Source organism: Pseudomonas morbosilactucae (assembly GCF_023241665.1).
Classification (GTDB): domain Bacteria; phylum Pseudomonadota; class Gammaproteobacteria; order Pseudomonadales; family Pseudomonadaceae; genus Aquipseudomonas; species Aquipseudomonas morbosilactucae.
On record NZ_JALQCX010000026.1, the window covers coordinates 1 to 115,343 of the forward strand.

The 115,343-nt window shown below is 61.1% G+C and carries 91 protein-coding genes, 1 tRNA gene and 8 pseudogenes (1 of these 100 running past the window's edge); 46 read left to right on the forward strand and 54 right to left on the reverse strand.

The features are described 5' to 3' along the window. Nucleotides 1–7 precede the first annotated feature (7 nt). The 9 genes and pseudogenes from M1B35_RS14435 to M1B35_RS14475 form a co-directional block, all read left to right on the forward strand. Nucleotides 8–4,339, forward strand: a pseudogene (locus tag M1B35_RS14435) (hemagglutinin repeat-containing protein); the annotation flags it as partial. A gap of 724 nt (nt 4,340–5,063) precedes the next feature. Then, nucleotides 5,064–5,918: a transporter substrate-binding domain-containing protein gene (locus tag M1B35_RS14440; RefSeq protein WP_268262302.1), complete on the forward strand. Its 855-nt coding sequence runs from the start codon at nt 5,064–5,066 to the stop codon at nt 5,916–5,918. Between the two features lie 54 nt (nt 5,919–5,972). Next, entirely contained in the window at nt 5,973–6,635 is a 663-nt protein-coding gene (locus tag M1B35_RS14445; protein WP_268262303.1) for an amino acid ABC transporter permease, read from the forward strand. A 9-nt stretch (nt 6,636–6,644) separates the two neighbouring features. Continuing rightward, nucleotides 6,645–7,307: an amino acid ABC transporter permease gene (locus M1B35_RS14450; RefSeq protein WP_123334274.1), complete on the forward strand. Its 663-nt coding sequence runs from the start codon at nt 6,645–6,647 to the stop codon at nt 7,305–7,307. Continuing rightward, nucleotides 7,304–8,101, forward strand: a complete 798-nt coding sequence (locus tag M1B35_RS14455; RefSeq protein ID WP_123334272.1) for an amino acid ABC transporter ATP-binding protein — start codon at nt 7,304–7,306, stop codon at nt 8,099–8,101. Before M1B35_RS14450 ends, M1B35_RS14455 begins: the two co-directional genes overlap by 4 nt. Nucleotides 8,102–8,138: 37 nt before the next feature. Continuing rightward, nucleotides 8,139–8,528 carry a RidA family protein gene (locus tag M1B35_RS14460; RefSeq protein WP_268262304.1) on the forward strand — a complete coding sequence of 130 codons (390 nt, stop codon included), beginning with the start codon at nt 8,139–8,141 and terminating at the stop codon, nt 8,526–8,528. 133 nt (nt 8,529–8,661) lie between these two features. Beyond that, nucleotides 8,662–9,427 (forward strand): annotated as a pseudogene (locus M1B35_RS14465) (IclR family transcriptional regulator). A gap of 39 nt (nt 9,428–9,466) precedes the next feature. Then, the gene (locus M1B35_RS14470) at nt 9,467–10,696 is read left to right on the forward strand and encodes an amino acid deaminase (RefSeq protein ID WP_268262305.1); all 1,230 of its coding nucleotides are present in this window, start codon (nt 9,467–9,469) and stop codon (nt 10,694–10,696) included. 36 nt (nt 10,697–10,732) lie between these two features. Then, the gene (locus M1B35_RS14475; RefSeq protein WP_268262306.1) at nt 10,733–11,641 is read left to right on the forward strand and encodes a sugar kinase; all 909 of its coding nucleotides are present in this window, start codon (nt 10,733–10,735) and stop codon (nt 11,639–11,641) included. A 21-nt stretch (nt 11,642–11,662) separates the two neighbouring features. Here M1B35_RS14475 and M1B35_RS14480 read toward each other — a convergent pair whose 3' ends face one another. The 12 genes and pseudogenes from M1B35_RS14480 to M1B35_RS14535 form a co-directional block, all read right to left on the reverse strand. Then, entirely contained in the window at nt 11,663–11,938 is a 276-nt protein-coding gene (locus M1B35_RS14480; protein WP_007932676.1) for a peptidylprolyl isomerase, read from the reverse strand. 52 nt (nt 11,939–11,990) lie between these two features. Beyond that, nucleotides 11,991–14,524, reverse strand: a pseudogene (locus tag M1B35_RS14485) (hybrid sensor histidine kinase/response regulator). Nucleotides 14,525–14,726: 202 nt separating this feature from the next. After that, on the reverse strand, nt 14,727–16,682 hold the full coding sequence (locus tag M1B35_RS14490; RefSeq protein WP_268262307.1) for an acetoacetate--CoA ligase: 1,956 nt from the start codon (nt 16,680–16,682) through the stop codon (nt 14,727–14,729). A gap of 88 nt (nt 16,683–16,770) precedes the next feature. Beyond that, nucleotides 16,771–17,556 (reverse strand): 3-hydroxybutyrate dehydrogenase, encoded by a 786-nt coding sequence (locus M1B35_RS14495; RefSeq protein WP_123334257.1) that lies wholly within the window; start codon nt 17,554–17,556, stop codon nt 16,771–16,773. Between the two features lie 10 nt (nt 17,557–17,566). Next, the gene (locus M1B35_RS14500) at nt 17,567–18,958 is read right to left on the reverse strand and encodes a GntP family permease (protein WP_123334255.1); all 1,392 of its coding nucleotides are present in this window, start codon (nt 18,956–18,958) and stop codon (nt 17,567–17,569) included. A 276-nt stretch (nt 18,959–19,234) separates the two neighbouring features. Then, nucleotides 19,235–20,644, reverse strand: a complete 1,410-nt coding sequence (locus M1B35_RS14505; RefSeq protein WP_268262308.1) for a sigma-54 interaction domain-containing protein — start codon at nt 20,642–20,644, stop codon at nt 19,235–19,237. 184 nt (nt 20,645–20,828) lie between these two features. Then, nucleotides 20,829–22,402: pseudogene (locus M1B35_RS14510) on the reverse strand (ABC transporter ATP-binding protein). 54 nt (nt 22,403–22,456) lie between these two features. Further along, nucleotides 22,457–23,479 (reverse strand): ABC transporter permease, encoded by a 1,023-nt coding sequence (locus tag M1B35_RS14515; RefSeq protein WP_123334249.1) that lies wholly within the window; start codon nt 23,477–23,479, stop codon nt 22,457–22,459. After that, nucleotides 23,479–24,543: a microcin C ABC transporter permease YejB gene (locus tag M1B35_RS14520; RefSeq protein ID WP_123334247.1), complete on the reverse strand. Its 1,065-nt coding sequence runs from the start codon at nt 24,541–24,543 to the stop codon at nt 23,479–23,481. Before M1B35_RS14520 ends, M1B35_RS14515 begins: the two co-directional genes overlap by 1 nt. Continuing rightward, nucleotides 24,543–26,411 carry an extracellular solute-binding protein gene (locus M1B35_RS14525; RefSeq protein WP_268262309.1) on the reverse strand — a complete coding sequence of 623 codons (1,869 nt, stop codon included), beginning with the start codon at nt 26,409–26,411 and terminating at the stop codon, nt 24,543–24,545. The genes M1B35_RS14520 and M1B35_RS14525 overlap by 1 nt, the downstream gene beginning before the upstream one ends. A 135-nt stretch (nt 26,412–26,546) precedes the next feature. Further along, entirely contained in the window at nt 26,547–26,828 is a 282-nt protein-coding gene (locus tag M1B35_RS14530) for a peptidylprolyl isomerase (RefSeq protein WP_123334243.1), read from the reverse strand. Nucleotides 26,829–27,122: 294 nt separating this feature from the next. After that, nucleotides 27,123–28,214: a 3-deoxy-7-phosphoheptulonate synthase gene (locus M1B35_RS14535; RefSeq protein WP_268262310.1), complete on the reverse strand. Its 1,092-nt coding sequence runs from the start codon at nt 28,212–28,214 to the stop codon at nt 27,123–27,125. 640 nt (nt 28,215–28,854) lie between these two features. Between M1B35_RS14535 and M1B35_RS14540 the strand changes: the two genes are divergently transcribed. From M1B35_RS14540 to M1B35_RS14570, 7 genes and pseudogenes are all read left to right on the forward strand, one after another. Then, nucleotides 28,855–29,613, forward strand: a complete 759-nt coding sequence (locus M1B35_RS14540; protein WP_268262311.1) for a carbon-nitrogen hydrolase family protein — start codon at nt 28,855–28,857, stop codon at nt 29,611–29,613. Further along, on the forward strand, nt 29,610–30,044 hold the full coding sequence (locus tag M1B35_RS14545; protein WP_268262312.1) for a GNAT family N-acetyltransferase: 435 nt from the start codon (nt 29,610–29,612) through the stop codon (nt 30,042–30,044). Before M1B35_RS14540 ends, M1B35_RS14545 begins: the two co-directional genes overlap by 4 nt. Before the next feature lie 149 nt (nt 30,045–30,193). Continuing rightward, entirely contained in the window at nt 30,194–30,835 is a 642-nt protein-coding gene (gene gacA / locus M1B35_RS14550) for a response regulator transcription factor GacA (RefSeq protein ID WP_011061841.1), read from the forward strand. A 1-nt stretch (nt 30,836) separates the two neighbouring features. Next, a pseudogene (gene uvrC, locus M1B35_RS14555) lies at nt 30,837–32,659 on the forward strand (excinuclease ABC subunit UvrC). A 32-nt stretch (nt 32,660–32,691) separates the two neighbouring features. After that, nucleotides 32,692–33,252: a CDP-diacylglycerol--glycerol-3-phosphate 3-phosphatidyltransferase gene (gene pgsA / locus M1B35_RS14560; RefSeq protein WP_123334234.1), complete on the forward strand. Its 561-nt coding sequence runs from the start codon at nt 32,692–32,694 to the stop codon at nt 33,250–33,252. A 63-nt stretch (nt 33,253–33,315) separates the two neighbouring features. Further along, nucleotides 33,316–33,391 (forward strand) — tRNA-Gly (locus M1B35_RS14565). Between the two features lie 222 nt (nt 33,392–33,613). Beyond that, nucleotides 33,614–34,582 (forward strand): annotated as a pseudogene (locus M1B35_RS14570) (tyrosine-type recombinase/integrase); the annotation flags it as partial. A 74-nt stretch (nt 34,583–34,656) separates the two neighbouring features. On the opposite strand, the gene M1B35_RS14575 reads toward M1B35_RS14570, so the two are convergent. The 4 genes from M1B35_RS14575 to M1B35_RS14590 form a co-directional block, all read right to left on the reverse strand. Next, nucleotides 34,657–35,085: a DUF2628 domain-containing protein gene (locus tag M1B35_RS14575; protein ID WP_123334232.1), complete on the reverse strand. Its 429-nt coding sequence runs from the start codon at nt 35,083–35,085 to the stop codon at nt 34,657–34,659. A gap of 496 nt (nt 35,086–35,581) precedes the next feature. Beyond that, entirely contained in the window at nt 35,582–38,512 is a 2,931-nt protein-coding gene (locus M1B35_RS14580) for a DUF4132 domain-containing protein (RefSeq protein ID WP_268262313.1), read from the reverse strand. 30 nt (nt 38,513–38,542) lie between these two features. Next, complete coding sequence (locus M1B35_RS14585; protein WP_268262314.1) at nt 38,543–38,983, reverse strand: hypothetical protein; 441 nt, start codon at nt 38,981–38,983, stop codon at nt 38,543–38,545. Nucleotides 38,984–39,085: 102 nt separating this feature from the next. Beyond that, complete coding sequence (locus tag M1B35_RS14590) at nt 39,086–40,123, reverse strand: LacI family DNA-binding transcriptional regulator (protein WP_123334226.1); 1,038 nt, start codon at nt 40,121–40,123, stop codon at nt 39,086–39,088. 210 nt (nt 40,124–40,333) lie between these two features. Between M1B35_RS14590 and M1B35_RS14595 the strand changes: the two genes are divergently transcribed. Continuing rightward, entirely contained in the window at nt 40,334–41,665 is a 1,332-nt protein-coding gene (locus M1B35_RS14595) for an MFS transporter (RefSeq protein ID WP_123334224.1), read from the forward strand. A 13-nt stretch (nt 41,666–41,678) separates the two neighbouring features. Further along, the gene (locus tag M1B35_RS14600) at nt 41,679–43,049 is read left to right on the forward strand and encodes an amidase (RefSeq protein ID WP_268262315.1); all 1,371 of its coding nucleotides are present in this window, start codon (nt 41,679–41,681) and stop codon (nt 43,047–43,049) included. Nucleotides 43,050–43,519: 470 nt separating this feature from the next. On the opposite strand, the gene M1B35_RS14605 is transcribed toward M1B35_RS14600, so the two are convergent. The 3 genes from M1B35_RS14605 to M1B35_RS14615 all read right to left on the reverse strand — a co-directional run bounded on the left by M1B35_RS14605 (nt 43,520) and on the right by M1B35_RS14615 (nt 45,965). Then, a complete protein-coding gene (locus M1B35_RS14605; RefSeq protein WP_259740407.1) occupies nt 43,520–43,741 on the reverse strand; it encodes a transcriptional regulator in 222 nt (73 codons plus the stop codon). Nucleotides 43,742–43,758: 17 nt separating this feature from the next. Next, a complete protein-coding gene (locus M1B35_RS14610; RefSeq protein WP_123334218.1) occupies nt 43,759–45,177 on the reverse strand; it encodes an amino acid permease in 1,419 nt (472 codons plus the stop codon). A gap of 365 nt (nt 45,178–45,542) precedes the next feature. Then, complete coding sequence (locus M1B35_RS14615; RefSeq protein WP_123334216.1) at nt 45,543–45,965, reverse strand: Lrp/AsnC family transcriptional regulator; 423 nt, start codon at nt 45,963–45,965, stop codon at nt 45,543–45,545. A 185-nt stretch (nt 45,966–46,150) separates the two neighbouring features. On the opposite strand from M1B35_RS14615, the gene M1B35_RS14620 reads away from it, so the two are divergent. Beyond that, on the forward strand, nt 46,151–47,203 hold the full coding sequence (locus tag M1B35_RS14620) for an ornithine cyclodeaminase (RefSeq protein WP_123334214.1): 1,053 nt from the start codon (nt 46,151–46,153) through the stop codon (nt 47,201–47,203). Nucleotides 47,204–47,237: 34 nt separating this feature from the next. After that, entirely contained in the window at nt 47,238–48,176 is a 939-nt protein-coding gene (ctlX, locus tag M1B35_RS14625) for a citrulline utilization hydrolase CtlX (RefSeq protein ID WP_185039269.1), read from the forward strand. A 258-nt stretch (nt 48,177–48,434) separates the two neighbouring features. Here ctlX and M1B35_RS14630 read toward each other — a convergent pair whose 3' ends face one another. The 5 genes and pseudogenes from M1B35_RS14630 to M1B35_RS14650 all read right to left on the reverse strand — a co-directional run bounded on the left by M1B35_RS14630 (nt 48,435) and on the right by M1B35_RS14650 (nt 56,751). Further along, nucleotides 48,435–49,841, reverse strand: a complete 1,407-nt coding sequence (locus M1B35_RS14630) for an ATP-binding protein (RefSeq protein ID WP_123334212.1) — start codon at nt 49,839–49,841, stop codon at nt 48,435–48,437. Beyond that, a pseudogene (locus tag M1B35_RS14635) lies at nt 49,838–51,648 on the reverse strand (DAHL domain-containing protein). The gene M1B35_RS14630 and the pseudogene M1B35_RS14635 overlap by 4 nt, the downstream one beginning before the upstream one ends. Beyond that, complete coding sequence (locus M1B35_RS14640; RefSeq protein ID WP_268262316.1) at nt 51,645–52,598, reverse strand: cytochrome-c peroxidase; 954 nt, start codon at nt 52,596–52,598, stop codon at nt 51,645–51,647. The pseudogene M1B35_RS14635 and the gene M1B35_RS14640 overlap by 4 nt, the downstream one beginning before the upstream one ends. Before the next feature lie 26 nt (nt 52,599–52,624). Next, nucleotides 52,625–54,493: a GGDEF and EAL domain-containing protein gene (locus M1B35_RS14645; protein ID WP_268262317.1), complete on the reverse strand. Its 1,869-nt coding sequence runs from the start codon at nt 54,491–54,493 to the stop codon at nt 52,625–52,627. Beyond that, nucleotides 54,490–56,751: a GGDEF/EAL domain-containing response regulator gene (locus M1B35_RS14650; protein WP_123334204.1), complete on the reverse strand. Its 2,262-nt coding sequence runs from the start codon at nt 56,749–56,751 to the stop codon at nt 54,490–54,492. The genes M1B35_RS14645 and M1B35_RS14650 overlap by 4 nt, the downstream gene beginning before the upstream one ends. A gap of 213 nt (nt 56,752–56,964) precedes the next feature. On the opposite strand from M1B35_RS14650, the gene nosR reads away from it, so the two are divergent. Further along, entirely contained in the window at nt 56,965–58,326 is a 1,362-nt protein-coding gene (nosR, locus tag M1B35_RS14655) for a response regulator c-di-GMP phosphodiesterase, NosR family (protein WP_123334202.1), read from the forward strand. Nucleotides 58,327–58,550: 224 nt separating this feature from the next. Here the strand turns inward: nosR and ppk2 are convergent, their stop codons facing one another. Next, on the reverse strand, nt 58,551–59,468 hold the full coding sequence (gene ppk2 / locus M1B35_RS14660) for a polyphosphate kinase 2 (RefSeq protein WP_123334199.1): 918 nt from the start codon (nt 59,466–59,468) through the stop codon (nt 58,551–58,553). A gap of 185 nt (nt 59,469–59,653) precedes the next feature. Here ppk2 and pstS point away from each other — a divergent pair, with 185 nt between their 5' ends. The 6 genes from pstS to M1B35_RS14690 all read left to right on the forward strand — a co-directional run bounded on the left by pstS (nt 59,654) and on the right by M1B35_RS14690 (nt 64,908). After that, nucleotides 59,654–60,685 (forward strand): phosphate ABC transporter substrate-binding protein PstS, encoded by a 1,032-nt coding sequence (gene pstS, locus M1B35_RS14665; RefSeq protein WP_123334197.1) that lies wholly within the window; start codon nt 59,654–59,656, stop codon nt 60,683–60,685. 74 nt (nt 60,686–60,759) lie between these two features. After that, on the forward strand, nt 60,760–61,725 hold the full coding sequence (gene pstC / locus M1B35_RS14670; RefSeq protein WP_268262318.1) for a phosphate ABC transporter permease subunit PstC: 966 nt from the start codon (nt 60,760–60,762) through the stop codon (nt 61,723–61,725). Next, entirely contained in the window at nt 61,725–62,636 is a 912-nt protein-coding gene (gene pstA, locus M1B35_RS14675; RefSeq protein WP_123334193.1) for a phosphate ABC transporter permease PstA, read from the forward strand. Before pstC ends, pstA begins: the two co-directional genes overlap by 1 nt. 76 nt (nt 62,637–62,712) lie before the next feature. Beyond that, nucleotides 62,713–63,474, forward strand: a complete 762-nt coding sequence (pstB, locus tag M1B35_RS14680) for a phosphate ABC transporter ATP-binding protein PstB (protein WP_221178428.1) — start codon at nt 62,713–62,715, stop codon at nt 63,472–63,474. A gap of 100 nt (nt 63,475–63,574) precedes the next feature. Beyond that, on the forward strand, nt 63,575–64,273 hold the full coding sequence (locus M1B35_RS14685) for a hypothetical protein (protein WP_123334189.1): 699 nt from the start codon (nt 63,575–63,577) through the stop codon (nt 64,271–64,273). Between the two features lie 59 nt (nt 64,274–64,332). Further along, nucleotides 64,333–64,908, forward strand: a complete 576-nt coding sequence (locus tag M1B35_RS14690; protein ID WP_268262319.1) for a hypothetical protein — start codon at nt 64,333–64,335, stop codon at nt 64,906–64,908. A gap of 147 nt (nt 64,909–65,055) precedes the next feature. Here the strand turns inward: M1B35_RS14690 and gfa are convergent, their stop codons facing one another. From gfa to M1B35_RS14720, 6 genes are all read right to left on the reverse strand, one after another. Further along, nucleotides 65,056–65,634, reverse strand: coding sequence for an S-(hydroxymethyl)glutathione synthase (gene gfa, locus M1B35_RS14695; RefSeq protein ID WP_123334185.1), 579 nt, complete (start codon nt 65,632–65,634; stop codon nt 65,056–65,058). Between the two features lie 66 nt (nt 65,635–65,700). After that, nucleotides 65,701–66,810, reverse strand: coding sequence for an S-(hydroxymethyl)glutathione dehydrogenase/class III alcohol dehydrogenase (locus tag M1B35_RS14700; RefSeq protein WP_268262320.1), 1,110 nt, complete (start codon nt 66,808–66,810; stop codon nt 65,701–65,703). A gap of 564 nt (nt 66,811–67,374) precedes the next feature. Beyond that, the gene (locus M1B35_RS14705; RefSeq protein WP_123334181.1) at nt 67,375–67,776 is read right to left on the reverse strand and encodes a DoxX family protein; all 402 of its coding nucleotides are present in this window, start codon (nt 67,774–67,776) and stop codon (nt 67,375–67,377) included. Between the two features lie 19 nt (nt 67,777–67,795). Further along, complete coding sequence (locus M1B35_RS14710; RefSeq protein WP_123334179.1) at nt 67,796–68,467, reverse strand: alpha/beta hydrolase; 672 nt, start codon at nt 68,465–68,467, stop codon at nt 67,796–67,798. Continuing rightward, nucleotides 68,460–69,302, reverse strand: coding sequence for a DODA-type extradiol aromatic ring-opening family dioxygenase (locus M1B35_RS14715; RefSeq protein WP_123334177.1), 843 nt, complete (start codon nt 69,300–69,302; stop codon nt 68,460–68,462). Before M1B35_RS14715 ends, M1B35_RS14710 begins: the two co-directional genes overlap by 8 nt. 20 nt (nt 69,303–69,322) lie before the next feature. After that, nucleotides 69,323–69,952, reverse strand: coding sequence for an NADPH-dependent F420 reductase (locus tag M1B35_RS14720; RefSeq protein WP_268262321.1), 630 nt, complete (start codon nt 69,950–69,952; stop codon nt 69,323–69,325). Nucleotides 69,953–70,061: 109 nt separating this feature from the next. Between M1B35_RS14720 and M1B35_RS14725 the strand changes: the two genes are divergently transcribed. Next, on the forward strand, nt 70,062–70,961 hold the full coding sequence (locus tag M1B35_RS14725; RefSeq protein ID WP_123334173.1) for a LysR family transcriptional regulator: 900 nt from the start codon (nt 70,062–70,064) through the stop codon (nt 70,959–70,961). A 146-nt stretch (nt 70,962–71,107) separates the two neighbouring features. Here the strand turns inward: M1B35_RS14725 and M1B35_RS14730 are convergent, their stop codons facing one another. Continuing rightward, the gene (locus M1B35_RS14730; RefSeq protein ID WP_268262322.1) at nt 71,108–72,061 is read right to left on the reverse strand and encodes an alpha/beta fold hydrolase; all 954 of its coding nucleotides are present in this window, start codon (nt 72,059–72,061) and stop codon (nt 71,108–71,110) included. Nucleotides 72,062–72,313: 252 nt separating this feature from the next. Between M1B35_RS14730 and M1B35_RS14735 the strand changes: the two genes are divergently transcribed. Continuing rightward, entirely contained in the window at nt 72,314–73,222 is a 909-nt protein-coding gene (locus M1B35_RS14735; RefSeq protein WP_123334169.1) for a LysR family transcriptional regulator, read from the forward strand. Between the two features lie 139 nt (nt 73,223–73,361). After that, nucleotides 73,362–74,156: an SDR family NAD(P)-dependent oxidoreductase gene (locus M1B35_RS14740; RefSeq protein ID WP_123334167.1), complete on the forward strand. Its 795-nt coding sequence runs from the start codon at nt 73,362–73,364 to the stop codon at nt 74,154–74,156. Nucleotides 74,157–74,415: 259 nt separating this feature from the next. Here M1B35_RS14740 and M1B35_RS14745 read toward each other — a convergent pair whose 3' ends face one another. From M1B35_RS14745 to M1B35_RS14760, 4 genes are all read right to left on the reverse strand, one after another. Beyond that, nucleotides 74,416–75,786, reverse strand: coding sequence for an MFS transporter (locus tag M1B35_RS14745; protein ID WP_268262323.1), 1,371 nt, complete (start codon nt 75,784–75,786; stop codon nt 74,416–74,418). 95 nt (nt 75,787–75,881) lie between these two features. Then, nucleotides 75,882–76,496, reverse strand: a complete 615-nt coding sequence (locus M1B35_RS14750) for a nitroreductase family protein (protein ID WP_268262324.1) — start codon at nt 76,494–76,496, stop codon at nt 75,882–75,884. A gap of 71 nt (nt 76,497–76,567) precedes the next feature. After that, a complete protein-coding gene (locus tag M1B35_RS14755) occupies nt 76,568–76,921 on the reverse strand; it encodes a putative quinol monooxygenase (protein WP_123334162.1) in 354 nt (117 codons plus the stop codon). Nucleotides 76,922–77,004: 83 nt separating this feature from the next. After that, the gene (locus M1B35_RS14760; protein ID WP_185039267.1) at nt 77,005–77,202 is read right to left on the reverse strand and encodes a tautomerase family protein; all 198 of its coding nucleotides are present in this window, start codon (nt 77,200–77,202) and stop codon (nt 77,005–77,007) included. Between the two features lie 164 nt (nt 77,203–77,366). On the opposite strand from M1B35_RS14760, the gene M1B35_RS14765 reads away from it, so the two are divergent. After that, on the forward strand, nt 77,367–78,269 hold the full coding sequence (locus M1B35_RS14765; protein WP_123334158.1) for a LysR family transcriptional regulator: 903 nt from the start codon (nt 77,367–77,369) through the stop codon (nt 78,267–78,269). A gap of 42 nt (nt 78,270–78,311) precedes the next feature. On the opposite strand, the gene M1B35_RS14770 is transcribed toward M1B35_RS14765, so the two are convergent. Next, complete coding sequence (locus M1B35_RS14770; protein ID WP_268262398.1) at nt 78,312–79,211, reverse strand: LysR family transcriptional regulator; 900 nt, start codon at nt 79,209–79,211, stop codon at nt 78,312–78,314. 147 nt (nt 79,212–79,358) lie between these two features. Between M1B35_RS14770 and salA the strand changes: the two genes are divergently transcribed. The 6 genes from salA to M1B35_RS14800 all read left to right on the forward strand — a co-directional run bounded on the left by salA (nt 79,359) and on the right by M1B35_RS14800 (nt 86,096). Next, a complete protein-coding gene (salA, locus tag M1B35_RS14775; RefSeq protein WP_268262325.1) occupies nt 79,359–80,642 on the forward strand; it encodes a salicylate 1-monooxygenase in 1,284 nt (427 codons plus the stop codon). A 79-nt stretch (nt 80,643–80,721) separates the two neighbouring features. Beyond that, on the forward strand, nt 80,722–81,660 hold the full coding sequence (gene catA, locus M1B35_RS14780; protein WP_268262326.1) for a catechol 1,2-dioxygenase: 939 nt from the start codon (nt 80,722–80,724) through the stop codon (nt 81,658–81,660). Nucleotides 81,661–81,702: 42 nt separating this feature from the next. Then, nucleotides 81,703–82,851, forward strand: coding sequence for an NAD(P)-dependent alcohol dehydrogenase (locus M1B35_RS14785; protein WP_268262327.1), 1,149 nt, complete (start codon nt 81,703–81,705; stop codon nt 82,849–82,851). Nucleotides 82,852–82,879: 28 nt separating this feature from the next. Continuing rightward, entirely contained in the window at nt 82,880–84,331 is a 1,452-nt protein-coding gene (locus M1B35_RS14790) for an aldehyde dehydrogenase (RefSeq protein ID WP_123334148.1), read from the forward strand. A 121-nt stretch (nt 84,332–84,452) separates the two neighbouring features. After that, on the forward strand, nt 84,453–85,376 hold the full coding sequence (locus M1B35_RS14795) for a SphA family protein (protein ID WP_425273413.1): 924 nt from the start codon (nt 84,453–84,455) through the stop codon (nt 85,374–85,376). A gap of 165 nt (nt 85,377–85,541) precedes the next feature. Then, on the forward strand, nt 85,542–86,096 hold the full coding sequence (locus tag M1B35_RS14800) for a cytochrome b (RefSeq protein WP_268262328.1): 555 nt from the start codon (nt 85,542–85,544) through the stop codon (nt 86,094–86,096). A gap of 118 nt (nt 86,097–86,214) precedes the next feature. Here M1B35_RS14800 and M1B35_RS14805 read toward each other — a convergent pair whose 3' ends face one another. Next, a complete protein-coding gene (locus M1B35_RS14805) occupies nt 86,215–87,129 on the reverse strand; it encodes a LysR family transcriptional regulator (RefSeq protein ID WP_268262329.1) in 915 nt (304 codons plus the stop codon). Nucleotides 87,130–87,299: 170 nt separating this feature from the next. Between M1B35_RS14805 and M1B35_RS14810 the strand changes: the two genes are divergently transcribed. The 3 genes from M1B35_RS14810 to M1B35_RS14820 all read left to right on the forward strand — a co-directional run bounded on the left by M1B35_RS14810 (nt 87,300) and on the right by M1B35_RS14820 (nt 90,187). Beyond that, on the forward strand, nt 87,300–88,718 hold the full coding sequence (locus tag M1B35_RS14810; RefSeq protein ID WP_268262330.1) for a coniferyl aldehyde dehydrogenase: 1,419 nt from the start codon (nt 87,300–87,302) through the stop codon (nt 88,716–88,718). Between the two features lie 93 nt (nt 88,719–88,811). Then, nucleotides 88,812–89,489: a type 1 glutamine amidotransferase domain-containing protein gene (locus M1B35_RS14815; RefSeq protein WP_268262331.1), complete on the forward strand. Its 678-nt coding sequence runs from the start codon at nt 88,812–88,814 to the stop codon at nt 89,487–89,489. A 71-nt stretch (nt 89,490–89,560) separates the two neighbouring features. Then, nucleotides 89,561–90,187: a glutathione S-transferase family protein gene (locus M1B35_RS14820; protein WP_268262332.1), complete on the forward strand. Its 627-nt coding sequence runs from the start codon at nt 89,561–89,563 to the stop codon at nt 90,185–90,187. Nucleotides 90,188–90,217: 30 nt separating this feature from the next. Here M1B35_RS14820 and M1B35_RS14825 read toward each other — a convergent pair whose 3' ends face one another. Beyond that, complete coding sequence (locus M1B35_RS14825; RefSeq protein WP_123334133.1) at nt 90,218–91,216, reverse strand: LacI family DNA-binding transcriptional regulator; 999 nt, start codon at nt 91,214–91,216, stop codon at nt 90,218–90,220. A gap of 187 nt (nt 91,217–91,403) precedes the next feature. Here M1B35_RS14825 and M1B35_RS14830 point away from each other — a divergent pair, with 187 nt between their 5' ends. The 4 genes from M1B35_RS14830 to M1B35_RS14845 are packed head-to-tail and all read left to right on the forward strand — an operon-like array spanning nt 91,404 to nt 95,856. Beyond that, a complete protein-coding gene (locus M1B35_RS14830; protein ID WP_268262333.1) occupies nt 91,404–92,570 on the forward strand; it encodes a Gfo/Idh/MocA family protein in 1,167 nt (388 codons plus the stop codon). Then, nucleotides 92,567–93,670 (forward strand): sugar phosphate isomerase/epimerase family protein, encoded by a 1,104-nt coding sequence (locus M1B35_RS14835; RefSeq protein ID WP_268262334.1) that lies wholly within the window; start codon nt 92,567–92,569, stop codon nt 93,668–93,670. Before M1B35_RS14830 ends, M1B35_RS14835 begins: the two co-directional genes overlap by 4 nt. Before the next feature lie 42 nt (nt 93,671–93,712). Continuing rightward, nucleotides 93,713–94,948 carry a nucleoside permease gene (locus tag M1B35_RS14840; protein ID WP_268262335.1) on the forward strand — a complete coding sequence of 412 codons (1,236 nt, stop codon included), beginning with the start codon at nt 93,713–93,715 and terminating at the stop codon, nt 94,946–94,948. 38 nt (nt 94,949–94,986) lie between these two features. Then, complete coding sequence (locus M1B35_RS14845) at nt 94,987–95,856, forward strand: sugar phosphate isomerase/epimerase family protein (protein ID WP_268262336.1); 870 nt, start codon at nt 94,987–94,989, stop codon at nt 95,854–95,856. Between the two features lie 46 nt (nt 95,857–95,902). Here the strand turns inward: M1B35_RS14845 and M1B35_RS14850 are convergent, their stop codons facing one another. From M1B35_RS14850 to M1B35_RS14895, 10 genes are read right to left on the reverse strand one after another with little or no spacing between them, the layout of a single operon-like run. Further along, nucleotides 95,903–97,069 carry an MFS transporter gene (locus M1B35_RS14850; RefSeq protein WP_268262337.1) on the reverse strand — a complete coding sequence of 389 codons (1,167 nt, stop codon included), beginning with the start codon at nt 97,067–97,069 and terminating at the stop codon, nt 95,903–95,905. Then, nucleotides 97,066–98,145 (reverse strand): ABC transporter substrate-binding protein, encoded by a 1,080-nt coding sequence (locus tag M1B35_RS14855; RefSeq protein ID WP_123334122.1) that lies wholly within the window; start codon nt 98,143–98,145, stop codon nt 97,066–97,068. Before M1B35_RS14855 ends, M1B35_RS14850 begins: the two co-directional genes overlap by 4 nt. Then, complete coding sequence (locus tag M1B35_RS14860; protein ID WP_268262338.1) at nt 98,142–99,959, reverse strand: M3 family metallopeptidase; 1,818 nt, start codon at nt 99,957–99,959, stop codon at nt 98,142–98,144. The genes M1B35_RS14855 and M1B35_RS14860 overlap by 4 nt, the downstream gene beginning before the upstream one ends. Before the next feature lie 7 nt (nt 99,960–99,966). After that, nucleotides 99,967–100,839, reverse strand: coding sequence for a cupin domain-containing protein (locus M1B35_RS14865; protein WP_268262339.1), 873 nt, complete (start codon nt 100,837–100,839; stop codon nt 99,967–99,969). 3 nt (nt 100,840–100,842) lie between these two features. Further along, the gene (locus M1B35_RS14870) at nt 100,843–101,736 is read right to left on the reverse strand and encodes a transporter substrate-binding domain-containing protein (protein ID WP_123334117.1); all 894 of its coding nucleotides are present in this window, start codon (nt 101,734–101,736) and stop codon (nt 100,843–100,845) included. Further along, complete coding sequence (locus M1B35_RS14875; RefSeq protein WP_268262340.1) at nt 101,733–103,082, reverse strand: LLM class flavin-dependent oxidoreductase; 1,350 nt, start codon at nt 103,080–103,082, stop codon at nt 101,733–101,735. Before M1B35_RS14875 ends, M1B35_RS14870 begins: the two co-directional genes overlap by 4 nt. 8 nt (nt 103,083–103,090) lie before the next feature. Further along, complete coding sequence (locus M1B35_RS14880) at nt 103,091–103,843, reverse strand: amino acid ABC transporter ATP-binding protein (RefSeq protein WP_123334113.1); 753 nt, start codon at nt 103,841–103,843, stop codon at nt 103,091–103,093. Beyond that, nucleotides 103,836–104,636, reverse strand: coding sequence for an amino acid ABC transporter permease (locus M1B35_RS14885; protein WP_123334111.1), 801 nt, complete (start codon nt 104,634–104,636; stop codon nt 103,836–103,838). Before M1B35_RS14885 ends, M1B35_RS14880 begins: the two co-directional genes overlap by 8 nt. Next, on the reverse strand, nt 104,633–105,370 hold the full coding sequence (locus tag M1B35_RS14890) for an amino acid ABC transporter permease (protein ID WP_123334109.1): 738 nt from the start codon (nt 105,368–105,370) through the stop codon (nt 104,633–104,635). The genes M1B35_RS14885 and M1B35_RS14890 overlap by 4 nt, the downstream gene beginning before the upstream one ends. Before the next feature lie 10 nt (nt 105,371–105,380). Continuing rightward, on the reverse strand, nt 105,381–107,783 hold the full coding sequence (locus M1B35_RS14895; protein ID WP_268262341.1) for a TonB-dependent receptor plug domain-containing protein: 2,403 nt from the start codon (nt 107,781–107,783) through the stop codon (nt 105,381–105,383). Nucleotides 107,784–108,047: 264 nt separating this feature from the next. Between M1B35_RS14895 and M1B35_RS14900 the strand changes: the two genes are divergently transcribed. Both M1B35_RS14900 and M1B35_RS14905 read left to right on the forward strand, forming a co-directional pair. Continuing rightward, nucleotides 108,048–108,704, forward strand: coding sequence for a S24 family peptidase (locus tag M1B35_RS14900; RefSeq protein WP_185039265.1), 657 nt, complete (start codon nt 108,048–108,050; stop codon nt 108,702–108,704). 153 nt (nt 108,705–108,857) lie between these two features. Continuing rightward, on the forward strand, nt 108,858–110,669 hold the full coding sequence (locus M1B35_RS14905; RefSeq protein ID WP_268262342.1) for an ABC transporter ATP-binding protein: 1,812 nt from the start codon (nt 108,858–108,860) through the stop codon (nt 110,667–110,669). A 119-nt stretch (nt 110,670–110,788) separates the two neighbouring features. On the opposite strand, the gene M1B35_RS14910 is transcribed toward M1B35_RS14905, so the two are convergent. From M1B35_RS14910 to M1B35_RS14930, 5 genes and pseudogenes are all read right to left on the reverse strand, one after another. Beyond that, the gene (locus tag M1B35_RS14910; protein WP_123334103.1) at nt 110,789–111,430 is read right to left on the reverse strand and encodes a 3-oxoacid CoA-transferase subunit B; all 642 of its coding nucleotides are present in this window, start codon (nt 111,428–111,430) and stop codon (nt 110,789–110,791) included. A gap of 8 nt (nt 111,431–111,438) precedes the next feature. Next, entirely contained in the window at nt 111,439–112,131 is a 693-nt protein-coding gene (locus M1B35_RS14915) for a 3-oxoacid CoA-transferase subunit A (protein ID WP_123334101.1), read from the reverse strand. A gap of 487 nt (nt 112,132–112,618) precedes the next feature. Further along, nucleotides 112,619–113,659 (reverse strand): amino acid ABC transporter substrate-binding protein, encoded by a 1,041-nt coding sequence (locus M1B35_RS14920; RefSeq protein WP_268262343.1) that lies wholly within the window; start codon nt 113,657–113,659, stop codon nt 112,619–112,621. A gap of 234 nt (nt 113,660–113,893) precedes the next feature. Continuing rightward, entirely contained in the window at nt 113,894–115,051 is a 1,158-nt protein-coding gene (locus M1B35_RS14925; RefSeq protein WP_268262344.1) for a M20 aminoacylase family protein, read from the reverse strand. A 5-nt stretch (nt 115,052–115,056) separates the two neighbouring features. Continuing rightward, nucleotides 115,057–115,343 (reverse strand): annotated as a pseudogene (locus M1B35_RS14930) (aldehyde dehydrogenase family protein) (it continues 1,230 nt past the right edge of the window).

Consider the following 115,343-nt stretch of genomic DNA (forward strand, 5'->3'; position numbering starts at 1 on the left):
AAGCCATGAAGTGAATGGCGAAGAGGTGCTGGTGCCGGTGCTGTACCTGGCCCACGCCAACAAACGCCTGGCGCCCAACGGCTCCCTGATCGCGGGCAACGATATCAGCCTGATTGCCGGCAAGGATCTGACCAACGTCGGCACCCTGCGCGCGGCCAATGACCTGTTGGCGGTGGCGGGGGAGAGCCTGGTCAATAGTGGGTTGGTGGAGGCGGGCAATCGCCTGAATCTGACAGCAGGCAAGGATCTACTGAACAAGGCCGGTGGTGTTATCGCTGGGCGCGATGTGGCCTTGACGGCAGCGGAAGGGGATGTGGTTAACGAACGCACTTTGACCTCGCACCAAAGCAACAAGGGGCCCCACGCGCAGCAGCGGGATTTTGTCGACAGTGCTGCACGGGTTGAGGCCGCGAATAACCTCACTATCAACGCGGGGCGCGATTTCAATAACAGCGCGGGAATCCTAAAGAGCGCCGCTGATACCCGCATCACCGCTGGCCGCGATGTCAGCTTGACGGCTGTGGAGCAAGTGGTCGGCAATCAACTGAACGCCAATTACCGTGACAAAAGTGTCACCCAGCATGGTTCGACGCTTGAGGCGGGTCGCGACCTATCCATCAGTTCTGGTCGCGATATCACGGCAATTGCCAGCCAGATTGAGGCCAAGCGTGATGTGTCGATGTTGGCCAAAGAAAACCTGACATTGGCTTCTGCTGCAAATGAGCGGCATTGGCTCAGCCAGACCGGGAGCTTCAAGGGGCAGGAGGATCATGCTCAGCAGGTGGCCACCACCTTGGTTGCCGGCGGTAATGTGGCGCTCAAGGCCGGTGAGGATCTTCAACTGACGGCCAGCCGAGTGACGGCGGGGGATGAGGCGTATCTCTATGCGGGCGGTGACGTGAATCTCAGCGCCGCGCAAAACAGTGACTACAGCTATTACCGCAAGACCAAGACCAGCAGCTCCGGGCTGTCCAGCAGCCAGAAAACACGGATCGACAGCAGCAGCTCCACCACCCAGCAAAGCTCCTCCGTCAGTGGCGATACGGTGGTCATACGCGCCGGCCAGGACATTGGCGTGACAGCTAGCGATATTGTCTCCACCCATTCCACGAGCATGGTAGCGGGGCGCAATATCGAGATCGACAACGCCATCGAAACCAGCGAAGAAAGCCATTCGACATCGAAGAAAAAGTCCGGCTTGTTGAGCAGTGGTGGGATTGGTTTCACCCTGGGCTCTACCAGTGCTCAGAACACGTCTTCCAGCACCACCGAAAACGCCAAGGCCAGCACCATTGGCAGCGTGCTCGGCAACGTCGATATCCAGGCGGGCAAGGACCTGACCCTTAAAGGTTCCGACGTCATCGCGGGCAAGGACATCAGCCTTGTCGGGCAGAACGTCAGCATCCTCGCGGCGGAAAATCACAATAAGAGCGAGCAAACTTCCAAAACCAAGACCAGTGGCCTGACCTTGGCATTGTCTGGAACCGTCGGCAGTGCCGTCGACGCCGCGTACCAGACCACCAAGCAAGCCAAGGAGGAAGACGATAGCCGTCTCTCTGCCCTGCAAGGTATCAAGGCTGGCCTGACGGGTGTCCAGGCTTGGCAAGCGGTCCAACAGGGCGGCGGAATGACCGGCGATAACATTGGCCAGTTCGTCGGTATCAGCATTTCCCTGGGCTCGCAGCAGTCCAGCTCGAAGCAGACTCAAGAGCAGGCGGTCAGTCAGGGCAATAGCCTGACCAGTGGCAACAACCTCTCCATTGTGGCTGCCGGTAGAGGTACCGCTGGGGCGGATGGCGACATCCGCGTGCAAGGTAGCCAACTCAAGGCAGGCAATAACGTACTGCTCGCCGCTGAGCGTGACATCCAGCTTGAGGCCGCAGCCAACCGGCAAAAGCTTGATGGCAAGAACAACAGCAGCGGCGGTGCCATTGGCGTCAGTTTGGGCGTCGGCCCCAATGGCGCAGGCCTGAGTATCTTCGCCAACGGTAACAAGGGCGTGGGCAAGGAAAAGGGCACCGGCACCACCTGGACCGAGACCACCCTGGACGCCGGTAACCAAGCGAGCCTGATCAGTGGGCGGGACGCTGCGCTCAAGGGCGCGCAGGTCAATGCCGACAAGATCACGGCCAAAGTCGGGCGCGACCTCACGCTGCAAAGCCTGCAGGATACCGACGACTACAAGTCCAAGCAGAGCAATGTCAGCGGCGGTGCCAGCTTCACGTTCGGCACGATGACGGGCAGCGCTTCGGTCAGCGTCAGCCAGAGCAAGATCGACTCCAAGTACCAGAGCGTGCAGGAACAAACCGGGTTGTTCGCCGGCAAGGGCGGCTATCAGGTTGAAGTGGGCAAGCACACCCAGCTTGATGGCAGCGTCATCGCCAGTACCGCAGAAACCGACAAAAACCGCCTGAGCACCGGCACCCTGGGCTGGAGCGATCTCAAGAACGAGGCCGAATACAAAAGCCAGATGCAGAGCGCCAGCGTCAGCAGCGGCAACGGCGGTGCTGATGGCTTCACCAGCAACATGCCCAGCGGCATGTTGATCGCCTACAACCTCGGCGGCAGCGCCAGCGGTACCACCTCATCGGCAATCTCCAACGGCGCCCTGGAGATTCGTGACCCAGGCCAGCAGAAGCAGGATGTCGCCACCCTGAGCCGCGACGTCGAACATGCCAATGGCAACATCAGCCCGATCTTCGACAAGGAGAAGGAGCAGAAGCGCCTGCGGGAGGTGCAGCTTATCGGCGAGATCGGCACCCAAGTGACGGACATTGTTCGGACCGATGGGCAGTTGAAGGCCGATCAAGAAGCGAGCAAGGAACTTGAAAAGAAAGGTATTCATCGGCCTGGAAGCAATGCCAGCAAAGAGGAGGTGGAGAACTACCAGAAGCAGCTGATAGCCACTGATGCCTACAAGCAGGTTATGGGCAAGTACGGTACGGGTGGTGATTACCAGCGAGTAGCACAGGCCGTCACCGCTGCCTTGCAAGGATTGGCTGGCGGGGATATCGGCTCTGCTCTGGCTGGAGCCTCGGCACCCTACCTGGCGCAGTTGATCAAGAAAACCACGGGTGACAATCCTGCCCTCAACACGATGGCTCATGCGGTGCTGGGCGCTGCTGTTGCCCAGGCCCAAGGCAACTCGGCGATTGCAGGCGCAGTGGGAGCAGCCGGAGGTGAGCTGGCTGCTCGATTGATCTCCCAGCAGTTGTATGGCACCAGCGATACAAACACCCTCAGCGAAGAGCAAAAACAGACGGTGTCAGCGCTAGCGACGTTGGCGGCCGGACTTGCAGGGGGAATTGCGAAAGGTGATAGCACGGGTGCAATTGCGGGGGCTGGGTCTGGAAAGAATGCTGCGGAAAATAATTATTTAGGAGTTGGGGTCAATATTTTTGGCCATCAATTGGGTAAGGACCAAGTAACGGCGTTTGGCAACGAACTCAAAGCATCCTGTGGTGATTCCGGTGGGTTGCAAGCCTGTCTGAAAACTTACGAAACATGGAAAGAAACCTCCTACCGGCAGGGCGGGCTGGAGACAAAAGAGGATCAGGCAGGGTGGGAAGAGTTCGTACAGGCAGTTTACACAGAGAAAGTGTTGCCTCTATGTAAAGGAAATTCTGATTGTGAGCGCAATGTTGCCACCCATATGGCTGTCACGACGGTGACGTATGCGGGCGATAGCGTAGGTATAGGTCAGGCAGTGGGGGAGGCCACCCGGGCAGTCAATTTGACTAGTGGAAACTGGGTTCGTCTTGGGCTTCAAGCTGTAGAAGATGCGAGCTTCCTGACTACGCTTAGTAATATGCTCGGAATAGTCGTGAAGGGTGGACGTGCTGATAGTTTATCGACCTCAGAGAAGATTTTAGGTGGTGCGGGTGGTAACTGGAAAGTTATAGATGAGGTAGTGGATTCTTCTGTAGTGAAGCAAGTGAATAGTCTTAGTTGCGGGCAGGCCTGTGTTGAGATGATGCTTGGGGATCGCAAGATTAATGCTTCTCAAAGTGTTATTTCAAAACTTGCGGGTGACGGAGCAACTTATGAGACGCAGTTAGCCTCCGTGCTGAACAAGCTAGACTCTTCTGGGTCTCGCAAGTGGATTGGATCTGGTGTTGATGCGGACGATATTGGGACTTTTTATGGGCTGAGCTCAACAGGGGCATGGGCTGCTCAGCTTTGGGAAAGAGGTAGTAAAATTGGGCATTGGATTGTAGTCGATGGCTTGGATAGCAGCGGACGTGTGATGATTCGTGATCCATGGCAAGGGACAAGCTACAAAATGGATATGAAAGAATTTAAAAGTGCATGGAACGGTTATTCAATCTGGGGGCAGTAGTTTATGAGGTTAATTGTTGTGGGTTGTGCAGCGAAAAGCAAAGGAGTGTATTTGTTTTCTTTAGAGTATGGTGGGCAGCTTTTTTTAGAAGAGGTAAAAGTGTGCCAGGGTGTCGTACTATATGTTGAGTATGGATTAAAGCTTCAGGTTATACTGCATAAAAGTGCGGAAAGTGTGAAGGTCATGCATCGTTTGGTGTTTGAAGTTTATCGGGGGGAATACGTGGTTTTTCCTTTTTATGTTGGTGATTTTTAGTTGTGCAAGATTCTAATGTATTTAGATCGCTATAGGGTAATTACGTAGTCGATATCAAGAGTACGGCGGAATATAGAAGCTAGATGCCGAGCGCCAGCGTCAGCAGTGGCAACGGCGGTACCGACGGCTTCACCAGCGACATGCCCAGCGGTATGTTGATCGCCTACAACCACGGGGGCAGTCCAAACATAGGCTGGAGATGTCTATGGGGGCGGGGGCAGTCCAATGAGTGATCCGCCGCACCATTTTGTGTTCCTTCGGATCACTTTCTGTAGCTTTGCGTAGCACCCTCCACAGCATCCATTCATAACGCCGAAAACAGCTTCATCCTCATCCCCTTGATTCCCAAACATTTCCCGATTTCCCTGCCATCGGCTTCAGTCCCGTGGCACACTTCCTGCTGTTTATTCCGTTGTTACATACCGTATTCCGGTATAGCGGAATAAATACCCTCCTTGGAGTGCTTGTCATGCATCGCGGACCTTCCTTGTTTAAAGCGTGTGTTTTTCTCGTGGCGGCTGTGGCGTCGGTTTCGGCTGTGGGGGTCGCTCAGGCGGCGGACGGCAAGCTGGACGCTGTGCTCAAGCGTGGGCATTTGATTGTGGGCACGGGCAGTACCAATGCGCCGTGGCATTTCCAGGGAGCGGACGGGAAGTTGCAGGGGTTCGATATCGATATCGGGCGGATGGTGGCCAAGGGGTTGTTCAACGACCCGAGCAAGGTGGAGTTTGTGGTGCAGTCCTCCGATGCGCGGATTCCCAATTTGCTGACGGACAAGGTCGATATGAGCTGCCAGTTCATTACGGTCACCGCCAGTCGGGCGCAGCAGGTGGCGTTTACCTTGCCGTATTACCGCGAGGGGGTTGGTCTGCTGTTGCCGGCCAACAGCAAGTACAAGGAGATCGATGACCTCAAGGCCGGCGGCGATGGGGTGACGGTGGCGGTGTTGCAGAACGTGTATGCCGAGGAGTTGGTGCATCAGGCGCTGCCCAAGGCCAAGGTCGATCAGTACGACAGTGTCGACTTGATGTATCAGGCGGTGAATTCGGGCCGGGCCGATGCGGCGGCCACCGATCAGTCGTCGGTGAAGTATTTGATGGTGCAGAACCCGGGACGCTATCGCAGCCCGGCCTATGCCTGGAGCCCGCAAACCTATGCCTGTGCGGTCAAGCGTGGGGATCAGGATTGGTTGAATTTCGTCAATACCACACTGCATGAAGCAATGACCGGGGTGGAGTTCCCGACGTACGCCGCGTCGTTCAAACAGTGGTTCGGGGTGGACCTGCCGACGCCAGAAATCGGTTTCCCCGTCGAATTCAAGTGACCTGATGAGAGTGGGGCGCCCCTCGAAAGCGCCCCGCTCAAGGTATTGCTGACCATGAACTATCAGTTGAACTTTGCCGCCGTGTGGCGCGATTTCGACACCTTGCTGGCGGGGCTCGGGTTGGGCCTGCAGTTGGCGCTGGTGTCGATCGCCATCGGTTGTGTGATCGGCCTGATGATGGCCTTTGCCTTGCTGAGCAAGCATCAGGCGCTGCGGGTGCTGGCGTCGGTGTATGTGACGGTGATCCGCAATACGCCGATCTTGGTGCTGATTCTGTTGATCTACTTTGCCTTGCCAAGCCTGGGCATTCGCCTGGACAAGATCCCGTCGTTCATCGTCACCCTGTCGTTGTACGCCGGGGCTTATCTGACCGAGGTGTTCCGTGCCGGTTTGCTGAGCATTCCCAAGGGTCTGCGCGAAGCGGGGCTGGCGATCGGTCTGGGTGAGTGGCAGGTGCGAGCCTACGTGACGGTGCCGGTGATGCTGCGCAATGTGTTGCCGGCACTGTCCAATAACTTCATTTCGCTGTTCAAAGACACTTCCCTGGCCGCCGCGATCGCTGTGCCGGAGCTGACCTACTACGCCCGCAAGATCAACGTCGAGAGCTACCGGGTGATTGAAACCTGGATGGTCACGACAGCGCTTTATGTGGCTGCGTGTTTCCTCATTGCCCTGCTGTTGCGTCAACTCGAGCAGCGTCTGGCGATTCGCCGCTAGGAGGCCCCCATGTACGAATCACCCAGTTGGTTGCATGAGTTGTGGGTTGCGCGCGAGGTGCTGTGGGCGGGCTTTCAGACCAGCGTGGCCTGTTCGGCCCTGGCGATTCTGTTCGGGACCTTGATCGGTATTGTTGCCGGGTTGGTGCTGACTTACGGCACGTGGTGGATGCGCCTGCCGTTTCGCCTGTATGTCGACCTGATCCGCGGTACGCCGGTGTTTGTACTGGTGCTGGCGTGCTTCTACATGGCACCGGCCCTGGGCTGGCAGATCAGCGCTTTCCAGGCCGGTGCCCTGGGGCTGACGTTGTTTTGCGGCTCCCACGTGGCCGAGATTGTGCGCGGTGCCTTGCAGGCCATTCCCCGGGGGCAGATGGAGGCCAGCCAGGCCATTGGCCTGACGTTCTTCCAGGCCCTGGGTTATGTGCTGCTGCCCCAGGCGCTGCGGCAGATCCTGCCGACCTGGGTCAATTCGTCCACCGAGATCGTCAAGGCCTCCACTCTGCTGTCGGTGATCGGCGTTGCCGAGTTGCTGCTCAGTACCCAGCAGATCATCGCTCGCACCTTCATGACCCTGGAGTTTTACCTGTTCGCCGGTTTGCTCTTTTTCATCATCAACTACGCCATCGAATTACTCGGCCGGCACATTGAAAAGCGGGTGGCCTTGCCATGACTCAAACTCAAGTTTCCACGCCCACAGCCAACGCAGCGTTGCTGAGCATTCGCAACCTGCACAAGCAATACGGCCCGCTGGAGGTGCTCAAGGGCGTCGACCTGGAGATGCAGCGCGGCAATGTGGTGACGCTGATCGGTTCCAGTGGCTCGGGCAAGACCACGCTGCTGCGCTGCGTGAACATGCTCGAGGAGTTCCAGGGCGGGCAGATCCTCCTCGACGGGGAATCCATCGGTTATCACGAGCACGGCGGCAAGCGCCTGCGCCACCCCGAGAAGGTGATTGCCCAGCATCGCGCAATGACCGGCATGGCCTTCCAGCAGTTCAACCTGTTTCCCCATCTCACGGCATTGCAGAACGTCACCCTGGGCCTGCTCAAGGTCAAGAAACTGGGCAAGGACGAGGCCGTGGCCCTGGCGGAAAAATGGCTGGAGCGGGTCGGCCTGCTGGAGCGGCGCCATCACTTTCCCGGGCAGTTGTCCGGCGGCCAGCAGCAGCGGGTGGCGATTGCCCGGGCAATTGCCATGAACCCGAGTTTGATGCTGTTCGATGAAGTGACCTCAGCCCTGGACCCGGAGTTGGTGGGCGAAGTGCTGAGCGTGATCAAGGGCCTGGCCGAAGACGGCATGACCATGTTGCTGGTGACTCACGAAATGCGCTTCGCCTTCGAGGTCTCGGACAAGATTGTGTTTATGAACCAGGGCCGGATCGAAGAGCAGGGGCCGCCCAAGGACCTGTTCGAGCGCCCGCAATCGCCGCGTTTGGCGGAGTTCCTCAAGAACACCCGGTTTTGATTTTTTTACGGCCACTTTTGCATCAGGAGAAACACCTATGAGCATTATTCGTTACGGCACCGGCAGCACCGCAGGAGGCGGTCAGCCACGGCCATTCGCCCGCGCCGTAGAGGCCGATGGCTGGTTGCATGTGTCCGGCCAGGTGCCGGCGGTGGATGGGGAGATCATCGTTGGCGGGATCGTCGAGCAGACGCGCCAGACCTTGAACAACCTGGTGGCGATCCTCGAAGAGGCCGGCTACGGCCTGGAAGATGTAGTGCGCGTTGGCGTGTGGCTGGAAGACCCACGGGATTTCTGGAGCTTCAACAAAGTATTCGGCGAGTATTTCACCCCGGGACACGCGCCGGCCCGGGCCTGTGTGCAGGCCAGCATGATGGTGGACTGCAAGGTCGAGATTGATTGCGTTGCCTACAAGAAGAAGCCCTAATGCCCGCCTGTAGGAGCTGGCTTGCCAGCGAAGGCGGCCGTAAGAGCGATGCATGACGCGGGGGCTTTTCGCTGGCAAGCCAGCCCCTACGGGTCGATACAGGCGTCGCTATTGTGTAGGGAGGATTAGGTAAATGACTGAAGACAACATCAAGCGTCGGGCCAAGGGGTTGGATCGGGCGTTCGATATTCTCGATTTCCTCAAGGAGATTGGCCAGCCGCTGCGCCCCAACGATATTGCCAGCGGCATCGGCAGCCCCAAGTCCACGGTCTACGAGTTGGTGGCGTCGTTGCTGGAGCGGCGGATTCTGGAACCGGTGGGCAAGGACGGTCACGTTTACCTCGGCCGTCAGCTGTATTTTCTCGGCCAGGCCCACTTGCGCCATTTCGATCTCAGCCGCGAGGCCGACCATGCCTTGCAGGACATCGTCAGCCAGACCCATGAAACCGCGCAGATGTGCCTGCTTAACGGGCGCAAATACACGGTGGCGCTGATGAAGGAGGGCGAGCGGCATTTTCGTATTTCCTCGGACATCGGCGAGAACGCGCCGATTCCCTGGACCGCTTCCGGGCGCTTGCTGCTGGGGCATTTGAGCGACGAGCAGATTGTCGAGCTGATCGACCCGCAGGACTTCACCTTGCCCGATGGCCAGCGCCTGCCCCTGGAGACCTTTCTCAAGGAGATTCGCCAGGCCAGCGTCGACGGTTTTTTTTTCCTTCGACAGTGTCGCCGACACCTTTACCCATTGCTTCGCGGCCCCGGTCCGGGATGAGCGCGGAGTGTGCATTTGCACCCTGTGTATCGTCGCGCCCCGGGCCGATGCGCATAAAAACTACAACGACTACCGCCAGGTGCTGATCACCAGCGCGAACAACCTGGCGCGGCGTATCAACGACTAGCGACGGCCCACGGCGGCCTCGCAGATAAGGAGTGTGCACATGACTTCTGCCTTGACCAACGCTGCGGTGGAGAAGGGCGCAGCCCAGCCCGGCGCCCACCTGTTGCGCGATGTCAGCCTGCCGGCCCTGGTGCTGCACCGTGAGGCACTGGAGCACAACATTCGCTGGATGCAGGCCTTTGTCAGCAACAGCGGCGCCGAGCTGGCGCCCCACGGCAAGACCAGCATGACCCCGGCGCTGTTTCATCGGCAGTTGGAGGCGGGCGCCTGGGGCATCACCCTGGCCACCGCCGTGCAGACGCGTGCCGCCTATGCCCATGGCGTACGCCGGGTGCTGATGGCCAACCAACTGGTGGGCACGCCGAACATGGCACTGATTGCCGAGCTGCTGGCGGACGAGCATTTCGATTTCTACTGCATGGTCGATCACCCGGACAACGTCGCCGACCTTGGCGCTTTCTTCGCCTCCCGTGGTGTACGGCTGAAGGTGATGATCGAGTACGGCGTAGTCGGCGGCCGTTGCGGTTGCCGCAGTGAGCAGGAGGTGCTGGAACTGGCCAGGGCCATCCAGGCGCAACCGGCCCTGGCCCTGTGCGGTATCGAAGGTTACGAAGGGGTGATTCACGGCGACCAGGCCATCAGCGGCATTCGTGCCTTCGCCGCCTCCCTGGTGCGCCTGGCGGTGGACCTGCAGGACGATGGGCTGTTCGCTATCGACCAGCCGATCATCACCGCTTCAGGTTCTGCCTGGTATGACCTGATTGCCGAATCCTTCGAGGCGCAGAACGCGCAAGGGCGTTTCCTGAGCGTGTTGCGGCCGGGCAGTTACGTGGCCCATGACCACGGTATCTACAAGGATGCTCAGTGCTGTGTGCTGGATCGGCGCAGCGACCTGCACGAGGGGTTGCGTCCGGCCCTGGAGGTCTGGGCCCATGTGCAGTCGTTGCCGGAACCAGGCTTGGCGGTGATCGCCCTGGGCAAGCGCGACGTGGCTTATGACGCCGGTTTGCCGCTGCCACTGCGCCGCTATCGTGTTGGCGGCGACGTCAGCGCTGACGCTGGCGCCGGGGATGATATGAGCGCGTGCAAGGTGACCGCCGTGATGGATCAGCATGCATTTTTGACCATGGCGCCCGGGGTGGAATTACGGGTTGGCGACATCATGTCCTTCGGGACCTCGCACCCGTGCCTGACCTTCGATAAGTGGCGGGTGGGGCTGTTGGTGGATGAGCACCTGCAGGTGATCGAGAGCCTGGAAACCTGCTTCTGACCAGGAGGGGTGTGCGCTGAGGAGGAGACCGAGAAGATGAACCGCAAGCAACGCATCGCTGCCATCGGCGAATGCATGATCGAACTGCAACAACGCGCCGACGGCAGCCTGCAACAGAGCTTTGGCGGCGACACCCTGAATACCGCGGTGTACTTGGCCCGTGAACTGGGGGCGGGCGCGCACGTCGACTATGTCACCGCCCTGGGCGACGACCGTTTCAGCGACGCCATGTGCCACAGCTGGGCCGAGGAAGGCCTCGGCCTGGGGCTGGTGCAGCGTCTGCCAGGTCGTTTGCCGGGCCTGTATTGCATCCAGACCGATGCCCAGGGCGAGCGGCGTTTTCTTTATTGGCGTAACGAAGCGGCGGTGCGTGATTGCTTCACCACGCCGGCGGCCGAGCCGATTCTGGCAGCGCTGGTGGATTACGCCGTGCTGTATTTCAGTGGCATCACCCTGGCCGTGCTGGGCGAGCAGGGTCGCAAGAGGTTGATCGACACCTTGAGCGAAGCACGCCGGCGCGGCGCGCAGATCGTCTTCGACAACAACTACCGGCCACGGCTGTGGGCCTCGGTTGAACAGGCGCAAGGGGCTTATCGCGAGGTGTTGGCCTATGTCGACCTGGCGTTGCTGACGGTGGACGACGAGCAGGCGCTGTTCGGGTTCGTCGATGCCGATGAGGTGTTGCGTGCCTACCCGAACATCCCGGAAGTGGTGCTCAAACGCGGCGCCGAGCCGTGCCTGGTTCGGTGTGCCGGGGCGGTGTCCGAGGTGCCTGCACTGCGCGTGGACAAGGTCGTGGACACCACGGCAGCGGGGGATTCGTTCAGTGCGGCGTACCTGGCCAGGCGTTTGCTGGGGGGCAGCCCGGTGCAAGCGGCAGAGGCCGGACACCGCCTGGCGAGCCAGGTCATCCAGCACCCCGGCGCCCTGATTCCCCGAGCCTGACGCGTAGGGGGACGGTGGGGGTCAGTCGCGGTAGAAGACTTGCACCAAGTGGTAGCCGAATTTGCTTTTGATTGGCCCGTGCACGGTGCGCAGGGGCTTTTTGAAGATGACCTGGTCGATGGCACCGACCATTTGCCCCGGCCGGACTTCGCCCAGGTCGCCGCCGCGTTTGCCGGAAGGGCAGGTGGAGTATTTCTTGGCCAGGACGTCGAAGGCTTCGCCTTTGGCGATGCGCTGCTTGAGCTGTTCGGCCTCTTCGGCGGTTTTCACCAGGATGTGGCGGGCTTGGGCTTTCATGGGGCAGTTACCTTGGAGCGGTGCGGACGGCGGCCGCGGATTATGCCTGAATTCAAGGGGACGGGCTGATCATCTGGCGGATCTTCTGGGCCAGGGCTTCGATGGAAAACGGCTTGGCCATCAGGTCCATGCCTTCTTCGAGAAAGCCCTGGCGCTCGGCGGCTTTTTCCGCGTAGCCGGTCATGAACAGCACCTTGAGGTCGGGCCGTTGCTGGCGGGCGATTTCGGCCAATTGTCGACCGTTCATACCCGGCAAGCCGACGTCGGTCACCAGCAGGTCGACCCGCAGTTCCGACTCAAGCAAGGGCAGGGCGCTGCGGGCGTCTTCGGCTTCATGGGCCTGGTAGCCCAATTCGTTGAGCACATTGACCACCAGCATGCGCACCGCCGGGTCGTCCTCGACCACCACCACCGATTCGCCGGCAATGGCGCACGGGGCTTCGCTGCTGATCGGCGCGGCCGCGGGTTCGGGCTTGGCGTACAGGCGCGGCAGGTACAGGCGCACGCTGGTGCCCTGGCCCGGTTCGCTGGTGATGCTGACGTGGCCGCCGGACTGTTGGGCGAAGCCATAGATCATCGATAACCCCAGGCCCGTGCCCTGGCCGATGGGTTTGGTGGTGAAGAACGGGTCGAACGCCTTGGCCAGGATGCGTGGGCTCATGCCGGCGCCGTTGTCGCTGACGCCGAGCATCACGTAGTCCCCGGCCTTGACCGGTTCCAATGTGCTGATGTCGCTGCCATCGAGGTAGCTGTTGGCGGTTTCGATCAGCAGTTGGCCGCCATTGGGCATGGCGTCGCGGGCGTTGATCACCAGGTTGAGCAGGGCGTTTTCCAGTTGGCTGGCATCGGTGTTGACCGGCCACACCCCCTCGCCCAATTGCAGTTGCAGTTCGATGTGTTCGCCCTTGGTGTGGTTGAACAGTTCCTGCAGCGACAGCACCAACTGGTTGGGCTCCAACGGCTGACGGTCCAGGGACTGGCGACGGGAGAAGGCCAGCAGGCGATGGGTCAGGGCGGCCGCACGTTTGGCCGAAGACACCGCGGCCTCGGTGAAACGCCCGATCTCGGCGCTGCGGCCGTTGTCGATGTAGCGCTGCATCAGGTCCAGGCTGCCGATGATGCCGGTGAGCATATTGTTGAAGTCATGGGCGATGCCGCCGGTGAGCTGGCCCACGGCTTCCATCTTCTGCGCGTGGCGCAGGGCGTCCTCGGCGCGCTCGCGTTCGAACATCTCGTTTTGCAAGCGCTGGTTGGCGGTGGCCAGGGCTTCGGTGCGCTGGTTGACCCGCTCTTCCAGGGTTTCATTGAGGTTGCGCAGGGCCTCTTCGGTTTCCTTGCGCTCGGTTTCATCGCTGACAAAGATGTAGAAACCGTTGATCGCACCATCGCCGCCATGGCGTGGCAGGTACTTCATCAGGGCATGGCGCGGGCGGCCGTCGCGGTGCGGCGAGTTGGTCTCGAAGCTGCACGGCTTGCCGGCCAGCGCCGCTTCGATCTTGTCGATGCGGGTGGCGTAGACCTCGTCGCCGAGCACTTCGCGAATGGTCTTGCCGTACATCTCTTGCGGGGTCAGGCCGTACCACTCGAGGTAGGCGCTGTTGTTCAGGCGAAAGCGCTGCTCGCGGTCGACATAGCCGATCAGCACCGGCATGGCGTTGATGATTAGTTGCAGTTCGGTCTGGCTCTGGCGCAGGGCCTGTTCCATTTCCTTGCGTTCGGTGAGGTCCAGGGCGGCGCCGAGGAAGCGCATCGCCGGCCGTGATGGTCCTTGTAGCAGCGGCCTCGGGCGAACACCCAGCGGATGTGCCCGTCCGCCAGTTGCAGACGGTATTCCTCGGCGTATTCGGTGCCGTGAGTGATGCAGTGCTTGATACTGCGGGCCACCATGCCGCGGTCTTCCGGGTGCACGCCCTTGAGGTATTCGCTAATGGGCAGTTGCCCGGCTTGTTGCGGGTCGACGCTGTGCAGTTGGGCGAAGTGGCTGTCGGCGATAAAGCGGTCTTCGCCGATGTCCCAGTCCCAGGTGCCCACGGCGTCGGTGGCGGCCAGGGCCAGTTGCAGGCGCTCTTCGGTTTCGTGCTGGGCGCGCAGGCTGTCGTCGGAGCGCTGCTTTAGCTCCAAGGCGATACGCCGACGCTCGTTGGTTTCGATGGCGGTGATCAGCACCCCGGCCACGGCACCGCGTTCATCGCGGATCGGGCTGTAGGTCAGGTCCAGCCAGACGTCGGCTTCACCGTCGTGGCGTTGCAGGGTGAAACGCTGTTCGCTGAAGCTGCGCACCTGGCCTTGCAGCACCGCCTGGTAGATGGGCGCGGTGAAGTCTTCCAGCTCCGGCCAGACCCGGTGTGTCGGCTGGCCAAAGGCCCAAGGGTGCTTGGGGCCGCTGAGCAGGGCGAAGCCGTCGTTGTAGATTTGCGCCAGTTGCGGCCCCCAGAGCAAAAGCATGGGCATGGGCGAGTGGATCACGATGTCCACGGCGGTGCGCAGGCTCTGCGGCCATTGGGCCGAGTCGCCCAGGGACGTGGTGGACCAGTCCAGACGGGCGATCAGGGTTTCGGCCGCGCTGGCTGAAGAGGGGGCATTCATAGTGCTGAGTCCTGGGGTGGCGCTGTTGCTGGGTCGGTCGGGTGAAGCTTTTTAGACGGACACGGTCAGATAAATCTGGCCGAGCAGATGAGCAGTCTAGAGGGCTTGGGGCGATGTGGCGAGTTCAGAGCGGGCACGTTGGCTGTGGCCCGGGTGAGTGGGCGGCCAGGGCTGGAATAGCCTGGCCGCCGCATCTTGCGGGTCAGTCGCGCAGTTCCGCGCGGTCACGAAACTGCTCCAGCGCCTCGGGGTTGGCCAGGGCGTCGGTGTTTTTTACCGGCAGGCCGTGCACCACGTTGCGCACCGCCAGTTCGACGATCTTGCCGCTGATGGTGCGGGGAATGTCCGTCACTGCGAGGATTTTCGCCGGCACATGGCGCGGCGTGGTGTTGGCGCGGATCACGTGGCGTATGCGTTCCTGCAGCGCCTCATCCAGCTGCCGACCGTCTTGCAGCCGGACAAAGAGCACCACCCGCACATCGCTGTCCCAGTGTTGGCCGATGGCCAGGCTGTCCAGGACCTCATCGAGTTTTTCCACCTGACGATAGATTTCCGCAGTGCCGATACGCACGCCGCCGGGGTTGAGCACGGCGTCGGAGCGCCCGTGGATCAGCCAGCCACCTTCGACCCGTTGTTCGGCGTAGTCGCCCTGGGCCCAGACCCCGGGGAACTGGCTGAAATAGGCGGTGCGCAGTTTTTCCCCGTCCGGGTCGTGCCACAGGCCGATGGGCATGGCCGGAAAGTGCCGGGTGCAGACCAGCTCACCTTTTTCATCGATCACAGGCCGCCCGGCGTCGTTCCAGACCTCGATGGCCATGCCCAGGCTCTTGCCTTGCATCTGCCCGCGACGCACTGGCTGCACCGGGTTGCCGATGACAAAGCAGGAGACGATATCGGTGCCGCCGGACATCGAGGCCAGGCACAGGTCGCTCTTGAATGCGCGGTACACGTAGTCGTAGCTTTGCGGCGCCAGGGGCGAGCCGGTGCAGAGCAGGGTCTTCAGGCTGTCCAGGCGGTGGCTCTGGCGCGGCTCAATGCCGGCTTTTTCCAGGGCGGCGAGGTATTTGGGGCTGGTGCCGAAGACGTTGATGCCCTCGGCGTCGATCAGGTCCAGCAGGTGCTCGGGCCCTGGGTGGAACGGTGAGCCGTCATAGAGCACCAGGCTGGCGCCCACGGCCAGGGCCGAGACCAGCCAGTTCCACATCATCCAGCCGCAGGTGGTGTAGTAGAACAGCCGTTCGCCGGGTCCCAGATTGCTGTGCAGGCCGTGTTCCTTGAGGTGTTGCAGGAGTACGCCGCCGGTGCTGTGGACGATGCACTTCGGGATGCCGGTGGTGCCGCTGGAATAGAGGATGTACAGCGGGTGGGCAAAGGGTACGGCGACGAAGGTCGGGTCGCCGCCCGGGGTGTAGAAGTGCTGCCACAGGGTGACATTGGCGGGTGTCTTGAAGTCCTCGGCCCGGGCTTCGGGGCGGGCGTAGGGCACGATGACCAGCTGTTCCAGGGACGGCAGGCGTTCGAGGATTTCGTTGACCTTGGTGGTCTGGTCGATGTCTTTGCCGGCGTAGCGGTAGCCGGCACAGGTGATCAGCACCTTGGGTTCGATCTGACCGAAGCGGTCGATCACCCCTTGGGTGCCGAAGTCGGGCGAGGAGCACGACCAGATCGCCCCCAGGCTGGTGGTTGCGAGCATGGCCACCAGGGTTTGCCAGGTGTTGGGCATGCACGCCGCCACCCGGTCGCCCAGGCCAACGCCGGCGGCCTGCAGGCTGCGTTGCAGGCCAGCCACCTGGGCCGCCAGTTCGGCGTAGGTCAGTTGTTCGCGCTGGCCGTTCTCGTTGATCGCCACCACCGCCACTGCGGTGTCACGGCGCTTGAGCAGGTGCTCGGCAAAGTTCAGGGTCGCGCCGGGAAACCATTGCGCGCTGGGCATCTGCAGACCTTCGCGCAGCACGCCTTCAGCCGCCTGGTGAAAGCTGACCTCAAAGAAGTCGACGATCGCCTGCCAGAAGCTTTCCCGCTGGTCGATGCTCCACTGATGCAGCGCGGGGTAGTCGGCCAACTGCAAGTCATGACGCTGATTGATAAACCGCCGAAAGGCGTCCATCCGGGTACGGCTGATGTGCTCGGCGCTGGGTTGCCAGAGTATGTCGGACATAAAGGCCTCTTATTATCTGATCGGCAAGCACGCTCTGCTTACCGCTTACCGCTTACCGCTTACCGCTTACCGCTTACCGCTTTGCCTCTTATTGCGCCAACCACCCACCATCGATGTTCCACGCCGCGCCACGCACCTGGCTGCCGGCTTCACTGCATAAAAATAGCACCAGCTCGCCCAGGTGAGCGGGGGTGACGAACTCCAGGGACGGCTGTTTTTCGGCCAGCAGATCGTGTTGCGCCTGCTGCGGGTCGACCCCGGCAGCGGCCCGGTCATCGATCTGCTTTTGCACCAGAGGCGTCAGCACCCAGCCTGGGCAGATGGCATTGCAGGTGACATTGCTGGTGGCGGTCTCCAGGCCCACCACCTTGGTCAGGCCGATCACTCCATGCTTGGCCGCCACGTAGGCTGCCTTGCCCACGGAACCGACCTGGCCGTGCACCGAGGCGATGTTGATGATCCGCCCCCAGCCTTTGGCGCGCATGCCCGGCAAGCTCAGGCGGGTGCTGTGGAACACCGAGGACAGGTTGATGGCGATGATCGAATCCCAGCGCTCCACGGGGAAGTCTTCCACCGTGGACACATGTTGGATGCCCGCGTTGTTGACCAGGATATCGACGCCGCCGAACTCCCGTTCGGCGTAGGCGATCATCTCGGCGATCTGCGCCGGGTCGCTGACGTCCGCTGGGTGATGGCCGACCTTGCCGCCGCTGTGTTGATTGAGTTGTGCGACCTCGGCGATCACCTTGGAGGCGTCGCCAAAACCATTGAGGATCAGGTTGGCCCCGGCCTTGGCCAGACCCAGGGCGATCCCCAAGCCGATGCCGCTGGTGGAACCGGTGACCAGGGCGGTCTTGCCCGAAAGACTGTTCATGGAAAATGCCTCACACAATGCCAGTGGCGTAGAAGGTCGCGATGACCACGAAGACCGCCAGGGTCTTGATCAGGGTAATGCAGAAAATGTCCTTGTAGGCTTCGCGGTGGGTCAGCCCGGTCACCGCCAGCAGGGTAATCACCGCGCCGTTGTGGGGCAGGGTGTCCATGCCGCCGCTGGCCATGGCGGCCACCCGGTGCAGCACTTCCAGGGGAATGTTGGCGGCGTGGGCGGCGCTGATAAAGCTGTCCGACATGGCCGCCAGGGCGATGCTCATGCCGCCGGAGGCCGAGCCGGTGATGCCCGCCAGCAAGGTCACGGTAATGGCTTCATTGACCAGCGGGTTGGGGATGCTTTTCAACCAGTCGGCCAGCACCAGGAAGCCCGGCAGGGACGCGATCACTGCGCCGAAACCGTATTCCGAGGCGGTGTTCATGGCCGCCAGCAAAGCGCCGCTGACCGCGCTTTTGCTGCCTTCGGCCAGCTTGCTGCGAATCGCTTTAAAGCCGAACGCCAGGACCAGCAGGATGCCCATCAGCAGCGCCGCCTGCACGGCCCAGATGGCGGTGAGCTTGGCGATTTCGGTGGTCACGGGCGCGCTCATGCCCGGCAGCGCCAGGCTGTGGGTCTTGCCGTACCACTGCGGAATCCAGTGGGTGAACAGCAGGTTCATCACCCCCACCAGCAGCAGTGGCGACAGGGCGATCCAGGGATTGGGCAGTTGGATGTCTTCGGCGGTTTCCGGTTCATTGCGCAGTTCGGTGCCGTAGCCTTCACCGGCTTTCTGCGCCTTGTTGCGCTGGCGCTGGAGAAACAGCATGCCGGCGCAGAACACGAAAATGGTGCCGATTACCCCGAGCCAGGGCGCGGCCCAGGCGGTGGTGTTGAAGAAGGTGCTGGGGATGATGTTCTGGATCTGCGGCGTGCCGGGCAGGGCGTCCATGGTGAACGAGAACGCACCCAGGGCAATCGTCGCCGGGATCAGGCGCTTGGGGATATTGCTCTGGCGGAACATTTCGGCGGCGAACGGATAGACCGCGAACACCACCACGAACAGCGAGACGCCGCCGTAGGTCAGCAAGGCGCACACCAGCACAATCACCAACATCGCTTGGCGAGTGCCCAGCAAGCGAATGGCCGCCGCAACGATGGAGCGCGAGAAGCCCGACAGCTCGATCAGCTTGCCGAACACCGCACCCAGCAGGAACACCGGGAAATACAGTTTGATAAAGCCGACCATCTTCTCCATGAACACCCCGGTGAAGGCGGGCGCGACGGCGGACGGGTCAGTGAGCAGGACGGCGCCGAGGGCGGCGATGGGGGCAAAGAGGATGACGCTGTAGCCACGGTAGGCGGCGAGCATCAGCAGCGCCAGGGCTGCCAAGGCAATGATCACACTCATGGTGTGTCTCTCCAGGATTGTTATTTTTGTGGGGTGTTGCGTGTGGAGAGGGTTATAGCGAGAACTGTGCCATTTGTTTAAGTTATTGAAATATATGGATATTTTTATTTGTTTTGCAGTGAGTTTATGGGGTTTGTCTCTTTTTTGAGACTTTTTTTGGGTGGGGTGGCCTCATCGCTGGCAAGCCAGCTCCTACAGGGCAGTGTTGACCCCTTGTGGGAGCTGGCTTGCCAGCGATACAGGCTCTGCTGTCTCCATAAAGAGAACGCTGTCTCTTTATATAGACTCAACTATCCCCAGTGCTGCCATTTTCTTGTACAGGGTCGACCGCCCCAGCCCCAGACGCTCCGCCGCCGCGCCGACCTTGCCTTGGCATTGCTCCAGGGTGGTTTCGATCAGGTGGCGGTCGAAGCGCTCGCGGGCGGCGGCGAAGGTTTCGTTGCGCAGCGGCTCGACCGGCTGGCTGCGCTGCACCGGGCTGAAGGTGCCAATTGCCGCGCGAATGTCCGCGGCATTGAGCATCAGGTCGTCGCTGAGCAGCGCCGCGCGCTCCAGCACATTGCGCAGCTCGCGGATATTGCCCGGCCAGGCGTGCTGGCCCAGCAGGTCCAGGGCTGGGTGGTCCAGTTCATGCTGGCTGCGCAGCTCTTCCAGAATCGCCTCGCTCAGGGCCGGCAGGTCATCCAGGCGTTCGCGCAAGGCCGGCACCCGAATCGGTAGGACGTTGAGCCGGTAATACAGGTCGGCACGGAACTCGCCCCGCTGAATCGCTGCCTCCAGGTCGGTGGAGGTGGCAGCGATCACCCGCACGTCGCTCTGGATCACTTCATTGGAGCCCACAGGCTCGAACTCCTTTTCCTGCAACACCCGCAGCAATTTGCTCTGCAGGGGCAGGGGCATGTCGCCGATTTCATCGAGAAACAGGGTGCCGCCCTGGGCGATCTGCAACTTGCCGGCGCGGCCCTTGCGGTCGGCGCCGGTGAAGGCGCCGGGTGCAGTGCCGAAGAACTCGGCTTCCAGCAGGGCCTCGGGAATCGCCGCGCTGTTGACGCTGACAAAAGCCTTGTGGGCCCGGGGCGAGGCGGCGTGAATGGCCTGGGCCAGCAGCTCCTTGCCGGTGCCGGTTTCGCCTTGCAGCAGCACCGGCGATTCGGTGCTGGCGCTGCGCCGGGCCCGGCGCTTGACCTCCAGGCTGGCGGTGCTGGTGCCGATGAAGTGGGCGAAGTTGTACTTGGTCTGCCGGGCCCGCAGCAGGGAGCGGGTCGAGGCCAGCTCTTCCTGCATGCTCAGGTAACGCTTGAGCATGGGGGAGAGGCTGCGCAGTTCATCGAACAGGGCAAAGCCGATGGCGCCGATCACCGTGCCGGCGTCGTCGTGGATCGGCAGGCGCATGACCACCAGCGGTTCTTTGGGGGTGTCTTGCATGTCCAGGAGGATCGGCCGCCCGGTGCGCACCACCTCGCGCAGCAGGCTGCCGGGGATCACGCTTTCGCAGGCCTTGCCGATGGCGAACTCGGCGGACTCCAGGCCAAAGCGCCGGGCGTAGCGCTCATTCATCCAGACGATATTCGCATCACGGTCGACGATCACTGTGCCTTCGCTGGATTGCTCGATGATTTCGAACAGCGAGCGGATCGCCAGTTGCCGCACCCGCTGGTAATCCTTGAGGCTTTCGCTGTTGTTCATGGACGCACCCTGAAAATAGACGCGAAGGATTATGCCCGATTTGTAGGAGCCGGCTTGCCGGCGAATGGGGTCTTGGGCGGAGTGGTGATCTTGCGGGCGTCTTCGCTGGCAAGCCAGCTCCTACGGTGGCGGTGAATGTGTTCGCCTATGTAGGAGCCGGCTTGCCGGCGAAGGGGCCCTTGGGTTAGCCGGGATGGGCGGCGGCGAGCAGTTCCTGGGTATAGGGGTGTTGGGGGGTGTTGAAGACGTCGTCGCTGGCGCCGCGTTCCACCACTTGGCCGTCCTTGATCACGATCATGTCGTGGGCCAGGGCGCGGACCACCGCCAGGTCGTGGCTGATGAACAGGTACGTCAGGCCGTGTTTTTCCTGCAGTTGGCGCAGCAGCGCCACCACCTGTTTCTGCACGGTGCGGTCCAGGGCCGAGGTGGGCTCGTCCAGCAAAATCAGCGCCGGCTTGAGCACCAGGGCCCGGGCAATAGCGATGCGCTGGCGCTGGCCCCCGGAGAATTCATGGGGGTAACGGTGGCGGCTGTCCGGGTCCAGGCCGACTTCCTTGAGCACCTGGATCACCTGCTCCTCACACGCCTGGGCGCCGCACTGACTGTGGACTTCCAGGCCTTCGCTGATGATCTGCGCCACCGACATGCGCGGGCTGAGGCTGCAAACGGGTCCTGGAACACCACCTGCATCTGTTTGCGCCAGGGTCGCAGTTGCTTCTGGTTGAGGCCATCCAGCGACTCACCCTGGAAGCGGATGCTGCCCTCGGATTCCAGCAGGCGCAGGATCGCCTGGCCCAGGGTTGATTTGCCCGAACCGGACTCGCCGACGATGCCCAGGGTCTTGCCCCGTTGCAGGCTCAGGCTGATGCCGTCCACCGCTCGCAGGTATTGCTTGCGGCGGAACAGGCCGCCGCCGATCTGGAACTGCACGCTCAGGTTGTCCACCTGCAGCACCACCTCGCGTTCGTCCCGGGGCAGGGCTTGCCCTTCGGGCTCGGCGTGCAGCAGTTCGCAGCTGTAAGGGTGTTGCGGTGCGTTAAACAGGGTTTCGCAGTCGGCCTGTTCGACGATCTGCCCGGCCTTCATCACGCACACGCGCTGGGCGATGCGTCGCACCAGGTTCAGGTCGTGGCTGATCAGCAGCAGGGACATGCCCAGGCGCTGCTGCAGGGATTTGAGCAGCAACAGGATCTTGCGCTGCACCGTCACGTCCAGGGCAGTGGTGGGCTCATCGGCAATCAGCAGTTCCGGCTCGCACGCCAGGGCCATGGCGATCATTACCCGCTGACGCTGGCCGCCGGAGAGTTGATGGGGGTAGGCCTTGAGCCGTTCCTTGGGCTTCTGGATGCCCACCAGTTTCAGTAGTTCGAGGATCCGCGCCTGCGCCTCCTTGCCCCCCAGGCCACGGTGCAGGAGCAGGGTTTCGCCGATCTGCTTTTCCACGCTGTGCAGCGGGTTGAGCGAGGTCATGGGTTCCTGGAAGATCATGGCGATGCGATTGCCCCGCAGTTTTTGCAGGGTTGCGCGGTTGGCCCCCAGCAGCTCCTGGCCGCGATAGCGCACGCTGCCACTGCTCTGGCAGCCGGTGTCGGGCAGCAGCTGCAGGATCGAGTGGGCGGTCACCGATTTACCCGAGCCGGACTCGCCTACCAGGGCCAGGCATTCGCCAGGGCGGATGTCCAGGCACAGGTCGCGCACCACCGCCTGGCCGTTGAAGGCGACGCTGAGGTTGCGAATTTCGATCAGGGCTTCAGTCATGTTTTACAGTCCGCTTTATAAACGTGGATCAAGATCGAAGAACAAAATCGTGGATCAAGATCGGGGATCAAACGCATCGCGCAACGCCTCGCCGATAAACACCAGCAGCGAGAGGATCAGCGCCAGGGTGAAAAAGGCGGTCAAGCCCAGCCACGGCGCCTGCAGGTTCTGCTTGCCCTGGGCAATCAGCTCGCCCAGTGACGCGCTGCCGGCGGGCATGCCGAAGCCGAGGAAATCCAGGGCGGTGAGGGTGGAGATGGCGCCGGTGAGGATGAACGGCAGATAGCTCAGCGTGGCGTTCATCGCATTGGGCAGGATGTGCCGCAGGATCACCTTGCGGTCGCTCAGGCCCAGGGCCCGGGCTGCCTTGACGTACTCCAGGTTGCGCCCGCGCAGGAACTCGGCGCGTACCACGTCCACCAGGGCCAGCCAGGAGAACAGCGCCATGATCCCTAGCAGCCACCAGAAGTTCGGCTCGACGAACCCGGAGAGGATGATCAGCAGGTACAGCACCGGCAGCCCGGACCACACCTCCAGCAAGCGCTGGCCCAGCAGGTCGACCCAGCCACCGTAGTAGCCTTGCAAGGCGCCGGCGGCGATGCCGATCAGGGCGCTGATGGCAGTCAGGGCGAGGGCGAACAGGATCGACACGCGGGCACCGTAGATCACCCGTGCGGCCACGTCCCGGGACTGATCGTCGGTGCCCAGCCAGTTCTCCGCGCTGGGCGGGCTGGGGGCGGGGCGGGTCAGGTCATAGTTGGGGGTGTCTTCACTGAAGGCAATCGGCGGGAACAGCAGCCAGCCGCCGTCCTGGCGAATCAGTTGTTGCACGTAGCTGCTGCGATAGTCGGCCTGGAACGGCAACTGGCCGCCGAACTCCTGCTCGGTGTGACGCTTGAAGGCCGGGAAATACAACGAGCCTTGATAGCTGACCACCAGAGGCTTGTCGTTGGCGATCAGTTCGCCGCCCAGGGTCAGGATAAACAGGCCGATAAACAGCCACAGCGACCACCAGCCGCGGCGGTTTTTCTTGAAACGGTCGAAGCGCCGACGCGCCAGAGGAGAGAGCTTGAGCATCAGGCGTTCCTCGCGGCGAAGTCGATGCGCGGGTCGACCAGGGTGTAGCACAGGTCGCCGATGAGTTTTATCAGCAGGCCGAACAAGGTGAAGATAAACAGCGAGCCGAACACCACCGGATAATCCCGGGACACCGCGGCTTCATAGCTCATGCGGCCCAGGCCATCGAGGGAGAAAATCACCTCGATCAACAGCGAACCGGCGAAGAACACACTGATAAAGGCCTGGGGTATCCCCGAGACCACCAGCAGCATGGCGTTGCGGAACACGTGGCCATAGAGCACTCGGCGCTCGCTCAGGCCCTTGGCCCGGGCGGTGACCACGTACTGGCGGGTGATTTCGTTGAGGAAGGAGTTTTTGGTGAGGATGGTCAGGGTGGCGAAGCCGCCGATCACCAGCGACGTCACCGGCAGCACCAGGTGCCAGAAGTAGTCGGCGACCTTGCCCAGGGTGCTGAGTTGTTCGAAGTTCTCCGACACCAACCCGCGCACCGGGAACCAGTTGAGCGAGGTGCCGCCGGCAAACAGCACGATCAGGAACATGGCGAACAGGAACGCGGGCATGGCGTAGCCGATGATGATCGCGGTGCTGCTCCAGATGTCGAAATGGCTGCCGTGGTGCACCGCCTTGCGAATCCCCAGGGGGATCGACACCAGGTAGGTGATCAGGGTCGCCCAGAGCCCGAGGGAAATGGTCACCGGCATTTTTTCCAGGATCAGGTCGGTGACCGTGGCGCCGCGAAAGAAGCTCTGGCCGAAGTCCAGCTGGGCGTAACTCTTGAGCATCAGCCACAGGCGTTCGTGGGCCGGCTTGTCGAAACCGTACTGTTTCTCGATGTCCTTAATCAGCTTCGGGTCCAGGCCGCGGCTGGCTCGCGAGCCGCCACTGCTGACGCCGTCGCCGGAGCCCCCGACGCTGGGGCCGCCACCAATGCCTTGCAGGTGTGCGATGGCTTGCTCCACCGGGCCGCCGGGGGCGGCCTGGACGATGACGAAGTTCACCAGAAGGATGATCAGCAGCGTGGGAATGATCAGCAGCAGTCGCCGCAGGATATAAGCCAGCATCAGTGGCGCCCTCCGGGTTTGCCGCGACGGATCAGTTCGGCGGCCATTTCTTCGTTGGTCAGCGGCTTGCTGCTGACTTCCCACCAGCTTTCGATGGCTTCGTCATTGCTGGCCGCAACAGCTGGCCGGCCGAAGCGGTTCCACCACACCGTGGAGGTGCCCGGCGGGTAGTAGTTGGGGATCCAGTAGTAGTTCCATTGCAGCACCCGGTCCAGGGCGTGGGCGTAGCGCAGCATCTGCGCCTGGCTGGTGGCCTTGACCAAGCCCTGTACCAGGCTGTCCACCGCCGGGTTCTTGAGCACCATGTAGTTGTTGGAACCGGCGTCGTTGGCCGATGCCGAGCCGAAGTAGTTGTCCAGCTCCATGCCTGGCGAGGTGCTGACCGGGTAGCCGGTGACGATCATGTCGTAGTCCCGGGCCATCAGGCGGTTGACGTACTGCGAGGAGTCGATGCGGCGGATGTTGAGGGTGATGCCGATCTGCGCCAGGTTGCGTTTATAGGGCAGCAGCAAGCGTTCGATGGAGCTTTGGGTGATCAGGAAGGTGAAGCTCAGGGGCTCGCCCTGGGCATTGACCAACACGTCGCCCTCGGGCTTCCAGCCGGCTTGCTCCAGCAGCGCCAGGGCTTGCAGTTGCTTGTCGCGGATCACGCCGCTGCCGTCGGTCTTCGGCGCCTCGAACACCTGGGTGAAGACTTCATCGGGAATCTGCCCGCGCAAGGGTTCGAGGATTTTCAGTTCTTCGGCGTCCGGCAAGGCCCTGGCGGCCAGCGCGGTGTTGGAGAAGACGCTCTGCTGGCGGATGTACATGTCGCGCATCATCTGCCGGTTGCTCCATTCGAAGTCCCAGAGCATGGCCAGGGCCTGGCGCACTCGGCGGTCCTGGAACATCGGCCGGTCGAGGTTGAACACATAGCCCTGGGCCGGTTGCGGCGCGGACTTGGCCAGGTGGGCTTTTTGCAGGCGGCCGTCGTCGAGGGCCGGGCTGTTGTAGAGGATGGAGTAGCCGGTGGCGGAGAACTCGCGGTTGTAGTCGAAGGCACCGCCGCGCAGCACTTGCCGGGCCACGTCGATGTCGCCGAAGTACTCCACGCTGAAACGGTCGAAGTTGTACAGGCCGCGGCTCACGGGCAGGTCCTTGCCCCACCAGTCGGCGTCGCGGGTGAAGGTGATGCTGTTGCCCGAGTCCACCTTGCTGACCTTGTAGGGGCCGCTGCCCAGGGGTGCTTCATAGCCCCCGCCGCCAGCGAAGTCGCGACTCTTCCACCAGTGTTCGGGGAACACCGGCAGGGTCGCGACATCCAGGGGCAGGGTGCGGTTTTCATTGCTTTTGAAGTCGAAGCGGATCACCCGTGGCGACTCCACTTCGACACCTTTGACATCGGCAAACTGGGTGCGGTAGCGCAGGCTGCCCTGGGTCATCAGCAGGTTGTAGCTGTAGCGCACGTCTTCGGCGGTGATCGGCGTGTTGTCGGCGAAACGCGCCTTGGGGTTGAGGTAGAAACGCAGCCACAGGCCGTCGTCGGCGCGCTCCATCTTTTCAGCCACCAGGCCGTAGACCGTGTAGGGCTCATCCAGGGAGCGCTGGGCCAGGGGCGAATAGAGCATGCCGTCGAGCTGGGAGACGCCGATGCCTTTGTCGATATAAGGCAGCACATGGTCGAAGCGGCCAATCTCCAGGGCGGCGCGGCGCATGATCCCGCCTTTCGGGGCCTGGGGGTTGGCGTAGGCGAAGTGGCTGAAGCCGGCGGGGTATTTGGCCGGTTCGCCGTAGACGGTCAGGGCGTGTTGCGGGGCTGCCTGGGCGGCGGTGGCGCTGAGCAGCAGGCTCAGGGCGCCGACAATCAATGTAGGGAAAAGCAAGCGCATGGTCAGCCTTAAGAGCCGGGTGATCGATGACCACGATTTGTACGCTAGCCGCGTGTGGCAGGCCAGCGCTTCCGCTGTCGCAAACACAACGGCCCACCAAAAGGCGGGCCGTCGGCTGAATCAATCGCGACAGGATCAGTCCTGACGGCTGGTCACTTCCAGCAGGTGATAACCGAACTGGGTTTTCACTGGGCCTTGCACGACGTTGACCGGGGCGCTGAAGACCACGGTGTCGAATTCCTTGACCATCTGGCCTGGGCCGAAGGAACCCAGGTTGCCGCCGTCACGGCTGGACGGGCAGGTGGAGTTCTTTTTCGCAACGTCGCCAAAGTCGGCGCCGGCTTCGATTTCGGCTTTGAGTTCGTTGCACTTGGCTTCGCTGGCAACCAGGATGTGACGGGCAGTGGCTTTGGCCATGGGGAGTTGCTCCTTTCAAGAAAGTGCTGAGACTACCGGATTCAGGTGGCTATTTCTTGCCAAAGTTCCTTCAAGTCATTGCCGCCGAGCATTTTTTTGGCCGCTGGCTTGCTGGCGATGGGGCCCTTGGATCAGGTGGTGATCTTGGCGGCGCCATCGCTGGTGAGCCAGCTCCTACATGGGGGATAGGGCGATATTTTTGTAGGAGCCGGCTTGCCGGCGATGGGGCCTTGGATCAGGTGGTGATCTTGGCGGCGCTATCGCTGGCGAGCCAGCTCCTACATGGGGCGGTGGTCAGGCGGGGATTGGCTGGTGAAGCCGGCTGCGTTGCAACTGTTGCGCGGCATTGCGCAGCAAGTGCTCGGTGGCGTCCCAGCCCAGACAGCCATCGGTGATCGATACGCCGTAACGCATGGAAGCACTCAGCGGTTGGCAGCCTTCGAACAGATGGCTTTCGAGCATCACCGCCACCAGCGAACGGTCGCCTTGCAGGCGCTGCTCCAGCACGTCGTTGAACACCGCCGGTTGGCGCAATGGGTCCTTGCCGCTGTTGGCGTGGCTGCAGTCGACCATGATCCGCGCCGGGATCGACAGCTTGTGCAGGTCGCGCTGGACCTGGGCCACGCTCTGGCGGTCGTAGTTCGGCCCACGATGGCCGCCACGTAGCACCAAGTGAGTGTCCGGGTTGCCTGGGGTCTGGATGATCGCCGGGTGGCCCTGGCTGTCGACGCCGAAGTGGCGGTGCGGGTGAGCCGCCGAACGCATGGCATCACAGGCGATGGCTACGCCGCCGTCGGTGCCGTTCTTGAAGCCCACGGGCATGTCCAGGCCGCTGGCCATTTCCCGGTGGATCTGCGATTCGGTGGTGCGCGCACCAATCGCCACCCAGCTCAGCAGGTCATCGAAGTAACCCGCGGCCATGGGTTGCAGCAGCTCGGTAGCGATCGGCAGGCCGAGGCGCAGCATCTCGCGCATCAGCTCCCGGGACAGGGTCAGGCCACCGGCCATGTCGTCACTGCCATCCAGGTGCGGGTCGTAGGCCAGGCCTTTCCAACCGACGGTGGTGCGCGGTTTTTCCACGTAGGCGCGCATCACCAACAGCAGGTCGTCGCTGAGCTCGGTGCTCAGTTCGGCCAGCTTGGCAGCGTATTCCAGGGTAGATTGCGGATCATGGATGGAGCAAGGGCCAACGACCACCAGCAGACGGGAGTCGACACCGTCGAGGATGGCGCGCACCGCTTGGCGATGGGCGGCTACTTGCTGGGCCAGTGCGGTGGACAGCGGCAGCTGTTGCTTGAGTTGCAATGAGCTGGGCAGACGCAGGCTCAGGGCTTCATTGGCAGAAGACAGGGTGGACAGCGGCAGAGCGGAGACGGACGAGTTCATGTTCAAGGCTTCCTGGGCTGGCGGCGGGTGGCTCCCCGCGCGCGGCCCTACTGGGGTGTTCGACAATTGGCCGGGTTGGCTTCGAGTGATGGCTTGCCACCTGTGGGTGACCGATCGGAGGCGGCAGGCTGTCCCGAGCGGAGGCTGCTAAATCGCCAGGCGTAGGCTGTGTCGTTGCGGTAATAAGTGGTGTTCATGTGATCAATCCTCAGTGAGTTCGGTGTGTTGCTTGAAAAACGTTAAGCCCTAAAAAACAAAACCCCCGGTCGGGAAGCCGACCGGGGGTGAGAAGTTCTCTGGTGGGCGACCCGTGAAAGTGGGCGCCGGTTTGGGTATCAGGCGCGCCAATGGCTAAACCAATACCCAAAATAAACGTTCACTGGAGCGCTGTTGCCATTTGCCCAGGCAGCCGCGACCGAGCGCAGGGCGCTGGCGGTGTGGCGATGCAGGGAAAGGGTGCGGGGCAACATGCTGTTTCTCCGTGAAAGTGGGCCGAGCTTACTAGAGGCAGGGGCGGCGATTCAATGGGTAATTTCTATCATGTGACTAAGGTCTGGCTATGGGTGGACGCCGGGTCAGCGAGCGCGATTTTTTATGCGACACTCGCCGCCTTGCGCCAATCCCTCCCGCAGGAAGCCCCATGACACCATTGACTCTCGCTGCCGCCCAGTGCATTTCCATCGCCGGTGACCTGCCGGGCAATATCGCCCGGCACCTCGAATTCATGCGGGTCGCGGCAGGGCAGGGTGTGCAGTTGCTGGTGTTTCCCGAGCTGTCATTGACGGGCTATGAACCCGGTTTGGCAGCGAGCTTGGCCTTGTCGCCCGAGGCGACGCTGCTGCAACCGCTGCGGGACCTGGCCCGGGAGCTGGGGTTGACGGCGGTGGTGGGGCTGCCGATTCGCCTGCAGGCTGATGCCGGAGTGTTGATCGGGGCCTTGGTGTTGGGCGCCGATGGCTGTTTGCAGCTCTATAGCAAGCAGCATCTGCACAGCGGCGAGGAGGTATTTTTTACCCCGGGCCTGGGCGGTTCGCCCCTGCAGTTCGACGAGCATCGCATCGCCCTTGCGGTTTGTGCTGACTTCGCCCAGGCCAGCCATGCCCAGGCCGCTGCGGATGCAGGTGCCGGTGTCTACGCGGCGGGGGTGTTGATCAGTGAGCAGGGTTACGCCGCAGACAGTGCTGTGCTGCAGGGTTATGCCCGGCAGTACGGGATGCGGGTGCTGATGGCCAACCATGGTGGCCCTACCGGCGGTTGGGTATCGGCGGGGCGCAGTGCGGTCTGGGGCGAAGACGGCGAGCTGATTGCCGCGTCCTCGGGTGTCGGTGATCAACTGGTGATTGCCCGCTACCGGGCCGGCGTCTGGCACGGACAGGTGCTGACCGTGGAGCATTCATGAGCGGGTTTGACTGGCGCCCAGCGGGTGAGGCCGACCTGGTGTTCGCCCGTGATCTGGCGCGTTCGAACCTGCTGGCTTATTACATTCGGCATGATTTGCTGTGGCAGGACGAGGCCTTCGATGTGGCCTGGGCCGGTCGGAAAAACCTAATGATTTGCGATTCGTCCGGGGTACTGGGCTTTGTCAGCCTGAGTCGCGACCTGCGGGCGCTGTACATCCGCGAGTTGCATGTGCTTGAAGCCTGGCGCGGGCAAGGGGCGGGTGCCTGGGCCATCGAACAGGTATTGGGCATGGCGCGCGCGGAGCAGCGTCGCCTGCTGCGCCTCACCGTATTCAACGACAACCCGGCTCGTCGCCTCTATGAGCGGATGGGCCTGGCGGTGGTGGGGCAGGACGAGTGCTTCCTGATGATGGAGCGCCCGAGCCTCTAGCAGGGGCCGGGGCCTTATTGAGGCTGATGCGACCTGTTATTGCTTATCTCCGGCGGTTGGCTTTTATATAGCGCTTGCGATTAGTTTGTACGTCGCTTTTTTGCTAAGGTGTCCGACAACCTATAAAGACCATATCGCGAGGTGTCTGCTTGATTAGGGTGCTAGTAGTCGATGATCACGATCTCGTTCGTACAGGCATTACACGAATGCTGGCTGACATCGATGGCCTGCAAGTAGTCGGACAGGCCGAGTCGGGAGAGGAATCCCTGCTCAAGGCGCGGGAGTTGAAACCCGATGTGGTTCTCATGGACGTCAAGATGCCCGGGATTGGCGGTCTTGAAGCCACGCGCAAATTATTGCGCAGTCATCCAGATATCAAAGTCGTTGCTGTGACCGTCTGCGAAGAAGATCCATTCCCCACCCGGCTGCTGCAAGCCGGTGCGGCCGGCTATCTGACCAAAGGCGCAGGGCTCAATGAAATGGTTCAGGCCATTCGTTTGGTCTTTGCCGGACAGCGCTACATCAGTCCGCAAATTGCCCAGCAGTTGGTGTTCAAGTCCTTCCAGCCATCCAGTGATTCGCCCTTTGATGCGTTGTCGGAGCGGGAGATTCAAATCGCCCTGATGATCGTTGGCTGCCAGAAGGTGCAGATCATTTCCGACAAGTTGTGTTTGTCGCCGAAAACCGTGAATACCTACCGTTATCGAATTTTCGAGAAGCTCTCGATCAGCAGTGACGTCGAACTGACGTTGCTGGCGGTTCGTCACGGCATGGTCGATGCCAGCCTCTGAAATGACCGACCTGTTTGATCCCAGTGCTTTTCTCTCTACCTGCAGTGGCCGTCCTGGCGTGTATCGCATGTTCGACAGCGATGCGCGCCTGCTCTATGTGGGTAAAGCCAAGAATCTGAAAAACCGTCTGGCGAGTTACTTCCGCAAGACCGGCCAGGCGCCGAAGACCGCTGCCCTAGTGGCGCGCATCGCCCAGATCGAAACAACCATCACCGCCAACGAAACCGAAGCGCTGCTGTTGGAGCAGACGCTGATCAAGGAGTGGCGCCCGCCGTACAACATCCTGCTGCGTGACGATAAGTCCTATCCCTATGTGTTTCTGTCGGATGGGGCCTTTCCGCGTTTCAGCATTCATCGTGGGGCCAAGAAGCAGAAGGGCAAGTACTTCGGTCCTTACCCGAGCGCCGGCGCCATTCGTGAAAGCCTCAGCTTGCTGCAGAAGACCTTTATGGTCCGTCAGTGTGAGGACAGTTATTACAAGAACCGCACCCGACCGTGCCTGCAGTATCAGATCAAGCGCTGCAAGGCACCCTGTGTCGGCCTAGTGGAACCTGAGGTGTATGCCGAGGACGTGCGCCACTCGGTGATGTTTCTCGAGGGGCGCAGCAATGCCCTGACCGACGAACTCTCCAGCGGCATGGAGGCCGCGGCCAGCACCCTGGATTTCGAACGGGCTGCGGAACTGCGCGACCAGATCTCCCTGCTGCGCCGGGTCCAGGACCAGCAAAGCATGGAAGGCGGGACCGGCGACGTGGATGTGGTCGCGGCGTTCGTCAACCCGGGCGGCGCCTGTGTGCACCTGATCAGCGTGCGCGGTGGGCGGGTGTTGGGCAGCAAGAACTTCTTCCCTCAGGTGGGTATCGAGGAAGAGGTGGCGCAAGTCATGTCGGCGTTCCTTGGCCAGTATTTTGTCAGCAGCCCCGAGCGCGACCTGCCCAGCGAATTGATCGTCAACGTGGTCAATGACGACTTCCCGACCCTGATTGCGGCAATCCACGAACTGCGTGGTCGCGAGCTGAGCATCAGCCATCGGGTGCGCGGCACTCGGGCGCGGTGGCAGCAGCTGGCGGTGACCAATGCCGAACAGGCGCTGAACGCTCGGCTGGCCAATCGGCAGCATGTGGCTGCGCGCTTCGACGCCTTGGCCGAAGTGCTGAACCTGGACGAGCCACCGCAGCGCCTGGAGTGCTACGACATCAGCCACTCCAGCGGCGAGGCAACGGTCGCGTCCTGCGTGGTGTTCGGCCCGGAAGGGCCGATCAAATCCGACTACCGTCGCTACAACATCGAAGGCGTGACCGCCGGTGATGACTACGCGGCGATGCACCAGGCACTGACCCGACGCTTCAGCAAGCTCAAGGACGGAGAAGGCAAACTGCCGGATATCCTCCTGGTGGACGGCGGCAAGGGCCAGTTGTCCATGGCCCGTGATGTGCTCAATGAACTGGCGGTGCCGGACCTGATCCTGCTTGGCGTGGCCAAGGGCGCAACGCGCAAGGCGGGGTTCGAAACCCTGTACCTCAACGACGCTGCCCATGAATTCACCCTGAAGGGCGATTCGCCAGCGCTGCATTTGATCCAACAGATTCGCGACGAAGCTCACCGTTTTGCCATCACCGGCCACCGCGCCCGGCGCGGCAAGACCCGGCGCACCTCGACCCTGGAAGGGGTGGCGGGGGTCGGTCCAAAGCGTCTCGCGACCTTCTTAAACATTTTGGTGGATTGCAGGAGCTGTCTCGTGCAAGCATCGAAGAGATCGCCAAAGCACCGGGGATCAGTAAAAAGCTTGCTGAGTTGATTTATGCAAACCTGCACAGCGAGTAGAATGCCACCTCACCTCGTAGCCAGTTGTGCCGATGAATATCCCTAATCTGATCACCGTTCTACGCGTCCTGCTTATCCCGATTTTCATATTGCTGTTTTACCTGCCCTATAGCTGGAGCTATATGGCCGCCAGTTCGGTGTTTGCCTTTGCGGCTGCCACCGACTGGCTGGACGGGTACCTGGCACGCCGCCTGGAGCAAAGCACCCCGTTCGGGGCCTTCCTCGATCCGGTGGCTGACAAGCTGATGGTGGCGGTGGCCCTGGTCCTGCTGGTGCAGGAACACGGCAACCTGTGGCTGACCCTGCCGGCGGCGGTGATCATCGGTCGTGAAATCGTCGTCTCGGCGTTGCGCGAATGGATGGCCGAACTGGGCGCCCGCGCACAGGTGGCGGTCTCCAACATGGGCAAATGGAAAACCGCCGCGCAGATGCTGGCGCTGGTGATCCTGCTGGCCAACCCATCCGATTTCAGCTTCTGGGTGCTGGTAGGTTATGCCTTGCTGTTGGTTGCAGCCGGCCTGACCTTGTGGTCCATGCTCCAGTACCTGCGGGCTGCCTGGCCCCACCTGAAGACCGATACGGAAAAGAAATAAAACTTTTTTGAATCAAGGGGTTGACGGCGGTTCTGAATTCTATAGAATGCGCACCACCAAGACGCGGGAATAGCTCAGTTGGTAGAGCACGACCTTGCCAAGGTCGGGGTCGCGAGTTCGAGTCTCGTTTCCCGCTCCAAATATTGCGCTGCAGAGTTCCACTGAATTTTGTAAGTGATTGAAATAAGGGCCTTTAGGCCCTTTTTTCGTTCCAGCGGGAACCACTGAAATCCAGCACTATCCGGTGCGTTTAAGTCCAGAATTGAGTCCAGGATTCTGACGAGCACTGAATCGGTTTAATGCTGGAGCAGTTTGTGTAGCGAGATGAGCATCTGGCCCTGACTCTGTTCAGGAGCTCGCGATGGCACTCTCAGAAATGACAGTTCGGCATGCCCGAATCACCGGTAATGACTACACCCTCGGCGACAGTGATGGTCTCACGCTCAATGTGACGGCCAGAGGCGGAAAAGTCTGGCTCTTCCGTTATTACTGGGCGGGCAAACAGAAGCGCATGTCCCTCGGTAGTTACCCCCAAATTGGGCTTAAAGAAGCCCGTACCCGTCGTGATGAAGCCCGTACCTTGGTTGCCCAAGGCATCAATCCCGATGAGCACCGTAAACAACAGCGACTTGCTGTTCATGTTGCGAAGGAGCACACCTTCGAGGCCGTGTTCAATCAGTGGGTAGAGTTCCGCAGGCTCAGCCTGAAGGAAGGACGTCAGAGCACGCTCTCGCAAATCTTGAGAATCTTCAGTAAAGACGTCCTGCCCATACTGGGTGGACGGCCTGTCTACGACATCAATCGTCACGATCTGCTGGATTTACTAAGCAGGATTGAACAGCGCAAGGCCTTAACGACCGCCGAAAAATGCCGGACCTGGTTCAACCAATTGTTCCGTTATGCGCTGGTTAAGATTGAGGGGCTGGAACACAACCCGGCTTCAGACCTTGATGTGGGCGCACTTCCCAAACCCCCTGTAGTGCACAATCCGTTTCTCCGAATGGGTGAGCTCCCATCATTGATGGCTGCTCTTCGAAACTACGGTGGCGCCAACTAAACTCGGCTTGGCCTTCGGTTGTTGTTGCTGACCGGTGTCCGCACGGGAGAATTGCGGTTGGCGACACCCGACCAGTTTGATCTGGAGAAGCGCTTGTGGGTCATACCGGCGGAAGTGGTGAAACAACTCCAGCTAGCGATGCGGAAGCCAGGTAAGCAGACCCAAAATGTACCGCCTTATATCGTGCCGTTGTCGGTTCAGGCGCTGGAGATCGTGCGTCACTTGCTGGACCAGGTTGTCCCTGCGCAACGCTACTTGTTTGCGCATCGAAGTGGAGGGCTCCGATCAATAAAAAAAACCCGCATCCTCATGATGAGGTGCGGGCTCTTGACTGGCTAAGTCTGTAATCAGAAACGCATGCCTTGGAACGGATTCCAGCTTTGTTCGCCTTTCACTTCTTTCAGGTAGTACGAGTAGTTGGTCATGAGCGCGTAAGTCATGGAGACAGCGACGTTCAGACCCGTGTTCAGCGGTTTAGGGAAGTCCATGCCCAAGAGCGCAAAGATGACACTCGCCACGACATTGATCGCAAGAATGATGCCCAGCATGGCCAGGTTTTTCTTCCAGAGACCCAAGACGAATAGATAAATAGGCCCGAAGAAGAACGCAATCACGTTGGCGTTAATGAGCATTTTTTTCTTGAAGCCAGGCAGCGTCTTGATTGCGGCCTTGTATCGTGGGTCGCTCGGCGAGCCATAAGTGTCAAAAAATTTGAAGCGTTCCTGCCACTTGGCGCTGTGTTTGCCGGTGCTTTGTACTTGTTCATTAGTGCTCATTTTGCGTTTCCTGATATTCCATAATGTAATCTTTCTTTTTCCATTTTTTTGTGCATCTGGTTCTTTTTGTTTTTAGGGCGGTGATTCTAACGTATTGCTGAGCGGAACTGAGTCGTTCTGCGTTTCGTAGGCACCTCTTTGCCTTAAGCAGTGGTGGATGCTGGAAAACTCTTCCTCGGTGGGTGTGCTCTCGGGAGTCATGAGATTGCTTGTCGTCCGATCGGCTGTGGGTCGAATCAAATCTCATAGTCCGAAGCCACGCCTTCTTGGTCCTTGATACACTTCAAAAACAAGTCCAGAATTGAGTCTTTTCCTGCTTCGGCAAGAAAATAAACCCCTTAGATTTCAATGGGTCGGACGCTAGATGCGAGTCTCGTTTCCCGCTCCAAACATAGCGCTGCATAGTTCAATTGAAATATGCAGCGATCGCAAAAAGGACCTTCGGGTCCTTTTTACGTTTCTGCCTAAATCACGCTTTCCAGCGCGCAAGCCAATATCAGCCACCGCGCTGTATCTGCTCCAGTATCAGGCTGTCGGTGATGTTCAGGTCGTCCAGCAGCAGGAACATCTTGCTCAGCACCTCGGCCATCTTCTGGTCGGTGTCGGCGAACGGCAGGTAGAGCTCCGTGAAGCTCCTGCTTGCGGGCACGATGCACAGGTAGTTGCCGGGTTCGATATGGATGGCTGCGCTGCCCAGGTGAATGCGGTAGTTGGCACGCTGGCCGGTAATGTGCAAAAAATGCCCTTCACATCGTACGTTTCGTAACCCTAAGCCCTGAATCAACTCGTCGACCAGTTCGGCGCGTCGTTGCAGGGTTTCGTTGCTGGTGCTGTACCCGTCTGCGGCGTGGGCCACGGAGACCAGCAGGTCGGCGTCCCGCATGACTTCCGAGAACAGCAGCGGCGGCACTTGCTCAAGGGGTATGGCTTTCTGGTCGCGGTAGAAGGCAATGGTGTCGAAGGTAAAGTGTTCTGTTTCCGAGAGGTAATGGCCGGTGTCCAGAAAGTTGAACAGGGCGTAAATGCCGTGTTCTTTGCTTTCGTAATAGATGTCCTCGACGCTTGAGGTCGACCAGTTGCGGACCTGCAACAAGCGGGCGGCTACTTTGCTTTTCAGGCGGTGGCCGGCAAAACGGTTGGACCACAGGCCGGTGTCTCGCTCGGCCGGTGTCAGCAGGTACAGCTCGCGGAAAGCTTGTTTGAACGGCTGCACGCGGCGATGGCTCACCACTTCTTTCTGCCAGGCCGACAGTTGTCCTGCCGTGAACAGATGAAATGGGTGAGCAATACGCAGGTTCTTTTTCGCCACGTGTTGGCGGCCTTCAAGGTCTGTCACTGTCAGCGTTGCGGCATCGAGCCAGCCCAGCGTCGCGTCGTCGGCCTGCACGATCAGTTGTTCCAGCAGCAGGCGCACTGCGGGCATTTTCAACAGCGGCTTCAGTTCGTCCAGCGTCAGGGTTTCGCCGCTGCTCATCATCGCTTCCAGGGTGCGGCAGAAGCGTGCGATCTGTTCCTTGAGTTGGGTCTGCTGGGTTTTGAGGGCGACAAAATCTGGGCTTTTGCGAATTGCAGGTGGCGCGGTTTTGAGGGGCTTTCCGGCTTTGCTGATGTGCAACGTGGGCGACAAGCCGTCGATGACCAGCGTGACGTCATAGCCATCGATGGTGGCGGCCGTCAGGGCGGATTCGGCGATCTCCGATTCCATGGCCCATTCCAGGCGCATCGCCGAGGGGTAACCGGCGACACGCGCCAGGTTTGCCAGCCCTGCCTGCACCGCTGCGTGGGAGTTGGCCTGTCGTTCAGCGCCGTATTTGCGCACCTCTTTGTGCAGTTTCTTCAGCGTCAGATAGCGCTGGCGTACGTCGTCCGAATCCGTGACGGGCAGTACGCCATAGATGCGCATTGCCGCCTGTGCGTGGCGGGTCAATTTCTTTTCCAACGCCGGTCGACCGATGCCCTGGTAGGCGTCGAGCAGCACACGCGTCTCGGGAAACGCCCAGTGCGAGGGTTCGAGTGCCGCGAGGTACTCGCGCAGGTGGTCGGGGTCGGCCTCGGCCAGCGCCTTGTCCAGCAGGTAGCGGTCCACCACGCCCACGCTTTCATCCAGCGTATTGGGCAGGTCGGTGCCCCAGCCGGACTGAGGTGCCAGGGCAATGTTCAGGTACTCGCGCTGGAAGGCTTGCAGATCACTCCAGCCGAGCGCGTCGAGCACCACTCGGCTGGCTTGTCCGGCGTAGGGCAGGGCGGTCAGCAGGGTATTTCTGGAAAAACCTCTCAGTGCCGCCAGTAGCTCTGCCGATTGGTCTTTGGGCAATTCCTGAAGCAACAGGAAGCGTTCGAGCACCGCTGCCGTATCCCCGAAGCGGTCGAAGAAGTTGTCTGGCGTCATGCCCAGTCGTTCGATGACTGCCAGGGCCTGCAACAACCAGCGGGTCTGATAGACCTCGACCGAACGGAAGGTGTCGGCCAGCTTCTCGGCGTTATCGGGCAACCCAGCCAGGGCGTCCTCGACATAACGTGCGGTGAAGTTCGCCAGTTCAGGGGGCACTGCAGCGTCTTCTTCAGTGAGGGCGTCATCACTCTGGGACGATTCATCATCGACGCCTTGGTCTTCCGGTGCCTCGTCGTTTGCATCGTCCTCGTCGAAGGCGTCCTCGGCGTACCGATTCAGGTCCACGTCATCGCTGTCCAACCCGGTGTCGTCTGAATGGAACATCATGGCGCGGCCCCAGGTATTGGCCGCCCGGACGAAGCGAGGGTAATCGAGGCGGCCCGCTTCCAGCAGGCCCAGCGCGATGCGCTCGATTTCCTTGTGCGCGTAAATGTAGGCATCGGCGACTTTCCGTCGTTCTCCGTCATGCAGCGAAGAGGGCTGCTCGCGGTTCCAGCTGCCGTCCAGCAGCCATTCGGCAAAGGTCTGCCAGGCCGGGGTGGGCGGGTAATGGCTCAGGCGATTAATGCAGTCCTGCACGTCAGGGAAGGCCCAGGCCTGGTCTGGGCTTCTGCGGTAGTAGGCCGGGCCATCGTCGTCAGTGGGCAATGGATAGTCACTGTCCTCGAAGGCAAATTGCAGCATGTGCTGCAGCCGCGCGCAGATCTGCTCCAGTGCATAGGCGTCCGGGTGAGCGGTGATCCACGCGTCGCAGAGTTGATATTGTAGGCCATAGCGCCGTTGATCGCGGTGGTCTTCCAGGTCGTCCCAAACGGTCGGGAACACAAAACCATCAGCCAGTGCCTTGGCTCCGTCCTCGGGATGCTGCCTGACCCAGTCATCGGCGATGCGCAGGAGCTCGGAGTCGTCCCAGACATCGAGCTCGGACTCTTCATCTCGGTCGGGCTCGCGATAGGCATCCAGCGCGCTATCACAGAATGCGCGCAGCGCAGCGAGGCGTGTGGCTTGTTCGGGCACAGGACGGCGTGATTGCATGAGGGGATCCGAGGAAGTGAACGACGAGGGTCAACCGCCAATCAGCGGCACCAGGCGGATAAACGCGAGCGTGGAGGGGGGGCTTAACTCGATTGACTCATCGAGCCGTTGCAGCATGACGCCGTTGTGCAGAACGCGGAACGCCCGGGTTTCAAAACCCTTCAAGGCCCGCTCGACCTCAACGCCGACATCGAGGTCTGGAGGCGTGATGGCCTGCGGCATGACCACCGCGCCTTGACGGGCTTGTTGAAGAACGTCCCGCTCGCTCAGGTATTGGCGGTCGAGCACTTCACGCACCGACAGGTGTTCCAGCCAATGCTGGACCGACAGCGCGGCGATCTGTTCGGCAACGGTCAGGCGAATGAGCTCGGCGACCGTCAAGGTCAATGAGGTGGGTGTGAGGGTGACAGGGGGCAGCAAAGGCTCTTGGCGCGCGCCTTTCAGGCAGTAGCTATGAACCACGAGTTCCATGACGCATTCCTTGCAAGCCAGGCCCGCCGGGCGGATGGGGCCTTAGCATATCCCTGTCTGCAACAAACTGCATCGCGTTGTGCGCTCGGGCGAAGTCGCCCTTCAGGCCGTGCGATGCAACAGCGAGGAGCTCGCTCGCACCTGCAATTGCGGGGCGAGGATGATCGACTCGGCGGGCTCGCCCTTGATGCGCTTGTGCAGCAACTCCACCGCATGCAGGCCCATCTGCGCCAGTGGGAGGCGCACGCTGGTCAGTGGCACGAACAGTTCTTTGGCCAGCGGGATGTCGTTGAAACCCACCACGGCAATGTCCTTGCCCGGCTCCAAACCCTTGTCACGCGCCGCGCCCATCAGGCCGATGGCCAGGAAGTCGTTGACCGCGAAAAACGCCTGTGGGGCCGGGGTGAGCCCCAGCAGGTACTCGCCTTGCTTGTGCCCGGTGAGGCTGTCAAAAGGGCCATTGAGGATCCACTCCGGGCGCAGGGTGATGCCTTGCTCACGGTAATAACGGATGAACCCACGGGTACGGTCTGCCCCGGTGGAGGCGTGCCGTTCGCCTGCCAATATCGCCACCTCGCGGCAGCCCTGTTGGTACAGGTGTTCGGCCGCCAGCCAGCCGCCCGTTTCGTCGTCGCTGCCCGCCGTCAAGTGCCCGGCAATCTGGCGGCTGACGAGGACGTAGGGAATGTGTTTGCGTTTAAGCAGGTCAAGCAGTGGCTGGGTCTCACCCACGTGGGAGTCACCCACGATCAGGCCGGCCACCGAGCGGCGCAAGGCGTGCTCGGCACGGGCCATTTGCCGCACCTGTTGGTCGTCGGTGTTGGAGACGAACGTGAGATAGCCCGCTTGCTCGGCCGCGCTGTCGATGCTGTCGTAAATGGTCGCCATCACTAGGTCGGTGAGGCGCGGCATGAGCACGCAGATTTCCTGGCTTTTACGCAATTTCAGGTTGGATGCCTGCGTGTTTGGCCGGTAATCCAGTTCTTTGGCCAGCGCACGAATACGTGCCACCACTTCGGTCGAAGCCGCTCTTTCGACCCCCGCCGGGTCGCCGTTGAGCACCCGAGACACCGTCGAGACGTGTACCCCGAGCGCGGTCGCCATGGACTTCAGTGTGGCGGGACGAGATTGATTCGGCATGTCTGAGAGGCTTCCAACCGTCTGTTTTCTTGCGCGCGATTCTATCCCAATCGATGCGCCAGCCCTCGAAATAAAACTTTACCCAAACGATTGACTAACACTTTTTCAGTCTCTACATTTCGACAACCCAAACGTTTGGGTAAAACAATAAAAATACGCCGGACGCGGCCGATTTTTTGACTTCTGCCATCATTTGAAGAGTCAGATCCTATGAACAGTCCCGCTATCCCGCGTTTCCGCTACCAGATTTTCTTCCTGATCATGCTCATGGCGTTGCTCAACTACATTGACCGCGGCGCGATTTCCTATGCCTCGGCGAGCATTCTTCCGGAGTACGGCTTCGACAAGGCTGACTGGGGCAATGTCTTGGGCTTCTTCGGTTACGGCTACATCCTCGGGGCGCTGATCGGCGGCATCCTGGCCGATCGTTTTGGCGCCAAGCGCATCTGGCTGATTGCCGGTGGCACCTGGTCGATCTTCGAGATCGCCACCGCCTTTGCAGGCGACCTGGGGCTCGCATTCATGGGGGGCTCGGCCATGGCCGGTTTCGCCACCATTCGTGTTTTGTTTGGTTTTGCCGAAGGCCCGGCCTATTCGGTGATCAACAAGAGCGTCGCCAACTGGGCCACGCCCAAGGAGCGCGGCTTCGTGGTTTCCGTCGGCTTGCTGAGCACACCGCTCGGGGCACTGCTGACGGCACCGGTGGCGGTGGGCCTGCAAACCCTGACCGGCGACTGGCGCAGCATGTTCGTGGTACTGGGCGTGGTCAGCCTGGCACTGCTGATTTTCTTTATGACGCGCTTCACCAACACCCCTGATGAGAACCCGCGGATGTCCAAGGCCGAGCGTGAGTTCCTGCGGCAGGAGCGTGCAGCGGCAACTTACGCTTCACCCCCTGGCAGCAGCGTTACGCCGGTGTGGCATTTCTTCAAGAACAAGGACCTGTTGCTCAACGCGGTCGGTTACTTCTCGTTCGTGTACGTGACGTTCCTGTTGCTCACTTGGACGCCCAAATACCTGCAGGACGAGTTTCACTACAACCTGTCGTCGCTGTGGTACATGGGCATGATCCCGTGGACCGGCGCCTGCTTCACCGTGTTGCTGGGCGGCAAGATATCCGACCTGCTGCTACGCCGCACCGGCAACCTGAAGGTGGCGCGCAGCTGGCTGGCCGCAACCTGCCTGCTGTTGACCACGCTGTGTTTTATCCTGGTTTCGCAAGCCCAGACCGTCTGGGGTGTGATTGCCCTGATGACCGTGGCCAACGCCCTCAATGCACTGCCGAACTCCGTTTACTGGGCTGTGGTGATCGACACTGCGCCGTCCAACCGAGTCGGCGCCTACAGCGGCATGACGCACTTCATTGCCAATACCGCTTCGTTTATCGCGCCGATGCTGACCGGCTACCTGACTGTGCGCTACGGCTACTCGTCGATGTTCGTAGCGGCGGCGGTGGCCACTGCGCTGGGCATGAGCGCGATGCTGATGGTGCGTCCCGGCAGTCGCAACGTTGCCCTTTCCCCTACACCCGCAGTGGTTTGATGGAGTTGTTTGTATGAGCCTGGCGAAGCCTACCCACGCGGGTTATTTTTTCGGTCAATCGGTCATTGAATTGGCCCAGCGCCTTCGCGCGGGCAGCCTGACCAGTGTCGAGCTGACGCAGGCCGCCCTGGATAGCATCGAGCGCCTGAATCCGGTCCTGAATACCTTCGTTTGCGTCGATGCGCCTGTGGCGCTGGCCCAGGCGCGCAAGGCCGATGAGTTGTTCGATCAGGGCCTGGACCTGGGGCCGTTGCACGGTATTCCCGTGGCGGTCAAAGACAACATCGATACGTTCGATTACGTCACCACGTACGGTTCGGCGCACTTCGCAGGCTTCCAACCCGAACACGATGCCTTGTGTGTGAAGCGTTTGCGTGAGGCGGGCGCGGTGATAGTCGGCAAGACCTTGACCCATGAATTCGCCTACGGGCCTACGGGCGATCGCTCACTGCAGGGCGCTGCGCGCAACCCTTGGGACGCCCGTTGCATCACCGGCGGCTCCAGCGCCGGCAGTGCCGCGGCGGTCGCCAGCGGCATGGTCCCCTTGGCGCTGGGCACCGATACCGGCGGGTCGATCCGTATTCCTTCGGCCCTGTGTGGCGCGGTCGGTTTCAAGCCGTCGTTTGCATGCGTGCCGATCGAGGGTGTATTCCCGCTGGCGTCGAGCCTCGACCACGTGGGCCCGATCGCCAACCACGTCGAGGATGCGCGCCTGTTGTTTGAGGTCATCGCCGGGCGGACGTGTGCGCCGTTGGCCAACCCCCGACCGTTGCGGGTGGGCTGGATCACTTCCGGTAGCTTCGGCCCGGTAGACGTGGAAGTGGATCGCCAGGTGTACCAGGCGGCGCAACAGCTGTTTGGCGAAGGCCTGCAACAGGTCGACGAGCTGCAACACCTGTCGGCCGAGATGAAAGAGACCCTGCTGATGCTGCAGCGCGCCGAGGCCTACGACGTACACGCCGAGCGCATGCAGCATGCACCGCATAAGTTCGAGGACGAGGTGCGCGAGCGCCTCGAGTTGTCGCGTGAAGTCAGGGGTTGGCAATACATCCGCGCACAGTCCAGCCAGGCACGGCTCAAGGCCGCAATGGCGCAGGTGTTCGAGCGCTATGACGTTTTGGTCTCGCCCAGTGTGCCGATCACTGCGACAGCGGTGGATGCGCGTGAGGTCAGGGTCGGTGAGCAGGACATTGATGTGCGCGCTGCCGTGCTCAGCCACACCAGTGCCTGGAACCTCATCGGGTTACCTGCGATCAGCCTGCCAGTGGGGCAGGTGAGGGGGATGCCAGTGGGCCTGCAGGTGATTGGCGCGGCGGGAGACGATGATCGTCTGTTGCAGCTGATGGCGCAGCGATTCATACGGGAGCAGTGGGCGGGCGAGTGATGTGATCAGCACAAGGCCGCTCTGGCGCCTGTGTCTGTTCTTGCCCGCATCTGCTGTGAATTCAGCTGTCGTGTGCAGATTTTTACCTGGCGGAGTCGTGACCGGGCCTGATAACAGCCGGGTCTGCTGTTAGAGCAAGGGGAGCATAACCGCCCTTGCTTTCCCTCCCTCAAAGACGGCCATGAACATGACAGTACCAACATCGAGACCCTCAACAGCAAGACGGTGAACAATGCCTGTGCTGATTTGGAACGCCAGACGGTGCGTTTGCAGCAATGGGTGGGCAGCTTTCGGATCTGACTCATGTCTTGGGGGCGCGGTCGCCCATCCAGACCTGGGGCAGCAGGATTTTACTGAACCTGGCAGCGATCAAAAAAAGGACCTTCGGGTCCTTTTTTCGTTTCTGTGCAAACCCCTGTAATCCAGCACTGCATGCAGTGCTTGGGGGGTAAATGACTCGCTCGAGAAATCTACAGCTTCTGCCGATTGAGGGGGCGGTTATCGGCGTCGATCTCCCCCTCGTTCAGCAGCTCTGATGCGCTTGAGCCGTGTTCGACCCGGTGTAGCCAATACAGCACGGCCTTCTTCATGAACCAATGCGGTGTTCGATCCAGAGAGGCAGCGGCCTGCTTGATCCTCTTTCTGGTTGAAGGGTCGAGCTTGATGCCTGACGTCGATGAGCTCACTCGCATCTTCCTTTCTCAACATCTCAAGAGGCTGTGGTGGCGGCCGGGTACACCGTCGCTTTCGCATTGTGGCGATAGGCAAGCAGCAAGCCGATGTACCAGATGGGCATCACGTACAGGGCGGTGCGGGTATCCGGCTCCAGTGCGAGAAGGCAGAGGACGAACATCAGGAACGCCAGGGAAATACCTGCCGTGAACCTGCCACCGGGGAGCTTGAAGGTCGAGCGCAGGTGAGCTTCGTGGTTGCTGCGGCGGTAGGCGAAGTACGACAGCAGGATCAACGACCAGGTGACGATAACCATGACAGCCGAAATCGTCGACACCAAGGTGAAGATCACCATGATGTCCGGGATGGCGAACAGCAGGGTCAGCGCAATCGCCATGCAAAGGCCCGAGAACACCAGTGCGCGGACCGGTGTGCCGGAGCCCGACAGGCGCCCGAAAGCCTGCGGTGCCTGTTTGTTGTGAGACAGGCCGTAGAGCATGCGGGAGCCCGAGTACACGCCGCTGTTGGCCGAGGAGGCTGCCGACGTCATCACCACGAAGTTGATCATCCCCGCGGCTGCCGGCAGGCCACCCAGCAGGAACAGCTCGACGAAGGGGCTGCGGTTTGCAGGCACGTTGGCCCAGGAGATCACGCTGATGATGCAGGCAAGCGCCGTGACGTAGAACAGCAGGATGCGCAGTGGGATGGTGTTGATGGCCTTGGGCAGCGTTTTCTCCGGGTTGTGGGCTTCAGCTGCGGCGGTGCCCAGAAGCTCGGTGCCAACGAACGAGAAGATGGCGATCTGGAAGCCGGCAAGGAAACCCAAGATGCCATGGGGCATCATGACGCCGGGCGCTACCAGGTGGCTGAAGGACGCGGTTACCCCGGCAGGGGACGTGTAGGACGTGGCCACCATCACCAGCCCGGTGACGACCAGGGCGACGATGGCGATGATTTTGATCAGGCCGAACCAGAACTCCACCTCACCGAAAGCCTTCACGGCCAGCATGTTGAGTGCCAGGAGCAGGAACATGGTGCTGAAGGCTGGAATCCATGTGGGGAGGTGTGGATACCAGTATTGAAGGAACCCCGCGACCACCACCACGTCACCGACGGCGACTACTACCCAACTGAGCCAGTACGACCAGGCCAGTATGAATCCTGCGCGTGGCCCGAGGTAATGGTGGACAAGCTCGGCGAACGAGCCCATTTCAAGGTTGGCGAGGAGCATTTCTCCCATCGCCCGCATGATGCAAAAGACGAAGAACCCAATAATCGCGTAGACCAGGATGATTGAGGATCCGGAGAGCGCAATCATCTTCCCTGACCCCATGAAGAGACCCGTGCCGATGGCGCCGCTGATCGCAATCAGCTGAATGTGACGATTTTCCAGCCGTCTTTTAAGTGTTCGTCCGTCGCCGTGAGTCGCGTCTTGCGAGTTGCAGGTTTGATGCATAACTGACCTCTTATTTTTTTTCTGAGAAAACCTCTCCCTCCTTCCTGATGAAAGGTGATTTATGTGGGCATAAGTAATGTTGCACCTCATAAAACGGAGGGTTTGGTTAATACGCAGACGAGAAAGCAAATTCCAGCGCAAGGGCCTGACCAAACTGTCAGGTGATTGAACTCTAGAGACGCGGTGTGCGTGTTGCCGTTGTTGGATCCTGCCCCGGTCGACTAGAAGTGCTCATTTTGCCAGCCCTAGTTGCCAACCGGAACGCTACAAAATGTTATGCGCGAAGGCCTGTCTTATCACTTTGCATAGTCTGTGTTGCATTTTGATAGGTCGCGCAAAGCAAGGTACGGGCGGCCCAATTCGGACTACATCTTGAAGGTCGACAGCAGGATGCTGGTTTCAGTGTTGTCGATGTACTGAATGGAGCGAATGGTGTTGAGCGCCTTGTCAAAGGCCTCCAGTGTTTCGGCCCGAAGCTCCGCCATCAGGTCCCATCGGCCGTTGGTGGTATGGATGGCGACTACGCTGGGATGCCCGCGTAGAGCGTGTTTGACCTCGGCGGCATGGTGGCCACTGATAGCAATGCTGGTGATTGCCCTGACCCCTCGCTCTATGGCATCGGACTGAAGGCGGATCGTGTAGCCCATGATGACGCCGCTCTCTTCGAGCTTAGTCAGGCGATTCTGCACAGTGGCCCGGGCGACCTTGAGCTTCTTGGCCAATGTCATAACAGGGGTGCGGGCATTGTCCCGCAGTAGAGCGATGAGTTCCCGATCAATGTTGTCCATGATGCGCGCGCTATCCAGATTGCTATTTTTAGTAGGCAAAGTGTCTAGAAAACTGCCAAATCTGGCAACCTGTACGCTTCATTTTGTATCGGTCTTTCATCAGAATTTTGCAGGTGGCAAGAACTCTTACTTGGCGCCCGCTCAGCACTACTTCAAGGCGGGCGCCCTTATTCAGGTGTTTAGCAATGACGCATTTCATCGACGTACCCACGATGTCTGACCTGGTTCATGACATTGGCGTAGTGCAGTTCTTGGGGGAGCTTTCCGAGGTTATTCGCGAAGACTTCAAGCGCTGGCCGGAGTTCGACAAGTCTGCGCGCGTGGCAAGCCACTCAGAGGTCGGGGTGATTGAGTTGATGCCCGTGGCGGATCACAACCAGTATGCGTTCAAGTATGTAAACGGCCATCCCTCCAACACCTTCAAAGACCTTCATACCGTGATGGCATTCGGGGTGCTGGCTGATGTCAACACGGGCTACCCCGTGCTGCTTTCTGAGCTGACGATTGCAACGGCCTTGCGTACCGCCGCCACCTCGCTGATGGCCGCCAAAGCACTGGCCCGTCCAGACGCTCGAAAAATGGCACTGATCGGCAACGGTGCGCAAAGTGAGTTTCAGGCCCTGGCCTTCCATAAGCACCTGGGCATTCAGGAGATCGTTGCGTACGACACCGATCCTCTCGCGACGTCGAAGCTGATCAGGAATCTCCAGGAATACCCCGAGCTCAAAATCACCCGTGCGCAGAGTGTTGCCGAAGCCGTACGAGGGGCGGACATCATCACCACCGTCACCGCAGACAAGGCCTACGCGACCATCATCACCCCCGAGATGCTTGAGCCGGGAATGCACCTGAACGCCGTCGGCGGTGACTGCCCGGGTAAAACCGAGCTCCATGCCGAGGTCCTGCGCCAATCCAGGGTCTTTGTGGAGTACGAGCCGCAGACCCGCATCGAAGGCGATATCCAGCAGCTTGAAGCCGACTCGCCTGTCATCGACCTGTGGCGTGTGCTCACGGGTGATCAGGAAGGTCGCCAGAGCGCAGAGCAGATCACCGTGTTCGACTCCGTGGGCTTCGCTCTTGAAGACTATTCGGTGCTGCGCTACGTGCTTCAGCAGGCTGAAAAACGTGGCGTGGGTACGAAGATCGATCTCGTTCCGTGGGTCGAGGACGACCCGAAAGACCTGTTCAGCCACACCCGTGGCCGCTCGGCGAAAAAACGCATCCGACGCGTTGCATAACTCTAAGATCAGCCCCCTACATCGGTAATTCTTGATGGCATTTCCAACGCGTTCGATTCAAGCGCCTGCTGCCGTGGTGATGGTCAGGCCACACGCTTTCACCCCCAACCCGGAAACGGCTGCTGATAACGCCTTCCAGCGCTCAAATGCCTCTATCGCAGCGCACGCCCTTTCTGAGGTTGCGCGCGATGAGGTCACTCAGGCCGCCGAGCGGCTAGAGGCAGAGGGTGTGCGGGTTCACCTGTTTGATGACTTCGGCGAGAAAAACACCCCGGACTCGGTCTTCCCGAATAACTGGTTCTCGACACACCCAGGTGGTCACGTCGCGATCTACTCGATGTACTCGCCGAACCGCCGTCGGGAGAGGCGCGCCGATGTCATCGAGATGCTCAAGCAGGAGTACCGGGTTCAGGACGTGATCGACTACTCGGGCCTGGAACAGGATGAGCTGTTCCTTGAGGGCACCGGAGCCATGGTGTTCGATCACATGTCCCGTGTGGCGTACACGGCTCGCTCGAACCGGGCTGACCCGATTGCCCTGGAGCGGTTCAGCACCCACTTCAACTTCGAGCCCATGGTGTTCGACACGACGGACGAGAAAGGCGTGCCGATCTATCACACCAACGTCTTGATGTGTGTGGCGACTGAATTCGCCCTGGTGGGGTTCGGCACTTTCACGAAACAGGCTCGTGCTGAAGAGGTTCGCATGCGTTTGATGGAGTCAGGTCGAGACGTGATCGATCTGACCAACCAGCAGATCAACGAGTTTGCCGGCAACGCAATCGAGCTCTCTGGGCGAGACGGTCGAATCCTGGCCCTCTCACGTCGAGCCTTCGACAGCCTCTCGGCAGAGCAGCGTCAACGTATCGAGCGGTCGGCCCGGTTGGTGCCGTTGGACGTTCCGACCATAGAAATGGCCGGAGGCTCTGTGCGCTGCATGATCGCGGGGATCCACTTGTCGCCTCGAACGTAACCTCAACGAGATGACCCCCATCCCCGCCCTCGCCAGGTGGGGATGGTTGTTATGGGCTTGCGCAGCGGTTCACGATAAGCATCGCCAATCTGCCCATCGCTCCGCAATTGATGGACTGGTGCCGGGCTGCTGCTGGCACGCAGCAAGTACTCCGAGGAGTCGCAGCGCCAGTTGCTACAGGGGTTCACCCTGAGCGGCTTCTGGGCGGCCGGGCAGGGGGGATGCACTCGCCGACTGTTCCGCTCCCGGGGCTCGGCGCTACTGATACTGCTGTGCTTGTCTGATCGGCAGCTCGACGCGAAAGGTGGTGCCAATCCCCAGTTCGCTGCGGACGCTGATCTCGCCACGGTGCTTCTTGATGATGCCGTAGGACAGGGATAAACCCAGGCCCGTGCCCTGGCCCACCGGTTTGGTGGTGTAGAAGGGGTCGAAGATTTTCTGCAGGCTGTCTGGCGCAATCCCCGAGCCGGTATCGCTGACTTCGATCCACACCCGTTCTCCTTCCACGCCGTTGCTCAGGGTGATGGAGCCTCGTTCCGGGCCCATGGCCTGGGCGGCGTTGACGATCAGGTTCATCAGCACCTGGTTGATCTGCGACGGCAGGCACTCGACCTCCGGCAGCGGGGTGTAGCACTTGACCACGTCGGCCTTGTACTTGATCTCGGCGGCGACGATGTTCAAGGTCGAATCCAGGCCCTGTTGCAAGTCTGCCCATTGCCATTCCTGGCTTGAGTCGACTCGGGAGAAGTCCTTGAGGTCCTTGACGATCTGGCTGACCCGGCCAATGCCCTCCTTGGACTCCTTGATCAGCAACGGAATGTCTTCCAGGAGGAAGTCCAGCTCGATCGCCGTGCGCAGTTGCACCAGGGATTCGCGTGCCGGCTCCTGGGCGATGGCCTGCTCCGCATGGCCATAGGCATTGAGCATCTCCTGCAAGCGCCGGAAGTAGTTGTCCAGGGTGCCGAGGTTGGAGGAAATGAAGCCAATGGGATTGTTGATTTCATGAGCCACCCCGGCGGCCAGTTGACCCAGGGACGCAAGTTTTTCTGACTGCACCAACTGGCTCTCCAGCAACTTGCGCTCGTCGATCTCCTTTTGCAGTTCGGCGCTGGTCTGTTTGAAGGCCAGGGTGCGTTGTTCAACCAGCGCTTCCAGCTGGCTCATCTGCAAGTTGGCGCGGGTGGTCATTTCCCACTTGGTGGTGAGGGTGTTGGCCATTTGCTGGACTTCAATATTGTCGAACGGCTTTTTCAGGATCAGCAGGCGGTCATGGCCGTCCAGGCGATCGAGCAACTCGTCCCAGGAGTAATCGGAGTAGGCGGTGCACACCACCACTTGCAGCCGCGGGTCGTGTTGCCAAAGCGCCTCAATGGTTTGTGCGCCGTCCCAGCCATCGGGCATACGCATGTCGACAAAGGCCAGTGCGTAGGGCCGCTCCCGGTTCGCGGCATCCAGCAGCTTGGCCAGTCCTTCCTGGCCACCGTAGGCCGAATCCAGTTCGAACACGGTGGCAGCGGTCTTCGGTGCGCTGCCGAACAGTGCGTTTTCCATGGCGTCCAGTTCGGCGCTGTCACCGGTCTGGGGCGTGAGGATCTTGCGGAAGTCGACGTGGATCGCCGGAGTATCGTCGATCAGCAGGATGCGCCGGTTGATGGGGTTGCTCATGACTCACCTTCGGCGATTTTCAGGGGGATTTGCAGGACGAACAGCGCACCGGTGCTGGACCGTCACTGTAGGCATTCAAGCGGCCGTTCATCTCGATGGCTGCCAGCGCACAGCTGTGCAGGCCAAAGCCGTGGCCTTCTTTGCGCGTGGTGAAGCCGTGGACAAAAATACGCGTCATGTTTTCCGGGGTGATGCCTTCGCCCTCGTCGCGGACACTGATCTGCAGGGTCTGGCCTTCGATGATGCTGGTTGCCAGGGTCATGTTGCGCTCGTGATTGGAAACGTCGGACATGGCGTATTTGGCATTGCTGATCAGGTTGATCAGGATCAGCAGCAGCCGGTGCTTGTCGCCCATGATGCGCGGAATATCGGCGTACTCCTTGAGCACCTTCACATGGTGCCGGGTGAGGGCGCCGGAATTCATGCGCAGCGCGTCTTCGAGCAGCTCGCTGATCGACAGCGGCTCCAGCACACTACTGGCTCCGGCGTAGGATTGCTGGGTGGAAACGATGTCCTTGATGTGATCGACGCTCTTGCTCAGTTGGGTCAGTTCCTCGGCCATGCCTTGCTGCTCAAGGTCGATGGCTTCCACCAACTGGTTCAGGTAGCCGGGGAGCAATTTGCCTTTTTCGTCCTCGCTGAGAAAATGCCCCAGGTCTTCCGGGTGTTGGTTGATCAACTGCATCGCCCTGCCCAGGCCCTGAGCCTTGCTGTTACGCAGTTTGCGGGTCACCAAGTCGGCAGAGATGTTCACGCTGTTGAGCACGTTGCCGACGTTGTGCAAGACGTTGGTGGCAATTTCCGCCATGCCGGCCTGGCGCGCGCTGTCGAGCAGTTCGCTCTGGGTGTCCTTGAGCTGGCGAGTGCGTTCCTCGACCCGCTGTTCGAGCTCGTCGTTGACCGCCACCAGCGCTCGGTTTATCTGGTGGATTTCGGCAAAGCTGCGGATCAGGCGGACCGTCAGCCAGATCAGGAGCAACACCAGCAGCGCAGAAAACAGCAGCAGGTAAAAATGGTAGCGCTGGTCAATGATTTCGGCTTCCTGCTGGTCACGGTTGAGCATGTTGGTGATGTCGTCCAGGCGCTCGGAGACCGGAACCATTTCGATCTGTTCAAGCAGGCCGTTGACCAGGGGCTGCTCACGCAGGATCAGCGAAATATGGTTACTGAGCACGTCGATGGAATCATGGAAGTCCTGTGGCAGCCGCTCCTTGTTCACTTGCAGTTTGTTCAGGCCCACCAAAATATCGGCAGCGTGCTCGGCGGAAGTGACCTGGGCAAACTCCAGGCTGCTGAGCAACAGGTCATAGGTGTCGGTGGCGATATTCTGTAATTGCTGTTTGTCGGCATCGGTCAGTCGAGCCAGTTGGGCTTGGATGTCATCTTCGGCTGTCGGCAGGAAGGCTAGAGAGTTACGCAGCACGGCATTGTGCGACTTGAATTGCTCCACCAGCCGGGTTTTTTCCTTCATCGCGTTTAGGTAGGCGTCCTGGGTGGCGCGCCAGTCAGGCGCCTGGTTGCGCCGGTCATGGGAGGCCATGGAGTCAAAGCTTTGCCACAGCTGGGTCATTTTGCTCAAGGGCGAGACCAGCGGGTCGTAGTTGTGACTGATGGCGACCCGGGCCTTGAGGATCTCGTTTTCCCATTGGGCGTTCTGCTGCATGATCTGGCGGATGAGGTCCCGGGATTCGGTGTAGGCAGCGGTCTGGTCCGATTTCGAATTGATGTACAGAAACAGCAGGATCGACGCGAGCACGACGGCGACCCCGGCCAGTAGGAGGAGGCTGGTGCGACGGGACACCTTCATAGTGGTTTGCCTTCCCATTCACCGGTCAGGGTCTTGAGGAATTTGACGATCAGGGTCTTGTCTTCCTCGGATGGAATGCGTCCCAGTTGGTACTTGAACATGATCGCCACGGCGCCCTCCAGGGTCGGCTCCGAACCGTCATGAAAGTAGGGCGCAGTGACTGCAACGTTACGCAGGCTCGGCACCTTGAATACATTACGATCATCCTCCTCGCCGGTGACATTGAACCGCCCCAGGTCCGCCACGGTCGGGTTGCCCCGGGCCTTGAAGTAGTCGCCGAGTACGCCGAATTTCTGGAACATGTTGCCGCCGATGTTCACACCCTGATGGCAAGCAATGCAGCCGTAGTCCTGGAAACGTTGGTAGCCGTATTTTTCTTCCAAGGTCAGGATTTCAGTATTGCCCGCCAGGTACTGGTCGAAGCGCGAGTTGCTGCTGAGTAGGGTCCGTTCATAGTCGGCCAGGGCGCTGCGGATATTGGCCTGTGTCACGGCGTCCGGGTAGGCCTCGGCGAACGCGCTGCCATAGCCCGGGTCGGCGCCGATGCGCTGGACCACGGTGGCCCAGTCACTGCCCATCTCGGAGGGGCTCTGGACTACGACGTGTACTTGTTCTTCCAAGGTTTCGGCGCGGCCGTCCCAGAACTGACGGAAGTTCAAGCTGGCGTTGAACACGCTCGGCGTATTGACCGCCACGGGTTTGCCGTCAAACCCCACTGACAGTGGTTTGTTATCGGCGCCGCCATGCTCCAGTCGATGGCAGCTGGCGCAGGACAAGCTGTTATTCACCGAAAGGCGTGGGTCGTTGAATAGCTGGCGTCCCAGTTCGACGCGCTTGCCATCCAGGGCCGGCAGCGGCGGCAAGGGCTTGAGTGGCCCCTCCAGTGGCGCGGCATCGGCGCCAACAGCGAACAGCAAGCCGGCTGAGAGCAGCAATGGGAGTGAAAACATGGTCGGTATCCTTAGCCCGCGAATGTTCATGAACGGCTTAGAAGGAGCTGCCGCGGGGCGCTCAGGAAAATGGCGAACGCTTCGGGTTCCACTGCTTTGCTGAAGTAGAAACCCTGGCCTTCCTCGCACTGGTGGCGCTTGAGAAAGTCCAGCTGTTCGGCGTTCTCGATACCTTCGGCGATGATACTCAGGTTGAGGCTTTTCCCCAGGTCAATGATGCTGCTCACCAATTTGGCGTCGTTGCTGTCGATACTCAGGTCGCGTACGAAAGATTGGTCGATTTTCAGCACATCGACTGGGAATTTCTGTAAGTAGCTCAGGCTGGAGTAGCCGGTCCCGAAGTCGTCTACAGCTAGCCTTACCCCAAGCCTCTTGATCGCATGCAGCGTGGTGATGGTGGCCTCGACGTTCTGCATCAGCACGCTTTCGGTGATCTCCAGCTCCAGGTGTGATGGATCGAGCCCGGTCTCTGCCAGTGTCTGGGTCAAGCGTTCGACAAAGTCGGGTTGTCGGAAATCGATGGCTGACACGTTCACCGACATGCAGATGGGTGACAGACCTTGGGCCTGCCAGGCCCGCGACTGGAGGCAGGCGCTGCGCAGCACCCATTGGCTGAGGGCGACGATCAGCCCGCAGTCTTCGGCCACTGGAATGAACACCGAGGGACTGATCAGGCCATGGCCGGGCCGTGCCCAGCGTACCAGGGCTTCGGCACCGACCACGGCGCCGCTGGCCAGATTCATTTTGGGCTGGTAGTGCAGGACCAGCTCCTGGCGCTGCAAGGCCAGGCGCAGTCCGGTTTCCAGGGTTTGCCGGTGCTGGGCGTGGAGGTTCATGTCTTCGATGAAAAAACTGAAGCCATTGGGGCCGCAGTCCTTGATGTTGCGCATGGCGGTCTCGGCTTTTTTGATCAGAGACACGGCATCCAAACCATCGTCGGGATAAATGCTGATGCCCAGGCTGGCAGTAACCGCCAGGTCGTGCCCGGCCACCCAGTGTGGAGTGTTGACGGCCGCCAGCAGTTTTTCGGCCACTCCCCGGGTCTGCTGCGGGTGCACGATGTCACCCAGGATCACCACGAACTCGTCCGAACCGTAGCGGAACACCGAGTCGGACTCGCGCAGCGCCTTCGCCAGGCTCTGGGCGACGTGCTTGAGCATTTCGTCCCCGGCGGGATGACCGAGGGCATTGTTGATCCGTTTGAAGCGGTCCAGACCGATAAACATCACGGCGATCTGCCGGTCATGGCGCCGGGACTGGGTCAGGTACTGGGTCAGGCGATCGCCCAGCAGCGTACTGTTGGGCAGCTCGGTGAGCGGGTCGTAGTGCAGGAGGCGGGACACGTTCAGCAGTTCCTGGACCCGTTGCTCGATGGTGTGTTCCAGGTCGCGCATCTTGATCGCGGCGTCTTGTGCCAGTTGCCATTTCCAGGTCAGAGCACTGGCCATCTGGCGGATTTCCAGGCTGTCGAAAGGTTTTTTCAGGATCAGCAACTGATCGCCGAATTCGATGCGTTCGGCCATGGCCTCCCAGGAGTAGTCAGAGAACGCAGTGCACAAGGCGATCTGCAGATGGGGGTCGGCTTTCCATAATTGTTCGATTGTTTGCAAGCCATCCCAGCCTGGAGGCATGCGCATATCGATAAAGGCCAGGGCGTAGGGCCTGCCTTCGGCCAGGGCCTGCTTGACCCGTTCCAGGCCTTCTTCGCCCTGGTAGGCGGAATCGAGCTGGAAGTGCGACTGGGGGATGTGTGTGGTGCCGAACAGCAGGGCTTCGGTGCTGCTTAGAGGACCGTCATCGTCAGGGCAGAGGATCTTGCGAAAGTCCTGATGGATCGCAGCGGTGTCGTCAACGATCAGGATTCGCCGGTTGGCGGTGACGTAAGCAGGGTTCATTTGAGCGCCTCCGACGTTGGATCCACAGCTTCGACGGCGGACGTCGCCTTGAGCAGTTCACCGGCCTGTTCGCTGTCCACCGCCAGAGCCGGGGAGTGCGCCATTGGCACACCGCTGGACAGCAGGGTGATGCGCTGCTCCTGGGTTTCCACCCCTTCGGCGGTGACGCCGATCCCGGCCTCGCTGGCAAAGTTGAGGATCGCGCGCAGGGTCATGGCGTTGTCCGGGTCGCTGCTGGCACTGTCGAGCAGGCGTTGGGCGAGCTTGAGGTGGCTGACCCGGTAGGTTTTCAGGTAATCGAACGATGAATACTCGGTGCCGAAGTCGTCGATGGCGATCTTCACGCCCAGTTCGCACAGCCGGGGAAGTATGTCGTTGTGGGTCCACTTGGTCTGGGCCAGCGTGCCCTCGGTGACGTCGAATCGCAGGTCCCAGGGGCACAGGTTCCAGCGCGCGGTGGTCCGCAGTACCTGGTAAATCAGTTCCGAACCGGTCTTGAGCTGGACCAGGGATAGGTGGATCGCAATCAGCGGCGGCGCCAGGTCCTGGTCGCGCCATGCACGCATCTGCCGACAGGCCTGGTCCAGTATCCAGTGGCCCAAGGGGATGATGATCCCGGTCTTTTCAGCAACCTCCATGAACTCCGAGGCTTCGAGCCAGCCGCGCTGAGGGTGGAGCCAGCGCACCTGGGCGGCCATGCTGAGGACTTTGCCGGTGCCGAGATCGACTTCGGGCAGGTACTGCAGATGCAGTTCGTCGCGTTCCAGGGCCAGTTTCAACTGGTTGGCCAGGGCCACGCGTTGGGTGACTTCCTGGTTGATGTCCTCGCTGTGGAAGTGAAACAGGTTGCGGCCCTTGTCCTTGGAGCGATACAGCGCCATGTCCGACTGCGCCATGAGCCCGTCGGCGCTGAGGGTATGGGGGCTGTAGAGACTGATGCCGATGCTGGCCGAGATACGCGCCTCGTTGCCGTCCAGGAAATAGGGGAGCGCCAGGGTATCGAGGATCTTCGCCGCCAGGCTCGCGCATTGCGTGGAGTCCTCGACCTCCAGTTGCAGGATTGCGAACTCATCACCACCCAGGCGTGCAACCACATCGTTTTCCCGGGTGCAAGACTGCAGGCGCCTGGCCACCTCCTGCAACAACAAGTCGCCGACGGGGTGGCCAAGGGTGTCATTGATGCGTTTGAAGTGGTCCAGGTCCAGGTAAAACATCGCGAAGGGCGCCGCGCCGCGTCTGGCCGCGGCAAACGCCTGGTGCAGGCGTTCGACCAGGGTCGGACGGTTGGCCAGCCCAGTTAGGCCGTCCGTGTGGGCCAGCAGGGCGATTTTATCTTCGGCCAGGCGGCGTTCGGTGATGTCGAGGATGATGCCTTCCACCTCGACCAACTGGCCCAGATTGTTGCGCACAGGGATGTAGCGGTTTTCCACCCAGCGAAAGGCACCGTCGCCGGTAAGCATGCGAAATTCGATGGAGGCGCCGCAGACGTCCCGGTCCAGGGCGCGCAGCATGGCCAGCTCGACCTTGGCCCGGTCGTCGGCGTGGATCAGCGACCGGGCCCAGTCGGGGGACGCCACCAGCTGCGCCGCCACATGGCCGAACTTGGTGATGTTGTGGGAGATGTACATCAGCGTGAATGACGGCTCGCCCCGCAGCCGATAGAGAATCGTGGGGCTGTTCTGGACGATGATGTTGGCGTCGGCCAGCTCTCGGGTACGTTCCTCGACCGCTTGTTGCAGTTGGTCCAGTTTCAGCTCTGCGGCTTCGGTCATCTGCCATTTGACGGTCAGGGCACTGGCCATCTGCCGGATTTCGATGGCATCGAAGGGTTTTTTCAGGATCAGCAGGCGGTCGCCTAGCTCCAGGCGCTCAGCGATGTCTTCCCAGGAATAGTCGGAATAGGCCGTGCACAGGGCGATTTGCAGTTTGGGGTCGGCCTGCCACAGCCGCGATATGGTTTCCAGCCCGTCCCAGCCGGGTGGCATGCGCATGTCGATAAAGGCCATGGCGTAAGGCTGGTCGCAGTCCAGCGCCGCCTGCACTTTTTCCAGCGCCTCCTGGCCCTGGAAGGCCGAGTCGAGGACAAAGTCTTCTGCCGCAACGCTGATGGGGGAGCCGAACAGCGCGGCTTCGGCGCTGCCCAGGGGGTCTTCGACGGGGGCGCCGGGGGCCAGGATCTTGCGAAAGTCCTGATGGATCGCGGCAGTGTCGTCAACGATCAGGATTCGCCGGTTGCGGTGATCCGTAGACGCTGTCATTGCCGGGCTCCTGCCCGACACAGTGACCTTGGGTATAGGTTCATCGGGCTTCCTTTCCTGAACGCCGGAGGGTGGTTCCATCCAGGGCGTGAGCATAGTCCGGCTTCCCGTTAATCGCTAACGCCCGCTATCAAATACAGACGCTGCTCGCGCAACTCATCTAAGCTCCTGCGCAAGACGGGCCGGGTTGGCGTCAAACGGAAGGGGCGAAGCATGGAAGAGCCTGAAAATAATGTGACTCAGAACAGGCCGACGATCCTGTTGGTCGACGACGAGGAGTCGATTCTCAACAGCCTGCGCCGCTTGCTGCGGAGCCAGCCCTACGAGATCTTGCTGGCGGATAGCGGCGCCAGGGCCCTGGAAATCCTTGAGCAGCAGCCGGTGGATGTGGTCATGAGCGATGCCCGTATGCCGAGCATGGACGGTGCGACGCTACTGGCCCATATTCATCGGCTATACCCCTCAACGCTGCGTATCCTGCTCACTGGGTACGCCGACATGACGATGATCGCCAAGGCCATCAACGAAGGGCAGATCCATCGCTACATCAGCAAGCCATGGAACGACGAGGATATGTTGGTGACCTTGCGCCAGGCCCTGGTTTATCAGCACTCCGAAAGCGAACGCCAGCGTCTGGAAGCGTTGACCCGGCAGCAGAACGAACAACTGCGCAGCCTCAATCTGACCCTGGAAAAACACGTGGCGGCGCGCACCGCCGAATTGCAACAGACCGCCGATATGCTCGATCTGGCCTATGAAGAGCTCAAGCGCAGCTATGTGACCGGAACCGAGGTCTTTTCACTTCTGGCCAACCTGCGCCTGCCCAAGGCCAAGCAGACCAACCGCCAGATCATCGAATTGATTCGTGTCTATTGCGTCAGTCATGGCCTTGATGAAGCCGAAAGCCGGGACATGACCATGGCCGCTGCGCTTTACAACATCGGCAAGTTGAGCTGGACCGACAGCATGATGACGGCCCCGGCCGATCAGCTGTATCACACCGAACGAGAGTTGTACCGGGCCTATCCGAAACAAAGCGAGTCGCTGTTGATGACCCTGGAGCCGATGAAAGATGCGGCACGCATCATCCTGCATCACCAGGAGCGTTGGGACGGTAGCGGCTTTCCCGATCACCTCAAGGGCACGGCCATTCCTTTGGGCGCGCGCTGGCTGAAGTTGGCTGTGGACTTTATTGAGTTGCAGCGTGGGTTGATCCTGGAGCGGCAAATGAACAGCGACGAAGCGCTGCTGTTCATCCGCAAATACGCCGGCAAATTGTACGACCCAGGTTTGGTGGAAGACTTCATCAACGTTTGCGCGACGTTCCTCAGTGACGTGACCTTGGCCGATCCGACCGTCAAGGACCTGGGCACCCGGGAACTGGTTGCCGGGATGGTCCTGGCTCGCAACCTGAATGCCGATAACGGCATGCTGCTGCTGAATGCGGGCAAGGTCTTGAGTACGGCGCTGGTGGAAAAACTGATCGCTTTCGAAGCGATGGAAGGCGGTAAGTACACGGTTTTTATCAAAGAACCTGAGGTTGCAACCCAGAGCGATGGCGTATTGAGTTCTTGATTAACAATGGAAATAAAAGAAATCCCTTGGATTTCAACGGCGCGCCGCGCCAGGCGTGAGCCTCGTTTCCCGCACCAGACATACAGAAAAAGCCACTCAATCGAGTGGCTCTTTTTCGCCTGCGATTTGCCCAGCAGAGTGCTTTGCACTCCCGCCCGCATTGCAACGGGTTCACCTCTTGCCATTGGACCGCGGGGGCAGCCCAGCCCCCAATTCGGCCTCGCTCAATAAACCTGAGGCACGATCAGTTCCGGCGGCGTCGGGCTGCGGGAGTAATCTTCCTGGCGCACACGCTGCGGCAGCTCGATCACCGGTAGTTCCACTTCTTCATAGGGCATCTGCCCGAGAAGGTGATGGATGCAGTTGAGCCGGGCTTTCTTCTTGTCATCGGCTTGCACCACCCACCAGGGGGCTTCGGCGATGTGGGTGCGTTCCAGCATGATTTCCTTGGCCTTGGTGTAGGCCTCCCAGCGCCGACGGGACTCCAGGTCCATGGGGCTGAGTTTCCACTGCTTGAGCGGGTCGTGAATGCGACTGAGAAAGCGCAGGTGCTGTTCCTGATCGGAGATGGAGAACCAGTACTTGATGAGTTGGATGCCGGAGCGGGCGAGCATGCGTTCGAACTCCGGCACCGTGCGGAAGAACTCTTCGTACTGGTCGTCGTTGCAAAAGCCCATGACTTGTTCGACGCCGGCGCGGTTGTACCAACTGCGGTCGAACAGCACGATTTCACCCGCGGCCGGCAAATGCGAGACGTAGCGCTGGAAATACCATTGGGTGCGTTCGCGGTCATTGGGGGCTGGCAGGGCGGCAACCCGGCAGACCCGAGGGTTGAGGCGTTGGGTAATGCGCTTGATGACGCCGCCCTTGCCGGCGGCATCACGGCCTTCGAACAGGATCACGACTTTATGGCCGGTTTTGACCACCCAGCTTTGCAGCTTCACCAATTCGCCCTGCAGGCGGAACAGTTCGCTGAAGTAAATCCGGCGCGCGTTCTTCTCGCTACCGTCCTCGACGTGCTCATCAAACAGCGCATTCAGGTCATGCCCGTCTTCGGATAATTCCAGTTCCAGCTCTTCGTCACTGTGATCAAGCAGCTCACGGTGTATGCGCTGTATCAAGGCGTCTTCTGTCGAGTACATGGGACCCGCTCGCGTGGTGGAGGAGGGCAGAGTGTTAGTCGCAATTTGTGACGAGGCGATGACATCAAGGGGCGTTTCTGCGGGGGGAAGGGGGGGCGAAAGCGCGGTTTGCCATTCCATATTCATAAAATCGTAACAAAGCTGCGGCAGAGTTCGGGAGCCCGTCACCACAAGGAGTTCTTTTAATGAAATGTTTGATGAAGTCTGTTGCGCTCGCTATCACGGTCTCTCTTTGTGCCACCTCGGGGGCCTTTGCCGCTGAGAGCGTACGCCTGACTGGTTCCGGTGCCAGCTTCCCGGCCCCGATCTACCTCACCTGGTTCAAGGATTTCAGCAAGAAAACCGAAGGTGTCACTGTGGATTACCAATCCAAGGGCAGTGGCGCGGGTGTACAGGACTTCCTGAATAAAACCGTCGACTTCGCCGCCAGTGACTCGGCAATGAAAGACGAAGACATCGCCAAGGTCGCCGAAGGCGTGCAGTTGCTGCCAATGACCGCCGGTGAAATCGTGCTGGCCTATAACCTGCCGGGCAACCCCAAGGGCCTCAAGCTGCCACGCGACGTCTATTCCAACATCTTCCTGGGCAAGATCACGCGCTGGAACGACCCCCAGATCGTTGCGGCCAACCCGGACCTGAAACTGTCCGACACGCCGATCACCGTTGTCGTGCGTGCTGATTCCAGCGGCACCACCGCGGTATTCACCAAGCACTTGGCGGCCATCAATCCAGACTTCAAACAAGCGCTGGGTGAAGGCAACACCGTCAACTGGCCGGCCAGCGACAAATTCATCAAATCGCCGAAGAACGATGGCGTGACCGCCACCGTCCGCCAGACTCCGGGCGCGATTGGCTACATCGAATACGGCTTCGCCAAGCTGGCCAAGGTTGACTTCGCCCAGTTGCAGAACAAGGCCGGCCAGTACGTAGTGCCGAACGCTGAAAGCGGTGCCGAGGCCCTGGCCGCAGTGAAGATGCCGGAAAGCCTGGTGGCCTGGCTGCCGGACCCGGACGGTGCCAAGTCCTACCCGATCACGTCCTACACCTGGATGATCTTCCGCAAGCAGAACGAGAACCCGGCCAAAGCCAAGGCCATGCGTGAAATGGTCGAGTACAGCCTGACCGAGGGGCAGAAAATCGCCGACTCGATGGGCTATATCCCCCTGCCGCAATCGGTCATCGACCAGGTTCGCAAAGCGTCCGCCAACATCCAGTAACGCCTGTGAGGCCTCTCCCGGCGGCGGCTGTCAGGCCTGCCGGGAGAGTTTCCCCCTTGTTCCGGAATTAGCCAATGAACAAACCTTTCGTCGTACCGGTTAACCCGGACTCTGCCTGCCAACCGCCGTCTGCGAAAGACTTCATGGTGGATCGCACCTTCCGTGCGCTCTCCCGCATCGGCGTGGTGCTCGTTCTGGCGCTGGTCTTCGCGCTGGTCTTCGAGGTGGGGCGCAAGGCGCTGCCTGGCATGGAAAAGCACGGCCTGGACGTCATCTTCGGCACCGTCTGGGACGTGAATCAGGGCAAGTACGGCATTCTGCCGGCCATCTGGGGCACGCTCTACAGCGCCTTGATCGCCCTGGTGATCGCGGGCTTTTTTGGCGTCAGCATGGCGATTTTCCTGACTCAGGATTTTCTGCCCGCCAAGCTTGCCGCCGTTTTTCGCACCATTGTCGAATTGCTCGCCGCCATCCCCAGCGTGGTCTACGGCCTGTGGGGGATCTATGTGGTGATCCCGGCGGTTCGGCCACTGACCGCCTGGTTGAACACTGAGCTAGGCTGGATACCTTTTTTCAGCACGTCCTTGAGCGGACCGGGCTTGCTGCCGGCGGCGCTGGTACTGGCGATCATGATTCTGCCGACCATTGCCGCTGTGTCCCAGGACGCCCTCACCGGCGTGCCGATGAAAACCAAACAGGCCGCCTATGGCATGGGCACCACCCACTGGGAAGCGATTCTCAAGGTGATGGTGCCATCCGCCGCCACTGGCATCTTCGGTTCCCTGGTCCTGGGCCTGGGCCGTGCGCTGGGTGAAACCATGGCGTTGGCCATGCTGGTGGGCAACGCGAACAACATCTCCCTGTCTCTGTTTGCACCGGCCAATACACTGGCGGCCCTGCTGGCGCTGAACTTCCCCGAAGCCGGGCCGAACGAGATCGAGGTCTTGATGTACGCCGCCCTGGTGCTGATGTTGATCACGCTGATCGTCAACATCTTCGGCTCCATGATCATGATGTATGCCCAACGGGGTAATAAGTGATGACTGACCTCACTGTTGCAACAGACCTGACGTCGCCGGCCGGTGCGATGCCGAGCCTGCAGCGCAAGTTCGAAGGCCGCGCTCTGCGCAGCCTGGTGTTGACCACCCTGGTCTGGGGTGGGGCGCTGCTGGCCAGCGTGCCGCTGATTTCCGTGCTCTACATGCTGATCATGCGCGGTGGGGCTCGCTTGAGCCTTGAGGTGTTCACCGAGCTGCCACCCACCGGTTTCGAAACCGGCGGCGGCTTCGGCAACGCGATGGCCGGCACTTTTGTCATGGTCGGTATCGCGGCGGCCATCGCGGTTCCGGTCGGCATCATGGCGGCCATCTTCCTGGCTGAGCTGGGGCCCGACAGCAAACTGGCCAACGCCGCACGCTTTGCCGCCAAGATGCTCACGGGGCTGCCGTCGATTCTGGCCGGGGTTTTTGCCTATGCCCTGGTGGTGATGACCACCGGTACCTACTCGGCACCTGCGGGTGGCGTGGCCCTGGCGGTGCTGATGCTGCCGATCGTCGTGCTCACGGCGGAAGAGTCGATGCGCATGGTGCCCAAAATCATGAAGGACGCCGCCTACGGCATGGGCTGCACCCGCTCCCAGGTTATCTGGAAAATCGTCTTGCCCACCGGCCTGCCGGCGATCCTGACGGGCGTCATGCTGGCCGTGGCACGCGCCGCAGGCGAAACCGCGCCCTTGTTGTTTACCGCATTGTTCAGCAACTACTGGATCTACCACGACGGCGGCCTGGCCGTCATGAATCCCACGGCCTCGCTGGCGGTGCTGATTTACAACTTCTCCGGCATGCCTTTCGACAACCAGCTCGAGCTCGCATGGGCGGCCTCGTTGGTGCTGGTGATGATTGTGCTGGTCGTGAATGTTGTCAGCCGTATTTTCGGCAAGCCCAAGTATTGAGATCGGGAGCACCTGAATTTTGAACGTATCCACTGCACAACTCGCCGCTCCGTCAGTCACCCAGGCACCTGTGGTCATGGACTGTAAGCTGGACAAGATTTTTTACGGCAACTTCATGGCGGTCCGTGACAGCCATGTGCCCATCGAAAAAAACAAGATCACCGGCTTTATCGGTCCTTCCGGCTGCGGCAAAAGTACCGTGCTGCGTAGCCTCAACCGCATGAACGACCTGGTGAAAGGTTTCCGTTTTGAAGGCCACGTGCACTTCCTCGGGCAGGACGTCTACGGCAAGGGCGTTGACCCGGTGGTCGTGCGCCGTTACATCGGCATGGTCTTCCAGCAACCGAACCCGTTCTCGATGAGCATTTTCGACAACGTCGCCTTCGGCCTGCGCCTCAACCGCTACAAGGGCGACCTGGGTGATCGGGTCAAGCACGCCTTGCAGGGCGCTGCCCTTTGGGATGAGGTCAAGGACAAGCTCAAGGTCAGCGGCCTGTCCCTGTCCGGTGGTCAGCAGCAACGTTTGTGTATCGCCCGCGCCATCGCCACCGAGCCGGAAGTGCTGTTGCTGGATGAGCCCTGCTCGGCGCTCGATCCGATCGCCACGCGCCGGGTCGAGGAGTTGATGGTCGAGTTGAAGAAGGACTACACCATCGCCCTGGTGACCCACAACATGCAGCAGGCCATACGCGTGGCCGACACCACGGCGTTTTTCTCGGTGGATATTTCCCAGGGCACGCGCACCGGCTACCTGGTGGAGATGGGCCCGACGACCCAGATTTTTGACAACCCGCGGGAACAAATGACCGAGGACTACATCAGCGGCAAGTTCAGCTAAGCCACAACCTCCGGTCAAGGCCGGATGCCCCCAGAGGCCCTTGGGCTTGGGCGGGCATCCGGCTATTTACCTTCTTATCTGCCGTTTCCCAGGAATGCCAATGTCTGCAACGCGTCGTCTTGATCTGCCAGCGATTGAACGTGCACTGCGTGAAGTGCAGAGGCGCTTTGCCGCCCTCAGCCGGGACTTTACCGAGCCGCGAGATCCCTTGACTGATGAAGTGCTGAGCAATGTGGTTGAAGGCTATGCGCTGATTGACGAGTATGTCGCCCGGGGTGTCGACCTGTTTAATCTTCAGCAACTGAACCTGATGCTGGAGATCAATGCCACCGTGCTCTGCGGTCGCGACCCGGCGCGCCGACTGGAGTATGCCCAGCACCTGAAGGCGACCGAGGAACACTTCTTCAACAACGTTGAAGGCGGCATCAAGGACTTGTTCAATTGGTACTGCGCCTACCGCAGCGAGTCGGTCTGGAAGCGTGCGGCGGGCGTCTATGTACGGATTCTCAGCAAGCCGCAATTGTTCATTGAAGGCAACAACCGCAGTGGCTCGCTGATCGTCAGCTATTTGCTGATGCGCGCCGGTTTGCCTCCGTTTGTACTGACGCTGGAGAACGCCGAGGGCTACTTCAACCCATCATCCGTCATCCGCAATTCAGCCAAGCATGGCGTCAAGGCGTTGTACGAATTTCCCAAAATCAAGAAAAAATATGCCGCTTTTCTGGAAGAACAGGCCCCCGATCCCATGAAGTTTTTTCTCCAAGACCAGCCCTTGCCTCTCTACAAGGGAGGTCATTGATGAGCGGGTTTCCAACGCTTGAAAAATGCCGGGTTGCCGGTAGTCGAATCTGGCAAGTCATGCAATGCGCTCTCCCGATGCTCGCCTTCAGGCGCCCGCGCATACGGATTTCCTTCGATATCGATGACACGCTGGCCTGCCAACTCGACCACTGCGCAGTGGAGCCCAGCAAGCTGCCGGCCTGGATTCATCGTTGGCTGGGCGAGCCATTGCGCATCGGAACACGCTCCCTGACCCGCGAGCTACGTCGCCAGGGCTGCAGTATCTGGGTCTACACCTCGTCCGGTCGCACGCCGTCCTACATCCGGCGTTGGCTGATGCTCTACGGCATTCACGTCGACGGTGTGGTCAACAGTGTTCGGCACAACCAGGCCCTGACCGCCCGTGGGCTGTCGAACGCCCCCTCGAAATTTCCCCCAGCCTTCGACATCGACCTGCATGTCGATGATTCCGAAGGCGTGCAGATTGAAGGTCATGACCACGGTTTCCGCGTGGTTGTGGTGAATCCGCAAGATGAACTGTGGGCGCAGAAAGTCCTGGAGGCCGTGGCTAAAGTCCAGGCGCAGATTGATTGGCAGCAGACCTTCAGGCACAAGAAGGCAACGGCACAGCGGCCCGAAGTTTTTTCTTCCTGAGGCCGCAGTGCCCGGCACAGCGCTGGGTCAACCCCGAGTGTTTTCGGGGCAGTTAGATCAGCGCCTCAGCACCTGCGGCGGTGGTGTATGCCCGGTGCTGAGCCCGGCGTAATCGGCAAGTTTGCCGAAACGTCGGGTTCTCAAGGGTTATTTCGATCGGGCAATGCCGTTTAGCGTTGCGACCTGAGTCGCCAGCACATCCATCAAGTCCGGTGACAGGCAGTCATAAGGTTCCAGGCCGATCGAGCGCAAGCGTGTGCGGATCTTTTGCATCTCTTCGGGCGGCGTCCCCGTTTCGATAATCGAAGACACAAATGCCGCGAACCCGGGAGCCGACCATCCGGCCTGGGGTGAGAGTTCAGTGTGCACAAAGTCCAGACCGTAGAACGCGTGATCCTTGTTTTCGATACGCCCGTACAAATGTGCATGGCACTCGGTGCAAGCATGGCGCTGAATGACCGCGTTCTTGTCCACAATGGCGAGTTTTTCCGCGTGTGCGGTGACGCTGACTTTTTCCCGTGGGACGACCGCGATCACTGCGAATGTCGCACCTGCCGGTTTCCAGCATTTGCTACAGCCACAGGCGTGGTTGTGCAGCGTCTGGGCGTCAACCTTGACCTCGACCTTATTGGCTGTGCACAGGCACTGCAGTGTTCCGCCGGTAAAGTTCGAGGCAGCAGGGGATAGACCGTTATCCAGTGTTGGATGAAGTGTTATGTCGCTCACTGTGAATCTCCAGATCGTTAGGGAACCAGGGGGGACGCCAGGTGCCGTGGGCCCCTGGCCCACACTTCAGTACTTGATGACAGTACGGATCGACTTGCCTTCATGCATCAGGTCGAACGCTTTATTGATGCGTTCCAATGGCATGGTGTGTGTCACAAACGGCGCCAGTTCAATCTCGCCCTGCATCGCGTCCTCCACCATTTTTGGCAGTTGGGTGCGGCCTTTGACGCCGCCGAAGGCAGAGCCTTTCCAGGTGCGGCCGGTCACCAGTTGGAAGGGGCGGGTGGAGATTTCCTGGCCCGCGCCGGCGACGCCGATGACGATCGACTGGCCCCAGCCACGGTGGGCGCTTTCCAGTGCGGCGCGCATGACGTGCACGTTGCCGATGCACTCGAACGAATGGTCAACGCCCCAACCGGTGGCCTCGATGATGACCTGCTGAATCGGCTTTTCGTGGTCTTTTGGGTTGATGCAATCCGTGGCGCCAAACGACTTGGCCAGTTCAAATTTGCCTGGGTTGGTGTCCACGGCAATGATGCGTCCGGCCTTGGCCTGGCGCGCACCCTGAATCACCGCCAGGCCGATACCACCCAGCCCGAACACTGCGACGGTGTCCCCGGGTTGCACCTTGGCGGTGTTATGCACTGCGCCAATCCCTGTGGTTACGCCGCAGCCGAGCAGGCACACGTGCTCATGGTTGGCTTGAGGGTTGATTTTCGCGACCGAGACTTCAGCGACAACCGTGTACTCGCTGAACGTGGAGCAGCCCATGTAGTGGTACAGAGGCTGGCCGTTGTAGGAGAAACGAGTGGTGCCATCCGGCATCACGCCCTTGCCCTGCGTCTCACGCACCGCGACGCATAGGTTGGTCTTGCCGGATTTGCAAAACAGGCATTCACCGCATTCGGCGGTGTAGAGGGGAATGACGTGGTCACCCGGTTTCAGGCTGGTCACGCCTTCACCGACTTCAACCACCACGCCGGCACCTTCGTGGCCCAACACCACCGGGAACAGGCCCTCGGGGTCATCACCGGACAATGTGAAGGCGTCGGTATGGCAGACGCCGGTGTCAGTGATTTTGATCAGCACTTCGCCAGCGCGGGGTGGCGCCACATCGATCTCGACGATTTGAAGTGGTTTGCCGGCTTCAAAGGCAACGGCAGCACGAGATTTCATAAGGTCTTTCTCCAGGTGAGGATGCTTGCTTGACCGAGGCGGACGCGTGAATCGAGATGGTTTGAAGGGGAGGCTCAAGGGCTGTACGCACCCACAAACCCCGTCATCGATCAATGAGCGCCATGCATCGAGCGTGTCTATTGAATTCGAGAGTTCTTCCCTGAAATGGCTGTCAAGAACGCCGCCATCAAGCCATTCGCTGCACCGCTTGGGCCGCGATTGGCTGCAACACGGGCTCGCACTCTGTTCCCTGCCCAAGCGCCGCCCAAAGCGCATCAAGCTTAGGCGCACACTCGGCAAACAAACACGCCCGTTTTGTTTGAGGACTCCGGTCGATTTGTTTCTAATCGGCCGGCGATGGCAAAAGGGCTGTGAGCCGATGCCGCGATCAGCCCTTGAGCGTCTGGTTTTCCAGGACGTCTTTAAGGGCCGTGTTGAGGTGTTGAATCCTTGTTTCGTGTCGCTTCAGAAAATGGCTGTTGCCTGTTTTGTACCCGTCGACCAATGCAACGGCCGATGCACGGGTGTTCCCCAGGCGTCGGCCGTGTTTGTGGCGGCAGTGACTTACGCTTTGCTGGACGACTTTGCCGCAAAGGCACCGTCACCCAGCAAGGCTACGACCAGTGCTGTCACGGACAGGTAGATAGGGTATTCCCAGCCGCCATTGGCGTTGGTGAAGCTCCAGCCATTCCCGAAGTGGACGGTCGCGGCGACGAACAGCTGAACCACGGCCAGCGCGGCGACCCAACGTGCATAGATGCCCAGCACCAGCATCAAGCCGCCGATGACCTCAAAGGCCATGACCGGGTAGGCCAGGAAGCCAGGAAAGCCGATGGATTCAAAAAAGCCTGCCGTGCCTGCCGGGGTGAATACGAATACCTTGGTCAGGCCGTGGGCAATGAACATGATGCCCAGTGCCAGGCGCATCACAAAAGCAGCGTAGGGAGCGGTACGAGCGTCAATCATGGTGGGGTTCCTTTTTTGTTTACGGGGTGAGAGACAGCGTTTGGGTCAGCCATTGAGAGAGGTCGGTCAGTTCTTCACCAATAATCTCGTGGGCCATGTTGTAGAAATGGGTTTCGTGGGCCACGCCGATTCGGTCCAGCCAGGCGTCGGCTTCTTTCGCCCAATCCACAGGCAGGACGCCGTCCTGGTGCCCATGGGCGATGAAGGCTTGAAGCGATTCAAGGCGCTCGGTTGAGGCGATTTTCGGGGCTATCTCGCGCAGCATGCGGCCGCTAAGAATGGCAAAGCCGGCGACCAGTTCAGGCTCGGTGAGGGCCAGGCTCGCGCTCATGATGCCGCCCTGGCTGAAGCCGGCGATGACCGTCGGAAGTTCAGGCAGTGCCTTGATGAAGTTCTGCAAAAGTTGCCGGCTGGACTCCGCCTGTTCCTTGTTGAACGACGGGCCGTTACTGGTGAAGTTCACCTGGTACCAGGCGAAACCTTGTGGGCCGACCTGCAACGGAGCACGCAGCAGGATCACTTCCAGTTCCTCTGGCAGCGATTCGGCCAGGGCCCCGAGGTTGGCTTCATTCGAGCCGACGCCGTGTAGCAGCAGCAGGCGGCCCTTGGGGGCAGAGGTACTGCAGCCTTTGCGGAAAAAGAGGCCCGATTGCGGCTCGCGGGCCGCTTCAGAAAAAGTCGTATCACGCATGGTCGGTAATGCCTTGACTGAGTTGAATGGATTTCGATCCATCACGGTTGTTCGAGGAAAACAGGTAGCTGTCCATCGCCAGCACCCCGTAGGTCACGCCGCCTTCCAGCACTCGGGTTTCATAGTCTTCACCGGCCGCGCCCAAGGCGATGAGTAGCGGCAGGAAATGCTCATCGGTTGGATGGGCTCGCTCGGCTGAGGGGGCGTGCGCCTTGTAATCCAGCAGTTGATCGGTATGGCCCGCCTGCAAGGTCCGGGCGGTCCAGGCCGCGAACTCCTTCACGTACCCGGCACCCTCACGGGTCGCTCCCCGAAACTCGTACAAGTTATGGGTCAGGCTGCCAGACGCGACGATCAGTACATTCATGTCCCGCAGGGGCTTGAGCGCTTGTCCCAGTTTCCAGGCTTGGTGTGTGTCGAGCCTGGCGGGCATCGAGACCTGAACGATCGGGATGTCTGCCTCGGGCGCCAGGTACAGCAGGGGCACCCAGGCGCCGTGATCCAGGCCACGATGGGGGTCGAGCCGGGACTTCCAGCCCGCGCTCTGCAGCAGGTCCACAATGTGGGCGGCCAGTGCTGGAGCACCCGGTGCCGGGTAGTTCAACTGGTAGAGCGCATCGGGAAACCCACCAAAATCGTGAATGGTTTCAGGGGCGGTGCTCGCCGTGACGTTGACTTCACCACGGGTCATCCAGTGCGGCGAGAGGATGACGATGGCGTCGGGTCGCGGCAGTTCGCGACCGAGCTCGGCCAGCCGTTGACCAGCCAGACCGGGCTCGATGGCAAACATTGGAGCACCATGAGACACAAACAGCAGGGGAAACGAAGTGTTCATGGTGAAGCGCTCCGAAGTGATTACTTGTTAAGCCAGGCAGGGGCGATGGACGTGCCCAGGCCGGCGCCATAGCCGAGGTAGATGTTCAGGCCTGCCAGCGGCTCCAGGTAACGGGCGTTGATCAGGCCGCCGGCGTTCACCGTGTTCCAACCCAGGCTCTGTGCCAGGGCTGTTGCGGTCTGCTTGGCGCGCTCACTGTCACTGGCGACGAACACGCTGCCACGCTGGTCATCCGAGAAGGTCGGGCCGTCGGCGAGCACTTGAGCGAACAGGGTATTGAATGCCTTGACCACGTGGGCTTGAGGCACGGCTTTGGCGATTTCCTCGCTGGCGCTGGTCACGTGACCGATGGTCAGCGACATGTAGTCGGCGCTCAGTGGGTTGGTAATGTCGATGACCACTTTGCCGGTGAGGTCACCCAGGCTTTGCAGGGCTGCGGCGGCGTCTGTGTAGGCCGTGGCCAGGACCACGACATCGCTGTCACCCAGGGCTTCAGCGGCCGGAAAGGCGCTGACATTTGCAAACTGGGCGGCCAGCACGTGGGCCTTTTCAATGTCACGGCCAGTGATGCGAACGCTGTGCCCGGCACTGGACAACTGTTTGGCGAACGCCGAGCCCATGTTACCGGTACCGATTACGGTGATTTTCATAACGACCTCATTTGCGTTGGTTTGCGTTTCGATGGGCTCAGTTTATAGGTTGTGAATTTGAGATAAATAAGCTCAAATATGATTAATAGTTCCACTAATCGAGATAATAATGGACAGAGCGCTGGAGATGCAGGTCTTCTGCACGGTGGTCGACAAGGGCACCTTCGTGGGGGCAGCCGAGCCTCTGGAGATGTCCAAGGCAGCGATCTCGCGTTATGTGAGCAGCCTTGAAGAGCGGCTCGGGGTGAGGCTGCTGCATCGCACCACGCGTAGCCTGTCATTGACGGAGGAGGGACGGCAGTTTTATCACCAGGCTCGGGAGGTCCTGGCGTTGATGGATCAGGCAGAAGAGGCCGTTTCATCGTCAGCGCCTGAGCCCAGCGGCGTACTGCGGGTGAATGCGCCGGTGAGTTTTGGCGTGCTGCATCTGGCGCCGTTGTGGGCCGACTTCATGAGGGCCTACCCCAACGTCGAATTGGACATCAGTTTGAACGACCGCCTGGTGGATCTGGTGGAGGAGGGCTTTGATGCCGCGGTGCGCATTGCGCGCATGGAAAACTCTTCTCTGGTGGGACGCCGCCTGGCGGGTACGCGCATGTGCCTGTGCGCCTCGCCCGAGTACCTGGCCAGCCATCCTCCGCTGCGCGTCCTGACCGACCTGAGCGAGCACGGCGTGGTTGCCTACACCCACTTCGCCAGCGGCAATGAGTGGCAGTTCGAGGGCCCTGACGGCAGTGAAAGCGTGCGCACACGCTCGACCGTGCGCTGCAACAATGGCGATACCTGCCGCAGTATTGCCCTGTCGGGTGGCGGCATCGCCCTGCAACCCAGCTTCATGGTGGGGCAGGACTTGCGGGACGGCACCTTGGTGGAGGTCTTGCCTGAGTACCGATCCGTCGAGTTGGGCATCTACGTGGTTTATCCCAGTCGCAAGCACTTGGCGAGCAAGGTTCGGGCGCTGATCAATTTCCTGGCTGAGCGGTTTAGCCACCCCCAGTGGGAGCGGTAGAGGCGGTGTGGCGCAAAAAAAATCCCGGCTGACAAAGGGGAGCCTTCAGCCGGGCAAATGGAGCGTCGCATTCTGGGCGTACAAGGCGTTGTCGCGGACTTATCGGGCGAGCGCGCTGCTTGTAGAGAGAGGGGGTGGAGCTTGAGTCAAGGGGTGTCCAGGAAGGCTTGCAGATCGGCAGCGAATTTTTCCGGATTCTTGAATGCCAGAAAGTGGTCGCCTTGTTCGGCTTTGCTGTACACATGCAGCACCGCGTCATCGATGACCGAGCTCATCCATCGCTGACTGTCCAGCCAGTCGCTGTATTCCCCTGTGAAAATCGCCGTTGGAACATCAATCTTGAATTGAATGACGTCTCGCCAATCGTTGGTGGCGTGATCGAAAAGTACGAGCCCTGTGAACGCCATGTCGTCGCTCACAACCGCCTGCGCCAGGCTTATGACGTTGTGAAAGTAGGGCGAGTCCAGGGCCATGGCCCGCTCGACCACCCGGCTTCCCGAAATCAATTGGTTGGTGGGCGTCATGTTGACGTAGGACGCGATCATGCGTTCAGGCGAGGTGGTGAAAGCCCCTGCTTCCAGTCGCTGCTGTTCTGTCCAGTCGGCGTGGCAATAGATCGAGGGGGCCTGGTCGATGATACTCAGCGTCCGAATGCCTTGTGTGCCGAACAGGTCGATATAGGCCCACATCACGGAGGCGCCCATTGACCAGCCGCAGTAGTCGGCCTCGGTCAGGCCCAGGTGCTCTGCAAACTCTTTCACATCCATGGCATAGCGTGAAATCCGGTTGCCGAGCGCGGTCCTTTCGGAGAGGCCCTGGTTGCGAACGTCCAGCACGTACACGTGGTAATGCTTGCTCAGGATATGCATGACGTGGAAATACATCGCGCCGTTTGCAGACCAGCCCGGGATGAAGACCAGGGGCCTGCCCGAACCGGCTTCCCAGTACCCCAGGTTGACCTGGTCGCTGGTGACGAAGCTGCTGAGTGTCAGGCCTTCGAAGTCCGAAACGCGGAACGCCTGGCCCATGATTTCATGGGGAAAGTAAACGTCTTCGCCGAGCAGGGCGCAGAGCGATTGTTTTTTCAGCGGGTATTCCACAGTCCAATTCCATGCAGTTAAAAAAAGGCGCTAGGCAATCAAGTCAAGTCTTGAGCCCTATTGAGGCATGGCCTCAGCGCGCCGAATACACCAATCACTACCTCGAAATGCCGAGTCGTTAACCTGCGGTTGATGACTTCACTCAGGCTCCCGCACTTGGCACCACGATTGTGCTGCGAGCGGACAATAGAGCTTGGACAGTCGTCAGATAAATACCCAGAATGCGTGAACATTCGAAACGGATCATTGGTAATGGATCGTCTGAGTAGCATGGCGGCGTTTGTCAAAGCCGTGGAGATGGGGTCGTTCAGTGCCGCGGGCGATGCGCTGCAAATGTCGGCGCAATTGATCGGCAAGCACGTTCATCATCTGGAGCAGCACCTGGGCGTGCGTTTGTTAAACCGCACCACCCGGCGCCAGAGTCTCACGGACTTCGGGCGCGAATTTTATGAACGCTGCAAATTCATCCTGGCGGAAGTGGAAACGGCTGAAAATATGGCGGCCGAAACACAGGCCTCGCCCAGCGGCAAGCTGAGGATCAATGCGCCCGTGAGTTTCGGTATGCAGTCGCTTGCGCCCAGGCTGCCTGAGTTCATGCAGGCCAACCCGTTGGTCAGCGTCGAACTGACCTTGGCCAACCGTGCCGTCGATCTGATAGACGAAGGCTTTGATGTGGTGTTCAGGGTTGGACAGCTTTCGGACAGCGGCCTGGTTGCAAGGCCGTTGGCGCCCTACAGGCTCATTCTGTGTGCAGCGCCGTCCTACTTGAAAGGCAAGCCCGCGATTGAAACACCGTGGGACCTTCAGGCCCATGAATGCCTGGGGTTTTCACACACAGAGCTGCGCACCCATTGGACGTTTGACGGGCCTGAAGGCAAGGTCATTGTTCCGGTGGGCAGCCGGTTGATGGCTGATCACGGCGAACCACTTCTGTGCGCCGCGCTGGCCGGATTGGGCATATTGCTGCAACCCGTGGAGCTTGTGCGCAAGTCGCTGCAGCAAGGTGAACTGGTCGCGTTGCTGCCCGACTACCCGCCGCCCAGTCGGCCCTTGCATGTGCTCTTCGCACCTGATCGCAGGTTGACACCTAAAGTCCGTCGCTTTCTCGACTTTGCGACGCAGACCTTTGGCGTGGATGCGGTGGTGCCGGAGGCCTTTTGAAACAGGCTGTTGTAAATCACCATCCGCAATGGATATTTATCACCGTGCGATCAGTCAATAGAGTGTCCCCTTGGTTTTCTACGTCGCTGTAGGGGCTACTGAAGGGCAGACATGCCCGCTCATTCTTGACGGAGTAACGATGAATATCCAACTGAACACGAAACGTGCCTTAGTGACCGCATCCACCGGTGGTATCGGTTTTGCGGTGGCCAAAGGGCTCGCGCAAGCCGGCGCAGCCGTCGTCATCAACGGTAGGAGTCAACATTCTGTAAACGATGCGCTGGCTCGTCTGATGGCTGCGGTGCCTGAAGCCGTTGTTACGGGTGTCGCTGCGGACCTGAGCACCTCGGAAGGGGTCGAGGCGCTGTTGGCGGGCCTCAGTGGTATCGACATCCTGGTGAACAATGCGGGCATCTATGGGCCCCAGGATTTCTTTGAAGCGGACGATGAGGTCTGGAACAACTACTGGCAAACCAACGTGATGTCAGGTGTGCGTTTAAGCCGAGCCTTGCTGCCAGCAATGGTTGAGAGTGGTTGGGGGCGCGTGGTGTTTGTCGCGTCTGAATCGGCACGCAACATCCCAGCGGACATGATCCATTACGGCGTGTCGAAAACAGCGCAATTGGCCTTGGCGCGCGGTTTAGCCAAGCGCGTCGCGGGAAGTGGCGTAACCGTGAATAGCGTACTCCCCGGACCGACGCTGTCCGATGGCGTTGCTGAAATGCTGAGCGCAGAAGTGGAGCGCACCGGAGAGTCACTCGAGTCGGTGGCCTCAGCATTCGTCATGCAACATCGACCCAGTTCGATCATCCAGCGCGCTTCCACGGTCGAAGAAGTCGCGAACATGATCGTTTACGTTTGCTCGACGCAGGCATCCGCCACCACCGGGGCGGCGCTCCGGGTAGATGGCGGGGTGGTCGACGATATCGTCTGAGTGACACCTGCCGAAAGGGGCGCGCGATGACTGATGTTCTAGCCGTTGTTATCGCGTAGTCAGCCGTCAAACGTTCGCGAAGAACCCGATGAGAAATCTTTCTTCATCGGGTTTCTTTTTGACGACTGGAAGTGCGTGATCTTCAGGGTTTTCTCATGATGTTGAATGCGTTGGTTGCCGTTATCGCTGCATCTGTTGGAGTCGTACGGCTGATGAGGTGATAGATAGCCAATACTCACGCTTCAGCGCCAGCTGATTGTTACTGTGGCGCCGGCACCCGGGTTTGGCGGGAAACGTACAGGTTCACGCCGATGCAGATGAGCAAAGTCAACGCCGAGAACAGCATGGCCTTCGACATCCCGTAGGAGAACGATGCCTCGTCAGAGTGGGCGATCAGGGTGCCGAAAACGGCAACACCGATCACGCCGCCCAGTTGCCTGGCAGAGGCCATCAAGCCCGAGGCGATACCTGCATCGTGCTGGGTGACGGACGAGAGCATCGAGTTGGTAATGGACGGGACAGACATCGCGCTGCCAATACCCACGAGCATGAGCGCGCCGTTGAGCTGCCACAGCGAGGTGTGTGGAGTGGTTTGCGACAGGGCGATGAACCCGATGATCTGAACCGTGAAACCTGTGGTGATGATACGCGTGGCGCTGAACCGCTTGGCGAACCTTGCCGAGAGCATGGTTGAGAGTGTCAGCACCGCCGTCAGCGGGATAAACGACAAGCCGGTCTCGAACGCGTCGTAGTGCAGGAATGTTTGAAAGTAAATGCTGAACACGAAGACCGTTCCATAAAAGGTCAGGTTGATCGCCGCGCCTGCCAGCGCCATGCTCCCCAGCACTTTGTTGGTCGCCAGGCGAGTGGGCAGCATCGGATGTTTTACCCGACGCTCAATCACCCTAAAGGCCAGCGCACAGATGACAGCGATTGCCATGGCTGCCAGTGTTTCACCGACCCAACCCTTGGCACTGGATTCGGTCAAGCCATAGGTCAGCGAGGCCAGGCAAATGGCAATACTGATTTGTCCGGGAATATCGACCTGCTTATCAACCCGAGGGGACGCGGGGGCGTAACGCAGGATCAGCCCGATGGCCAGCAGGCCGATCGGAATGTTAAGCAGGAATACGCTGCGCCAGCCGAAATACTCGATCATCAGGCCGCCGATGACGGGCCCGGCAGCCAGTGCGATACCGCCGCAGGCGCCCCAAAGCGCCACGGCTGAACGACGGGCGCTGGGGTCATGAAATGACACGCGGATCAGGGTCAGTGAGGTCGGTATAAGCAACGCCGCGCCGATGCCCTGTACCACACGCAGAGTGATCAGCCGGGTCATGCTGTCGGCGAGGCCACAGCCCACGGAGGCCAGGGTGAAGACAGCGAAGCCCGCTGCGAAGACCGATTTTGCCCCCCACTTGTCGCCCCAGGCGCCGCCAAGGATCAGCAAGGCAGAAAAGGGCAGGGCGTAGCTGTTGATGACCCATTGCAAGCCTGTGAGGTCGCTACCGAACGCGCTCTTGAGGGCACCCAGGCCGACGTTCACTACGCTGACATCCAGTTGAACGACCAGAAACCCCAGGCAGGCAGCGATCAGGATGGCGCGTAACGAAGAGGATGAGTTGGACATAACGGTGGTCTTTCAATGCCCTTGGCAGGTCATGGTTGTGAAGCGAGCAGCCGCCACTGACGAAGCCAGGCTTCGCCAGCGTTCGTGCCATGGGGTTATACGAACAGCAGCACGTCGTTGACGGCTTTACGGGGCTTTTGCGGCCAGTTGGCCGAGCCTGGATAGCCAACGGTGACCAACATGACCGGAATTTCCACGTCCGAGAGCGCAAACTCTTTGGCCACGGCCGCCTGATCGAAGCCGATCATGGGGGTGGAAACCAAGCCCTGGCCCTTGGCTGCCAGCATCAAGGTCATGGCGGCGAGTGAGCCTGAACGGATCGCTTCGTCGCGTTGCAACTGCGGGTTTTCCTGGTACATGCCTTGAGCCGCGCCCACCCACATGTCGTAGATCGCCTGGTCAATGATGCCGGCATCGAGTGTCGGTTTCAGGGCCGCCGGCAGTGTTTCATGGGGCTTGAGGGTGCCACAGACAATAAAGGTCACGGCTGCATCCATGATCTTCTGTTGGCCGAAAGCCAATGGCAGCAAGCGTGCCTTGGCGTCGGTGCTGCGCACGGCCAGGAACTTCCAGTTCTGAAGGTTGAAGGCAGAGGGGGCGTGTGTAGCCAGATCGATCAGCTCGGCGATTTCTTGATCGCTCAGTTGGCGTTCTGTGTCGTAGCTGTTGGCGGAAATTCGGGACTTAATAACTTCAGCAATACCGGACATGGTGATCTCTGTGCGGGAAGGGAAAAGGGCGCAGCCCTGATGGTGCCGTCAAGCCTGCGCCGTCATGGGGCTTAGCGGCTGAAACCGTCGAAGGGGGTCATGTACACCGCGCCAAACGGGTCCAGGCGTTTACGGACTTCTGCGTCCGGTGTGCCGTAGACCACCAGGCTGGTGACGGTGCACAGCTCGAGGAAGCGCTTGCCGAACGGTGCAAAGGTGGTGTCGACGTGACTGACGACGGCATCGGCGTTATAGCGCTCAAGAATGTGAACCGTGCTCTGGTCTTCGTTGACGCTGTATTCGTAAACCAGGGTGCCTGGCTCGGCGCGGGTCGCGGCCACGATGGTGGCGATCAGCGCCTTGAACTCGGCGAACTCGGCGGGTTTTACCGCGAGGGAGAACAGGCAGGAAATATGGGGATGCATGGGGCGTTCTTCCGTCAGGGGCCTCTTGAAAGCCTGTTGAGGATGCACCGCTGACCAAGCCGATGCAGTCAGTGCTGATGGGGTCAGGATTTCTCGGGCGCTTCCCCGAACAGTTTTCCTGCGCCAGCCCAGTCCGACGCCGCCACGTCTTCAAAAATGACGTAAACATAGCTGGCATCGGTGCCGGTGTGCTTGACGATGCTGTCGGTGATGTCGGCGGCGACAGCGGCTTTCTGTGCGTGTTCTTTACCTTCGAACCAGCTCACTCGTACTACGGGCATGTGGGTGTCCTCTTGGGGCTTTGATCTGGAGAGAGGTGCACGATGTGCGGTCACGATCTGCACCGTTGTCTTTCTGGGATTCATCCTACTGTTGAGTGATCTGGCGATAAACCGCCTGAAACTATAATCTGGGTAGAGTTAAACTCTACAATTGGCGAGTGGGCATGGTTCCTATCGATTCTTTCCAGGGCGTTATCACGTTCGTCGTAGCCGCGCGCTCGACCAGCTTCACCCAGGCGGCCGAGCGCCTGGGCCTGTCAAAATCCGCGGTGGGCAAAGCCATTGCGCGTCTCGAGGAACGCCTGGGTACGCAGCTGTTTCATCGAACCACTCGACGGATTTCCCTGACGGCCGATGGCGAGGCCTATTTCGTGGCGTGCTCGACAGCCCTTGAGGAAATTGGTGCCGCCGAGAGCGGGCTGGGCCCTGGCGGCGGTGAGCCTTCCGGGCGCCTGCGAGTCGACATCCCAGTGGCCTTCGGGCGTCGGGTCGTGGCTCCGTTACTGTTTGAGATCGCCAACAAGTACCCGGCCTTGCACCTGAACCTGACGTTTTCCGACCACCTGGTGGACCCCATCGAGGAGGGGATCGATTTGTTGGTGCGCTTTGGCGAATTGCAAGACACCAGCGGCCTGGTGGCGCGCCGGCTGGCCCGGCAACGTTGGGCCATTTGTGCCGCCCCGGATTACCTGGCGCGCCACGGGGTGCCACAGACCCTGGAGGACCTCAGCCATCACCGTTGCATTGTCGGCCATCGACGCGGCCAACCCTTGTCGTGGCGAGTCGCCCAGGCGGGGCAAACCGTACGCTACGCGCCACCGTCGACCCATCAGATTGGTGACGGGGAAGCGATGATTCTCGCCGCCGTCGCCGGCACCGGTTTATGCCAGATGCCGCGCAGCCTGTTCCGGGACGATATTGAAGCGGGCAGGCTGGTGGAGGTGCTGGAAGCCTATGAGCCGGAGGCTGTCGATGTGCACGCAGTCTGGCCAAAGGTCTCCCATCTGCGGCCGAAGGTGCGCTACGTGGTCGATGAACTGGTCAAGCTCTGCAAGCATTGGCAGTAACCCGGTTGGATCAGCGCCGCGATATCGTCAGCCTTGATCCGCTCAATCGCTGAACAGATCAAACATCAGTTGCCGGAACCATTTATTGGCCGGGTCCCGGTTGTATTTACCGTGCCAGAACAGATTGATGGCGATCTCGGGGAGCGGTAACGGCAACGGCAGGCTGGTCAATCCAAAAGGGCCGACGCAACTGTTGGCGAAACGCTCGGGCACTGTGGCGATCAGGTCGGTGTTCTGCAGGATATGCCCGACCGCAACAAAGTGTGGGACCTCCAGCCGAATGTCTCGTTGCAGACCGGCCCGCTGCATGTGCGTATCGATCTCCCCATGGCCTGTGCTGGCGGCGACGATCCTCACATGGCCGAACTCGCAAAAGCCCTCCCGTGTCATGGGCTGTTTGGTGAGCGGGTGATCCTTGCGGCACAAGCACACGTAGCGATGGTGGAACAGGCGCCTCTGATAGAACCCCGCTTGCAGATCCGGCAGCAATCCAACGGCCAAGTCCACCTCGCCATTGGCCAGGTTATCGGACAGCTCGGCATTGCTGCGCCGTGTGCTGACCGATATCCCAGGTGCCTGTTTGAGCAAGGCGTCGATCAACCGTGGCACAAAGTAAATCTCCCCGATGTCGGTCATCGCCACGACAAAGCGCTTCTGGCTGGTGGCCGGATCGAACGCGTCATGACGATTGATCGCACCGTGCAGCAGGTTGATCGCCTGAGAAATCGGGTCGGCCAGTTGAGCGGCATAGGGCGTTGGCTGCATCCCATGATTGGTGCGCACAAACAACTCGTCGTTAAACGTGGTGCGCAGGCGCTTGAGCGCGTTGCTCACGGCCGGCTGGGTCAGCCCCAGGTTTTCGGCCGTAGTTGAAACGCTTCGATCCATAAGCAGTTGGTGGAAGATCACCAACAGATTCAGATCCAGTTCTCGCAGGTTCATCGCGACTTCACTCGGCTGGGGGCAGTTTCTGAGGGCTGAATGAGTATTCAGGCTGGTGATAGTTTGTATGGGGTTTAGGGCATTTATCAATGCTTTGTGAATAGTCATGATCGGGCCATTCCAAAAACAACACACAAGGTTTTCTCCATGAGTAGCCCTCATTCTGTCTTGCAAGTGGGCATTGTCGGCGGCGGTATCGCTGGCGTCGCCCTGGCACTGGATCTGTGCCGTCATCAGCATCTGGACGTGAAATTATTTGAAGCCGCGCCAGCCTTTGGCGAGGTCGGTGCGGGCGTGTCCTTTGGGGCGAACGCCGTCCGGGCCATCGAGGGGCTGGGGATCGGCAAGCCCTACGAGCGCATCGCGGACCGCACCCCGCAACCCTGGCAAGACATCTGGTTTGAATGGCGCCGGGGCGTCGATGCCGGTTACCTCGGGGCCAGTGTCGCCCAGGGCGTCGGCCAGTCTTCCGTCCACCGCGCCGATTTTCTCGACGCCCTGGCCACGCAACTTCCGGAGGGTATCGCCTGCTTCGACAAGCGTGCAGTCAGCGTCCACGAGGAACAGGACAGGGTCAGCGTTCAGTTCACCGATGGCTCCGATTATCAGTGCGACCTGCTGATCGCCGCCGACGGCATCAAATCCTCGATTCGTGACTATGTGCTTAAGGGCATCGGCCAGCCTTTGGTCGCGCCTCGATTCAGTGGCACCTGTGCCTATCGAGGCATGATCGACAGTGAGCAATTACGTGCCGCCTATCGCGCTGCAGGTGTGGATGAACACCTGATCAACGTCCCGCAAATGTACCTGGGGCTCGACGCCCACATCCTCACTTTTCCGGTCAAGCAGGGCCGATTGATCAACGTGGTCGCCTTTGTGTCTGATCGCACCGATCCCAACCCGGTATGGCCGCAAGACACGCCATGGGTCAAGAGCACCAGCCAGGCCCAGATGCTGGACGCTTTCGCGCATTGGGGGGATGCGGTTCGCGTGCTGCTTGAATGCATTCCCGCGCCCACCCTCTGGGCACTTCACGAGTTGGACGAGCTGGCAGGCTATACCCACGGCCGTGTCGGGCTGATCGGTGATGCTGCCCACGCAATGCTCCCTCACCAAGGTGCCGGGGCGGGGCAGGGCTTGGAAGATGCCTGGCTGCTTGCACGCCTTCTGGGGGACCCGCGGGTGCTTCAGGGTGATGCGCAAAACGTGTTGGAGGTGTACGACGCTATCCGCCGCCCCCGCGCTTGCCGTGTTCAGCGAACCTCCTGGGAAGCCGGCGAGCTCTATGAGTTCCGAGATCGCCAGGTCGAAGATCATGAGCCCCTTCTGTCGAGCACCCTGGCCAGTCGTTTCGACTGGCTGTGGGACCACGATCTGCACTCGGACCTGGCCGAGGCTCGCACCCGGCTCGGGTGGTCAGAGACGGTCTGACTGCATTCCAGCAATGCGCCAGTTCCCATTCCCAGCGGCTGGCGCGCTACACCCACAATAAAAAACAGGTGAAACCTCAATGGCTGTCAGCATTTCCCATACCGCCCCAATGCTTGAGTTTTTCCAGGACGCAGCAGGGCTGAAGAACACGGCGGGTAACCCGCGCAACAAACAAATCGTATTCCGTATTCTGCAAGAGACCGCCAGGCTCATTGAAGAACTGGAGATCAGTGACGGTGAGTTCTGGGCCGGTGTCGAATACATCAACCGCCTCGGCAAAAGCAACGAGGCCGGGTTGCTGGCGGCAGGCTTGGGCGTGGAGCACTTTCTCGATCTGCTCAACGATGCCAAGGAGGCCGAAGCAGGGCGTACCGGGGGCACGCCGCGGACGATTGAAGGGCCGTTGTATGTAGCGGGTGCCCCCCTCAGCCAGGGTTATGCCCGGATGGATGATGGCGCCGAAGACGAGGTCGCCACTGCATTTTTTGTCCAGGGGCAGATCCTCAACCTGCAAGGCCAGCCGATTGCCGGGGCCTTGGTGGACTTGTGGCAAGCGGACAGTAAGGGCAATTACTCCCACTTCGATAAAAGCCAATCCGAATTCAATCTGCGCCGGCGCATCGTGACCGACGCCGACGGCCGTTACCGGGTCAGGAGCATCGTCCCCTCGGGCTACGGTTGTGACCCCCAGGGCCCGACCCAGGAGTGCCTGAATCAGCTGGGCCGGCATGGCCAGCGCCCGGCGCATATCCACTTCTTCGTGTCCGCCCCGGGGTACGAGCATTTGACCACCCAGATCAACCTGTCCAACGACCAGTACCTCTGGGATGACTTCGCCTACGCCACTCGCGAGGGATTGATCGGCGAGGTGCAGTTCATCGATGACCAGGCCTTGGCCGCGGCCCATCAGGTGCCTGGGCGTTTTGCGCAAATGACCTTTGATTTCCAGCTGCGTCCGGCAGCCAACCCTGAAGCGCAACAGCGCAGCAATCGTCCGCGTGCCTTGCAAACCGCGTAAGTCGAAGCAGCACCCCCCGAAACTATTCAAGAGGATAAACACATGTCCCAAAGCACCCTTGCCCCTATCGAAGTCAAAGTCGCCGTATTGCGTGAAGCCGGTGGCAGGCTCCAGCTCGAGCGTGCAGAGCTGGCGGTTCCGCGCGCCGATGAAGTCCGTGTGCGCATCGTCGCGACGGGGGTTTGCCACACCGATATGGTGGTGCGTGACCAGCTGTTTCCCACGCCACTGCCGATCGTCCTGGGTCATGAAGGCGCTGGGGTTGTCGAGTCGGTGGGCGCTGCGGTCACCACCATCGCCCCTGGCGATCACGTGGTCATGACCTACATGTCCTGCGGCTTGTGCCTACCTTGTGAAACCGGGCATCCCGCGCATTGCTCCCATATGCACCCGCTGAACTTCGGCGGTGGGCGCCTCGATGGCAGCACCTCGACCTGCAGCTGCGACAACGCGGCGCCGATACATGACCACTTCTTCGGCCAGTCGTCTTTTTCGACCTATGTCATCGCCAGCGAGCGCAGCGTGGTGAAAGTGTCGAAAAAGGCCCCGCTCGAATTGCTCGGCCCGCTGGGATGCGGCATTCAGACGGGCGCGGGTTCGGTACTCAAGGCGTTGCAGGTGGGGGCGGGCGCCAGTTTCGCGGCGTTCGGTGCCGGCGCGGTAGGCCTGGCGGCGGTGATGGCGGCCAAAGTGGCCGGGGCTACCACCATTATCGCCGTCGACGTGACGCCGAGCCGCTTGAGCCTGGCGCTTGAAGTGGGCGCTACCCACGTGATCAACAGCCGGGAAGAGGACCCTGTGCAGCGCATTCGTGAGATCACCGGCGGTGGCGTGAATTACAGCCTGGAATGCTCCGGGCGTGCCGAAGTGTTGCGCCAGGCCATCGACGCGCTCACGACCCTGGGGACCTGCGGGATTGTCGGGGCAACCAAGATGGGCACCGAGGTGGCGTTCAACATCAACGACGTGATGATTCCCGGCAAGCGAATCATGGGCATTGTCCAGGGCGACGTGGTGGCCAACGCCTTCATTCCGACCCTGGTCGACCTGCACCTGCAAGGCCGCTTCCCGTTTGACAAGCTGTGCCGGTTCTACGCCTTTGACCAAGTCAACGAAGCGATGGCCGACAGCGAAAGCGGCCTCACGATCAAACCGATTCTGCGCATGCCGGCAGCGGCCGACCTGGCGTGATTTTTCAGGCTCATCTAAGGACCCCAAAATGAATGTTCAGCTCGTAATCGACAATATCCCGCAAGCGGCTTCGGACGGTAAAACCTACCAGCGTATCGACCCGGTCAGCGGCAAGGTGGTCACCACCGGCGCCGCTTGCAGCGTCGAAGACGCCCTGCGTGTCGCGGCCTCTTCGCAGCAAGCGTTCAAGACCTGGTCGAAGGTCGGCCCGACCGAACGCCGCCGCCTGCTGCTGGCCGCCGCCGATGCACTGGAAGGCAAAATGGAGTTGTTGTGCAGTGTCATGGCCGAAGAAATCGGCGCGTCGCAGCTGTGGTCGCAGTTCAATGTGGGAGCTTCGGCCAACCTGCTGCGTGAAGCTGCGGCGCTCACCACACAGATCAAGGGCGAGACCCTGGCCACCGATAAGCCCGGCACCTTATCGATCACCCTGCGTCAGCCCGTCGGTACGGTATTGAGCATCGCGCCGTGGAATGGCCCGGTGATCCTCGGTACTCGAGCCATTGCCTACCCCTTGGCGTGTGGCAATACCGTGATTTTCAAAGGCTCGGAGAACAGCCCGCGCACCCACGAACTGCTCGCGCAGGCCTTTTACGAGGCCGGTTTTCCGCCTGGCGTGGTGAACTTCATCATCTCTGCCCCCGAAGATGCCGGTGCCGTGACGCAAGCGCTGATTGCCCACGACACCGTGCGCCGGGTGAACTTCACCGGCTCGACCAAAGTGGGCCGGATGATTGCTCAGACCAGTGCGAAGTACCTCAAGCGCTGCCTGCTGGAGCTGGGCGGCAAGGCGCCGTTTATCGTGCTCGAAGACGCCGACCTGGAGGGCGCGGTCAATGCGGCGATTTTCGGGGCGTTTCTGTATCAGGGGCAAATCTGCATGTCGACCGAGCGGTTTGTGGTCGATGACGCCGTGGCAGACGAATTCGTTGCGAAGTTTGCAGCGCGTATCCGCGGCCTGGAGCAGGGTAGCCCGGTGACCAACCCGGGCAGTGTGGTCGGCCCGATGATTTCCCAGGGCTCGGTACAACGCATCAACCAGTTGCTCGACGATGCCATTGGCAAGGGCGCGACGATTGTGGCCGGCGGGCTGGCCGAGCAGGCGCAAATGGCGCCGACCCTGGTGGATCGAGTGTCATCGGCGATGGAAATCTACGATGAGGAAACCTTCGGCCCGGTGACCACGGTGGTGCGCGTCAAAGGCGCCGAGCAAGCGCTGGACGTGGCTAACGACACAGCGTTCGGCCTGTCCTCGGCGATCTTCAGCCGCAATGTCAGCCTGGCCCTGGACCTGGCCGGCCGCCTGGATGCCGGTTGCGTGCACATCAACGGCGCCACCGTGCAAAACGAGCCTCAGGCGCCTTACGGCGGCATGAAGAACAGTGGCTATGGCCGGTTCGATGGCAGCGCCGTGATCGATGAGTTCACCGAAGTGAAGTGGGTCACGGTCGAGCCTTCCGACCAGCCTTACCCGTTCTGACACCAGGGCACTAAAGCCGGCTCTGCGGAGCCGGTTCCCGATATTTAACGCTGTATCACGGCACTCCGGGTGTCGCGCCCGGTGCTGCCTGCGAATTCTCAATGCACCCATGGTTGCCACAATGAATAATAAAAAAACCGTTGCCGCTGTAAATGCCCTGCGAAATATTTCCGGTCTGACCGCCGGCTGCGCGCTGGCGATGTTTCTGCCCGCTGTCCACGCCACCGAGGGCGGTGGGTCGTCGTACCCCATGGGGGCGGAAAACTTCATGACAGGCGCCATGCCGCCGCCCGGTTTTTATGCGCAAGTGTTTGCGCAAAGCTATCGCGCCGACCGTCTTCTCGATAATCAGGGCAAACGGGCGGTCGATGACTTTCACCTGAGCGCCGATGTGATTGCTCCCCGGTTGATCTGGGTGACCGAACAAAAAATCCTCGACGGCGCGCTGGCGTTTCATCTCAACGTGCCGCTGGTGGATTTGCGGGTGGAGGTCAACGACCAGCATCAGAAGAAAACCGGCCTGGGGGACATTATCTTTGGCCCGTCACTGGGCTATCACTACAGCGATAAATTCCACGCCATCTACGCGCTGGACATCTTCGCCCCCACCGGACGATATGATCGGGGCGACCTGGCCAACATCGGCCGCAATTATTGGGCGTTTGAACCGGTGGCGGCGTTTTCATATGTTGATCCGGCGGGGGTGAATGCCGATATCAAGATCATGTATGACTTCAACCTGCGCAATAACGCCACCGACTACCGTTCTGGCCAGGAGCTGCATGCCGATTATTCCCTGGGCTGGGGCTTGGGCAATGGTTGGGTGGTCGGGGTCGGCGGCTACGTTTACCGCCAGACCACCGATGATCGTCAAGACGGTGACCGCGTGGAGGACAACAAGGGGCGTGCAGTTGCCATCGGCCCTTCGATCAAGTACGCCAGCGATTCCGGCTGGTTCGTGACCGCAAAATGGCAGAAAGAGAGCGAGGTGCGGAATCGTCCCGAAGGGGAGGCCTACTGGGTCAAGCTGACCATTCCCCTTTAACGATAAGTCGCGCGCAGCGCCCGGTGCTGTAGGCAAAACAGTAGAAGTTTTCTCTACACAGCAGCGATTTTTGCGGCATTTATCCCTGCTGAAAAGCCCTATAGCATCCCGCTGCGCGCGTATCTCGTGGAACGCATCAGGTATTTCGAACGTAGGGATGAAACGATGACGGTAGTAAAAACCGACGGCTATACCGGCACTGCCAAGTGGTTGCATTGGGGCATGGCCTTGATTTGGATAGGCAGTTGGTGCGTGGGCATTCTGGCCAGCCATTGGCGTGAGGAACTGAACCCACATCATGAGCTGACGTTTCTGCACAAGGCGGCAGCCAGTACCTTGCTGTTTCTGATTGTGCTGCGGGTGTTCTGGCGGCTGATAAAGCGTCCACCCGCCTTGCCGGCCAGCATGAGCCCACTGATGAAACGCGGGGCAGCGCTGGGGCATGTGCTGCTGTATGTGCTGGCGCTGATGGCGTTGCCGCTGTCGGGCTGGTACTGGAGTTCGGTGGCCGATAAACCCATTCTGGTCGCCGGCCTGTTTGTTTTACCGCCATTGGTGGTGCCCAATCCCGACCTCTATGATCTTGCCAAGCTGGTGCATACCTGGACTGCATGGTTTTGCGGCGCTTTGGTGGGCGGTCATGCGCTGGTGGCGCTCAAACACCACGTTGTCGATAAGGACGACATCCTCAAGGGCATGCTGCCCGCATTGAAGCGCTGAGTGCCGGTCGTTCGCCACGTCGTCTGCATGACCGCCACCGCCCTCAGTGTTTTTACCCTGCCGTTTCAGGCTGCGCTGGAGGCGGGCAGACAAGATCGCTTGCGGCGTGAATCTGTGGTCAGGACTCCGGCGCCCCAGCTTCGCGCCGACTGCCTCTGAGTCGCCACAGCAGTGCCTGCCTGGCATGGGCCACGCGTGGTTGGCGCAAGGCGCTTGGGGTCCAGATCAAGTGATAGTCTCGGCTTGAGTGGCCCACCGGCGCGGGGATTTCCTGAAGCTCGCCCCGAGCAATGCAGGGCCGGCACAGGTAGGCGGGGAGGGTGCTCCAGCCACAGCCATCGATCAGCAGCGTGCGCAAGGTTCGCAGGTCTTGCCCGACCATTGCTGGCATCGAGGTTTTCATTTCAATCTGGTTGATGGCCAGCCAAGCGTCGATCAGCGGCAGCTCAAGGCTGTAGGCCAGGATGGGTTCGGCCTCGAGTGCGCTGACAAAATGCTTGGCCGCAATCAAGCGTGCCACCACTTCCGGCGCGGCCACCGCAATGACGTCGTCGGTGTACAGCAGTTCGCTGCGAAGGCGAGGGTTGTCGGGGGCGGCGGCGGAGACCCCAAGATCGCAATCGCCATCCATCAACAGCCGGCAAATCAAATCGTGGTTGCCACTTTGCATGCGTATGCGGATGCCTTCTTCCAGCAGCGGCTTGAGTTGCCTGGACACCACTTCAGCCAGAAAGTCGCCGTGGCCAATGATCTGCAAGGCCCCGGCCAGTTCCACGGAGCGGGCCCTGGCAGAGGCGAGTGCGGTTTCCGCTTCATCCAGCTTGTCGCCTATGTCCGCGGCCAGTTCTTTAGCCGCAGCCGTGGGCTCCACGCCCCGGGCCTGGCGGTTGAACAAGCTCCTGCCGATGGCGGCCTCAAGACCGGAAATATGCTGAGACACTGCAGGCTGCGTGAGGTTGAGCGTGCGGGCGGCGCCGCTGATTGAGCGTTGCCGATAGACCTCTACAAAGGTTCTCAGTCGTACAAGTGACATGTGTGACCCATAAAATTATTTATGCGAGCCCCAAAATACCCTGTCTATTCGCTCGGGTGCCAGCTCCCTAAGATGGCGGCACGTTTTGAACGCAGCGGTGAGTGGCCCAACGAGGCGCCGCCCGCGCTGCCTCCCCCTTCACCCAGGCCATGTTGCTTAGGAGAACAGAGATGAGTTACCAGCCCACCCGCGATGATCTGCAGGTTATTTTGCGCACCATGAAGCGTGCGCACCTAGCCGCCGGGCCCGCCGCTGCGAGCGTTCGAAAAGACCGACTGTTGCGCGCCGCACGGCTGATCCGCGAAAACCATTCGAAGATCAGTGCCGCCATCAGCGCCGACTTCGGCAACCGCAGTGTTTATCAGTCGATGCTTGCCGACATGGCCACCACGGTAAAAATGCTGGAGGACTCCGCCGAGCACGTGGAGCAGTGGATGCAGCCTGAGTCGGTCGAAAGCCCGGGCCCTGGCATGCAGGCCTGGATCGAGCAGCAGCCATTGGGTGTGGTCGGGGTTATCAGCCCCTGGAACTTTCCGATCAATTTGGCCTTCGGGCCGTTGGCGGGTGTGTTTGCCGCGGGCAATACCGCCATGCTCAAGCCGTCGGAGCTGACGCCTAAAACCTCCGAACTGCTGGCCGAACTGATCGCTGGCTACTTCGACCCCGTCGAGCTGACCGTGGTCTTGGGGGATGCCGGTGTGGGGGCTGCATTTAGCGAGTTGCCCTTCGATCACCTGGTGTTCACCGGCAGCACCAGCGTGGGTCGCCATGTTATGCGGGCGGCGGCCGAGAACCTGGTGCCGGTCACGCTCGAACTGGGTGGCAAGTCTCCAGTGGTGGTGGCCGAGGATTTTGACCTGCGCACCGCGGTCGAGCGCACCCTCACCATCAAAACCTTCAATGCCGGGCAGATCTGCCTGTCGCCGGACTACCTGATGGTGACGCCAGAGCAGCAGGCGTCGTTGGCGACGTTCAGCAAGGACTTCATCGCCCAGAGCTTCCCCACCCTGATCAGCAACCCGGAATACACCTCGATCATCAGTGAACGTCATTTTGATCGGCTGGTCGGCCTGTTGACGGATGCCGAGCAGAAGGGCGCGACGCTGATCAATCTGGCGCCGGGCAGCGAACCGGCGTTTGATGAGAAATCCCGCAAGATTGCCCCGCACCTGGTGCTCGATGTGACCGATGACATGGCCATCATGCAGGAAGAGATCTTCGGGCCGCTGCTTCCGGTAAAAACCTACCGTACGGCCGACGAGGCGATCGCCTACATCAACGCCCACCCGCGTCCTCTGGCGGCGTACTACTTCGGCGATCACCTGGAACGCCAGCAGCAGTTCATGCGTCAAACCACTTCTGGCGGCCTGGTGATCAACGATGTCATGACCCACGCCTCGATCGACAGCTTGCCGTTCGGCGGGGTCGGCGCTTCGGGCATGGGCGCCTATCACGGCATCCACGGTTTCCGGCGTTTTACCCACGCCAAACCGGTGGTGGTGCAGAGCCAGGACGGTGCCTCCAACCTGCGTTTGCGTGCGCCTTACGGGGATAAGGCTCCGGCCTTGGAGGCGTTCTTCAACGGCTAGTCGAACCGGCCGGCAACACCTATTGAAACCCATGAACATGCCCACGGCAGAACGAGTCGCCAAAGGCCAAAATCCGGCAATGAGGAATATGCAATGAAAGTTCTGATGGTTCTCACGTCTCACGATCAGTTGGGTGACACCGGCTTGAAAACCGGCTTCTGGCTTGAAGAATTCGCCGCCCCTTATTACGTCTTCAAGGACGCCGGCGCCGAGGTGGTGCTGGCCTCGCCAGCGGGCGGCCAGCCACCGCTGGACCCGAAGAGCGAACTGGCCGACTTCCAGACTGAAATGACTCACCGATTCAACGCCGACCCGGCGGCTCAGAAGGCCTTGGCCAACACCGTCAAGCTCGACACGGTCAGCGAGCAAGACTTCGACACGGTGTTCTACCCGGGTGGGCACGGCCCTCTGTGGGACCTGGCCGAGTCGAAGACGTCCATCAGCCTGATCGAGTCCTTCGAACGTGCCGGCAAGCCCATCGGCTTTGTCTGCCACGCTCCGGGGGCGCTGCGACACGTGAAGGCCGCTGACGGCGCACCGCTGATCAAAGGCCGTCGCGTCACGGGGTTCACCAACGGCGAGGAAGCGGCCGTCGAGCTGACCGATGTCGTACCGTTCCTGATTGAAGATGAGTTCCAGAACCTGGGTGGGCATTACGAAAAAGGGCCGGATTGGGCTCCCTTTGTGATCGAAGATGGCAAGCTGATCACCGGCCAGAACCCGGCCAGTTCCGAAGGCGTGGCCAAGGCCCTGGTCGCTCAGTTGAAGTAACCGCCAGGCGTACCTGAATCCCGCCTGGGGTTCAGGTATACCGAGCCTCTCCCTGATTACCGAGACCTACCATGATCACACTTCACCACCTCAACGCGTCGCGCTCCCTGCGTATCCTGTGGCTGCTGGAAGAGATCGGCCAGCCTTACACGTTGGTTCGCTATCAGCGTGATGCGGCCACTCATCTCGCTCCAGATTCCCTGAAAAGCATTCACCCGCTGGGCAAATCCCCGGTCATTGAATTCGAAGGGCAGGTGCTGGTGGAGTCGGGCGCCATCGTCGAGTACCTGATTCGGCGTTTCGCGCCCCAGTTGGAGCCGGCGTTCAGCTCGCCGGAATACCTGCAATACCTGCAATGGATTCACTTTGCGGAAAGCTCGGCCATGGTGCCGGTGCTGCTCAAGGTGTTTACCCAGTTCGAAGCCAATGCCGGCACCCAGCTGAAGTTTCTCGACGGCTACACCCAGACCGAATTTGAGAAGGTCCTGGGCTTCCTCGACAGCGTGCTGGCGGACAAAACCTTTATCGTCGGCAACACCTTGTCCGGGGCCGATTTCATGTTGGCTTTTGTCGCCATCACCGTGGTCGAGCAACTGGGGGCGGGGGCGCAATATCCCCACCTGGCGGCCTACCTGCAACGCCTGACGGCCCTGGACAGCTGGAAACGCGCGCTGGCGCTGGAGCATCAGGGCGCCTGATAGGCGCGGGTGTCGAAGTTCAGCGCACGGCTAGCGCGCTGACGGCGGCGCCGAGCTTTTACGGATCGTCAGTTCAAACGGCAGTATCACCGGCTGCGGGGGCGTGGTTTTCTTTTCGATCAAGTCGATCAGCATCTCCACGGCCCTGCGTCCAAAGCCCTCGGCGGGCTGGGCGATGGTGGTCAGCGGCGGGTCGCAGTACTGCGCCAGCGGAATGTCATCGAACCCCACCAACGAAATATCCTCGGGCACGCGCAGGCCCGCTTCCTTGATGCGCTTGAGCGCACCAATGGCCATCTCATCGTTCTCACAAAACAGCGCGGTCGGGCGGTCCGGCATCGTCAGCAGGGTGGCGGCGCCGTCGTAGCCGGCGCGCAAGCTGAAGTCGCCGTGGCAAATAATCGTGGGGTCGCTGGGGATGCCGGCCTGATCCAGGGCGGCCTGGTAACCCGCGACCCGATCCTGGGTCAGGGGGCTGCTTTGAGGGCCCTTGATCAGGCCGATCCGCCGATGGCCCAGACTGATCAGGTGTTCAGTCATTGCCTGGGCGGCGGCATGGTTGTCGAGGCTGATGGTGGGGTGGCGCCCACCCTTGATCACTTCGCAGGCATTGACCATGGGCGGGGTCTCAAGGCTGTCGGCGGGGAAGGGGTCGAAGGCGCGCAACTGGATCACGCCATCGGCCTGGTGGGCATAGACCAGTTCGGCAAATTCACGCTCGATGTCTTCGCGGCCTTGGGTGTCGCACAGCAGCAGTCGGTAGCCGGCGGCCTGGGCGGCCTGTTGGGCGCCGCTGATCACGCGGGCAAAAAAGGTGTTGGCAATTTTCGGGACCAGGATCACCAGGTTGGCGGTGCGCCGCGAGCGGAACTGCACCGCCATTAGGTTGGGGCGATAACCGGCTTGCTCGACGGCAGCATTGACCTTGTCCCGAGTGGCCTGGCGCACGCATTCGGGTGATTTCAGGGTGCGCGATACGGTGGCCACCGAGACGCCGGCGAGCCGGGCGACTTCACGAATATTGGACAAAACCACCTCATCTTCAAACTGTGGGTCGGGCGAGCTTACAGCAGGTCCGTCTGCGCTGAAATCCTTGCGAGGGGCGATCGAGTATTTGACAGCCTGCGTCACAGCGCATAGATTTCCGCTCAAATGTAACCGGTTACATTCCGGCTTCAACCCGTCGCTCAGCCGGCCCGAACAGAGAAAAACAGTGATGAACACAGTGATACCCAAAATAAGAATGGGCTTTGTCGGTGGAGGCGAGGGTTCGTTTATTGCCCAGGCGCATCGCCAGGCAGCGGGCCTCGATGGGCGCTTCGAGCTGGTCTGCGGTGCGTTCAGCCGCGACGCACAGAACAACCTGCGCACGGGCAGCCACTTGGGCCTGGCGCCATCACGCTGCTACAGCACGTGGCAATCGATGCTGGAGGCCGAGCGCGCGCTGCCGGCCGAGCAGCGCATGGAACTGCTGGTGATTGTCACCCCCAATCATCTTCACGCACCGGTGGCCAGCGAAGCGTTGGCCGCCGGTTTTCATGTGTTCAGCGAGAAGCCCGCGGCCTTGAACCTGGCTGAGCTGCAGGCCCTGAAAACCCGCTTGCACAGCAGCACCGGGCTCTATGGCCTGGCCCACACTTACCTCGGCTACCCCATGGTCTGGCAAGCGCGAGAGATGGTACGCAGTGGCGTGATCGGCGCGGTGCGCAAGGTGCTGGTGGAATATCCCCAAGGCTGGCTCAGCCAGGATGTGGCCGGGCAGGGCAACAAGCAGGCCGAGTGGCGGGGGCAGCCGGCATTGTCCGGGTTGGGCGGCTGCATCGGCGATATCGGCACCCATGCCTTTTCCCTGGCGGAGTTCGTGGCCGATCAAGCCGTCACCCACCTGTGCGCCAGCCTGGGCGTGCACATCGAAGGCCGGCAGCTGGATGACGACGCCGCCATGCTGCTGAAGATGGAGCAGGGCGCCAGTGGCGTGCTGATCGCCAGCCAGGTCTGCGCAGGGGAAGAGAACCCGCTGAGCATTCGGGTCTACGGCGACAAGGGCGGCCTTGAGTGGCGCCAGGAACAACCTGCCAGCCTGATTCATCGCTCATTGGACCAACCCATGCGTGTCTTGCGTTCCGGCACCGGGCAGCCGTGGTTGTGCGAGGCCGCGACCCAGCGTATGCGCTTGCCCGCCGGCCATCCCGAAGGCTACCTGGAAGCCATGGCCAATCTGTATGGCGATTTTGCCCAGGCCATTCGCGGTGAGGTCAAAGGCCACACCGTGCCGGGTGTGCCGGGGATCGAGGTGGGTCTGCGTGGCATGGCCTTTATCGAAGCGGCCATCGCCAGTCACAGCAGCGATGCCAAGTGGACCCCCCTGGAGTGCAGCCGATGAAACCGCAGACGCCTGCCGAGACCCCAAACGACCTGGCCCCTCAAGGCCTGCGTGGCCCCGGGATATTCCTGGCGCAGTTCATCGCCGATGAAGCGCCGTTCGACACTCTGGCCAATATCGCTCAATGGGCAGCGTCCCAGGGCTACACAGCCATTCAATTGCCGACCCTGGGCACGCGCTACATCGACCTTGAACGCGCCGCCGAAAGCCAGAGCTATTGTGATGAATTGAAGGCCGTGTGCGCCAGCGCCGGGGTTGAAATCAGCGAACTGTCCACCCACCTGCAAGGGCAGTTGGTGGCCGTGCACCCGGCGTTCGATGCGCTGTTCGATGACTTTGCGCCCGCTCATTTGCGTGGCCAGCCCCAGGCACGCACCGAGTGGGCGATCGAGCAATTGAAGCTGGCGGCGCGGGCCAGCCGGCGTCTGGGCCTGACCGCCCACGCGACCTTTTCCGGGGCTTTGCTGTGGCCCTACATGTATCCCTGGCCGCAGCGCCCCGCCGGTTTGGTGGAGCAAGGTTTTGCCGAACTGGCCAAACGCTGGCTGCCGATCCTCGACTGTTTTGATCAGGCCGGTGTCGACCTGTGCTACGAAATCCACCCCGGGGAAGACCTGCATGACGGTGCCTCATTCGAGCGTTTCCTCGACGCCGTCGATCACCACCCCCGTGCGGCCATCCTTTATGACCCCAGCCATCTGCTGCTGCAGCAAATGGATTACCTGGGCTTTATCGACCGTTATCACTCGCGCATCCGCATGTTCCACGTCAAGGATGCGGAGTTCCGTCCCGATGCGCGCTCCGGTGTCTATGGCGGTTACCAGGGTTGGGTCGAGCGCCCTGGGCGCTTCCGCTCGCTGGGTGACGGCCAGATCGATTTCAAATCGATCTTCAGCAAGCTGACCCAATACGGCTTCACCGGCTGGGCCGTGCTGGAGTGGGAGTGCTGCCTGAAAGACTCCGCCCAAGGCGCTGCCGAAGGCGCGGGGTTCATCCGCGACCACATGATTACTCGGAGCCAAAAGGCCTTTGACGATTTTGTCAGCGTGGCCAGCGATGCGGCTTCCAACAGGCGTTTGTTGGGCTTGCCTGACGCCTGAGTTTCACCAGTTTCTTTCAATAACAATAAGACGGTGACTGTTATGACGTGGATGACTGCGCGCTTGAGCGCCATGATGTTTCTGCAGTTCTTTATCTGGGGTGGCTGGTTCGTCACCCTGGGCACTTTTCTGTCCAGCCAGTTGGGCGCCAGCGGCGGTCAGATTGGCATGGCGTTCTCGACCCAGTCCTGGGGCGCGATCATTGCCCCATTCGTGATCGGGCTGATCGCTGACCGTTTCTTCAATGCCGAACGCATCCTGGCGGTGCTGCACCTGGTGGGGGCGGTGTTGCTCTATCAGCTGTACCGGGCGCCGGACTTCGGCGCGTTCTATCCCTACGTGCTGGCCTACATGATGATCTATATGCCGACCCTGGCATTGGTCAACTCTGTGGCCTTTCGGCAGATGCGCGACCCGGCACTGGAGTTCTCGCGCATTCGGGTGTGGGGCACCGTGGGCTGGATCGTCGCCGGTGTGGTGATCAGTTTTGTCTTCGCCTGGGACTCGAAAGACGCCATTGCCAGCGGTGGCCTGCGCAACACCTTCCTGATGGCGGCGCTGGCGTCCCTGGTGCTGGGCCTGTACAGCTTTACCCTGCCGAGTACCGCACCGCTGAAGTCCGAGACCCGCCGCAGCGGCCTCAAGCAGATACTCGGTCTGGATGCCCTGGGCCTGCTGAAAGACCGCAGCTACCTGGTGTTCTTCATTGCCTCGATCCTGATCTGCATCCCGCTGGCGTTCTATTACCAGAATGCCAATCCGTTCCTCGCGGAAATCGGCGTGACCAATCCCACCGCGAAGATGGCCATCGGGCAGGTCTCCGAAGTCCTGTTCATGCTCCTGCTGCCCCTGTTCATTCACCGCTTCGGCATCAAGATCGCGCTACTCATGGGCATGCTGGCCTGGGCCTTGCGCTACGTGCTGTTCGCTTACGGCAATAACGCCGACCTGGCCTTTATGCTGTTCACCGGCATTGCCTTGCACGGCATCTGCTACGACTTTTTCTTTGTCTCCGGGCAGATCTACACCGACGCGAAAACCCCCGAGCGCTTCAGAAGCTCGGCCCAAGGCCTGATCACCCTGGCCACCTACGGCTTTGGCATGCTGATCGGCTTCTGGGTCGCGGGCCATGTCTCCGACTACTACGCCACTCCTGCGGGCCATCAGTGGCAGAGCATCTGGTTGTTCCCGGCGTGTTTTTCCTTGGGCGTGGTGCTGGTGTTCCTGTTTGCCTTCCGCGATGCGCGAGCCGTGGAACTGGCGCCCGCCAAGGCTTGAGCAGCCACGAATTCATAACAATAAATAAGGAAATTGCGATGCGCGTACTCAAAAAAATGGCATTGGCCACCCTCGTCGCCGGCTGCGTACTGAATGCCACAGCGCTGCTGGCGGCCCCCGCCGTCGATCGACAAATCGCCTTGCAGATGTACACCCTGCGCAATGTCGGCACCCTGGAGCAGCAGTTTTTCCTGGCACAGAGCGCCGGGTTTTCCGCGGTCGAGTTGGTCGGTGACCAGGGTGTCAGCCGGGATGAACTCAACCGGCTGCTGAAAAAATACAACCTGGCCGTGACCTCTGCCCATGTGCAACTGGAGGCCCTGCGTCGCCAGTTGCCTGAAACCATCGCCTTCAACCGTGCGGTGGGCAACAAGGTGCTGGTGGTGCCTTACCTGCAGCCCGCGGATCGGCCCACCAATGCCAGGGGCTGGCAAAAGCTGGGCGAAGAGCTGAATGCTTTGGGTGCCCGCTTGCGCAAGGAGGGGATGCGGCTGGCGTATCACAACCATGATTTCGAGATGAAAAAATACCAGGGCAAGACGGGGCTCGAATGGCTGGTGGATGCCACCCGGCCCAATAATCTGGCGCTGGAGATAGACGCGGCCTGGGTGTCACGCGGTGGGCAAGACCCGGTCCGGTTGATCAAGCGCTACCCGGATCGGCTGTTTGCCCTGCACGCCAAAGACAACGCCGGTATCGGGGTACGCGACGATGAACGCAACTTCGCGCCCCTGGGCGAGGGCCTGCTGGCCTGGGGTGAAATCGTCGCGGTAGCGCAAGAGGAGGCCAGACCTCTGTACATCGTCGAGCATGACTTGCCCAAGGATCCGGCAGCGATCATCCGCGCCTCCAAACTCAACCTGCAACGAGAGCTGCAGCGTGAGGGACGAGACAGAAAACTCGAGTGAGCCTTGATGCAAAACGCCCCGGTTAGCCGCGTTTTGCATCGACCTTTTAGCGCCTCGATTGTCCCTCGCGGGTGATCCGTATGCCGGCCAGGCCGACGGTACCCGCGATGAGCACGAGCCCCCAAAGCGGGAACAACAGTTGCAGGCCGACCAAGTGACTGAGTAGCCCAGCGAGCACGGCACCCAGTAGCATGCCCAGGGTCTGGGCGAGGTTGAACAGACCCGACAGGCGACTTTTGTCCGGTTGCAGCCGTGCCAAGCGCGCCACATTGGCCAGGTGGATGGCAGCGCTGGCCAGGCTCAGCAGCAGGGCTGCCAGCAACAGCACGGCGAATTGCCGGGCCCAGCCCAAGAGCCCGAGCGCCAGCAAGGCGATCACCAGGGCGGCGGGGTAAACCCGTCGATACCCCCATCGACTGATCAGCGACCCCAGCCCGAACAGGGCCAGCACCGACACCACGCCCTGGGCCGATACCAGGGCCACCGCTTGGTACTGCGGCCAGTGCAGTTCTTCGATGCACAGCACCAGGACAAAGGTCGCGAACACACTGCTGGTGGCGCTGCTGGCGCACTCGATCAGGCAGCTGTCGGTCAAGCTGCGCTGACCCAGCAGGCCGCGCAGTTGCTCGCCCAGGCTGCCGCTGGCGGGGGCGACGTGGCTTTCCTGCCAGAAGCCCAACCCATACAGCGCCATGCCGGTAAAACACAGGGCAATCACCCCGAAGGCCCAGGCAAAACCCGCCGCGCCGTACAGCAGTGCGCCCAGCCAGGGGCCGAGCAGGCCCAGGCCGATCATCACCGAACCGCGAAACCAGCCCGCCCGTTTCAAGCCCAAACTCGGCAGTTGCTGAAGGAACAAGGTGTTCATGGCCACCACCCGAAACGGCACGCAGGTCCCTACCAACAAACGCATGGCCGCCAGCCACCCCCAGCCGGGCACCAGCAGGATCGCCAGGTTAAACAGAGCCGGCCCCAGGCTCGCCAGCAGGTACACCCGTCGCGAGCCGAAGCGGGCGATCAGAAAGCCGGCGGGCAAGGTCAGGAACACCATGCCCAAGGACTCCATGGCACTGATCAGGCCGATTTGTGCCGTGTTGGCGCCCAACTCCAGGGCGTACAGGGTGGTAACGATTTTCGCCATGCCCAGGGTCGAGCCACTGACCACGGCAAGCAGCAGGAAGTGCCGCAGGAACCCACGGGCCGGCGGGGTCATTGCGGGTCTTCGAACAGCCCAGACAACTCCACCACAAGGGCCTCGGCGGCCTGTAACGGGGCCGGGTCGATCCAGCTGGCAAACTCAAAGTCGGCCGGCAGGAACCCCTCGCGCAGGAGGAAGGTTTTTTGCGCTTCCAGCCCCTGGAGGTAGGGCGTGCTGAGCCCAGGGCGCAGGTGGTGATGGAAGTGCTCGCCATAGCCCTGCCAGATGGCGGCGGGTGTGGATTGGGTTTCAGCGGCGAGGGCGGTGACGGCGGCGTCGGGGTGTTGCCGTGCCCAGTCAGCGGTGGCGATCAGCACGGCCAAGTAGCGTGCCACCAGTTCCGGTGCCTGCTCCACCAGGCTGCGGTTGACGGTGATCGGGCGTGGTGTACCAGCGTTGACCCGCACCAGCGGGTCTGGGTGTTGATTGATGTCGAGCAGGGCGCGCAGGCCATGCTGTTCGGCCAGTTGCACGCTGTTGGCGCCCTTGGCGTAGATGGCCGCCACATCGCCGTTGAGCAGGGCCCGCAACAGGGCGCTGCGGTCGTCGCCGGGCGACGCCTGGCCGGTTTCACGCAGGTCGAACTCACCGCCGTCGATATCGACGAAGGTCACCTCGTCGCGGCTCACCTCGGCCAGTTCCAGGGCCGTCAGCAGGCCCCGCAAATGGGCGGTGCGGGCGATGTCGACATTGCGTGTCTGGTGGCGTGGCAACCCCAGGCGCTGACCGCGCAGGTCCGCCGGCACCCGCAGCGGGCTGTCCTCGCGCACCAGCAGCACCTGGCGCTCGTCGACCCAGGTAATGCCCACCACGACGGTGTCTTGGCCGCTGGCACGGGCCCAGATCGGCGGTACGTTGCCCCCCTCGCGGAACAGGTTGTCATGGCTGTGGTTGTAGTGGGCTTCGCGCACGCTGGCTTCGCTGGACGCGCGCACCGACTCCAGGGTGATGCCGTGTTCGGCGAACGCACGGTGCAGCCAGCGGTAATGCTGGGCAATTCCGGAGGTGGTCGGCACCGGGCAGCGGCTGTACCACAGCGACGAGCAGCCGCTGGCGATGTGGGTGATGGGGGCGGCGGGAGAGTGAGTCATGCGGGTTCCTTGGCGTTGAGCAGGGGGGAGGCCAGCTGTTCGAACAGCCCGACCCAGTGATCGATGATGCGCAGCACCTCGCGGAAGCTGTCGGGCTGGCCCATGTCCAGGCCCAGGCTGTGCAGCAGGGTGGGTGCCGATACGCTGCTGCCTTGTTGCAGCAGTTGGCACCACTGGCCGGCTGCGTGCGGGTCGCTGGCCAGGCGTGGCAGCACCAGGCTGGCGATGCTCTGCCCGGCCGCGTAGGTGTAGGGGTAAAGGCCCATGTAGTAATGCTGCTGGCGCAGCCAGGTCAGGCCGGCGTCGGCGTCGATGTCCACGGCATCGCCCCAGAAACTGCGCAAGACCTCCAGTTTGGTGCGTTGCAGGCTGGCGGCATCCGGCAGTACGCCGTCGTCCGCGGCGTCATAGACGCGGTACTGGAATTCCGACTCAAGGTAGTGGGTGACGAAGTTGTGGTAGTAGCTGTTGAGCAGTTCGAACACCGCCGACAGTTGTTGTTGCGGGTCACCGGTGTCCAGCAGGTGCTGGGCCAGCAGCAGCTCGTTGAGGGTGGACGGGGCTTCGATGAAGTAGCGCAGGGGCGCAGCGTTCAGCGCCGACTGATGTTGCTGTGACCAATGGAAGTGCACCCCATGGCCCAGTTCGTGGGCCAGTAGAAACAAATCGCGCGGGGTGCCGGTCCACGTCATCAGCACATAAGGGTGGGGGCCCAATGAGCTGGCGCAGCCGGAGCTGTCGGCCTTGTTCGGCTGCTGGCCGTACTCGATCCAGCCTTCATCGAAGGCGCGCTGCAGCACCTGAGCGTACTCCGGCCCCAGGCGGGCACCGGCGGCCACGATCAGGTTGCGGGCCTGGTCCAGGGATACGCTGCCGGCGAGTTGCGCCGGGTAGGCCTTGAGGTCGTGAAACGCCAGGCGCTCAAGCCCCAGAAGGCGCCGCTTGATCTCGACAAAACGGCGCATCAGCGGTGCCAGCTCAAGGTTGAACACCTCACGCTGGGCCGTGAAGTAGGTGCCGGGCACTCCTTGCAGCCAGAACAGAAAATCCAGGGTCCGCGGGAACCCGCGCAAACGCGCCAGGCTCACTTGGCGCCCGATTTCACCGGCATAGGCCGCTGCAAAGCCATGCTGGTGAGGTTTGACTGCGTTGGCGAAGACGCGCTGGGCACTGGCCCGCAGCACCGGGTCGGGACTGGTTTCGAAGTGCTTTTCAAACAGCGGCAGGCTGAAGGCCTGTCGCTGGCCAGCCTGGTCGATGACCTCTTCGAAACGCAGGTCGCCGGCCTTGATTCGTCGGTACAGCTGCACCGGCAGTTGCAGGCTCGAGTCCAGGGCGGCCAGCGCTTGTTCGGTGTCCGCCGTCAGGTAGTGCGGGCGACCCTCACGGTACAGCCGGGCTTTGCCGCCGTAGGCCTTGAGCCCTGGCGTGGCCTGCTCCCAGCTGTCCCAGGTACTGGCTTCCAGGGCGGCCAGGTGGCTGACCAGGGCAATGTTCAGGCGGCCGATGCCTGCCGTCAGTTCCCGCAGGCGGCTGGCGTGGGTGTGCACTTGGGTGTTGCGGGTGTCGACAAACGCCTGCACCCCGACGTAGGTGGACAGCCGCCCCAGTTCCCGCTGCAACTCATCCAGGCGCTCCAGCCAGACCAGCAGCGCGGGCCCAGTGTCAGGCAATGCCAGCGGACTCAGGCTGGCCTTCAAGCGCGACTGCAATTGGTCGCGGGCCTGCTCCCAGGCCTGGGGCCCGGAAAACAGGTGCTCCAGGGCGCAGACCACGGCCGCTGGGCGCTGTACCGCAAGGGTCGATTCGCTCATGACGCCCTCAACGCAGGTGGGTGAAGTAGCTGTAGCCAAGGCGTGCCAGGCGTTGCGCCGCCAACTCCACGGCCGCCACATCGCCCAGCAACACCACCGGCACTTCAGGGTGCCCCTGCAGGCCCTCGATACTGGCCGGCCAGTCTTGCAGGCTGACCGGATGCGGGCTGGCCAGGTTGTCCAGCAAGGGGTCTTGATGGTCGACGCTGATCACTTGCAGTGGCAGGCCGCTGGCCAGCGCCGCGCTGAACTCGCCGAAGGTGGCCGGGTGCACGCCGGCCACGGCCTTGCGTTGGCCGGCTGGCGGGGTGTTCTTGTAATTCGGGCTGCCCGCGGACTCGAAGACCGGCAGGTTGGCGTTGGCGTCGTCGTCCAGGCCGGCGTCGTAGAGGTGCAGGTGCAGGGTCTGGATGTCGTCCTCCACCTCCAGGGTGTGGAACAGGCCACTGCCGATAAACGCCGTTTGCCCCGGTACTACATCGTCGATGCGCAGCGGTTCGAGGCGCCCCTGGCCCTCCACCGAAGCGTCGTCGGTGCGCTGGTAAATGCGGTTGCGCTCCAGGCCCTTGACTGCGCCCATGGCCACCCATGCCGGGTGGGTGTGCGGCTGGGTCTGGGTTTTGCCGTAGATGCCGCCGGTGATGTACAGCGCGTTTTGCAGGTCGCTGTCTTCCCCCAGGCGATAGAGCCCGGCGTGGGTATCGAGCTTGATCGGGAAGCTGGCAATGGGGAACAGCTCGCGTTGCTGGCTCAAGGTGTCCAGGGCCTGGCGAATGCGCGCGATAAAGGCCGGGCTTTCAGGCTGCTCTTCGCGCTTGGTGGCGCGCACTTCGTTGATCAGGGTCTGGATGGCTTGGCTGCGTCGATGGATCAGGGACATGTCTTAGTGCTCCGCATCAGGGGTTGGGGTGCTGTATTGGCTGTGCATCTGGGCGACCCAGGCGTTGGCAGGAATGCCGTAGCGATTTTCCAGGTCGATGATCAGGCCGCTGCGATGCCAGTCCGCGACCACCTCATCGAGGAAGGCGCGCAATTGCGGGCGCTGGTTGCGCAGGGTGATGGACCAGTAGGCGTAGTCTTGGCTGGGCAACTTGATCTCGAAGTTGTTCCAGACCTGCTGGCCGTCCCGCCGCAGGAGGATCTCGAAGTAGGTGTCGTACGCCACCAGGCCCACGCAGCGACCGTCGACCACGGCTTTTTGCGAATCCACTTCGCCGCCGAAGTAGGTGACAAAGTCGATGCCATAGCGGCGTTCGCCGGTCTTGAGCCAGGAGTTGGTCGGCGACGAGCACACCGGCTTGCCGCGCAACGACTCCCAGCTTTCGACATGGCTGGTTTTCAAGGCCAGGAGCGTGGTGCCCGAGCGGTAGAAACCTGGTTCGGCAAAGTCCAGCAGGGCTTTGCGTTCCGGCGAGTTGGAGAGGGTCGAGATCATGAAATCGCAGCGGCCCTGGCGCACGAACTCGATGCGATTGGTGGGGGTGACCCGCACCACGCTCAGTTCCAGCTTGCGCTCCAGCCGCGCTTCCAGGCGCCGATGGGCATCGACGATCAGGTCATGGACCAGGCCGGCGGGTTTGTCCTGGGCGTCGTAGTAGGCGAACAGCGGGAAGGCCATGGTGGTGCACACCGCCACCCGTCCGCGTTCCTGGATATAGGCCAGGCCATCGCCCAACTCTTGGGCTGCGTGTACCGGGCTTGAGGGCCACAGCAGCAGGGCCGAGAGCAGGGCGCCGGCCAACGTCGCGGCACCGTGGCGATTCGGGGATCGGTTCATGCCGCACCGCCTGGTGCGACGGCCCGGAAGCGATTGGCCGGGCGCTGCAGGCCGAGCTTTTCACGCAGGGTGCCGGGGGCGTAGTCGTGCTTGAACAGCCCGCGCTCACGCAGGATCGGCAGCACCTGATCGGCAAAATCCCGGAGGTTATCGTCCAGGTACAGCGGCTTGAAGTTGAAGCCATCCGCGGCACCGGACTCGAACCAGCGCTGCAGGTCATCAGCGACGTCCTGGGCGGTGCCGGTAATCACCCGATGACCGCCGGAGCCGGCTACCTGGATTGCCAATTGGCGAATGCTCAGGTTGTGTTCCCGGGCCTGGCGCAGGAACAACGCCTGCTTGCTGCGATTGCCATTGGTCAGGGCCAGGTCGGGCAGAGGGCCATCCAGCGGGTATCGGGAGAGGTCGGTGCCACCCGACAGCGCAGAGAGAAACGCCACAGCGACATCGATGTCGATCAGTTCATTGAGGGCCTGCAGTTTGTCTTCGGCTTCCTTGCGTGTGCGGCCCACCACCGCCGACAGGCCCGGCATGATCAATTGCTGGTCGGCGGCCCGCCCGGCACCCACCACCCGGGCCTTCAAGGCACGATAGAAGTCCTGGGCCGGCGCCAGTTCCTGCTGGGTGGTGAACACCACGTCGGCCACCCGCGCGGCCAGGCGCAGGCCTTCTTCCGAAGAGCCGGCCTGCACCAGCAATGGGTGGCCCTGGGGCGGGCGCGGCACATTCAACGGGCCCTGCACCCTGAAGTGCTCGCCCTGGTGATTGAGGGCGTGCACTTGGTCGAGGTCAAGGAAGCGACCGCTGTGCTTGTCGCGGATAAAGGCGCTGTCCTCCACGCTGTCCCACAACCCCTTGACCACATCGACAAACTCCTCGGCACGGCGGTAGCGGGCGCTGTGTTCAAAATGCGCTTCGCGGCCGAAGTTGGCGGCCTCGGCGTCGGTCAGCGAGGTCACCAGGTTCCAACCGGCGCGGCCATGGCTCAGGTGGTCCAGGGAGGCGAAGATCCGCGCCACATGGAACGGCTCGTGGTAGGACGTGCTGCTGGTGGCCACCAAGCCGATGTGACGGGTCACTGTCGACAGTGCCGCGAGCAGGGTCAGGGGCTCCAGCACTGCGCTGCCGGCGGAGCGCTCGGCGGTGGCGTTGCCGCGCACGGGAAAGGACAGCCGGTCGGCGAAAAACAGCGCGTCAAACCCCGCCGCCTCGGCAATCTGCGCGGTGCGCCGATCGGCCTCGAAGTCCAGCAGGTTATTGCGCGCCTCGGGGTGACGCCAACCGGCCACATGCGCGCCAGCGGCGGCGGGAAACAGGAACAGCTTGATATGCCGGGGTGCGGTCATGGGGATTCTCACAGGCAGTTTTCGAGAAAGCGCTGGGTGCGCGGATCTTGTGGGGCACCGAACAGTTGCCCGGGGGGGCCTTGCTCGACGATGCGTCCCTGGTCGGTGAAATAGATGCGGTCGGCGATGTCTCGGGCGAACTGCATCTCGTGGGTCACGATCAGGCAGGTCACGCCACTGGCCGCCACGTCCTTGATGGTGTTGAGCACCTCTTTCACGGTTTCCGGGTCAAGGGCGGCGGTCACTTCATCAAACATCATCACGTCGGGACGCATCGCCAGGCTGCGGGCGATCGCCACTCGCTGCTGCTGGCCGCCCGAGAGCTGGCCGGGGAAGGCCAGTGCCTTGTCTTCCAGGCGCACTTTACGCAGCAGCTCGCGAGCGTGGATGCGGGCGTGCTCCAAGGGCTCCTTGAGCACGCTGGTGGGGGCCAGGGTGATGTTGTCCAGCACGCTCAGGTGCGGGAACAGGTTGTAACTCTGGAAGATCAGGCCGATGCGTCGGCGCAACGCCAGCAAGTCGACCTGCGGGTCATCGACGCGGATGCCGCAGACTTCGATTTCACCGGCATCGATTGGCGCCAGCCCGTTGAGGGTGCGCAGCAGGGTCGACTTTCCGGAACCGGAGGGGCCGATCAGGCAGACGATTTCGCCGGCGGCCACTTCCAGGGAGAAGCCGTTCAGGACCCGGGTGGCCTGGTAGGACTTGTGTGCATCGCGAACGATGATCTGCGGGCGCGACGGGACGGTTGGCTCAGTCATGCAGGCTCCATTTACGTTCCAGGGCTTTTGAGTAGCGGGAAATCGGGTAGATGTAGAAGAAGAACACCAGGAACACGAACAGGTAGCCGGGCAATAGCAGCTCGGGTCGCGACTCGGCGGCCAGGCGCAATTGCATGGTGGTCATCAGGTCTTCGATGCCCAGCAGGCTGGCCAGGGCGGTGGCCATGGTCACCGTGCAATACAGGTTCATCCAGGCCGGCAACATGCTGCGCAGGGCCTGGGGCAGAATCACTTTGCGCAGCACCTGGCGGCGATCCAGGCCCAAGGTCGCAGCAGCTTCCCATTGCGCCAGGGGGATCGACTGGATGCCGCCGCGCACCACTTCGGCGGCATACCCCGAGGCGGTCAGCGACAAGCCCAGGGCGACCTTGATCCAATCCGGCACCTGACGGTATTCACCGAACAGGCGGACCTCGAACGGGATCAGGTACATCATGAAAAAGATCACCACCAGCCACGGTGCATTGCGAAAGAACAGGGTGAAGGCCCGGGCCGGCCGTGCCAGGGCCGCACGTGGCGAGACCTGCATCGCCCCCAGCAGCGCCCCGAGCAGGGTGGCGAATAGCACCGAGACCAGGCCGATGCCGATGTTCACACGGAAGCCGTCGAACAGCGCCGGCAGCCAGCCGAGCAACAGCGCCACGGCGTCGCGATTGGCCAGCAACCAGTAAGCGGCGCCGGCCAGTACCGCCAGAGCCAGTACCCCCATGGGCGACAGCAGGCCTCGGTGCCAGGCAGCCCTGGCTTGAACGTTCAAGGTGTGACTGTTCATACGCCGTGGTACCCCGGTAATGTCAGGCGCCGCTCCAGGGCGCGCATGCCCATGGACACCAGCCCCAGTAGAAGGAAATAGGTCAGGAACAGCACCGCCATCATTTCCGGCACGTTGTAGTTGTCACTCCAGATCCGGTTGGCGGCGTAGGTCAGCTCCGGCACGGCGATGGCGTAGGCCACCGACGTTGATTTCACCGATTGCGCCAGGCCGTTGCCCAGGGCCGGCAAGCTGTTGCGCAGGGCCAGAGGCAGTACCACCTTGCGAAAGATCTGCGCCGGGGCCAGGCCCAGGGATTGCGCGGCTTCGCGGGTGGATCGCGGCACCGCATCGAGGCTGCCGCGAATGGCTTCGATCTGATAGGCGCCGCCGTGCAGGCCGAGCACCAGCACCGCCCACAGAAAGTTGCTCAGCAGGCGGCTGTGGCCGCTGTCCTGGTTCAACTCGAACGACAACAAGGCGCCCAGACCGAAGTAGAAAAAGAACAGCTGGATCAGCAGGGGCGTGTTGCGCATGACCTCGATGTACAGCCCGGTCAGTTGCCGCGCAAACAGCCAGCGGGATCCTTTGAGCCAGGCTCCGATGACCCCTATCGTCACCGCCAGCAGCACGCTCAGCAGGCTCAAGGCCAGGGTCAGCCCCAGCCCGAGCAAGAAGCGTTGGCGATCGATCGGGTCCCAGACAATTGTCAGGTTGATCCCGAGGCCGGTCATGGCCTGTTGCAACGAGTCCATAGTCGGCGCCTTACCAGGAGTAGTTCAGGTTGGCGTAATAGAAGGCGCCATCCGCGGCCAGCGGTGAGTAGCTGGTGTATTGGAACGAGCCGCCGGTGTTGTTCTCGGCGCGGGTGCGGTCGGGGCGAACGTCGAACAGGTTGTCGGCGCCCAGGCTCAGCCGCCAGTGATCGGCCCAGGAGTAGGACGCGGAAAGGTCCAGGGTCCACTTGGCATCGAACTTCTGGTCCAGGTCTTGGCGGGTGTTGCTGTAGATCCAGAATGCGCCGTAGCGATTGAGGGCGGCATGCAGGTCCAGGCCCTGTGCGGTGAACGAGTAGTCGCCACCGATGATCAGCTTGTGCCGCGGGTTGGTGTCCGTCAGCTGGCCAACTTCGCGGCGCTCCACCAGGGTCACCGGAATCCCCAGTTGCTGGAGGACGCTCGGGTTGGGCGCCAGGTCGGTGACTTTGGTGCGGTTGTAGGAGTAACCCAGGGTGCTCTTGAAGCGGTCGCCGTTGCCCAGCCGGTAGCGGTATTCGGCCGCCAGGTCGGCGCCGATGGTGCGGGTGTCCGCCGCATTGGTCATGTAGCGCACGCTTTGGTAGTTGCTGTCGGTGACCCCGTTATCCAGCAGGTATTGACGGGCTGCCGCTGACGTCACCGGCAGGCTCGACGACAGGTTGATGCGGTCCGCCACGCTGATACGGTAGGCATCCAGGGTCAGGCTCAGGTTGTCGGTGGGGCGCAGGATCAGGCCGAGGGTCTGGCTCACCGACTTCTCGGCCTTCAGGTCTTCGGCGCCGAGCAGGCGGGCGATGTTGGAGTCCACGGCGAAGGTCCCCGATTGCACGGTCACCACACCGTTGCCCAGGTCCTGGCCCTGGGTCTGGATGCTGGAATAGTGCTGCTGGGTCAGGCTGGGGGCGCGAAAGCCGTTGGATATCGAGCCGCGCAAGGCGATGCGCGGGGTGAAGTCGTAGCGCGCCGCCAGCGAGCCCGACAGCGAGTTGCCAAAGTCGCTGTAGTTTTCGTGGCGCGCCGCCACTGACAGGCTGAGCTTGTCCACCGGTTTGAGTTCCAGGTCGACGTAGCTGGCCAGGCTGTGGCGGCTCCAGTCGCCGGCACTGCGCGGTGAAATGCCCGGCATGGCCAGGGCCCCGGAGCCGAACCAGGAGGCGTCGTCGCCGGACTTTATTTCCAGGTCCTGGGCCTGGTACTCGAAGCCGAAGGCAAAGGACAGTGGCGACGCCAGGCCGATCTCGAAGGCCCGGGACAGATTGAGGTTGCCCACGCTCTGGCGGGTTTCGTAGGTGCCATTGTAGAAGTGCGTCGGCGAGCTGCCCGTGGCGTTGTACAGCGCCGTGTTCATGCTCTTGATGTAAGGCTTGTAGGTGTTGCGGCCCCAATCCAGGGAGGCGTCGTACTGCCAGTCGCTGGTCAGGGCGCCCCGTCCGCCAAACACTAGGGCCTGGTCTTCGATCACCGGGTCGTAGCGGGGCAGGAAGCCGTCCGGGTAGAGGTTGACCACGGTGGCGGTCTTGCCCTGGCGGCTGTAATAGCTTTGCGCGTCGCGGCGGCTGAAGGTGCCGAAGCTGTAGAGCTCGACGTTGTCGTTGATGGGCAACTGGGCGTTGAACCCCAGCTTGGCGCTTTCCAGGGCCGGGGCGCCGACTTTGTAGGTGGTCTGGCCATACAGGCCATCGTTACGTGCTGCGGGCGATGTATCGGGGCCGGCGCGGTTGGTGGCCTCGTTGTTCTGGCCCTCGGCCGATACTGTCAAGGCGCCGTGCTCGCCCAGCGCCAGGCCGGCGTAGCCCTGGAGCTCGCGGCGAGTACCGTCGCCCTCGTCATAGCGCCCGTAAGTGGCGTTGATCGCGCCGCCTTCGCGTTGATTCTTGAGGATGATGTTGATCACCCCGGCAATCGCATCCGAGCCGTAGCGGGCCGATGCGCCATCGCGAAGCACTTCGACCCGTTCGATGGCCGACACCGGAATGGCGCCCAGGTCCGTGGGGTTGGTGCCGCGCCCGAGGGCACCGCCGGTGTTGAGGAATGCGCCATTGTTGCGGCGCTTGCCGTTCACCAGGACCAGCACTTGATCCGGGGCCAGACCGCGCATCACCAGGGGGCGCACGGCTTCACTGCCTACGGTGTTGTGGGGGCGCGGCACGCTGATCGAGGGCAGCAACTTGTTCAGCGCCCCCGCGAGGTCGGCGGTGCCCTGGCTGCTCAGCTGTTCGCTGGTGATGATGTCGATGGGTTGCAGTGATTCGCTGGCCCGGGTGCCTGTGGTCCGGGTTCCGGTGACCACGACGGTGTCCAGAGCGGTGGTGGCGGTCTCGCTGCCGGGCTGGACGGCAAAGGCCAGCTCGGTGAGACCCAACAGGGGGAGTGCACCCAAGGCGAAGGTGTAGAACGGCTCTTTTCTCATAATGTTGGCTCGATCGCTGTACTGCGTGGTTTGAGTGCGATCTGCCGACAGGTACGCGATAGCGAAATATTTATCAGCCTTTCCTTGGCTCTTGCAGGTTGATCCTCTAGGATCCTGCACATCGACTGCGTTTTTTAACGTTTAAATAGCTTTATTGAATTTCTTTTCCAATGGAAATAACCTTTGGATCTATCAATATTCGCGATGGAGAACATTTGATAAATGGTTTCGCTAAAGAGTGGATTTGTTCCCGAAAAGAGTGATTTGCCCGTCACGCAAATACCGGTTGACGAGTTTGTCGATCGCTTGAAGAAAATCTGCGGGCTGGCCGGCAATGCCAGCGCCCTGGCGAAGAAGGCCGGTATCTCCAACAGTGGGCTCAGCCGCTACCTGGGCGGCGGCGATCCGTCGCGCAAAGTGCTGGTCAGCCTGGCCCTGGCGGCGGGTGTCAACCTGAACTGGCTGGCGACCGGGGAAGGCCCTATGGAAAAGAGCAACGAGGCGGCGCGCCCGGGTTCATTGACCATGCTGCCGTTTCTCGGGGCGCTGGAGTCGCCGAATGATGAGGTGATTCCCGGGCGCAAGAAGAACCTCACCTCTCAGGCGTTTTGCCGCTATTGGCTCGGCAGCCATGGGCTCGACAGCAAGGCCCTGGCCGCCATGCATATCCGCGGTGACAGCATGTCGCCGACGATTCGTGATGAAGACTTGGTGCTGATCGATGTCACCACCAAGGACATTCAGGACGACAAGATTTACGTCATTCAGGATGCCAGCAGTCTATTGGTGCGGCGCCTGCAATTGGAACCCGGTGGCCGGGTCCGGGCGCTGTGCGACAACCCCACGCACCGCGAGTTTGAAGTGCCTCGGGAGGCGCTGGAAATAGTCGGAAGGGTCGTCTGGAGAGGCGCGCTGCTGTAGGTTCGCCTCGTCAGACTGACGCGCCCGCGCCTGGCTATCCAGGTGTGGCTCGGGAAGGTGCTGGCGGGGCAATCCGTGCAGCCGTGACTTGCGCGCGGCGTTTACCAGCGGCTACCCAGGCCGATCTTACCCAACCAGGAGTCCATGGCATTCATGGTGCTGTTCAAACGATTGCGTGCTTTTTCCGTGCAGGCCGGCAGGGCGCTGGGGTTGGTGTGGGAGACCTCGCGGCCCCTGTTCCTGGGGCTGGTGCTGGCGACGCTGATCGCTGGTTTGCTGCCGGCATTAGCCGCCTGGATCGGCCAGCGCATCGTGGATGGTGTGGTCCATGCCATGCAGATTCATGCCGCCGGCAGTCAGGCGCCGGTGTGGCCGGTCATGCAGTACGTACTGGCCGAAGCCGGCGTGCTGGCGTTACTGGCCGCCGCCCAGCGGGCATTGTCGATGCAGCAGTCGCTGCTGCGGGTGCAGTTGGGGGTGAAGGTCAACCTGATGATCCTGGAAAAGGCCCAGACCCTCTCGCTGCTGCAATTTGAGGATGCGCAATTCCACGACAAGCTCGTGCGGGTGCGCCAGGGGGCTTCTACCCGGCCCTTGAGCCTGGTGACAAAGGGCTTGGGCCTGGTGCAGAACCTGATTTCGCTGATCAGTTTCGCGGTGCTGCTGGTGCACTTTTCTCCATGGGCCCTGTTGATCCTGGTGGTCGGCGCCTTGCCGGTGTTCTTCGCCGAGACGCATTTTTCGGGCAATGCCTTTCGCCTGTTTCACCGGCGCGCCCCGGAGACCCGCCAGCAGAATTACCTGGAATCCCTGCTGTCCCACGAGGCGCATGCCAAGGAGGTCAAGCTGTTCGGGCTGGCCCCGTTGCTGCTCAAGCGCTACCGGGACAACGCTCGGCGTCTTTACACGGAAGACCGCCAGTTGACGGTGCGCCGTGACAGTTGGGGTTTTGCGCTGGGGCTGCTGGGCACCGCGGCGTTTTACCTGGCCTATGCCTGGGTGGTGCTGGACACAGTGCGCGGGCAGACGACCCTGGGCCAGATGACCATGTACATCGTGCTGTTCAAGCAGGGCCAGAGCGCAATCACCGCCAGCCTCAGCGCCATCGCCGGCCTGTACGACGACGGTTTGTTCCTTTCGGACCTTTATGAATACCTGGAAGTCCCGGTCACGGCGCGGCGCGGAACACTGACTCAAGGGGCACGCCCGGGTGATGGGCTGCGTTGCGAGCAGGTGGGGTTCACCTATCCCGGTGCCGAATCGCCGGCGCTGAGCAACATCAACCTGCACTTGGCGCCGGGGCAAAGCCTGGCGCTGGTGGGGGAAAACGGTTCGGGCAAGACCAGCCTGATCAAATTGCTGACCCGCCTGTACACCCCGGACGAGGGGCGCATCCTGCTAGACGGCAGCGACCTGCAAGCGTGGGACGAACAGACCCTGCACCAGCGCATCGGGGTGATTTTTCAGGATTACATCCGCTATCAGATGAGCGTGGGCGAAAACCTGGGCGTCGGTGACGTCGAGGCGTTTGACGATCAGGCGCGCTGGCGCCGTGCTGCCACTCAGGGTGTTGCCGCTGAGTTCATCGAGCGCTTGAGCAAGGGCTACGCCACGCCGTTGGGGCGCTGGCTGGGTGGTCAGGAACTGTCCGGCGGCCAATGGCAGAAAGTTGCCTTGTCGCGCGCCTATATGCGCCAGGACGCCGACTTGCTGATCCTCGACGAACCTACTGCTGCCCTAGATGCCGGGGCCGAGGCGGCCGTGTTCGAGCACTTTCGTGAACATGCCAAGGGCCGCATGACGCTGTTGATTTCCCACCGTTTCTCCAGCGTGCGCAGCGCCGACCACATCATCGTGCTGGACCGAGGGCGGATTCTGGAGGAGGGCAACCACGGCCAATTGATGGCGGCGGGCGGACGTTATGCCGACTTGTTCGATGTACAGGCGCGGGGCTACCGCGAGTGACCTGCACAGACGATTCAATGGACGGGAATAACGGGATGCGGGGGTAGAGGCAGGGCTTCAATTTCGCTTGCAGCTTGCCGCGTGACCCATAGCCCCCGCAGCAAGCCGCTTGAATCGCGTTACTTCAACAACGGCACGCCACTCAGTGTCTGCAAGTCCTCAAAGCTGATGTCCGCGAGGATCTCGCGCACCTTCAGGCCTTGCGGGGTGACGTCCAGAATCGCCAAGTCGGTGTAAATCCGGCTGACGCAGCCAATACCGGTGAGCGGGTAGGTGCATTCAGGCACCAGTTTGCTTTCGCCGGTCTTGGTCAGGTGATCCATCATCACGAACACCTGGCGCGCGCCGGTGGCCAGGTCCATTGCACCGCCCACTGCCGGAATCGAGCCCTCAGCGCCAGTGTGCCAGTTGGCCAGGTCGCCGTTGACCGAGACCTGGAAGGCCCCCAGTACGGCGATATCGATGTGGCCACCGCGCATCATCGAGAACGAGTCGGCGTGATGGAAATACGCGCCACCGGCCAGCAGCGTCACGTGCTGTTTGCCGGCGTTGATCAGGTCATCGTCTTCTTCACCGGGCGCCGGGCTCGGGCCCATGCCCAGCACGCCATTTTCGCTGTGCAGGAATATTTCCTTGTCGCCCAGGTAGTTCGCCACCAGGGTGGGCACGCCAATGCCCAGGTTCACATAAGAACCTTCAAGAATATCGTCGGCCACGCGCTGGGCCATTTCGTTGCGCGATAGTTTTTTCATGACGGTCATGGCAGGCCTCAATTGACGTTGGCGATCAGGGAACTGGCAGAAGGCACAGCAACCACGCGCTGGACGAAAATCCCCGGCGTGATGATGTGTTCAGGGTCCAGATCACCCAACTCGACGATCCGGTTGACCTGCGCGATGGTGGTCTTCGCGGCCATGGCCATGATCGGCCCAAAGTTGCGGGCGGCCTTGCGGTAGGTCAGGTTGCCCCAGCGATCACCCTGTTCGGCCTTGATCAGCGCAACGTCGGCGTGCAGCGGCATTTCCAGCACATAGTTGCGCCCTTCGATCACTCGGGTTTCCTTGCCTTCGGCCAACAACGTGCCGTAGCCGGTCGGGGAGAAGAAGGCGCCAATGCCCGAGCCCGCGGCGCGGATGCGTTCGGCCAGGTTGCCTTGGGGCACCACTTCCAGTTGCACCTTGCCCGCCAGGTACAGCTCGTCGAAGACATAGGAATCGGATTGCCGCGGGAACGAGCAAATCACTTTGGCAACCCGCCCGGCCTTGAGCAGCGCCGCCAGGCCGATTTCACCGTTGCCGGCATTGTTGCTGATGATGGTCAGGTCGCGAGCGCCCGATTCAATGACGCCATCCACCAGCGCCGACGGCATGCCGGCAGTGCCGAAGCCTCCGACCATGATGACCGAGCCGTCGGCAATGCCATCGAGTGCGGCAGCAATGGATTCGAAAGTTTTATTGATCAAGGCGTGCTCCTCTATTTTTGTTGATTGGATCGATCAATCTGAATACCCGCTGCGCAGGGAAGGTTCCGGCAACGGACCGACAGCCCATCAAAGGCGTGTCGGCAGCTGCGCATAGGTTGCCAAACATTGAGCCCGACAGGGCGGTCCTGAATACGATGTCGTGCGATTAACGAACGCAGGCTGATAGGTGGCCCGTAGAAGCACGCGCGCGTGCAGCAGGCGATGCCTGCTTCGCTGCAGATGATTCCCGCTGTTTTCGGCTTGGTGCCATGCCGTGCATTTGCAGAGTGCGGCAGAGCGTCCCGGGCTTGGCATTGAAAAATGTGGGCGTTAGAACAGCAAAAGGGGGGAGTTTTTTCAGAGGCGGGGTGAAGGGTCTGTCAATCCGGCATTTTCAGAGTGTGGTGTGTGAGTTGGGGGTGACGTCTTTCCAAAGAATCAACCCAAAGGGTCAGTGCCCGGCAGCAAGCTGCCGGGCAACGCCTTGTCAGCGAACGGGCGGGGCGTATTGCAGGCCGCCCTGGCTCCACAGCGCGTTGAGGCCGCGCTTGATCTTCATGTCACTGCCGCTGCCCAGATTGCGGTCGAAGGACTCACCGTAGTTACCGACCTGGGCAATGATTTTCGCCGCCCAGTCATTGGGCAGATTCAGGTCCTTGCCGAGGGCACCTTCGGTTCCAAGTAGCCGCGCAATGTCGGGATTCTTCGACGACTTGAGCTGCTCGTTGACGTTTTTCGAGGTGATGCCCAGTTCTTCGGCGTTGAGCATGGCAGCGAGGGACCAGCGCACCACGGTGAACCAGTCTTCATCGCCACGGCGTACTGCGGGGGTCAATGGCTCCTTCGAAATCACCTCGGGTAGCACAACGAAGTCATCGGGCGTTGCCAGTTTCAGGCGCTGGCCGTACAGCTGGGACTGGTCGGTGGTCAGCACATCACAACGTCCTGATTCCAGCGCCTTGAAGCTCTCGTCAGAGGTGTCAAAGGTGATGGGGGTGTACTTCATGCCGTTGCTGCGGAAGTAGTCCGACAGGTTCAACTCGGTCACGGTGCCGGCCTGGATGCAGAAGGTGGCGCCGTCCAGCTCCTTGGCGCTTTTCACCCCGAGCTTTTTATTGACCAGGAATCCCTGGCCATCGTAGTAGGCGACACTGGTGAACTGGATACCCATGGCGCCGTCGCGGGACGAGGTCCAGGTGGTGCTTCGGGACAGCATGTCGACTTCGCCCGATTGCAGGGCAGTAAATCGCTCCTTGGCGGTCAACTGGGTGTACTTGACCTTCTTCGCGTCGCCGAACACGGCAGCGGCCACAGCCCGACAGACGTCGACGTCGAACCCATGAAAGTCACCTTTGGCGTCGGCATAGGAAAACCCCGGAAGGCCGTCGCTGATGCCGCACTGCACAAACCCTTTGCTTTTGACGTTCTCAAGGGTGGCGCCGGCGTTGGCGCTCAGGGTAAACAGTGTGCCTAGGGTCAGGCACGCTAAGGTCGAAGCCCCTTTCAACAGCGTTCTTTCTTGTTTCATGGCGATGCTCTCGTGTGGGTGGCGGTTAAGTGCCAAATCAACGCGCAGGGGGGGCCTGAGCACCCATTGTCGGCGCTTTGTTGAACTGCAAATCTGGAGGGCAGAAACAAGAGTGGGTCGTCAGGGGACCCAGCCAGGACGGTGGTTCTTTTTGTTGTTTGGCATAGGTTGTCTCTTATTGTTATGTCGGCCCCAGGAGGCCGGATTCATCGGGAATGTACGGCGCTTTGTGGCTTAAACGGCTGGCAGAGATTGCTCGACCAAGCGGGTCCAGACGGCGACTGCCGGTTCAATGATCTGGTCATTGAAGTCGTAATAGGGGTTGTGCAAGGCCGCAGAGGGTTCCTCTCCATCCGCGCCCATCCACAGGTAGGCACCTGGGCAGGCTTTGAGCATGAACGAGAAGTCTTCCGAGGCCATGGAGGGGCTGCAACCCCACTGCACGCGCGACTCTCCCACCGCCGTTACCGCTGCCCGGCGGACCTTTGCCGCAGCCTCTGCATGGTTTTCCGTCACCGGGTAGCCGACCTGGTAGAGCAATTCCCCCCGGATGCCGAAAGCGCCAGGCAACTGCTCGACGAACTGACCGATCAACTGTTGGACGTGATCGCGGACGTGCGATTGCAAGCAACGCACGGTTCCCTTGAGCACCGCCGTTTCGGGAATCACGTTGATTGCTTCGCCTGCGTTGATCTGGGTCACGCTGATCACCGCACTGTCGAGGGGGGAGAGACGTCGAGAGGGAATGGTTTGCAGGGCAAGAATCAGCTCCGCTGCGGCGATGATGGGGTCCGCGCCTTTGTCGGGCATCGCTGCGTGGCAGCCTTGGCCCGTCAGGGTGATTACGAACGTGTCGAGGGACGCCATCATCGGGCCTGGGTTGATCACCACCTGCCCGGCCGGGGCACCTGGCCAGTTGTGCAGCCCATAGATGGCGTCCATGGGGAACTGCTCGAACAGGCCATCGTCGATCATCTTTTTCGCCCCCGCGAGACCTTCTTCGGCGGGTTGGAAGACGAAGTGAACGGTTCCGCTGAAGTTTCGCGTTTCACTCAAATGGCGAGCGGTGGCGAGCAGGATCGCCGTGTGCCCGTCATGGCCGCAGGCGTGCATGCAGCCTTGATGCGTCGACTGGTGGGAGCACTGCCCCAACTCTTGGATGGGCAGGGCGTCCATGTCGGCTCGAATGCCGATCGCCGGGCCCTGTCCATGGCTCAGGGTGCCCACCACACCGGTGCCGCCGAGCCCGCGATTCACCTCGATCCCAAAGCTTTCCAGGAGCTGTGCCACCCGGTCGGAGGTCTGCAACTCGTCATAGCCGAGTTCGGGTGAGGCATGAAAGTCCCGACGCCAACCGATGGCATCGTCGATCAAGGCTTTGGAAATCGACATGGCGTTCACTCCAGGCTCGCGCCGTAGCCGAAATTGACCGCGGGCGTGGCGGCGGTTTCGACCCACACGCTTTTCACTTCGCTGTATTCGCGCAACGCATCCAGCCCTGAAGAGCGACCGTAGCCACTTTCGCCGTAGCCACCGAAGGGCGAACTGACGTGAATCGTCTTGTAACCGTTGATCCAGAAGGTCCCTGCGCGAACCTGCCTGGCCACTCGGTGGGCTCGACCGACGTCGCGGGTCCAGACCCCCCCGGCCAAGCCGAAGCGACTGTCATTGGCAATGCGGATCG

Bases quoted from the DNA above. Each gene is read 5' to 3' on its own strand.
- M1B35_RS14865 (WP_268262339.1), bottom strand. From the start codon at position 100,839: ATGTCCCTGATCCATCGACGCAGCCAAGCCATCCAGACCCTGATCAAC.
- M1B35_RS14840 (WP_268262335.1), top strand. From the start codon at position 93,713: ATGACGTGGATGACTGCGCGCTTGAGCGCCATGATGTTTCTGCAGTTC.
- pstA (WP_123334193.1), top strand. From the start codon at position 61,725: ATGACTGACCTCACTGTTGCAACAGACCTGACGTCGCCGGCCGGTGCG.
- salA (WP_268262325.1), top strand. From the start codon at position 79,359: ATGAGTAGCCCTCATTCTGTCTTGCAAGTGGGCATTGTCGGCGGCGGT.
- M1B35_RS14850 (WP_268262337.1), bottom strand. From the start codon at position 97,069: ATGACCCCGCCGGCCCGTGGGTTCCTGCGGCACTTCCTGCTGCTTGCC.
- M1B35_RS14585 (WP_268262314.1), bottom strand. From the start codon at position 38,983: ATGGAACTCGTGGTTCATAGCTACTGCCTGAAAGGCGCGCGCCAAGAG.
- M1B35_RS14540 (WP_268262311.1), top strand. From the start codon at position 28,855: ATGACACCATTGACTCTCGCTGCCGCCCAGTGCATTTCCATCGCCGGT.
- pgsA (WP_123334234.1), top strand. From the start codon at position 32,692: ATGAATATCCCTAATCTGATCACCGTTCTACGCGTCCTGCTTATCCCG.
- M1B35_RS14765 (WP_123334158.1), top strand. From the start codon at position 77,367: ATGGTTCCTATCGATTCTTTCCAGGGCGTTATCACGTTCGTCGTAGCC.
- M1B35_RS14855 (WP_123334122.1), bottom strand. From the start codon at position 98,145: ATGACTCACTCTCCCGCCGCCCCCATCACCCACATCGCCAGCGGCTGC.
- M1B35_RS14490 (WP_268262307.1), bottom strand. From the start codon at position 16,682: ATGTCCGACATACTCTGGCAACCCAGCGCCGAGCACATCAGCCGTACC.
- M1B35_RS14710 (WP_123334179.1), bottom strand. From the start codon at position 68,467: ATGCGTGATACGACTTTTTCTGAAGCGGCCCGCGAGCCGCAATCGGGC.
- M1B35_RS14875 (WP_268262340.1), bottom strand. From the start codon at position 103,082: ATGACCGCACCCCGGCATATCAAGCTGTTCCTGTTTCCCGCCGCCGCT.
- M1B35_RS14440 (WP_268262302.1), top strand. From the start codon at position 5,064: ATGCATCGCGGACCTTCCTTGTTTAAAGCGTGTGTTTTTCTCGTGGCG.
- M1B35_RS14805 (WP_268262329.1), bottom strand. From the start codon at position 87,129: ATGTCACTTGTACGACTGAGAACCTTTGTAGAGGTCTATCGGCAACGC.
- M1B35_RS14525 (WP_268262309.1), bottom strand. From the start codon at position 26,411: ATGCGCTTGCTTTTCCCTACATTGATTGTCGGCGCCCTGAGCCTGCTG.
- M1B35_RS14620 (WP_123334214.1), top strand. From the start codon at position 46,151: ATGACGCATTTCATCGACGTACCCACGATGTCTGACCTGGTTCATGAC.
- M1B35_RS14630 (WP_123334212.1), bottom strand. From the start codon at position 49,841: ATGAGCAACCCCATCAACCGGCGCATCCTGCTGATCGACGATACTCCG.
- M1B35_RS14685 (WP_123334189.1), top strand. From the start codon at position 63,575: ATGTCTGCAACGCGTCGTCTTGATCTGCCAGCGATTGAACGTGCACTG.
- M1B35_RS14690 (WP_268262319.1), top strand. From the start codon at position 64,333: ATGCAATGCGCTCTCCCGATGCTCGCCTTCAGGCGCCCGCGCATACGG.
- M1B35_RS14735 (WP_123334169.1), top strand. From the start codon at position 72,314: ATGGATCGTCTGAGTAGCATGGCGGCGTTTGTCAAAGCCGTGGAGATG.
- pstC (WP_268262318.1), top strand. From the start codon at position 60,760: ATGAACAAACCTTTCGTCGTACCGGTTAACCCGGACTCTGCCTGCCAA.
- M1B35_RS14885 (WP_123334111.1), bottom strand. From the start codon at position 104,636: ATGAACAGTCACACCTTGAACGTTCAAGCCAGGGCTGCCTGGCACCGA.
- M1B35_RS14450 (WP_123334274.1), top strand. From the start codon at position 6,645: ATGTACGAATCACCCAGTTGGTTGCATGAGTTGTGGGTTGCGCGCGAG.
- M1B35_RS14905 (WP_268262342.1), top strand. From the start codon at position 108,858: ATGGTGCTGTTCAAACGATTGCGTGCTTTTTCCGTGCAGGCCGGCAGG.
- M1B35_RS14720 (WP_268262321.1), bottom strand. From the start codon at position 69,952: ATGAAAATCACCGTAATCGGTACCGGTAACATGGGCTCGGCGTTCGCC.
- catA (WP_268262326.1), top strand. From the start codon at position 80,722: ATGGCTGTCAGCATTTCCCATACCGCCCCAATGCTTGAGTTTTTCCAG.
- ppk2 (WP_123334199.1), bottom strand. From the start codon at position 59,468: ATGTACTCGACAGAAGACGCCTTGATACAGCGCATACACCGTGAGCTG.
- M1B35_RS14740 (WP_123334167.1), top strand. From the start codon at position 73,362: ATGAATATCCAACTGAACACGAAACGTGCCTTAGTGACCGCATCCACC.
- ctlX (WP_185039269.1), top strand. From the start codon at position 47,238: ATGGCATTTCCAACGCGTTCGATTCAAGCGCCTGCTGCCGTGGTGATG.
- M1B35_RS14870 (WP_123334117.1), bottom strand. From the start codon at position 101,736: ATGAACCGATCCCCGAATCGCCACGGTGCCGCGACGTTGGCCGGCGCC.
- nosR (WP_123334202.1), top strand. From the start codon at position 56,965: ATGGAAGAGCCTGAAAATAATGTGACTCAGAACAGGCCGACGATCCTG.
- M1B35_RS14700 (WP_268262320.1), bottom strand. From the start codon at position 66,810: ATGAAATCTCGTGCTGCCGTTGCCTTTGAAGCCGGCAAACCACTTCAA.
- M1B35_RS14810 (WP_268262330.1), top strand. From the start codon at position 87,300: ATGAGTTACCAGCCCACCCGCGATGATCTGCAGGTTATTTTGCGCACC.
- M1B35_RS14595 (WP_123334224.1), top strand. From the start codon at position 40,334: ATGAACAGTCCCGCTATCCCGCGTTTCCGCTACCAGATTTTCTTCCTG.
- M1B35_RS14835 (WP_268262334.1), top strand. From the start codon at position 92,567: ATGAAACCGCAGACGCCTGCCGAGACCCCAAACGACCTGGCCCCTCAA.
- M1B35_RS14520 (WP_123334247.1), bottom strand. From the start codon at position 24,543: ATGCTGGCTTATATCCTGCGGCGACTGCTGCTGATCATTCCCACGCTG.
- M1B35_RS14820 (WP_268262332.1), top strand. From the start codon at position 89,561: ATGATCACACTTCACCACCTCAACGCGTCGCGCTCCCTGCGTATCCTG.
- M1B35_RS14770 (WP_268262398.1), bottom strand. From the start codon at position 79,211: ATGAACCTGCGAGAACTGGATCTGAATCTGTTGGTGATCTTCCACCAA.
- M1B35_RS14445 (WP_268262303.1), top strand. From the start codon at position 5,973: ATGAACTATCAGTTGAACTTTGCCGCCGTGTGGCGCGATTTCGACACC.
- M1B35_RS14795 (WP_425273413.1), top strand. From the start codon at position 84,453: ATGAATAATAAAAAAACCGTTGCCGCTGTAAATGCCCTGCGAAATATT.
- M1B35_RS14890 (WP_123334109.1), bottom strand. From the start codon at position 105,370: ATGGACTCGTTGCAACAGGCCATGACCGGCCTCGGGATCAACCTGACA.
- M1B35_RS14535 (WP_268262310.1), bottom strand. From the start codon at position 28,214: ATGAACTCGTCCGTCTCCGCTCTGCCGCTGTCCACCCTGTCTTCTGCC.
- M1B35_RS14615 (WP_123334216.1), bottom strand. From the start codon at position 45,965: ATGGACAACATTGATCGGGAACTCATCGCTCTACTGCGGGACAATGCC.
- M1B35_RS14455 (WP_123334272.1), top strand. From the start codon at position 7,304: ATGACTCAAACTCAAGTTTCCACGCCCACAGCCAACGCAGCGTTGCTG.
- M1B35_RS14755 (WP_123334162.1), bottom strand. From the start codon at position 76,921: ATGCATCCCCATATTTCCTGCCTGTTCTCCCTCGCGGTAAAACCCGCC.
- M1B35_RS14920 (WP_268262343.1), bottom strand. From the start codon at position 113,659: ATGAAACAAGAAAGAACGCTGTTGAAAGGGGCTTCGACCTTAGCGTGC.
- M1B35_RS14495 (WP_123334257.1), bottom strand. From the start codon at position 17,556: ATGAACAGTCTTTCGGGCAAGACCGCCCTGGTCACCGGTTCCACCAGC.
- M1B35_RS14580 (WP_268262313.1), bottom strand. From the start codon at position 38,512: ATGCAATCACGCCGTCCTGTGCCCGAACAAGCCACACGCCTCGCTGCG.
- M1B35_RS14600 (WP_268262315.1), top strand. From the start codon at position 41,679: ATGAGCCTGGCGAAGCCTACCCACGCGGGTTATTTTTTCGGTCAATCG.
- M1B35_RS14645 (WP_268262317.1), bottom strand. From the start codon at position 54,493: ATGAACCCTGCTTACGTCACCGCCAACCGGCGAATCCTGATCGTTGAC.
- M1B35_RS14725 (WP_123334173.1), top strand. From the start codon at position 70,062: ATGGACAGAGCGCTGGAGATGCAGGTCTTCTGCACGGTGGTCGACAAG.
- M1B35_RS14790 (WP_123334148.1), top strand. From the start codon at position 82,880: ATGAATGTTCAGCTCGTAATCGACAATATCCCGCAAGCGGCTTCGGAC.
- M1B35_RS14715 (WP_123334177.1), bottom strand. From the start codon at position 69,302: ATGAACACTTCGTTTCCCCTGCTGTTTGTGTCTCATGGTGCTCCAATG.
- pstB (WP_221178428.1), top strand. From the start codon at position 62,713: ATGGACTGTAAGCTGGACAAGATTTTTTACGGCAACTTCATGGCGGTC.
- M1B35_RS14460 (WP_268262304.1), top strand. From the start codon at position 8,139: ATGAGCATTATTCGTTACGGCACCGGCAGCACCGCAGGAGGCGGTCAG.
- M1B35_RS14705 (WP_123334181.1), bottom strand. From the start codon at position 67,776: ATGATTGACGCTCGTACCGCTCCCTACGCTGCTTTTGTGATGCGCCTG.
- M1B35_RS14745 (WP_268262323.1), bottom strand. From the start codon at position 75,786: ATGTCCAACTCATCCTCTTCGTTACGCGCCATCCTGATCGCTGCCTGC.
- M1B35_RS14530 (WP_123334243.1), bottom strand. From the start codon at position 26,828: ATGGCCAAAGCCACTGCCCGTCACATCCTGGTTGCCAGCGAAGCCAAG.
- M1B35_RS14545 (WP_268262312.1), top strand. From the start codon at position 29,610: ATGAGCGGGTTTGACTGGCGCCCAGCGGGTGAGGCCGACCTGGTGTTC.
- pstS (WP_123334197.1), top strand. From the start codon at position 59,654: ATGAAATGTTTGATGAAGTCTGTTGCGCTCGCTATCACGGTCTCTCTT.
- M1B35_RS14610 (WP_123334218.1), bottom strand. From the start codon at position 45,177: ATGCATCAAACCTGCAACTCGCAAGACGCGACTCACGGCGACGGACGA.
- M1B35_RS14830 (WP_268262333.1), top strand. From the start codon at position 91,404: ATGAACACAGTGATACCCAAAATAAGAATGGGCTTTGTCGGTGGAGGC.
- M1B35_RS14880 (WP_123334113.1), bottom strand. From the start codon at position 103,843: ATGACTGAGCCAACCGTCCCGTCGCGCCCGCAGATCATCGTTCGCGAT.
- M1B35_RS14845 (WP_268262336.1), top strand. From the start codon at position 94,987: ATGCGCGTACTCAAAAAAATGGCATTGGCCACCCTCGTCGCCGGCTGC.
- M1B35_RS14505 (WP_268262308.1), bottom strand. From the start codon at position 20,644: ATGAACAACAGCGAAAGCCTCAAGGATTACCAGCGGGTGCGGCAACTG.
- M1B35_RS14590 (WP_123334226.1), bottom strand. From the start codon at position 40,123: ATGCCGAATCAATCTCGTCCCGCCACACTGAAGTCCATGGCGACCGCG.
- M1B35_RS14650 (WP_123334204.1), bottom strand. From the start codon at position 56,751: ATGACAGCGTCTACGGATCACCGCAACCGGCGAATCCTGATCGTTGAC.
- M1B35_RS14480 (WP_007932676.1), bottom strand. From the start codon at position 11,938: ATGAAAGCCCAAGCCCGCCACATCCTGGTGAAAACCGCCGAAGAGGCC.
- M1B35_RS14815 (WP_268262331.1), top strand. From the start codon at position 88,812: ATGAAAGTTCTGATGGTTCTCACGTCTCACGATCAGTTGGGTGACACC.
- M1B35_RS14605 (WP_259740407.1), bottom strand. From the start codon at position 43,741: ATGCGAGTGAGCTCATCGACGTCAGGCATCAAGCTCGACCCTTCAACC.
- M1B35_RS14515 (WP_123334249.1), bottom strand. From the start codon at position 23,479: ATGCTCAAGCTCTCTCCTCTGGCGCGTCGGCGCTTCGACCGTTTCAAG.
- M1B35_RS14895 (WP_268262341.1), bottom strand. From the start codon at position 107,783: ATGAGAAAAGAGCCGTTCTACACCTTCGCCTTGGGTGCACTCCCCCTG.
- M1B35_RS14475 (WP_268262306.1), top strand. From the start codon at position 10,733: ATGAACCGCAAGCAACGCATCGCTGCCATCGGCGAATGCATGATCGAA.
- M1B35_RS14575 (WP_123334232.1), bottom strand. From the start codon at position 35,085: ATGAGCACTAATGAACAAGTACAAAGCACCGGCAAACACAGCGCCAAG.
- M1B35_RS14750 (WP_268262324.1), bottom strand. From the start codon at position 76,496: ATGTCCGGTATTGCTGAAGTTATTAAGTCCCGAATTTCCGCCAACAGC.
- M1B35_RS14925 (WP_268262344.1), bottom strand. From the start codon at position 115,051: ATGTCGATTTCCAAAGCCTTGATCGACGATGCCATCGGTTGGCGTCGG.
- M1B35_RS14640 (WP_268262316.1), bottom strand. From the start codon at position 52,598: ATGTTTTCACTCCCATTGCTGCTCTCAGCCGGCTTGCTGTTCGCTGTT.
- M1B35_RS14470 (WP_268262305.1), top strand. From the start codon at position 9,467: ATGACTTCTGCCTTGACCAACGCTGCGGTGGAGAAGGGCGCAGCCCAG.
- M1B35_RS14500 (WP_123334255.1), bottom strand. From the start codon at position 18,958: ATGAGTGTGATCATTGCCTTGGCAGCCCTGGCGCTGCTGATGCTCGCC.
- M1B35_RS14910 (WP_123334103.1), bottom strand. From the start codon at position 111,430: ATGACCGTCATGAAAAAACTATCGCGCAACGAAATGGCCCAGCGCGTG.
- M1B35_RS14800 (WP_268262328.1), top strand. From the start codon at position 85,542: ATGACGGTAGTAAAAACCGACGGCTATACCGGCACTGCCAAGTGGTTG.
- M1B35_RS14860 (WP_268262338.1), bottom strand. From the start codon at position 99,959: ATGAGCGAATCGACCCTTGCGGTACAGCGCCCAGCGGCCGTGGTCTGC.
- M1B35_RS14785 (WP_268262327.1), top strand. From the start codon at position 81,703: ATGTCCCAAAGCACCCTTGCCCCTATCGAAGTCAAAGTCGCCGTATTG.
- M1B35_RS14760 (WP_185039267.1), bottom strand. From the start codon at position 77,202: ATGCCCGTAGTACGAGTGAGCTGGTTCGAAGGTAAAGAACACGCACAG.